Source organism: Panacibacter microcysteis, from assembly GCF_015831355.1.
GTDB lineage: Bacteria > Bacteroidota > Bacteroidia > Chitinophagales > Chitinophagaceae > Panacibacter > Panacibacter microcysteis.
The window spans coordinates 1-115,343 of sequence record NZ_JADWYR010000001.1 but is presented as its reverse complement, the minus strand read 5'-3'; the positions used below and the strand labels follow the sequence as shown (position 1 = coordinate 115,343).

The following is a 115,343-nucleotide window of genomic DNA, read 5'->3' as shown; positions in this document are numbered from 1 at the left end:
GGCTGAAGCCAACACGTCTGCCGATGCCCCGGAAGCAGCTTTTTGTGGAGTAGAAGCCTGTTTTTCGGTAGAGACCGGTGGAATAGTATTACCAAAAAAATACAATAAAACCAGTAAAACGAGTCCACCGGCTGAAAGAAAGATTTGTTGTTTATTCACGAATTACAAATTGATTACGCAAATCTATTGCGGAATCTTCATTTGCTTTACTTCATTTACAAATTCTTTTGAGGGTTTGAATGCGGGGATGTGATGCTCGGGAATATGAACCGCGACATTTTTCTTGATGTTGCGACCAATTTTTGCAGCACGCTTTTTTGTAATAAAACTTCCAAATCCACGGATGTAGATGTTTTCTCCCCTGGAAATGTTTTCTTTTATCTCCTTGATAAGGGATTCTACTGTAACAAGCACGTCAACTTTGGGAATGCCTGTTTTTTCAGAAATGTTGTTGATGAGGTCTGATTTTCTCATACAGGTTGTGTGTTAATTTTAAGCAATCGTAAAACTAAAGTATAACAAAACTTTATGAACTGAAAATAAATTTCTTTTTCCTTCAATTGTTTGCCACTGATAAACAATAGCTTGCAGGGAGCTTTCGCAAAAAAGCGGTTTTTGAAGGTTACTGCCTTTTCTGTATTACAAAAATTTTATTCCCTATTAAAAGAATGCTGCAATCTACCAAAAAGGGGGTAAAATATCATTTTTGTGTTGAATGCCGGTTTCTTAATTGTAAGATGGTCGCGCATTGCTGCCAAATGCTTTACAGTACAAGAGTGCGACGCAACAGGCGATGACCAAAGAACCTAAGCCGGGCCAATAATATCTAAAATACTGTTTTATTTTGACACATAACATGGTGATTAGCAAATATTGATATATGAACGGGAAAAAATTTACGCAGTTTTTGCTGGAATGGAACAAAGCATTAAATAACAGGCCGATGCCATGGAAAGGGGAAAAGGACCCTTATAAGGTATGGCTGAGTGAAGTGATATTGCAACAAACCCGTGTGGAACAGGGATGGGCATACTATGAAAAGTTTGTAAAACAATACAAAGACATTAAAGCACTTGCAAAAGCCAGCGATGAAGCTGTTTTCAAATTATGGGAAGGACTTGGCTACTACTCACGCTGTAAAAACCTGTTGTTTACTGCACGGACTGTAGCAGAAAAATATAATGGTGTATTCCCGGCCAGCTATGAGGAGATTGTACAACTAAAAGGTATTGGACCGTACACGGCATCTGCCATTGCATCATTCTGCTTTAATCTTCCTTATGCCGTAATTGATGGGAACGTTTTTAGAATATTGGCGAGGGTTTTTGGGATTGATACGCCAATTGACAGTACAGCCGGCAAAAAACAGTTTAAGGAACTTGCCGAACAGCTGCTTGACCGGGAACAGCCCGGAATTTACAACCAGGCAATTATGGACTTTGGTGCAACTGTTTGCAAGCCGGCCCTGCCATTGTGTAGTTCGTGCCACCTCAATTCTATTTGTGCTGCTTTTAAAAATGCCACCGTAAGTAATTTGCCTGTAAAAGAAAAGACGCTACAAAAAAAACTGCGATGGTTTTCATATTTTATTTTTCATGCAAATGATACTACGTTTATACACAAAAGAACGGCTAAAGACATCTGGCAAAATCTTTTTGAATTTTATCTTGTGGAGTCGGATGCAGCACCTTCATGGACAGATGACAAGGTTGAAACATTGCTGGCAACGCGGTTGGGCATAAAACAATTTAGTAACGTTACCGTAATTACGGCATTACCACAACAACTTACCCATCAAACAATCAAAGGTTATTTTATTAGCATAAATCTTGCAGAAGTACCACAGGTTTTAAGCGGGGCAAATGACAGGTGGGTAACAACAGAGCAAATGAAAAACCTGCCTTTCCCGGGGTTTATAAACCAGCATTTGCAAAATAAAAATATACAGGCATCTCTTTTTTAGCACTTTAACTTATTTGGTTAGCAGGTTTTTTTATAATTTTAAAGTGATAAAGGGTTATATTTTTTACCGGCGATTAAAAAATAAGTCGTATGAGAGGAGTAAATAGAGTCATGTTGATCGGCAACCTTGGTAAAGACCCCGATGTTCAGTACCTGGAGGGAAACATTGCTGTTGCCAAATTTCCATTAGCTACAACAGAAACTTACAAAGACAGAGCAGGCAAGCTTATTTCACAAACAGAATGGCATACAGTAGTTTTATGGAGAGGGCTGGCAGAACTTGCACAGAAATATTTGCATAAAGGCAGCCTCATCTATGTAGAAGGCAGGCTTCGCACCCGCAGCTGGGATGACAGAGAAGGCAACAAAAAATTTGCAACGGAAATTGTTGGTGATAACCTGATAATGCTTGATAAACGCAACGAGGGCGGCAGCGGATATCACCCCTCGGCACCGGCAGACGGAGGCGAGCAGTTTCCCGGTGGAGATATGCCGCCATTGGGTGATGAACCTGCAGAAGGTTTGCCTTTTTAGAGAATACGTTTTAATAATATTGCTTAATATTGGCACGCTGATAATGGCGTGCCATTATAATTTAGTTTTGTAACCAAAATCGAATCATTTGGAAACTGCCGCAGAATACCTCTTCATCAATGTTTTTTTGCAGCCTGTATACCTTGCTTCAATCGATCCGCAAAGCACCACTGTATTAATCATTCTGTTGTTGGCATTGCTGTTTTTCTCTTTTGTCGTTTCAGGTGCAGAAATTGCATTTTTTTCGCTGGGCAATAAAGACATTAACCTGCTTAAGACCAAGCAGCAGCCAGCTTACAGCAGGGTAATCGATTTGCTTGAACACCCTAAAGAATTATATGCGTCATTGGTTTTGGCCAATAGTCTTTCCAATATTGGCATCATACTTATTCTGAATATTTTGCTGGATGATCTTACAAAAGTTGAATACCAGTGGGTAGAATTTGCCATAAAGGTTCTGGTGGTGGCATTGATACTTGTTTTGTTTTGCGAGATCATGCCTAAAATACTTGCCCGTCAAAACAACATCCGTTATGCAAAGGATTTTGGCATCATCATCGAAGGTGTATTTTACCTTTTTAAAAGACCCGGTGCGTGGTATATCCGGCATTTTGAAAGTGTAGAAAAAAAGTTTTCCCGAAACGCCGGAAGAGCAAAGCGTATGGAGGAAATTTACGATGCTATTGATACCACCACTCCGGGTAACGATGAAAATACCACCAAAGAAAAAGACATCCTGAAAGGTATTGCCAAGTTTAGTAACATTTTTGTTAAACAGATCATGCGTACAAGGCTCGATGTAAACGGTATTGATCACCATACTTCCTTTAAGGATCTTGTAAAGAAGATAGAAGAGTTGCATTACAGCAGGCTCCCTGTTTACAAATCAAACATGGATGAAGTTGTAGGCATTGTAAATACAAAAGATGTTTTACCATATCTCGACCACGATGATGATTTCGACTGGCATTTCCTGATGCGGCAGCCCTTTTTTGTACACGAGAACAAATTGATAGATGATCTGCTGCAGGAGTTCCAGGAAAAACGTGTCCATTTTGCTGTAGTGGTAGATGAGTTTGGTGGCACCAGCGGAATTGTAACTTTAGAAGATATTCTGGAAGAAGTAATCGGTGAAATAAAAGACGAATTTGATGAAGAAGAAACAGGCTTTAAAAAGCTCGATGATTACAATTATTTGTTCGAAGGCCGCACACCTATCAGTGACGTGTGCCGGTTTATGCAATTGCCTATCGATACATTCAACGGCGTAAAAGGAGAAAGTGATTCCCTCGCTGGTCTCGTATTGGAGATAGCCGGCGAAATTCCTGAAATCAACCAAACCATCAGTTCCGGCGATTTTGATTTTACCGTACTTGAAATCGCAAGAAACCGTTTACAGAAAATAAGGATAACGATCAACATCAAAGCTGAGAACCCATAAATAATCGTCTGTGAAATTCTTTTCATCGGTAAAATTTTTTTTAAGCATCTTGTTGTCTGCGTGTGCATTGTTCGCGTGCAACAGCCCCTATGTTCCCAAACCGCGTGGTTTTTTCAAAATCGATTTTCCGGAGAAGGCTTACCAGGTTTTTAATGAGCCGGGTTTTCCCTACACGTTCGAATATCCTGTGTACGCAAAAATTGAAAGAGACAGCAGCTTCTTTGGAGACACGCCTGAAAACCCGTGGTGGATTAATATCGATTTTCCGCAGTTCAACGGCCGCGTATATGTAAGTTATAAACAAATAGGTGCAAACAGGCTCGACAAACTATTAAACGATTCCTACAACCTTACCAACAAGCAGTCAGTAAAAGCCAGCGCCATCAACGATTCACTTATTGCAACAGATAATAATATTCACGGTACATATTTCAGGGTAAGTGGCGATGTTGCCACAGCCAACCAGTTTTTTCTCACAGACTCCACCAGGCATTTCCTGCGTGGCGCATTGTATTTCGATACAACACCCAACCAGGATTCTTTAAAACCCGTAAATGCCTTCCTCGTGCAGGATCTTATGCATATCATCAACACTTTTAAGTGGACAAGATAAAACACTGTGTAACCGGCAACGGTCCTTTGTGGCATCGCCTGTTGTGTCACTCACTTGTACGTTCTTTTTTCATGGCATCTGCAGCGTTCCGGCTGTATAGCGCTCAATAAATTCATCGGGCGAAAACCCTTGCTTACTGTTTCCAAACTTAATCCACCAAAGTGTATCTTCGTAGTTATAAAATGCCCTTTTTGGGTTAGTGTACAATGATAGCAATAGACAATAAACTTATCAGCGACGAGGTAATAGAAGAGCAGTTTGTTTGCGATCTCTCCAGGTGCAAAGGCGGTTGCTGCGAAGACGGAGACGCAGGCGCGCCACTGGAGCATGATGAACTGGATGAGCTGATAAACAATTATCATATTATAGAGCCCTATCTTACCAGCGAAGGAAAAGCTGTAATCAACAAATATGGCAAATACACATACGATACTTCATTTGGCTGGGTTACGCCAACCATAAAAGGAGAAATGTGTGCATACGGCTACCGCGATGCAAAAGGAATTTTAAAATGTGCCATAGAGCAGGCTTATAACGATGGCAAACTAGGTTGGAAGAAACCAATCAGTTGTCACCTCTTCCCCATTCGCATTAAGAAAAGTAAGCAAGACTCCGATCTCGAATATGTAAATTATGAGCCACGGGAAGATCTGTGCGCTGCAGCATGTAAATTGGGTAAGCAGCTAAAAGTGCCGGTATATCTTTTCCTTAAAGAATCCATCATACGCAAATATGGGCAAGAGTTCTATGACACACTTGCCGCAACTGCCGCCCATCTGAACAATGGCGGGCAATAGGCTTTAAGCAGAAAAAGACCAGCCGAAAGGTTGAAATTTTAAACAATCAGCATACCGCAAATGATAGAAACAGCATCATCCTTTATAGCAAAAAGCACGATCAAAGCGGCCGACATGGATCACCGCCGCAAGATCAATTTCAATATTGGTAAATACAATGCAGTGGTGCCGGTAGGTAAACAACAGTTTGCTGATGTTGCTGTAGCCAGGGAACGTGCAAAAAATGCCAAATGGCGCGCTATCGAAAATCTCGATACTTACCTGGAAGAATTTGAAAATAAAATAACAGCAAGGGGTGCAAAAGTAATTTGGGCCGAAGATGCAGCAGAAGCTCTCCGGGAGATTGAAGCCATTTGCCGCCGCAAAAAATGTAAAACCCTTGTAAAAAGTAAGAGTATGGTTACAGAAGAAATTCATCTTAACCATCACCTCGAATCTTTGGGCATCGAAAGTGTGGAAACAGATCTTGGCGAATATATTCAACAGTTAGACGGTGAGCCTCCTTATCATATTGTTACACCGGCCATGCATAAAAGCAAGGAAGATGTAGCAAAATTATTTGCTGAAAAATTAGGCGTTCAACCAAACCTTACGCCTGAGCAGCTCACGATCGTCGCAAGACAAAAACTGCGCGAAAAGTACGTACAGGCAGAGGTTGGTGTAACCGGTGCAAATTTTATTCTTGCAGATGTAGGCGGCATAGCTGTTACAGAAAATGAAGGCAACGCAAGGTTAAGCTGCGCATTTCCAAAAACACATATTGTTGTTGTAGGTATAGAAAAGGTAATCCCTTCCATTAACGATCTCGCTTTGTTCTGGCCACTGCTTGCAACTTATGGCACCGGCCAGCGTGTTACTGTTTACAATACAATTGTTACCGGCCCTAAACAGCCGGGTGAAACGGACGGGCCGGAAGAAATGTATGTTATTTTACTCGATAACGGTCGCACCAACCTGCTCATGAACGCCAAAACAAGAGAAGCATTGTATTGCATACGTTGCGGCGCCTGTTTAAATGCCTGCCCTGTTTATAAAAATATTGGCGGTCATGCTTACGAAACCACGTACAGTGGCCCTATTGGCAGTGTAATTACGCCCCACCTCAAAGGCATTGAGCAATACAAACACCTTAGTTACGCCTCTTCGCTGTGTGGTAACTGTACAGAAGTTTGTGCCGTAAAGATCAACCTGCACGAGCTGCTGTTGGAAAACAGGCACGAAGCAGTTGCCGAGGGCGATAGCTCTTTGTCCGAACGCATTGCTTGGCGCGTCTGGAAACAGGCAAGCCTTAACCGCAAAATGATGAATATGGGTAATGGCAATGTAAAAAACTGGGTGGTAAACAAGGTATTCAAGGGCTGGACTACGCATAGAAGCAACCTTAATTTCAGCGCAAAAACTTTCAACGAAATGTGGAAAGAGCAGGAGAGCCAATAAATCTTTTTGTAAGGCGGCAGTATTGCTACTATCCGGCACCTGTTGTGTCACTCACTTGTACTGCATATCTTTATTGAACACGTGTTCTACATGCGCATACTTTTTTACTGTCAGCAAACAAGTGCAAGGCTTTCTTACATCCTTGATTTTTTGGGCAAACAGATCAATGCAGATTTTGTTATTACAAGCGATGAAGCTTTTTTTACGGGTACCAACACAGTCAGGATCAACTATTCTTCTGCTGCCCTTCATGCAAATGAACTACATGTGCAGCCACACTCATTGCTATTCGAACGAAGCATTACACCACAAAAGACAGACTGCTTTGTCTGGAATAATCTTACAGCTTTTTTTAAAACAGGTGGCGATATACCTTTCGATGTTTTTGCCGCATCATTTTACCTGCTTTCCCGCTACGAAGAATATATGCCGCATGAAAAAGACATGTATGGCCGGTATGCACACACAAACAGCCTTGCATATAAAGAGAATTTCCTGCAGCAACCTTTAATCAATCTCTGGATTCAGCAACTGCAACAACTATTGGAAGAAAAATTTACATCATTCCATCATTATAAAAACCAATTTACTTTTTTACCCACTTACGATATTGATATTGCTTACCAGTACCATCATCATCCATGGTGGAAAAGCCTGCTTGGTTTTGTAAACGACACGCGCAAAAAACCCTCTCAATGGCTTGCACGTGCAACTGTTCTGGCAAGGGTTAAAAAGGATCCGTTCAATACTTTTGACTGGCTGCACGCATTGCACAGGCAATGCCAGCCAAAGCCTGTCTATTTTTTTCTTGTAGCAGAAAAACGGGGTTTATACGATAAGAACTTATCGCCACACAATACTGCCATGCAGTTGCTGATAAAGGAACATTATGAAAAATATACAACCGGCATTCATCCATCCTGGCAAAGTGGCGATGATGAAAATATTTTAAAGGAGGAGATAAGCATATTGGAAAATATATGCGGTAAAAATGTTACTGTAAGCCGGCAGCATTATATAAGAATGAATTTGCCGGAAACCTATCGCCGACTTTTATCAAATGGCATAACAAAAGATTACTCTATGGGTTATGGCAGCATTAATGGTTTCAGGGCTTCTGTAGCATCTTCTTTTTTTTGGTACGATCTTTCAAAGGAGCAGCCAACGACCCTGGAAATATTTCCCTTCTGTTACATGGAAGCAAACTCTTTTTTTGAACAGCATCTTACGGCAACGCAGGCTGCGGAAGAGTTACAGCAATACGCCGCTATTGTTAAAAAAGTAAACGGGTTGCTTATTACCATTTTTCATAACCACTTTATTACAACGCAGCAGGAATGGTTGCCATGGAGAAACATGTACGCTGATTTTGTAAAAAGTATTTGCGGCGATCAATAATGCTAACCTCCCGGATATGCACCATCGATGCTCCATAATGTTATACAGTACAAGAGTGCGACGCAACAACAGCTTAATCTGTGTTACCAATGCCGGGTATATAAAAATTTGCTATACTTTTTTTACACTGTAATTAACAAGGTACACGCCCACTAAAGTTACCACCGCTCCTAAAAGAAGGTTTAATGTAAAAGGTTCATCTAGTATAAGGGTGCCGCAGATCATCGCTACGATAGGATTGATGTAAGCGTATAAAGAAGCAATAGCAACAGGTAAATGTTTGATGGAGTAAATAAATGCGGCGAAGGCAAATACGGAACCCGCAATAATAAGGTAGGCAATAGCGCCCCAGGTTTTTAAAGGCACTTCACTAACGGGTATATCATTGCCGGTAACTTTTGCAAGAGCAAATATCATAAATGAGCTGAGAAACATTTGCCAGCCCATGGCATAGTATGGGTTTACGTTGTATTTATTGCGTGTTAAAAAGATGGTGCCAATACTCCATGCAAGCATGGCAATAAGGCCGTAAATAACACCGAGAAAATATCCTTCCGGTTGCTGGTGAAAAGCGTTTTCATAAAACACCAATCCTACACCCGCAAAGCCGATAAAAAGACCAACATAAGTGAGGCCTGAATTTTTGAATTGCCTGAAAAATACCAGGTCGATCAGCACCACAAAAATGGGCGCAAGCGCACTGATGAGTGATGCCAGCCCGCTGGGTATATATTTTACGCTCCAGGTACTAAAACCATTTGCCAATACAAACATGAAGATGGATAGCACAAAGAGCCACCTGAACTGTGGCCATGTTGGTAGTTTTTCTCCTTTAATAAAGTAGAAAGTAAGTAGTATACAACCGGCAAGAAACTGGCGCAGGTATGATACCTGTAAACCCGGAACATCTTCTACACCAATTCTGCTGGCAACCCACGTGGTGCCCCATATTATACTGGTTGCGGTAAGGGAGAGATAGGCTTTATTTTTTATGCTTGTTTGCAATTAGTTTTACCTGCTTAATGTTTAAAATGCCGCATGCCGGTCATAACCATGGCAAGGTTATGCTGTACACAATATTCAATGCTGTCTTTGTCGCGCACAGAACCACCAGGCTGTATAAAAGCTTCTATGCCTTCTGCATGTGCAATTTGCACACAATCGTTAAACGGAAAGAATGCATCGCTGGCCAGTACAGCGCCCTGCAGATCAAAATTGAATTGTTTGGCTTTTGTAATGCTCTGGCGTAAAGAATCTACGCGGCTTGTTTGCCCGCAGCCCTTGCCTACAAGCTGTTTGTTCCTGATCAACGCAATGGCATTGCTTTTGAGATGTTTGCAAACAATGTTTGCAAAAGTAAGGTCGTCTTTTTCTGCTGCCGTTGTTTGCCTGCCGCCAACTTCTTTCCATTCTGTATAATTTCCTTCATCTGTGCTCTGCACCAGCGTACCGTTTAGTACAGATTTGAACTGCATGGTAAGTTTTGCACTATCATTTTTTAATACCAGCAAAATCCTGTTCTTCTTGCTTTTTAAAATGGCAAGTGCATCCTCATCGAAAGAAGGCGCAATCAATACTTCAAAGAATATTTCATTGATTGCTTCAGCAGTTGCTTTATCAATAGCACCGTTGCAAACAAGTACACCGCCAAATGCACTTTCAGGATCGCCGGCAAGTGCAGCATCCCAGCTTTCTTTTACGGTAGCTCTTGCAGCTACGCCGCACACACTGGTATGTTTGATGATTGCGAAAGTGGTATCTGTAAATTCCTGTATGAGTTGCACAGCAGCATCAACATCAACAAGGTTGTTGTAAGAAAGTTCTTTCCCGTTTAGTTGGGTAAACACCTCAGTAAGATCGCCATAGAAAGATGCTTGCTGGTGTGGGTTTTCACCATAACGCATAGACTGTTTATGCCCCAGAGGTTTTAAGATGGTGCCATTGAAATAATTGTTGATGGCAATATCATAATTCATTACCACCTCAAATGCTTTTGCAGCAAAAGCTTTACGCTGTTCCAGGCTGGTTTCACCCTGCTGACTTTCCAGTAGTTCTACAAGACCGGCATAATCGTCTTTTGCTGCAACCACTACAAGATCCCTGAAATTTTTAGCCGCTGCGCGAATCATTGACGGCCCGCCGATATCAATTTTTTCAATGATCAGTTTTTCTTCACTGGTGGTACGCAGTGTTTCTTCAAAAGGGTAGAGGTCAACTATTACCAGGTCAATTTCCGGTATGTTGTACGCTTTCATTTCGTTTAAATCCTGCTCTACATTGCGTCTGCCAAGAATGCCACCAAACACTGCAGGATGCAATGTTTTTACGCGGCCTCCGAGTATAGAAGGGTACGTGGTAAGGCTTTCGACAGGAACACAGCTTATACCAAGGTCTTCAATAAATTTTTGTGTACCGCCGGTAGAGTAAATGGTTACACCTGATTTACTTAATGTTTTAACCAGTGGTTCAAGACCGTCTTTGTAAAAAACAGAGATCAATGCAGACTGAATTTTCTTTTGCATATCGCGTAGATTGAAGGATAATTTGTTTGCCGGCAATAGTACAGGTGGCATCACCTGTTGTGTCACTCACTGCATCGTTCAGCTCATTATTGAACAAGGTGTAGAAGAGTGCGACGCAACGAAGCCTCATCTGTGTTCCAAAAGCCGGGCCCATAAAAAAAATTAACTAAAGATCCATTACAAAGGCACCGCTACCGGGTATTGAATGGAAGCGCAAATGTAGGCTGTCGCAATCTTTTTTCCATTGTTGTATTTTCCACAGCGGGTTGCTGCTGTCGAAAATGATCAGCTTTGCATCAAATGCCTGTTGTAGCTGGTTCATATCAATTTTTCGGTTGGCAGAAATGACCAGGATATCAACAGGTATTTTTGCCGCAGTACTGTGTGCCGTAATGTTTGAAGATAGCCAAAGCACTTTTTTGTGATGGATTGTATAGATACTGTTGGCGGTGATCAACGGTTTACCGGGTATATTGGCCCGGTACAAGACCCTTGCTGGTTTAAGATGAAAGTTGCGTAAAAAACCGTCCTGCCTCAGATCATCACTCCCGGAAAAATGAAAGCTGTCGCCCTGCAGTAAATCGATAGCTGTATGTTTATTTACATTGTAAACAACCAGCTTTTGTTGCCCGTTTGTTTTGATATAATCAGCAGAAAGTATAATGGAATAGGCGCATGCAAATGATAACGCTGCTATCAGCATTTTGTTTCTTTTCAACATCAGCCATGCTGCAACGCAGACGAATACGCCATATAACAGCCAGGTTTCTGTAACAGACAATTGCAGGTTGTTCCATACTGCCACGGGTAAAGCATTAATATTCTCAATATAACCGTTCATGGCTGTAAGCATATAGCCCAGGAGGTAGCCAATGAATTTTGCCAGCGGTATAATTGGTGCTATAATCAGCAACAAAATTTCGCCGTAAAGTATTATTCCGGAGAGTGGTACTGCAACAAAGTTTGTTACCAGGAAAAAATTAGGAAACTGGTGAAAATAGAATACCACAATTGGAATGGTTAATACCTGTGCCGACAGGGTAACTGATGTAAGGCCCCATAAACCGTTGAGTAATTTATTTTGATAGAACAGCCAGTTGTATATGGGTTTGCGAAATGTAATGATGCTTATTACCGCTGCATAAGAAAGCAGGAAACCTACATCCCAAAGCATAAAAGGATCTGAGATGAGCATGCAGAAAGCGGATGCTGCCAGTGTGTTATACATGTTTGTTCTACGGCCAATGGTCTCGCCAAGTACAATAAATGAAAACATCACCGCCGATCGCATGATTGACGGCGCCGCGCCGGCTACCAGCGTAAATGCCCAAAGCACCAATAATATAACTACAGGGCGCAGCCACTTCACAAAGCGAAACCTGCTGAATCTTTTGAAAAGCCATACCAGCAGTGCATAGATCATTCCAAGGTGTAAACCACTGATGGCAATGATATGTACAACCCCCGTATTGCTATACGCCTGTACCAGGTCTTTATCAAGATCTTCCCGGTAACCGATAAGCAGCGCCTCTGCCACACCCTGCGCGGCAACGCCAGGTATGTATTCCTGCAATGTAGCAATGGCTGCGTCTCTTAGCTTAAAGCGATATCTATCCAGCCAGTATTCCTCCGTGTTGGCAACCAGCGTATAATCATTTTCATTTAAATAAACCTGCGCTGTAATACCATGAAAAAGGCAGTAACGGCTGTAGTGAAATGCGCCCGGGTTGCCGTTGTTTTTTATTTGCTGTAAAGGTTTGGTTATGATAAGCCTGGAGCCGTAGGTAAGTTTTGTAGCGGCGCTGTCTTTTTTAAAATAGAGCAGGATATTTCCTGTGGTACTTTTCCAGGTTTGGTCGTGCTTTACCAGTTTTACGCTGGCCAGCGCCTTGTAGGAACGTTCTTTTGTAACAATGGGTTCTTCAAGTTTTACAAGCATAGGAATACCTTCGTTGCTGTAGTTGCCAAAGAATACGGCATCATTCCGTACGTCTTTTATGTATACAGCAACCGCACCGGTGATAAAAAACAGCAAGAGTATCAAGACGCCCTGAAGAGTGGACAGCTTATATTTCAGGAAGCGCGGTAAAATGGAATATACCAGCAGTAAAATTGCCCCACAGCAACCAATACAAAACAGCAGGAACACATTTGTCTTCATATACCACTGGCAAAGAATACCAGCAATAACAGCCAGTAATAACCTTAATAACGGCAGTCTTTTTATAAAAATATTGGCCGGGTGCATGGTTTAAATATATAATATTTTTTAAATATGATATACCCGGCGACAACCAATGTAATTTTTTGATTTAACATTTCCGAAACTTTTCGTATTTGAAAAATGTTTCTATATTTGATCTACTAAAAACTTCGTAGAAAATAAACTTATAAACATGAAAGCCTTCATCAAACCGGTTTTACTTGGATTATCCCTGGTTTTTACAACCGGGCTATTTGCACAAACTGAGAAAGAGGAATTAAAGGAAAAGAAAGAAAAGAGGGAAAAAAAGGAGAGTGATGTCATTATTCGCAAAAAGGGCAACTCAAAGGAAAAAATGACGATTGTAATAGAAGGAGACCAGGTTACTGTAAATGGTAAGCCAGTAGAAGATTTTAAGAGCGATGATTTACTGATACTAAAAAATGGGGAAGACTTTGATATGGTTATGCCGCCTTTGCCACCTGTAGCAATGGCTCCCGGTTCTTTTGGCGGTAGTTTCGATACAGAAGATTTCAGTGGCGATTTTGACGGTAACATAATCAGGGAAATACGCAGCAACAAAGCCTTCCTGGGTGTAATGACCAAAAAGGTGGCTGACGGCGCGTCTATTACAGAAGTAACCAAAGAAAGCGCAGCAGAAAAAGCGGGTTTTAAAACCGGCGATATAATTACCAAAGTAAACGACACAAAAATTACTGATGCTGATGATCTCTATAAAGCAATAGGATCTTACAAGCCCGAAGAAAAAGTAACCATAACCTACAAACGCGATGGCAAAGAAAATAAAGCAACCGTTGTATTGGGCGAAAACAAACAGGTGAGGGTTTATTCGTGGAATAACAATAACGACGATGCAGGAAATATGTACTTCAACAGAAGAGCACCCCGTGTAGAAGGTTTTGGTAATGGATATCCTTTCGACTGGAGCAATAAGCCCCGCCTCGGTGTACAAATCCAGGAAACAGAAGATGGCAAAGGTGTAAAAGTGTTGGATGTAGACGCAGATGAGGCCGCTGGTAAGGCAGGCATCCAGGAAAATGATATCATCACTTCCGTTAACGGTAAAGCGATCACGTCTTTGCAGGAACTGAAAGACGTAATGAGAAATGCTAAACAGGGCGATACCGTAAAACTGGATATCCTCAGAGATGGAAAACCACAGGTAATCAATATCAGGTTTCCAAAAGAATTGAAAACAACCGATCTGTAGGTTCAATCAATATATATTCTCATGTGTAAAGAAGCCGCTGTTAATTTTAATAGCGGTTTTTTATTGCCACAGTCATTAAAACCGGTTAAATAGCACCGAATGACAGGGTTCGTTTTTTCAAAATATCTTTAAATGACTTAAATCTTTACTTTTGCCAACCAAGAAATACTTTTTGTACGGATTATGAAGAAGATAGAACTGGAAATCGTGGCGCTGTCACATAGCATTACTCAAACGCATTCCTACGCGGTCGTGTTAGGAGAAGTGAATGGTTTGCGCCGTTTGCCCATTGTTATCGGTGGTTTTGAAGCACAGGCCATAGCAGTTGCGCTCGAAAGAATGCAGCCAAGCAGACCGCTTACGCACGACCTTATGAAAAACTTTATGAATGCTTTTAATGTAGAGCTCATGGAAATTGTTATCAACGATCTGCAGGAAGGCATTTTTTACTCCAAGCTTATTTGCATCAGCGAGCACGATACGGTAGAGATCGACAGCCGCACCAGCGATGCACTTGCTTTAGCCGTTCGTTTTGGATGCCCCATTTATACTTATGACAACATCCTCGAAAGCGCAGGCATTCTTATGGAAGACAACAATAAGAAAAAATCGTCTGATATACCGGTGGAAGAAGTGTCCGAAACTTCCAGGGAAGAGCTTTCTAAAATGAGCCTGGAAGAACTGAACACGCTCCTCAATGATGTGCTGGAGCAGGAAGACTACATAAAAGCTATCGCAATAAGAGACGAAATAAATAAGCGAAAATAATTTTAGGTAGCCGGCAGCAGTGCTTCTGGCATCGCCGGTTGTGTCACTCACTTGTGCTTTCAGATCATTATTCAACACTCCGGGTGTAACATCTCAACTTTTTAAACGTGGTTGTTTTCCCAAATTGTAAAATAAACCTTGGTCTCAATATTATACGCAAAAGACCAGACGGCTACCACGATCTTGAAACCGTTTTTTACCCGCTTCCGCTTACAGACGCCCTTGAAGTAATACAACCAGCCGCAGCACCTGCAGGTATCAATTTCTCCATGTCCGGTTTACCTGTGCAAGGCACAGCAGAAAACAATCTTTGCATAAAGGCTTACCATCTTTTAAAAAACGAATTTCCGCAAATACCACCTGTACAAATGCACCTGCACAAAGCCATTCCCATGGGGGCCGGCCTTGGCGGCGGAAGCGCCGACGGAGCTTTTACGTTGAAACTCCTTAACGATAAGTTTAACCTTGGCATAAACGCAGAGCGGCTGGTGCAGTATGCACTGCAACTGGGCAGCGATTGTCCTTTTTTTATTTATAATAAACCTTGTTTTGCCACCGGCCGCGGAGAGGTGATGAACACCTTGCCGCTCGATTTGAGTGCTTATAAAATCATTATCGTAAACCCCGGTATTCATATAAATACGGGCTGGGCATTTAGCCGGGTAATTCCCGCACTGCCTCCGCATTCAATAAAAGACATTGTGCAGCAGCCTGTAGAAAAATGGCAGCAGCAACTCATCAACGATTTTGAAGCACCGGTGCTCTCCGCACATCCCTCTTTGAAAGAGTTAAAAGAAAAATTGCAAAACCTCGGCGCTTTATATGTTTCCATGAGCGGCAGCGGCAGTACATTCTTTGGCATTTTTGAAAAAAATGCGCCCCTTCAGTCAGCACATTTTCCAGGTACTTATTTTGTTCGGGTGTTCGAATGATGCTGCACAAAGTTCAGCATGTACAAGTGAGTGACACAACAGGCGATGCCCAATGATTTGCTGTTGAAATCCAAAAAAATCCGAAATTTGAAAGGACGGCTTCCCGGCGATGATATAGGTTTTGCAAAAAACCGGCTATTTATCCACCATTTCGTAATAGTTTTTAAGATTGTTTGAAAGTTGTCAATGAAAATTGCGATTTCTTTCGTAATTTTATAGCGATTGCCTGCCTTAATTTGTTAATAAATAAGAGAAGCGTGTATGACTGAACAACAGCGTATGGCAGGACTGTACGATCCTTCCTTTGAGCATGATGCGTGTGGTATTGGTTTTGTGGCAAATATTAAAGGAAATAAGAGCCATAAAATTATTTCCGATGCGCTTACAGTATTGGAAAATATGGAACACCGCGGTGCCTGCGGTTGTGAAAACAATACCGGCGATGGTGCAGGTATTATGATACAAACCCCCCACGAATTTTTCTTTGATGAATGCAGTAAACTGGGTGTACACCTTCCGCCGTTTGGCAAATATGGTGTAGGGGTAATTTTTTTTCCAAGAGATATTCGTTTGCGTGAAGAATGCCGTGAAATATTCAGCCGTTGTGCGGAGAAACTCGGTCTTGAAATTCTTGCATACAGGAAAGTGCCGGTAAACCCAACCAACATTGGTCCTACGGCTTTATCTGTGGAGCCGGAAATGGAACAGGTTTTTATTATTTGCCCGGACCACATCAATAACCCGCTGGAATTTGAACGCAAATTATATGTCCTGCGTAATTACTCAACGCATACGATAAACAGTACAGTACGCAAAGATGAGATCGGATTTTATCTTGCATCGCTGTCTTACAAAACAGTTATATACAAGGGTCAGCTGATCAGTTCCCAGGTTAGAGATTATTTTCCTGACCTGTCTAATAAAAGAGTTGTATCAGCATTCGGGCTTGTACACTCAAGATTTGCTACCAATACATTTCCTTCCTGGAAACTTGCACAGCCTTTCAGGTTTATAGCACATAACGGTGAAATAAATACCGTACAGGGCAATATTAACTGGCTTAAAACAAGCGAGCATGGCTTTGTATCTCCATTCTTCACAAAAGAAGAAATGGATATGCTGTTGCCTATTGTTACCGGTGGGCAAAGTGATTCAGCCTGTCTCGATAATATGATTGAGCTGCTTACACTTACAGGTCGTTCGCTGCCACATGTAATGATGATGCTGATACCGGAGGCATGGGATGGTAACGACATGATGGATCCTGTAAAGAAAGCATTTTATGAATATCATGCTTCTATCATGGAGCCATGGGATGGCCCGGCATCCATTTCATTTACTGATGGAAAAATAATCGGGGCAACACTAGACAGGAACGGTTTACGGCCTTCCCGGTATTGTGTTACTACAGACGACCGTGTAATCATGGCGTCCGAAACAGGTGCGTTACCAGTTCATCCCTCACTGGTAAAAGAAAAAGGCAGGCTTCAGCCAGGTAAGATGTTCGTGGTGGATATGGAGCAGGGCCGTATTATAAGCGATGATGAACTGAAGCAGCAGATCTGTTCCCAGAAACCATATGGCGAATGGCTGAACAAATACAAAATTCGACTCGAAGAGTTGCCTGAACCAAGAGTGATGTTTACCCACCTCGAAAGTGACCAGATTTTTAAATACCAGAAAGCATTTGGTTATTCCACGGAAGACCTGGAAACCATTATCACGCCCATGGCTGTAGATGGCAAAGAACCGATTGGTTCTATGGGTACTGATGTGCCACTCGCTATTCTTAGCGACCAGCCGCAACATTTGTCATCTTATTTCAAACAACTCTTTGCACAGGTAACCAATCCTCCGATCGATCCGATAAGGGAAAGAATGGTTATGTCTCTCGCAACATTTGTAGGAAATAACGACAACCTGCTTACAGAAGATCCGCTTTCCTGCCATACAGTGGCATTAAAGCACCCCGTGTTGAACAATCATGAGCTTGAACAGATCAGGAGTATAGATACCGGCATATTCCAGGCTAAAACATTACAGACATATTTCAGGGCCGACGGAAAGACCGGTTCTCTTAAAAGAGGTCTTGATCGTCTTTGCCGGTATGCTGAAGATGCCGTGCATGACGGCTTTGAAGTAATTATTTTGTGCGACCGCGCTGTTGACAGCGATCACGCCGCCATGCCTTCTTTACTGGCAACTTCAGCGGTACACCATCATCTTATAAGAAAAGGTTTACGTGGTAAAGTAGGCCTGATTGTGGAAGCAGGGGACGTTTGGGAAGTACATCATTTTGCCTGCCTGCTGGCTTTTGGCGCAACCGCCATTAATCCATACCTGGCTTTGTCAACCATACGCGATCTGAAGCTTACAGGCAAAATACAGACCGAGCTGGATGTGGAGTATCTCAAGAAAAATTATGTAAAAGCTGTATGCGATGGTCTTTTAAAGGTATTTTCTAAAATGGGCATTTCCACCCTGCAATCTTACCAGGGTGCGCAGATATTTGAGATCATTGGTTTAAACAGAGAGGTAGTTGATAAATATTTTACCGGCGCCACTTCAAGGATTGAGGGTATGGGGCTCGATGAAATCAGTAATGAAACACTTACCAAACATTACCTTGCTTTTAGCCGTAAAGAAATACCGGTAGAAAGGTTGAATACCGGTGGCCTGTACCAGTGGAAACGTAAAGGCGAATTTCATTTGTTTAATCCGCAAACCATTCACCTGTTGCAGTATGCTACAAGGATGGGCGATTATACGGCTTTTAAAAAATACAGTAAGCTTGTTAATGATCAGAGTGAAAAAGCCTGCACATTGCGTAGCCTGTTTAAATTTAATCACAACAGGCCTTCGGTGTCGATCGACGAAGTAGAGCCTGCAGAAAATATCTTCAGGCGTTTTGCTACCGGCGCTATGAGCTTTGGCTCTATCTCCTGGGAAGCTCATACCACGCTTGCTATTGCTATGAACCGCCTGGGTGGCAAAAGCAATACCGGCGAGGGTGGAGAAGATGAAGCACGTTATAAACCATTGCCAAATGGTGACAGTATGCGTTCTGCCATTAAGCAGGTTGCGTCTGCACGTTTTGGTGTAACAAGTTACTATCTCACGGAAGCAGACGAATTACAGATCAAAATGGCCCAGGGTGCCAAGCCTGGTGAAGGCGGTCAGCTCCCAGGCCATAAAGTAGACGACTGGATTGGTAAAACAAGGCATGCTACACCGGGCGTGGGTTTAATTTCACCGCCGCCTCACCACGATATCTATTCCATAGAAGATCTTGCCCAGTTAATCTTCGATCTTAAAAATGCTAATCGTGCAGCACGTATCAATGTAAAGCTTGTCTCAAAAGCAGGTGTTGGTACCATAGCTGCAGGTGTGGCAAAGGCTAAAGCAGATGTGATATTGATCTCGGGCTACGATGGCGGAACAGGTGCGTCACCAATCAGTTCTATCAAACATGCAGGATTACCTTGGGAACTTGGCCTTGCTGAAACACACCAGACACTTGTAAAAAATAAGTTGCGCAGTCGCGTAACCGTTCAGGCAGATGGCCAGTTGAAAACAGGCCGGGATATTGCGATTGCGGCATTGCTGGGTGCGGAAGAGTGGGGTGTAGCCACAGCAGCGCTGGTGGTGGAAGGTTGTATCATGATGCGTAAGTGTCATCTGAACACCTGTCCTGTTGGAGTAGCCACGCAAGACCCCGAACTGCGTAAACGTTTCACCGGCGATCCCGAGCATGTGATCAACCTGTTCAAATTTCTCGTGCAGGAACTACGCGAAATAATGGCTGAACTAGGCTTCAGGACAGTCAATGAAATGATCGGGCAGGCAGATGTACTGGGTATGCGTGAAAACGTTACGCACTGGAAATACAGCAAGCTTGATCTGTCAGCCATATTATACAAAGAACCGGCCAGTGAATATGTGGGTTTGTACAAACAGGAAGAACAGGATCACGGCCTGGAGGATGTGCTCGATTGGAAATTACTGGAAGCCGCCAAACCTGCGCTCGAAAACAGGCAAAAGGTTACGGGCACATTCGATATAAAAAATACTGACAGAACCACAGGTACCATACTCTCCAACGAAATAACGAAAATATACAAAGCAGAAGGTTTGCCTGCCGATACTATCAAATACAAATTCAATGGCACTGCAGGACAGAGTTTTGCTGCCTTTAATACAAAGGGTGTAACATTCGAGGTAGAAGGCGACGCCAATGATTATTTTGGAAAAGGCCTGAGTGGTGCCAAACTGATCATCTACCCTTCTAAACAATCATCTTTTATTCCTGAAGAAAATATTCTTATTGGTAATGTGGCTTTTTATGGCGCAACAGACGGAGAAGCCTATATACGTGGTAAGGCCGGCGAGCGTTTCTGTGTACGCAACTCCGGCGCACGGGTGGTGGTAGAAGGTGTAGGAGACCACGGCTGTGAATATATGACCGGCGGTGTTGCTGTAATACTTGGTGACACAGGCAGAAACTTTGCTGCTGGTATGAGTGGCGGTATTGCTTATGTGTACGATGTGCAGGGCAAATTTGCCGGCATGTGCAACAAAGAAATGGTTGAGCTAGACCCTGTTGATGAAAGCGATGCAGCTGAATTGCACGCTATGATTCAAAAACATTTCGATTTCACCGGCAGCACGGTCGCACAATTCGTTTTAAAGGATTTCGACAACCAGTTGCAGCATTTTGTAAAAGTGTTTCCTACAGATTATAAACGGGCATTGCTGCAAAAAAAGCAGTCTGTACAGGTAAGCAAATAACAGCCAGCCTGCAGGATAATCACCAATAATGCAGCAAGAAAGAAAGGTGGGGACCGGCTGCAGAACTTATGGCATCGCCTGTTGTGTCACTCACTTGTACTTTCGGAACAATGATGGGCAGAACAACACAGCGTAACGCCGCTAAATGGAGATCATAAACAACAAACTGTAAACTACAAACGATAAACTGAACATGGGTAAGCCAACAGGTTTTTTGGAATTTACAAGAGAAATGCCGTCTAAGCGTGCAGTGCAGGAACGGGTGCACGACTACAAAGAGTTCGTGGAGCGGTTCAGCGATGAAAAACTGAACCAGCAGGCTGCGCGTTGCATGAATTGTGGTGTGCCTTTTTGCCACAGTGGTTGTCCTTTGGGCAACGTGATACCCGAATTCAATGATGCAGTCTACGACAAGAACTGGAAAGAAGCATACGACATTCTTACTTCAACAAATAACTTTCCCGAATTTACAGGTCGCATTTGCCCGGCACCCTGCGAAAGTGCATGTGTATTAGGCATCAACCAGCCACCGGTTGCAATAGAGGAAATAGAAAAACACATCATCGAAATAGCTTTTGAACAAAAACTGGTAAAAGCGAGGAAGCCAAATCTACGCACCGGCAAAAAAGTTGCTGTTGTTGGTTCTGGCCCCGCTGGTCTTGCGGCAGCAGCACAACTGAATTATGCCGGTCATACCGTTACTGTATATGAAAGAGACGATGCTGCAGGAGGCCTGTTGCGTTATGGCATTCCGGATTTTAAACTGGAAAAGTGGGTAATAGACAGGCGTATTGCCTTGCTGGAAGAAGAAGGTGTTGTTTTTAAGTACAACGCCAACGTAGGCGTAAACGTAAGTGTAAATGATCTTTTAAGGGAATATAACGCAATTGTTTTGGCTGGCGGCTCTACCGATCCCAGGGACCTGAACATACCAGGCAGAAACCTGAAAGGCGTATATTATGCCATGCAGTTTTTAAAACAGCAAAACAAACGTGTGGCTGGTAAAGATCCGCTGGCAAATGCCAACATAGAAAGCAATATTTTTTCAGAAGAACTGAAAGCGACAGGGAAGAATGTTGTTGTAATTGGTGGTGGAGATACAGGCAGTGATTGTGTTGGTACCTCTAACAGGCATGGAGCGAAATCCGTAACACAGTTTGAATTATTGCCAAAACCACCAGAAGGCCGCACACCCTTTATGCCCTGGCCATCTTACCCTATGGTACTTAAAACTTCCTCATCGCATGAAGAAGGAGCAGAAAGACATTGGGCGATAGCTACAAAGGAATTTATCGCAGATAATGACGGTAATTTAAAGGCACTGAAAATAGTAGACCTTGAATGGAAAGTTGCCGGAGATGGCAGGCCTGCAAATTTTGTGGAAAGACCAGGCAGTGAACGTGAAATTCCATGTGAACTTGCACTACTGGCGATGGGTTTTGTACACCCGCAACACCAGGGCATGCTGGAGCAGGTTGAAGTTGAACTGGATGACCGCGGGAATGTAAAAGCAACAGAAAAGCAGTTTCAGACAAATATTTCTAAAATTTTTGCCTGTGGAGATATGCGGCGCGGTCAGAGCCTCGTAGTATGGGCCATCAGCGAGGGCAGGGAGTGTGCGAGGCGTGTTGATGAGTTTCTTACGGGCCATTCATTACTCGAAAGTAAAGATGAAGCAGTAACTTTATTAGAACAGTACCAACCTTTGGTATTTTAGTTACGTATTATTATTTTAGTTTGTTTGTTTCCCGATCTCAAAAAAAATAAATGCAGCTACCCGGCTGCATTTGTTTTATATCTTCACACCGAAAGCAACTCTTTTTTTCTGCTTAATCTGCCTTTGCTAAATAGTGCATCCTGCTTCAATTACAATTGCGCTTTTCTTGTTTACCTGCATAGTTCTATTTTTGCATTCTTATGCCCGGAAAAATTTTCTTGCAGGACATTGGTCAAAGACATTATAAAGAAGTGTGGGATTACCAGGAAAAACTTCTTCAGCAAAGCATACAAATAAAACAACAGCAGCAATTGCCGCAAAATTATTTGCTGTTTACCGAGCATTACCCGGTGTATACATTAGGCAAAAACGGAAAACCAGTGCATATACTGATTGATGAGGCTGAAAGAATAGCAAAATCAATCGAATATTTTCATATTAACAGGGGTGGCGATATTACTTTTCATGGAATAGGTCAGTTGGTCGGTTACCCTATTTTTGACCTTGACCAGTTTAAGACCGACCTGGGATGGTATTTGAGAAGCCTGGAAGAAGTGATCATTCTTACCATTGCAGAATATGGCCTGGAAGGTAAAAGAAGTGCCGGCGAAACAGGTGTGTGGCTTGAGCCTGGAATTAAAGGTGCGGAGCGAAAAATCTGCGCAATGGGCATACGATGCAGCAGGTGGATAACCATGCATGGTTTTGCGTTGAACATAAACACAGACTTATCTTACTTTAAATATATAGTACCATGTGGTATACAGGATAAGCAGGTAACCTCTATTGAAAAGGAGTTGGGTTATGCAGTATCAATGGATGAGGTGAAGGAAAAAATAAAAAGAAATTTTGAAAAAGTTTTTGACACATCTTTTGCCTGATGTTGTTGTTGTGTGGCAAGGCATGATTATTTGTGGAGGGTTGTATAAACCGCAACGCCACAGATGCCATAAAAAACGGAACGCTGAAGTGAGTGACACAACAGGCGATGCCATGAAAAACTATGGCTGGTAACAAAAAAAAGTCCTTATTGAGGATAATGAGTTTCGAAAACGATGTATAAAAAAGCCAACCTTTAAAAATCTCTCTGTAGCAAAACCTTGTTTTTCTCTTTTAGTTTATTGTCTTCATACAGTTCGAATTTGAACCAACCGGCATGCATAAAATTGGTTTTATCCAATACTATTTCAGTATCTGAAACGCGGTTAATGGTGAAGAGCTTTTTATTGTCCATGGTATAAAAAATGACCTTGTAATGTTTGTCCAGCGCATCCGGAATTTTCAATATTACAAAACCATCTTTATTGGTAGCAACATATGCGGAAGGTCTAAAATAATTTTCGGGATTGTATGGCTTGATCAACACCTGGTCCTGTGACAATATATACAGCGTATCCCTGGAATTTCTGCTGACAGAATCTTTAAACTTCCAGTAATCTGCATATTTTAACTGTGCAACAACGGAGTCTTTGGTCCTGATGGTTATGATGCGCATCGGGTCGATCTGTGCCTGCCCATCGATTATACCTGATTGAGCAGATCCCGGTGCAGCAGGTCTTTTGGAAGCCGAGAAATAATAAGCATTGCCCGTGAGAATATAAAATATCCTGAAATACAGTCTTTGTGTGGGGTAGGCCTTGGTAAATACAAAACCGTTTTGTGGCAGTTGAGGAGATTCTGTAGAAAAAATGGTCCTGAAACTTTTTGTACTATCAAAGGAAGCCTGCACCATGAGCTGTATACAATTTTCTCCGTATGGATTTACCCATCCGATACGCACTTTGCCATTGCCAACATCTTCTGCAATAAAATCAGGCAGCGGATTTTGCGCCAGTGTTTGTATGCTTGTTGAAAGAACAATGATCAGCAATATATAAATCCGGTTCATTACGTCATTAAATTGTGTGCAAATATAAGCTGGCCGCTAATTTCAAAAGAGAAGAGTATTTACAGGCAAAGACCTGTTTCCCTGCAGCCCGCCGCTGTGTATCATTAGAACGCTGCTGCCCGAAGGTATAGTATTGTTCAATATTAATTGCTTTATTCCGTACAAGGTTTTAGCAGTATAAACGATGTCTGTTGGTAATAGTTGCTGCAGCCATATTTCATTCATAAACTGTAATAAACCGGGCGGGTGTTTTGCATAGCCGCCGAAATGAAAATCGTGCATAACACTGAACGATTTTTGCTGCTCATGCGGCTCAAGCAAACTTTTTACCTGGCTTGTAAGTGTATGGTTATTTTTCATACTGCTTATACCTGTAATATGTTGATGTATACCGGCGCTTTTAATAAGGCCGGCCATCATGGTTCCTGTACCAACAGCGCACACAATATGTGTATACTTTTCTTTACCTGGCGCGAATGACAGTATTTCAGCAGCTCCTTTTGCTCCCGGCTTGCCATATCCTCCTTCATCAACCCAGTAAATATTGGAAAACTGTTTTTTTATAGCCTCCCTGTTATGGTAAGACGATCGGTCGGTAAAATGAAGTTCCATGCCTGCATTCTTTGCGTCCTTTAAAGAGTCGTTTAAAGAAGATGGTTCTTCGCCACGTATGATGCCGGTAGATTTGATACCGGCCTGTTTGCATGCATAAGAAAATGCCACAATATGATTGGAGTAAGCACCACCAAAAGTAGCTGCTGATGTAGCTCCTGACAACAACGCATCCTGCAGGTAGTATTTAAGTTTAAACCATTTGTTGCCACTGACTACTTCATGCAGTTGGTCAAGCCGCAATACATCCAGTAACACTTTACGTTGATGGAGCCATTCAGCATGCAAAGTTTGCGTGTAAATCTTATCTAAATCTATGCTATATGTTGGCATGAATAATTTACTTTATAAATATTCGTTTGTAAGCTGAAACCTTTAGTTTCGCAAAAGTTCAAAATAAACACTATGCAACCTACACTAGTAATTCTCGCAGCCGGTATGGCGAGCCGGTACGGCAGTATGAAACAGATCCAGGGCTTCGGACCGTCTTCAGAAACAATCATGGAATATTCAATTTACGATGCCATTGCCGCAGGTTTTACAAAAGTAGTATTTATCATACGCAAAGATTTTGCAGATGATTTCAAAGCATTGATAGAACCAAAACTAAAAGGTAAGATTGATATAGGATATGTTTACCAGCAACTGGATGCTTTTACAGGCAATCACCAGGTGCCGGCAGATCGTGTAAAACCGTGGGGTACAGCTCATGCTGTACTGTGTTGTAAAGATGCAGTAAAAGAACCCTTCGCTGTAATAAACGCAGATGACTTTTATGGTAAAGATGCATTCGTAAAAGCATACGAATTTCTTACCACCAAATGCACAGACCAACATTTCGCAGTAATTGGCTATGAGCTGGTAAACACACTCAGTGAACATGGCAGTGTAAGCCGTGGCGTTATTGCAGTGAATGATAGCAACGAAATGAAAGGTATAGACGAGCGTTTAAAGATCTATCGCAAAGACGGTAAAATTGTGTATGAAGAGAATGATCAGTTTACCGAATTGCAGCCCGATACAAAAGTGAGCATGAACTTCTTCTGCTTTACACCGGAATACATCAACATGTGCGAAGAAGAGTTCGATAAGTTTCTCTCCGGTAACCTGCAGGATCTCAAATCAGAATTTCTTATTCCACGCATGGCAGATCATTATATAAAATCAGGCCGTGGTGTTATTGAGATCGTTCCCACAACGTCAAAATGGTTTGGCGTTACTTATAAAGAAGATGCACCCATTGTTAAAGCAAGTGTAGATGCTTTGGTTGCAGCAGGCGAGTATCCCTCCAATCTTTGGGCATAAATCATAGCGCTGGTAAAAGATTTTGCCGGTTTCATGTAATGCAATCAGATGATGATGTAACAGGCTATTTTTTTCATGGCATCGCCTGCTGTGTCACTCACTTCAGCGTTCCGTTTTTATGGCAGCTCCGGCTTCAGGTAAAATTTTCCTGCTTATACCTGTGCTACTTCCCGGGCTAATGCCAGCAATACAATTACAATGTTATAAAATAAAAAAGCCCCGCTAACCAGGCGGGGCATTGTGTATGTTCACCTAAACCAACTGTGACTACTTTTGAGCGTAAGACTTAACAAGATATACGCAATCTGATACCTCTTTGATTTGTTCAACCCTTGTTTTCTTTCTTATAGACGAAGAAACAGGCATTTTTATTTTCTGTACAGCCGTATCAGATTCTCTTAAATCATTTACCAGTTTATATATTTCCTGGGATTTTATTGCGAATACCACACCTTCAGCAGAAGTTTCCCGGGTACTCAAGATACCAATTATTTCTCCATTTTTATTAAATACCGGGCCGCCGGAGTTTCCCGGGTTTGCACTCAGAGAGATCTGGCAGGTAGCAGTATCACCTTTAAAACCGGTCTCGGAGCTGAGGTAGCCCATGTTATATACAATCTGTTCTCTCGGGTAACCAAGTGTAAACAGTTCCTCACCTAAATCAATATTGGATTGTTTTATGCCATAGGGTAACGATGAAACGGGCTTATATTCTTCATCCTGTATCTTAAGAATAGCAATATCACTTGCATTATCAATGTTGATGATCCGGGCATTAAATTCTCTCCCTTTGCTGTCTGCCACTACAGCTCCGGAACCTTTTAAAACGTGGGCATTTGTAACCAGGTAGCCTTTTCCATCAATCAAAAATGCTGAACCACTTGAAGTAAGCTCAACATTCTTGGGAATTTTTGAATCAACTAAATCGAGCTTTGCACCGATAGCCTGCTGGTTTTTTACTACCTGGCTTACGGCACGGCTCAGTTGCTGTATCTCATGGTTATTGGAAGCAGGAGTAAAATAGGAAACCAGTCCGCTGATTACAATTGCGGTTACACCAGCAATGGAAGCCGCAATGGCGGTAACGCGCTTGTACCTGTCCCACAACTGAATAACTTTTCCTTTTGCTGAAACGGGTCCGCCTTCATTAACAGCACCTTTTTCAACGAGGTTGTTGTGTGCAGTATGTAAAGCATTTTTCAGGTTCTGGTTCGCTGAGAAATGTTCCATCTGTTGCAGGAACAATTTGTGCTCCACCACCATCTGGTCTATTTCCGGCGTATTCTTGCGAAGTTGCTCAAAGTAATTTTTTTCTTCGGGCAACATGTTACCGGAAAGGTAGCGTTCAATAGTTTCAAGTAGTAATATATCTTCCATCACTCTCCTATATTGTATTGTGCGAAGAATAGTTTCTTCAGCCGCATGAGACATTTATATTTCTGGTTCTTTGCGTTATCTGCGTTGGTGTAACCGAATTGCAGTGCAATTTCCGTCATACCTTTTTTCTCTATGTAATAAGCATTCAGCAATCCTTTACAGGGTTCACCCAAACTGCCCATTGCTCTTTCCATTATAGCAAACTCTGCATTTCTTTTTTCGTGTAGTTCCAGGTCTTCTTCAACCGGCACGGTTTCTTCCAGGTTTTCACCTGCTGCCACATACCTGCCCATTTGCTGTAAGCGCTTAAGCCAAAGGCGGCGACAGACAGAATAAACATAGGTTTTTATCTGGCAGGTCAATACAAATGATTCACTTTTTGCTTTTTCATAAAGCGTAATCATCGCTTCCTGAAAGATATCCCTCGCATCGTCATAGGAACCATTATTGTTAAGGATAAAAGCTTGCACCATATTAAAGTTGTCTTTATATATGGCTTCGATTGCCTTTGAATCGTTTTCTACCAAACCCCGCAATAAAATTTGTTCGTTTATCTCAGCTTTCACCTTAGTCCGAATTTAATACCTTTTAGAGCGTAAAAGTAACCCAAAGGGTTCTTTAAAAAATTTTTTAAAAATTTTTCGGATGCGGGGTTACCTTTCTTCAAACAGGGTATTAATATAAAATTCACTCACAAAAAAGATAACAATGAAAAAAGTATTATTCGTATTAGCGCTTGGCGCTTTCGCAGCTTGCGGTTCAGGTGAATCAACTGAAAATGCAACTGATTCTTCTGCAGTTGATACAACAGCAGTAGCTCCAATGGTTGACACAGCAACAGCTCCAATCGTTGATACTACAGTTAAAACTGACTCTACAGCTGTAGATACTACTAAACACTAAAAATTATAAGGTTACTCTGGTAAAGATTCGTGTAAAGTCAAAGCTTGCTGACAGGGTAGGTAACCGTAAAAATTTTCATATGGCAAGCAATCGTTAGAGGCCGTCCTGTTTCTACAGGAGGGCTTTTTTATTTGTAGCTTTTTAAAAATTTTCTACTGAATTTCTTCCTTTATTGATTTATTTCCTGAATATTAATCTGTTTCTAAAAATATTTTAAACGAACACTCGTTTATTATATTGAAAAAAAATTTGCATACCAGTACATTCTTTTTACATTTGATGCAAATGATAACAGCAGGTAAATACAGCTTTTTTTATTTCTATTATTTCTACTTTACAAAAGCAGGCGGGGTTGTATTTGCAAGATCATGAATATTAAATCATCAGCATACAATCCCGGCGAAAAGCCGGGATTTTTTTTAACCTTAATACACCGTACAAAATGAAAACACAACATGACGAACAATTGAACGGAATAAACGTGATAAAAAAAACAACAAAAATCTCAATCCAGGGCTTTGAAGGTAGTTTTCACCAGGTGGCGGCCCGTAATTTTTTTGGAGACGAAGTAGACGTCATCTGTTGCCCTACTTTTAGTGATGTACTAAAAATAGCTTCCGATAAAAAAGCCAGTAACGGCGGCATTATGGCAATAGAAAACTCCATTGCAGGCAGCATATTGGGAAACTACAATCTCCTGCGCAAAAGCGGGTTATGTATCGTGGGTGAAGTGTATCTGCAGATACGGCAAAACCTGCTTGTTAATCACGGGGTAGCACTGGATGATATCAAAGAGGTACACTCTCATCCCATGGCTATCCAGCAATGTCTCAGGTTTCTGGATAAACACAACTGGAAACTAGTCGAAACAGAAGACACAGCATTAAGCGCTAAACTTGTTCACCAGCACAAAAGCAAACATATTGCCGCCATTGCAAGTACGCTCGCAGCAGATTTATATAATCTCAATGTTATTGCACCGGATATTCATACGGTAAAACACAACTACACAAGATTTCTGGTGTTACAACCAGATGTTCCAAAAGTGCCTGTCGAAGGTGCCAACAAAGCAACGGTTACCTTCTTTACAGACAATTCGCGTGGCAGCCTGGCTAAAGTACTTACCAGGATTGCCAATGGTGGTGTAGATCTTTCCAAACTACAAAGTTTCCCGATTCCCGAAACCGACTGGCATTATATGTTTGGTGTAGATATGGAGTTTGATTCACTCGAACAATTTAATAAGGTTATCGAAGACATAAGACCATTAACCGGCGATGTAACCGTGTATGGTATTTATAAAAAAGGAGCAACCATTACATTCTAACGAACGGCTTTATGAATATTACTACAGCAAAAAGACTCGAAGGCATAGGAGAGTATTATTTTTCCCAAAAGCTTCGTGAGATAGATGAGCTCAACAGGCAGGGCAAAAACATCATCAATCTTGGCATTGGAAGCCCCGATCTTCCGCCACACCCTGATGTAATAAAAGTGCTGAATGAAGAAAGTGTGAAACCAAACGTTCATGCGTACCAGAATTACAAAGGCTCTCCTTTATTGCGTAAAGCTTTTGCAGACTGGTACCGGCAATGGTATAGCGTTACGCTCAATCCTGAGTCGGAGATATTGCCTTTAATCGGCAGTAAAGAAGGCATTATGCATATTTGTATGACTTACCTCAACGAAGGTGATGAAGTGCTGGTGCCCAATCCCGGCTATCCTACCTATAGAAGTGCAGTTAAATTAGCAGGCGGTATTTGTGTGGATTATGACCTGAAAGAGGAGAACCGGTATTTCCCTGATTTCAACGAGTTGGAACAAAAAGATCTTTCAAAAGTAAAATTGATGTGGGTTAACTATCCGCATATGCCAACCGGCCAGGTTGCATCTGTAGATATGTATACACCCCTTATAAGCTTCGCAAAAAAGCATAACATACTCGTTTGTCATGATAACCCGTACAGTTTTATACTCAACGATCAGCCTATGAGCCTGCTTAGCCTCGAAGGCGCCAAAGATGTGGTTGTGGAATTAAACTCCCTCAGTAAATCTCAAAATATGGCAGGCTGGCGCATAGGTGTTTTATGTGGAGCAAAAGAGAGGATAGACGAGGTTATCCGTTTTAAGAGCAACATGGACAGTGGCATGTTCCTGCCCCTGCAACTGGCTGCTGCAAAGGCTTTGAGCCTTGGTAAAGAATGGTACGACAGTGTAAACGATATATATCGTGCGCGGCGAGCAAAAGTGTATGAACTGCTGGATATGCTGCAATGTCATTACTCGGGAGAGCAGGTTGGTATGTTTATGTGGGCACGCATTCCATCGGCTTACAAAAATGGTTATGAACTTAGTGATGAAGTGTTGTACAACAGCAATGTATTTATTACGCCAGGCGGCATATTTGGCAGTGCCGGGGAAAAATATATTCGCATTAGCTTATGCGGAAGTATTGAAAAGTTTGAAGAAGCAATAAAGCGCATAAAAAATGTAAAGGCTCCAGAAAATGTTTAATAATGTTACGATAGTTGGCGTGGGGTTGATTGGTGGCTCATTTGCACTGGCACTAAAAGAAAAAGGTTTTGCTAAAAGTATTACCGGCGTTTTTAACCGCAGGGAAACTCAGGAAAAGGCATTTCAGTTAGGTATAGTAGATGAAGCATTACCACTTGAAGAAGCCATCAGTAAAGCAGATCTGATATATGTGGCCATTCCGGTAGATATAACCATACCCACCATGCAAAAGATCATGGGTATGATAACAGAAAAGCAGATTGTTGTAGATGCAGGTTCTACAAAACTTGCATTATGTAAAGCCGTAGCAAACTACCCCATGAGAAAGCGTTTTGTAGCAACGCATCCTATGTGGGGTACAGAGTATAGCGGCCCCGAGGCCGCAACCAAAGATTCTTTTACCGGGCGCGCCTGCGTTATATGCGAGAAGGAAAAAAGTGATCCCTCCGCAGTAAAAATCATTGAAGACATTTACAAAGCGCTTGGCATGCATATCGTATATATGGAGGCAGAAGCGCACGACATACATGCAGCATACGTAAGTCATATTTCACACATTACATCTTTTGCGCTGGCCAATACAGTGCTGGAAAAGGAAAGAGAAGAAGACGCCATTTTCGAACTTGCGGGCGGTGGTTTTGAGAGTACGGTAAGGCTGGCAAAGAGCAGCCCCGCCATGTGGGCGCCCATCTTTATGCAAAACAGGGAGAATGTATTGGATGTTTTGAACGAACATATCTCGCAGTTAAGAAAATTCAAAGCATGCCTCGAAAAAGAAAATATAGATTATTTGTATGAGTTAATGGAAAATGCCAATAAGATCAAACGAATAATAAAATAGTAAAAGAAGTTCTTTGAGCCAGGCTTATGGTACTGCTATTAAGCATCGTTGCGTCGCACTCTTGTACATCCTGTTCATTATTCAGCACATACAGCGTACAAATGCACGCCAGGCTTTGGTACACCGTTTTTACTGGTACATGTTGCTATTGCCTGTCCATGCAGTGCAATAATGGTAAGTGATCGGCTGCTGGCTTGCAGAAACAGCACGCTGCAGCCGCCATAAAAACGGAACGCACCAGTGAGTGACACAACAGGCGATGCCATAATAACAAACAGCTGATATTAAAAAATAAAACAATAAAAGCCGCTAACAGGTGATAAATAAACAGGATATTAAGTAAAAACCTTGAAATCATGGTCTACCTTTGCGGCAAATTTTAAAACGTAATGATAACATTTGAAGAATTGGGGTTAGAGGAGCGATTGGTAAAGGCTACCAGTGAATTAGGCTTCGTTAATCCTACATCCATCCAGGAAAAAGCGATACCTGTTCTACTGAGCGGCACAAAAGATTTTATAGGGCTGGCACAAACAGGTACAGGTAAAACAGCAGCATTCGGTTTACCATTGTTGCAGGTAATAAATGAAAACGATAAATATCCGCAGGCATTGGTGGTTTGCCCCACGCGTGAACTGTGTATACAAATTGTAAATGAAGTAGAGCTCTTTAAAAAACACATACACGCAATCAATGCAATTGCTGTGTATGGTGGTACATCTATCGGGCAGCAGATAAGAGAACTTAAACGCGGCATTCAGATAGTTGTAGCTACACCAGGCAGGTTGATAGACCTGATAGAACGTAAAGCCATCAATCTCGAGCAAATAAAATATGTGGTGCTCGATGAAGCTGATGAAATGCTGAACATGGGTTTCCAGGACGATATTGAACTCATTCTGAAAAATACCCCACAGCGCGAAAGTACCTGGTTGTTTAGTGCAACCATGCCGCCGGAAATACGCAGGGTTAGTAAAAAATACATGAAAGATCCTGTGGAAGTAACGGTAGGCAAAGCCAATACAGCCAATAAAAATATCGATCACCAGTACTATGTAGTGGCGGCACATCACCGCTACGAGGCGTTGAAGCGTTTAATAGATTTCAACCCCGGTATATATGGTATCATTTTTACAAGAACAAAGGCCGACGCGCAAAACATTGCAGAGAAACTTACGCGTGAAGGATATGATATAGACGCACTGCACGGAGATCTTACACAACAGCAGAGAGATGTAGTGATGGGCCAGTTTCGTGATAAGACCCTGCAGCTATTGATAGCAACAGACGTAGCAGCCCGTGGCATAGATGTACAGGGTATAACGCACGTAATCAATTACGAACTGCCCGATGATATAGAAGTGTACACCCACCGCAGCGGCAGAACAGGCCGTGCCGGCAATATGGGCATCTGTATGAGCATTGTACACAGCCGCGAAGTAGGCAGGCTAAAGCAGATTGAGCGCATGGTACAATCGCAGTTTCATAAGCTGGAAGTGCCAACAGGTAAAGATGTTTGCCGCAAGCAGTTCTTTGGGTTTATGGAGAAACTGTTACAGACAGATATCAGCCATGGCGATTATGAAACCTACCTGCCTATGATGGCAGAAAAATTTGCCGATGTAAGTAAAGAAGAAGTGCTGCAAAGGGTTGCCGCCACAGAGTTTGACAGGTTTTTGAAATATTACGAAAATGCGGAAGACCTCAACATAAGGGAACAACGCAGAGACCCAAGAGACCGTGCACAAAGAGATGGCTTTAACCGGGATGACAGGGGCAACAGGCGTGGAGATGATCGTTTTAACAGGGCAGAGCGCGGTGCAGGCCGTGGAGAAAGAAGAGAGTTTAACAGCAACGGGGGTACTACAAGATTGTTTGTAAACCTTGGTACCAAAGATGGCTTTTATAAAGCGAGTTTTCTGCAGTTTATCCTGGATATGAGTGAACTTACCAAAGATGTACTCGGCAGAATAGATATGAAAGAGATGAACAGCTGGATAGAAATAGAAAGTGGTGCGGCCAAACAAATGATTCGTGCAATTGATGGCAAGAATTACAAAGGCAGAAGAATAAGAATGAACGATGCGAACAGCAGGTAAGTTGTTCCATGCCCTAAAGGGATGTCAGAAATTTTTTTGAGCCAGGGCTGTTGAACAAGCATGAAGCTTTCGTTGCGTCGCACTCTTGTGCTGAAGGATGTAAATGAAACAGCACACAATAAACAATGTGTTTTACTTAATGCCTGTTGCATCATTGCTTTGATGCCTTTTCTTCCGAACGCACAAGTGAGTGACACAACAGGCGATGCCACAACGATCAAAAGCTGGTAACAAAATATAACAACAACAACAGACAACAACAACATACAACAACATAAAGTCCCTTGAATATGCAAGCAACGAATGCCACCACCATGAAAGAACTGGTGCAGGAGAAATGGAAAAAACGTCCATTGATTATTTCCGGTCCGTGTAGTGCAGAGACCGAAGAGCAGGTAATGGAAACTGCTGTAAGATTAAACAATACCGGCAAAGTAGATATAATGCGTGCAGGTATATGGAAGCCACGTACACGCCCCGGAAGTTTTGAAGGCATTGGTACAAAAGGTTTACCATGGTTACAGGCAGCAAAGAAAGTTACAGGCATGCCTGTAGCGGTAGAAGTAGCTACAGCAAAACAGGTGCAGGATGCATTACACTTTGATGTGGATGTATTATGGATCGGTGCACGAACAACCGTTAATCCTTTTAGTGTGCAGGAAGTGGCAGATGCATTGCGCGGGGTAGATGTTCCCGTGCTCATCAAAAACCCGATCAATCCTGATCTTGAATTATGGATCGGCGCAGTAGAGCGTGTGGCAAAAGCGGGCATCAAACAAATTGGTTTGATACACCGTGGCTTTTCATCATACGGCAATACTGAGTATCGCAATGCGCCGATGTGGCACCTGGCTATCGAAATGAAACGCCGCAACCCCGAAATGATGATGATCAATGATCCTTCTCATATTTGTGGCCGTCGCGATATATTATTGGATGTTGCGCAAAAAGCCATTGACCTCGATTTCGATGGTTTGATCATTGAATCGCACATTGATCCAGACAAAGCATGGAGCGATGCCAAGCAACAGGTAACACCTGAGCGTCTTGCTGAAATGCTTGACAGCATTAAATGGCGTAAAGAAGATGTTGCCAACGAAGAGTATCATGCAGCATTGGAAAAACTGCGCCAGCAGATCAATCACCTCGATGATGAACTGATGCAGATTCTTGGCCAGCGTATGAAAGTGGCAGAAAAAATTGGCCAGTACAAGAAAGACAACAACGTTGCCATCCTACAAACAAACCGCTGGAACGAAATATTGCAGCGTGCATTTGATCGTGGAGATAAACTTGGGTTAAGCCAGGAATTTATCACCAAATATTTTGATGCTGTGCACATGGAAAGCATCAATCACCAGAACAAGATATTGAACTCCTAGAATAAACAATCAATGATGGGTAATAAGTGTATGAGCCCGGCTTTCAGCTTATTACTCATCGTTCCTTGCGTCGCACTCTTGTACTGTTGAACCTTTTGCAGCAAAAGCGAAGATTATACGCACTGCACAGCCATATCACGCATTCTTTTACACAGCAAACTCTTCACCACCTGCGCTCATGCGCCCTGCGTAAAAATGACAAAGAAAGTAATACAATATTCCTCCGCATCTACTGTCTGTTATTTTGATGCATCTTTTGATCACCTGGAAAAGTTAACGCCCAAAGAAAATACCTTCATCATTACAGATGAAAATGTTTACAATGCCGGTAAGCGAAGATTCAAAGGCTGGAAAACCATTGTAGTAAAACCCGGCGAGGCACATAAAACACAGGCTACGGTTGATCATATCATCGGCCAGCTTGTAGAAGCAGGTGCAAACAGGAAATCCTGGATAGTTGGTGTTGGCGGAGGCGTTATTACAGATATGGCCGGTTATGTTGCAGGTATCTACATGCGTGGTGTGCAGTTTGGTTTTGTACCTGCTTCCATTCTTGCAATGGTAGATGCTGCAATAGGCGGTAAAAATGGTGTAGATGTAGGCGTATACAAAAACATGGTAGGCTTAATTCGTCAACCCTCGTTTTTATTATATGACTACACCTTGCTGAAATCATTGCCCCGGGAAGAATGGATAAATGGTTTCGCGGAGATCATCAAACATGCGTGTATAAAAGACGCCGGCATGTTTAAAATGCTGGAGCAGTATAAACTGGCAGATTTTCAAAAAGACAAAAAGTTGCTCAATAAGCTTATACAGCGCAATGCATTGCTAAAAAGTAAAGTAGTGCAGCACGATGAGTTTGAGCAGGGTGATAGAAAATTGCTCAACTTTGGTCATACGCTTGGCCATGCAATAGAGAATACATACCAGTTGCCACACGGTCATGCTGTAACAATCGGCATGGTGGTGGCATCCTATATCAGCAGAGATATGCTGGGTTTAAAAGATGCCGACCGTATCGCTTTCCTCATCGTAAAATACGGGCTTACTGCTTTCTTTAAATTCGATGCAAATAAGGCCCTGGATATCATGAAGGCTGATAAAAAAGCAACAGGAAATGATATACAGTACGTATTGCTCGAAAAGATTGGCAAAGGCGTTGTAAAACCCCTCACGATAAACCAGGTTGCGCCGGTAGTGCAGCAACTGGCTACAACAAATTAATTCGATCATGCAAGTAACAATACAGCCGTCACAACTTTCAGGAACCATTACCGCACCTGCTTCAAAAAGTTCGATGCAGCGCGCATGCGCTGCAGCCCTTGTACGTAAAGGCGAAAGTATCATCCGTAATCCCGGTATTTCCAACGATGATAAAGCCGCGCTGAAAGTAATCCAGGCGCTTGGTGCAACGGTGGCGCAACAGGAAGATGGAAGTATTAAGATTACCAGTAATGGAGTAAATGCAATTAGCACCGAGGTAAGCAACGGAGAAAGTGGTTTGGGAATCAGGATGTTTGCACCATTGGTAGCAATCAATGCAAAGGAAATGACGATCAACGGCGAAGGAAGCCTGCTAACCCGCCCAATGGATTTTTTCGATGAGATTTTCCCGCAGCTTGGTATAACGATTACCTCGAATGGTGGAAAGTTGCCTTTAAAAGTAAAAGGGCCTTTGCAGCCAAAAAATATTACGATAGATGGTTCGCTCAGCTCGCAGTTTCTTACAGGCCTGTTGCTGGCGTACGCAGCATTAGACGCAAAAGATGTAACCATTACGGTAGATAATTTAAAAAGCAAACCTTACGTTGATCTTACATTGTCTGTAATGGAGCAATTTCAGCTTAAGGTGCCGCGAAATACAGACCATAAGGCGTTTTATTTTGACGCAGAGCCGGCCAATTATCAGTCAACATTTATAGATTATACGGTAGAAAGCGACTGGAGTGGTGGCGCCTTTTTATTGGTAGCCGGCGCTATCTGCGGCAATATTACTGTTAAAGGGTTAGACATCGCATCAACACAGGCAGACAAAGCTGTAATGCAGGCTTTAATCGATTGTGGCGCAGCCATGACCATTAAAGACAATGAAATAGTATTTGCGGAGGCTGCCCGGTTAAAGCCATTTCACTTCGATGCTACAGACTGTCCCGATCTTTTTCCACCACTCGCAGCACTGGCAGCATATTGCGACGGCACAACTACCATCAAAGGCGTGTTAAGACTGGCGCATAAAGAAAGTGATCGTGGCCTGACGATTCAGCAGGAGATGGGCAAAATGGGTTTGCCGGCAGAGCTTGATGGCGATGAAATGCAAATACATGGCGGAAAAGGTTTACATGGCGCTGGTGTACATTCCCGGCACGATCACCGCATTGCTATGATGTGTGCAATCGCAGGCCTAAAAGCTGATGGTGAAACGGTAATAGATGAAGCGCAGGCTGTATCCAAGTCGTATCCAAACTTTTACGGGCATATCCAGTCACTGGGCGCTAAGGTTTCATCCAATCAAGTAATCAATTAATAAACTTTTTACCTTGAATAGTTTCGGTCGCATTTTTCGTGTACATATTTTCGGAGAATCTCATGGCGAATCAGTAGGAATCGTTATTGACGGCGTGCCTGCCGGTTTACCCATTGCCACAGATGATTTAATGCCCGACCTGGAACGCAGGAAAGGCGGTAAACAAAAAGGTACCACACCGCGCCAGGAAGCCGATTACCCGTTTTTCAAAAGTGGTGTATTCAATGATAAAGCCACCGGAGCACCCATTACGATTTTTTTTGAGAACAATAATACACGCAGTGGCGATTATGAAAAGCAGAGAAGCTTTCCTCGTCCCGGTCATGCAGATTTTGTAGCACACCAAAAATTTGGCGGCAACGAAGATTTTCGCGGTGGCGGCCACTTTAGTGCGAGGCTCACCACAGGTCTTGTAGCTGCAGGCGCCATTGCGAAGAAGATGTTATTGCACTTTACTTCTAACCCCTCTCCAAACGAGAGGGATACAGCACCCCGCCCCGGTTACAGTCTGAATGAGGTAAGCAATGCGGGTATCACCATTGCTGCGGCTGTTACAGCAATCGGTGGCGAAGCTGATCTTGAAAAAGGATTACAAAAAGCCATTGATGCCAAAGATTCTGTTGGTGGCCTGGTAGAGTGTATCGTTAACGGCTTGCCTGCCGGGCTTGGTGAACCGTTTTTCGACTCAGTTGAATCGCACCTTGCGCACATGATGTTTGCTATACCTGCAGTTAAAGGCGTAGAATTTGGAACCGGCTTCGCAGCGGCGAAAATGTTTGGTTCGCAACATAATGATGCCATTGAAGATATGTCAGGTAAAACCGCTACAAACCATGCGGGTGGTATTGTTGGTGGCATTACAAATGGCAACCAGCTGGTGTTTCGGCTGGCCATTAAACCAACTGCGTCTACACCCAAACAACAGCATAGCCTCAACTGGGAAACCGGCCAGATGGAAGATTTTGCTATCAAAGGCCGTCACGATCTTTGTGTGGCATTGCGGGCACCGGTTATTGTAGAAGCCGCGGCAGCAATAGCACTGGCCGATCTTATGATGCTCGAACAACGTTTTCCCCGCGTGTGGCAGTAAGTTTATGAGCCCGGCATTTGTATTTCAATGAGGCATCGTTGCGTCGCACTCTTGTACTGTAAATCTTTATGCAGCACTCCGGCGCAAATCTCCGCATACTTTATTCAACAGCCGCTATGGCCATATTGAAACCATTGTAAATATGCGCTTATGAATAATATCATTTACCATATAACCACGAATGAGCAATGGCAGCTGGCATTGCAGCAAAATTTCTACGAGGCTGAGTCTGTAGCAACAGAAGGTTTTATGCACTGCAGTACCGGGCAGCAGGTAAGCGGTGTACTGCACAGGTATTTTAAAGACAAGGCAGGGCTGGTTAAGCTTACCATCGATACAACCAAACTCTTATCAGGATTGCAATATGATTATTCACCATCGGTTAATGAATTGTTTCCGCATATTTACGGCAGGCTAAACCTGGATGCTGTGTTGCATGTTGAAGCTTTGCAGTGATGATCACTTGAGATTGTTCATTTCCTTTACAAGCATAGAGGCTATTACTGCATAGCCTTTGTCCGATGGATGCAAACCATCATAAGTCATATCAGCAGCCTCTGCCGGGTATGGGTAATCATCGTGTTGGGGATCAAACGATATTCCGATGTAACCAGGAAATGTAAAGTTTTTATACACGCCGGTTTGCGGGTCTTTTAGCCGTTTAAATTTTACCACGTTATCCAGCGTAATGCCGCTTTTGTTGTAAAGATCTACCACAACGGTTTTTTCTTCTTTTGCTATGGTAATTACGGCTGCCGCAAACTGTGCCAGCGACTGACCGTTTTTCTCTTTGTATGAGCCGTATGCGTTGTTGGTATAACCGTTAATATATATAAAGTCTCCACGTTGCATTGGTGTAATAAGGATAATTTTTGCATTGTCGTTGAGGCTGTGTAGTTTATCAATAATGATCCTGAAGGAACCATATACTGTTTTATTGCCGGTATTTTGCCTGTAATCGTTGATGGTGCCAAGTGGTCTTCCCTGCCACCAGTCATTGGTACCCAGAAAGACAGAATACACGTCAGCTTTAGTTAGGCCAAGTGTATTGATGGCATCTGCAATGTTGCCTGATGTCCAGCCATTGTAACCTTTATTTATGTAATGTATACCGGGCAGGCTTTCACTTACCATGGTCATGTATCCTTTGGTAATGCGGTTACCGGCTTCGGCGGGATGGTCATTCAGGTACGTAATAGAATCGCCGATGGCAACCCATGTAATATCTTTTTGTTTGAATGAAAACACAACCAGTAGCACCGTTATAATTATGCACGTTTTTTTCATCTGCTGATTTTATGGCTAAGTTGCTGTTTTTTATAAAGCATCCATACGTAAATAAAGCGTTCACGTAAGCAGATGCCCCATATGTTGCATGGTAAAGATACCTGCGAAGATTGTACCGGAGTTGTTGCATAAAGTGATACAGCTGAAGAGTGCGACGCAAGGAACGATGAGTGATGAAATTTTTGCCGGTAACATTATCTTTATACCTGCGCACACCAACGGGTGATGTAACAAAAGGTTCTAAAACTATGAATATTGCAGAAAGATTGCTGGAAGACAAAGTGTATAGCAAGGCGGGCATTCTTGCAGTAGCGAAGTATGCATGTACATCAGCAGAGCGTTTCGAAGCATTGATGCAATGCTTTCTTTCCGGTGATTACAGGCTTGCACAACGTGCTGCCTGGTGCCTGAGCTGGGCAGCCAAAATGAAAAGAGGTATGATTGTGCCGCATGTGCCTACGCTTGTAGCGCAGCTTGAAAGAAAAGATGTACACTTTGCGGTGCTGCGCAATAGTATGCGTATTCTGGAAATGATCAACATACCCGAAGCGTTGCACGGAGATGTGATGAATGCATGTTTTGGATTTATTGAAGATTATGAAACGCCTGCTGCCATTAAAGCCTTTTCTCTTACTACGTTGTTTAACCTTGCAAAATACTACCCGGAAATAAAACCTGAGTTGAAGTTGCTGATAGAAGACCGGTTTGATAATGAGTCAGCCGCATTTAAAAGCAGGGCGAAAAAGATTTTGCAGGCACTTAACCAGGCTTAACGATTATGATAAAGTGATTGGTTGAAAGGTGTTGACATTTCAACCAATCAAGGTTTTTCCTATTCAACTGGTTCGCCCTGTGTTGCGGTTAACTGTTTAAATGATGCGTATAAAGTTTCTCTTACGTGTGAGCCGGTTTTATGCTCGATAGTTCTCCCGTCAATTTCGTAAACCGGTGTAAGTTCTCCCATGGTGCCTGTGATAAATACTTCATCGGCATTGTAAAATTCACCGATAGTAATATTTCGCTCCGTGCATGGGATATTTAATTCGCCGGCAAGACGGATTGTAGTTTCGCGTGTTATACCCGGTAAACATGCATCTGCATGTGGCGTAAGCAATTTACCATTTTTAACCATAAAGATGTTGCAGTCGTTTGTTTCTGAAACAAAGCCCAGGTTATCGAGCATGATGGCTGCATCGGCGCCGCAATAGTTGGCTTCTATTTTAGCCAGGATATTGTTTAGCAGGTTATTGTGGTGAATTTTAGAATCGAGATGCATGGGCGAGTTGCGGCGCACATGAGAAGTTACAAGCTTAATGCCTTTGTCATTGTTGAAAACGGGTGGTTTAAATTCTGCCAGCACAATGAGGCACGATCCTTTTTGGTTGAGCCTTGGGTCCATACCCGATGTAACTTTCTCACCTCTTGTAAGCGTAAGCCTGATATGTGTATCTGTAAACATGCCATTGGCTTTAAGCGTTTGTTTGATGGCATCCTTTATAAATGCTTTGGTGGGTATATCGGCAAAGGCAAGTGTTTTGGCAGATGCATGCAGGCGGTCAAGATGTTTGTCGAGGTGAAATATTTTTCCGTCATACACACGAAGGCCTTCCCACACGGCGTCTCCGCCCTGCACAGAACTGTCGAATACAGAAACCTTAGCTTCGTTGCGGTGGTACAAACCGTCTTTTACAAATATTTTGATGTGCTCATTTTTTGGATTGTATGGCTGTAACATGCTTATGCTTTTATTGAATGTTGAAATAGCTGGTCGTAATAAGTTTTGCTTTCCTGGTACAATGGTTCAAGATAGGCGGGTAGGGGCCTGCTGCTGGTAGCCTGTTTTTCAAAACCTGTAGACCGGTGAACATTGGCATACCAGTACTTTGCCCACACACCATCTGCTGGTTTTGGGCCTGTGGGCCAGTGCAGCATGGCTTTATCAAAAGGAATATCAATGGCTGTACATAGTGTGCTCAATACCTGTTCGGGTGCTTTGAGAATTTCATTTGAATCAAGTACAGTGCAGTGCTGGTTGTTGCCTGTAAGCTGTTGGTATAATTCCCACTGTTTGGCAATTCCGATATCCTGCATGGTAACATCTGGCCGTACCTGTGCATAAGAGCTGATGATTTGTTTGGGATCTCTTATGAAAAGAATATTTTTCATCTGCTGTAAAAAGTCTTCGTTCAATGCCACCAGGTGATGCGTCATTTGTTTGAAAAAGGCAACCGGCTTATCAAACGCGCCAAGCATCAGTTCCTGCACTACTTTGTTGCCATCGTTTTCCTGAGATGCAAGTATTTCATTTTGGCCGGGGTGTTCTACACCTGTTACACGCAGGGTAATGTGCGTACAATGGCTCGTCAAAAACAATAGTATCTGCGCGCCGGCCAAATGAGTACATCATAGCAGTTGATATATTTCTCGGGCTGCTCCACAAACAAATGCGTGTTGTATTCATGCTATGCTAAAAATTGTGACAGGTAATTTCTTGCCGTTAGGATGGCTGTCTGAATGTTTTCTGCAGAGCCTTCGTAGGCTTTGTCTTCTACTTCTATGCAAATGGGTCCGCTGTAGCGGATGTCTGTAAGCGCAGTAAAAAAATGGTTCCAGTTCACATCTCCCAAACCGGGTAGTTTAGGGGAGTGGTATTCCAGCGGGTGCGCAAGTATGCCTACTTTATCCAGTTTGTTTTTATACAGCTTTGCATCTTTAAGGTGTATATGATGTATGCGGTCTTTGAAATCGTACATGGGTTGTATGGCATCCATCTGCTGCCATATCATGTGCGAAGGATCATAATTAAGACCAAAATTTTTTGAAGGAATTGCTTCAAACATCCTGGACCATATAGTGGGATTGATGGCAAGGTTTTTACCGCCGGGCCACTCATCTTTGGTGAAGAACATGGGGCAGTTTTCGATGCCGATGTTTATGCCAAGGTCTTCTGCATATTTGATAACAGCCGGCCAGCGTTTCAGAAATACTTTGAAGTTGTCATCGATGCTTTTTGTATGGTCCCTGCCGATAAAAGTGTTTACCACAGGTATGCCCAGCATTGCCGCAGCTTTGATGATCTTTTTAATATGATCAAGGTACACTTTGGCCTGTGCCACATCTGCTACCAGTGGGTTTGGATAGTAACCAAGTCCTGATATGTACACTTTTTTTTCCTGCAGGTATTCGTTGATGCGGATTGCTTCGTCTTTGGTGAGGCTGCCTGCATCGATATGTGTAACGCCTGCATAGCGGCGCTCTGCCTTGCCTTTGGGCCAGCACATCATTTCCACGCATTTAAACCTGTTTGCTGCAGCAAAATCTATTACTTCTGCAAAACTGTTGCCGGCAAGAATGGCGCTTACAAAACCAAGATCGAGCATTGGATAATTTTTTGTGGCGTAAATGTATTGGAAAAGTAAAAAGGAAATAGTAAAATATTAGCAGAGATAAGTATTGGTTTATTCAAATTTCAAATACATCATTGTACGATAAACAACATCAGCCCGGCCATGCCGGGCTGATGTTGTTTTGCTGATACCGTACGGGGTTGTGCCGGAACTGCTGCATAATGATCTGCTGTACAAGTGTGCGACGCAACAGCAGCCTCATGCCTGTACAAATGCCCGGTACAAAATTTTAATAACCTGTATTGTTATGTGCGCTGGCTGCAATAGTTGCTGTACTGCTTACGCCAAGGCGTTTCTTCGCATCTTCCAGCATCGTTGCAGTTGCTGTGGCGCCAATACGTGTAACGCCCAGCGCTTTTACTTTTAAGAGGTCATCTAAGGTGCGCACACCACCTGCCGCTTTAACCTGCACATGCGGGGCACTGTGTTTGCGCATTAAAATAAGATCATGCTCAGTGGCACCTTCGTAGCTGTATCTGCCATCGGTACCTTTTACAAAACCATAACCGGTAGAGGTCTTTACAAAAGCCACATTCAGCTTACTGCATATTTCGCAAAGTTTTATTTTATATTCATCGCCCGGCAGAAAATCATTTTCAAAAATAACTTTTAGTGCAGCGTTGTATTTATTTGTTACAGCAACAACTGCTGCAATTTCCTGCTCTATGTATTGCCAGTCGTTGCCCAGCACTTTACCAATGTTTACTACCATGTCTACTTCCTGTGCGCCGTCTTTACACACCTGTTCTGTTTCGTATACTTTCACATCGGTGGTGCTGTTGCCCTGCGGAAAACCAATTACCGCACATACCATTACATCACTGCCCTGCAGCCACGCCACCGCTTGTTGTATGGCGTATGGCTTTATGCATACCGATGCAACATTGTATGCTTTTGCAAGCGCACATCCCTGTTTCAGGTCTTCGTCTGTCATGGTAGGGTGCAACAAAGAATGATCGATCATTTTGGCAAGTTCGTGAACCGTATACATTATGTATGATTTGAAATAAATATAACTATTTTGTTCTAAGCGCGGTAATAGAACCGCTCCACATAAAACCAAGATATAATATGGCATATACAATGCCTGCAAACAAGGCAAACTGGTGATGCAGGAAAATGAAAATACACGCAATAAAGCACAGCAATATCAGTGCATGGGCTGTTATTTGCCTGCCAGGTCCTTTAAACCATTTTACCGGGAAGTCAACAAAGCTCAGCGGTATAGAAAGTGAACCAACCAACAGGCCCATAAAGAGATATTTTTTATCAAGGAACATACCACACGCTACCAGTACAATGCCTGCCAAAAGTGATAAGCCCACTGCTTTTGCACTGCTTTTTTCTTCGTCGGTAAGTGCAAGCCTGCCGTGTTTGGATGTAAGCAGGAAAAGATTGGCCAGCGAATTGCCCAGCCACGAAAGCAGTACAAATGCCACGTAAATAAAGACGATGCCACCGGTTACATATTTCCACCAGTCGGGCGCATCTTTACCGGTCCATGTAATAGCTCTTACCACGCCCCATACACCAAAGATCATAACAAGTCTTACGGTTCTGTTCTGGTAGTTCATCCACAGGCTGTAACGCAGTATCCACCTGTAAAAAGGAAGCTTTGATTTAAGTGCCGCTTTGTAACCTTCTTTTGCGTAATTGTTATTGGGGTTTATGCGCAGCGCTTCTGTAAAATGTTCCAGTGCCTGTTTGTATTTACCTTTTTCAAGGTAGTGCCAGCCATAGTTTGTGTGCGTGTAATCATCTTCCGGGTTTACCTGCAGTGCTTCATTAATGGTTTCATACGCTTCATCCTTTTTATTCAGCCGGAACAGCGCAGCGCTGCGTGCATTAAGGCACCCAATATCTTCCGCATTAATACTTAAACCCCGGTTGGCCGCATGCAGTGCATCTGCATACCTTCTTTCAGATGCATGAATGTTGGAGAGTAAAGAAAAATAACCGGCATTGTATGGAACGATTGCAATGGCCTGTTCCAGGAACTTTTGTGCGGGTTCAATTTCATGCTTGCGGTAATAGCAAAATGCCAGCAGGTACAAAACATAATCATCATCCGGCTGCAGCGAAAGACATTGTTTAAATAGCTTCAGTGCTTCATCAAACTGTTTGGTGTCGAGCCTGCAGTGGCCAATGATCTGCAATGCTTCCGCATCCTGCGGGTCTTGCTTAAGCACAATACCAGCCTGTATTTCCGCATCTTTATACCTGTGCTGGCTCAGCAACAATCTTGCTCTTTCTATATGTTGATTACGATGTAACTCGCTCATATTACCGGTTGAGATATTTTTTGTAGCCAGGCAGTATTGCTACTATTAAGCTGCTGTTGCGTCGCACTCTTGTACGTTCTGTTGTGAACGCAGCACTGCTCGGCCAGCGTGTATTGTACATTTACTTCTTTATATTCAGGTATTGAAGAATGTCATCGTATAAACCTGTTTCATTTGCATACAGGGCGTAGTTGCGCGCCGTGCTAAACCATTCTGCGGTAGTAGGTTTATGAACCTTGATGGCTTTCACGATGTCTTTTTGTGTTACCGGCTGCAACGATCCTTTTGCAAGTGATTCTTCCAGTTTGCTTTCAACCGCAATGTCAACTAACGCTTTCAGGTCTGCGCCGGAATAACTTTGTGTAAGTTTCGCAATCTCTCTGGTGTCTATCTTTTCGGTCGGTTTTTCTTTGATGAGTGTATCGAGGATTTCTTTCCTGCTTTCTTCATCCGGCGGTGCTACAAAAATAACCCTGTCAAACCTGCCCGGTCTTCTGAATGCGCTGTCTACACTCCATGGTGCATTTGTAGCGGCCAGTATCAGTACACCTTCATTGTTGTCTTTAACACCATCGAGTTCTGCAAGAAACTGGTTAATGATCTGCCGCATGGCGCTGGTGCGCATATCAGTTCTGCTGGCACCAAGTGCATCTACTTCATCAATAAACAGCACGCAGGGTTTATTTTTCCTGGCAGCCTGGAAAACTTCGTGCAGGTTTTTTTCACTGTTGCCCATCCACATGTCAAGAATATCGTGCAGGCCGAGCGAAATAAATCTTGCATCAATTTCACCGGCTGTTGCTTTGGCAAGGAAGGTTTTGCCGCAACCTGGAGGGCCATACATCAGAATACCACCACCTATTTTTTTGCCAAACGCTTTATACAGGTCCGGGTTTTTTAATGGCTGTATTATTTTAAGTGATATCTCGTTTTTTATTTTAGACATGCCGCCTACATCCGCAAATTTTACAGCCGGTTTCTCCATAAAAAATTTTCCGGTAGTGGCCAGTTCCTCCAGCAGGTCGTCTGCATCCATACCTGTTTCAATGCCGGTCATTCTCAAAGCTGCATCTATTTCAGCATCACGAAAATTTGGTTGCTCCGCAAGAGCCGCGGCATAAATTTCTTTTGCCTGCACTACAGAATTTTCCTTTAGCAGGCAACGTACCATTTTTATTTTACTATCAAAGTGTAATGCATGCTGTTGCTGCAGTTGCTCAAACAAAATGATTGCTGCAGAAAATTTATGTTGTTTGAAATAGATGTCTGCCAGGCCTGTCAGTGCTTTTACATTGCTGTGCTCCCGCTTTAAAATTTCTGAAAACTGCTCTGCTGCATCAGCTAACAGGTTGTTCTGTAACATCATCTCTGCCAGGTGTAAACGAAGGGGAATATTATCCGGCGAAATGTTTACTGCCTGTTTAAGCTGCTCTATAATTTCATTCATATCGTTATGCCAACTTGTTGTACAGCAAAGTAAGGAATATTGCAGATAATAATTATGTGAAGCGTTTCTGTTTTTAACGATTGGTTAGGCATTTGGATGTCAAACCTGCACCGGCAAATTCTTTTGTTGCTTCATTACCTGTGACTCTTGTCAAAAAAGCGAATGACAGGCGTCATCATTAAACACAAACTACTCAATTAACTTCAGCGAGGTATCGCTTTTCCATCAACTAAAATTTTACGTGATGAGTGTTTTTGTAAAGCGTTTTAACAACATAGCCATTACTGATGTGCCGGTAGTTGGTGGTAAGAATGCTTCGTTGGGCGAAATGTATGCAAATCTTGCTTCGAAGGGTATTAAAGTGCCAGACGGGTTTGCCACCACAGCGGAAGCATTTCAGTACTTTTTGAGCTACAATAACCTGCATAAACCTATTGGTGAGCAACTGGCACATCTGGATAAAAAACATTTCAGCAATCTTGCTGTTACGGGTTCACGAATTCGCGAACTGGTTGCCGGCGCTGCTTTGCCCGGTAACCTGATGGATGCTATTGCCGGCGCATATGCAGTGTTAGGCAACAACACTGACATTGCTGTTGCCGTAAGGAGCAGCGCAACGGCTGAAGATTTGCCACAGGCAAGCTTTGCCGGCCAGCATGAATCTTATTTGAACGTAAGCGGTAAAGGCGCACTTTTAAAAGCCGTTAAGAAATGTTTTGCCTCTCTCTATACAGACCGGGCAATCAAATACCGTGAAGACAATGGTTTTGCACATGAGAAAGTATCTCTTTCTGTCGGTGTGCAAAAAATGGTTCGGTCAGACCTTGCATCTTCAGGCGTGGTTTTTACGCTGGAACCTGAATCAGGCTTCAGGAATATTATTCATATAAGCGGTGTGTGGGGCCTTGGTGAAAACATAGTACAGGGTGCCGTAACGCCGGATGAATTTTTTGTGTTTAAGCCAACACTGCTGCAAAGGAAAAATGCCATCATAAAAAGAAAAATGGGCGCCAAGGCAAAAACAATGATCTATGGATCAAAAGTGGATGCAACGGTCGTCAATATTGACACGCCTGTCGAAAAGCGCAGACAGTTTGTACTCAATGATGATGAAGTTACAACCATTGCGGGATGGGCAAATGATATTGAAGCACACTATGGAAAACCCATGGATATAGAATGGGCAAAAGATGGCGAAACAAACGAGTTATTCATCATACAGGCAAGGCCGGAAACCGTACACTCGCAGCAGAATGCATTGGTAATAAAAGAATACAGGATTTTAACAAAAGGCAAACTGCTGGCGCAGGGCGAGGCAATTGGTTCAAAACTGGCTACAGGTGTAGCGAGAATTTTAAAAGACCCTGCTGAGGCTTATAAATTGAACGAAGGTGAAATTGTTATAACCGACACAACCAGCCCTGACTGGGATCCTGTTTTGAAAAAAGCGGCTGCTATTGTTACAGATAAGGGCGGCAGAACGAGCCATGCTTCTATTGTTGCGAGGGAACTCGGTGTGCCCGCTGTGGTGGGTTGTGCAGGTGCCACAGCCTGTATTAAAGATGGGGCTTTGATCACCGTATCCTGTTGTGAAGGTGAAACAGGATTTATATATGAGGGCGCGGCCACCTTTGAAGAGTCATTACTCGATTTTACCAATGTGCGTAAACCGGTTCATACAAAGGTGATGCTGATACTGGCAGATCCGGATAAGGCTTTTAAATTATCTTTTTACCCCAATGATGGCGTGGGGCTGCTGCGTATTGAATTTATAATCACGCATGCCATACAGGTACACCCTATGGCGCTTGCGAGGTATAATGACCTGCAAGACGATGCATTGAAGAAGGCGATCGATGCCATTACTGATGGTTATGCAGACAAGCAGCAGTTCTTCATTGATAAACTTGCCGAAGGCGTTGCCACTATTGCCGCTGCTTTTTACCCTAAAGAGGTTATTGTACGTATGAGTGATTTCAAGACGAACGAATATGCCAATCTTATAGGAGGTAAATATTTCGAACCGGCAGAAGAAAATCCAATGCTTGGTTTTCGTGGCGCATCAAGGTATTATAACGACCTCTACAAAGATGGTTTTGCCATGGAATGTGCAGCCATCAAAAAAGTGCGGGATGAAATGGGATTTACCAATGTGAAAGTAATGATACCATTTTGCCGAACCATTGATGAAGGCCGCAAGGTGTTGGGTGTAATGAAGCAGCATGGACTTGCGCAACACGTAAATAGCCTGCAGGTATATGTAATGGCAGAAATACCGGCCAATATTATTCTTGCTACCGGGTTTGCAGCAATATTTGATGGGTTCTCTATAGGCTCAAATGATCTGACACAGCTTACGCTGGGCATAGACAGAGATTCAGCCATTATCAGCGATTTATTCAGTGAGGAAAATGAAGCAGTAAAGGAAATGATTGCGATGATGATATCTAAAGCAAAAACTGCGGGATCGAAGGTGGGGTTGTGCGGCCAGGCACCCAGCGATTTTCCTGCATTTGCAGGCTTTCTCGTGGAGCATGGTATAGACAGCATATCCTTCAATCCTGATGCGCTATTAAAGGGAACAGAGAATATTTTAAAAGCGGAAGGATTACTGATGGTTACCCATTAGTATGAATACCTGTGGAATGTACCGGTGCATTGGTATATCTGTCATACTGAACAACCTTGCATATGCAATATCGCTGTTGCCAGTAGTAATGCAGTACAAGTGAGTGACACAACCAAAGATGCCATAACATACCATAGTTGGTAAACAAATTTTTTATGGTTTACTTGTGCATAAATACCAGCGAACATGGCAGAACAAACACTGGCAACAAATCAGCTACAGGGCCTAAACACAGCAGATATTGCCAACCTGCAGAAAAAGCATGGTAAAAATGTGTTTAAGAAAGATGGTTCCTATAATTTCCTGCGCATTGTTGTTGAAACGGTAAAGGAACCGATGTTTATACTGCTTGCCGTAGCATGCTTCCTGTATTTTTTACTGGGCGAAATCAGCGAAGGCATTATGATGCTGGTGGCTATTAGCATTGTGTCTGCTATTTCATTGTACCAGGAAGTGAAAAGCAGCAAAGCACTTGAAGCACTTAAGTCATTTGCTGAACCGCTTGTTGAAGTTATCCGTTCCGGCAAACAGGAAACCATAGCTGCCGAAGAGCTGGTGCCAGGCGATGTGATGCTGCTTGCAGAGGGCATGAATGTGCCGGCCGACGCAAGAGTGGTGGAGCAGAATGACCTTAGTGTAAACGAATCTGTGCTTACCGGCGAATCGGTACCGGTAACCAAAACGCCTGGCAGCGATGAGGATAGCCTGTTTCAGGGCACTACAATCAATAGCGGTAAGTGTGTTGCTGTTGTTACCGCTACTGGCAACAATACCGCACTTGGCAAACTGGGTAAAATGATAGCTGAATATGCGCCGCCCAAAACATTGCTGCAACAACAGATCAATACATTTGTAAAAAGACTTGCTTTTTTCGGGCTTATTGCATTCGCCATTATTTTTCTTGTTAATTACCTGCATTACCGGGAGTGGACTGCAAGCCTGTTGTTTGCGTTAACACTTGCCATGTCTGCATTGCCCGAAGAAATTCCTGTAGCATTTTCTTCTTTTATGGCGCTGGGTGCTTTTAAAATGAGTAAGCTGGGCATTATTTCCCGCCAGCCTGCAGTAGTGGAAAACCTGGGTGCCGTAACCGTGTTGTGCTTTGATAAAACAGGTACACTTACAGAAAACAGGATGCAGGTAAAAGTATTGTACGATTATAAAACCGCAACAGATATAGCGTTTGGCGAAGGCACTGCCAACGGTAAAAATATTTTATTGTATGGTGCACTGGCAAGTGAAAAGGACCCTTTCGATGCAATGGAGCAAGCTATCTGGCAGGCTTATGCAATGGCCGGCAGCGAACAGGATGCAGCGGCAATGAACATGGTAAATGAATTTCCGCTGGAAGGACAGCCACCAATGATGACACATGTATACGCAAACGGGCAGGCAAAAATGGTGGCGGGTAAAGGCGCTGCAGAACGAATTGTGAATGCCTGTAAACTTACCATAGCAGAGCAATCTGCTATACTGGGTAAAGTAAAGGCGTTGGCGTTACAAGGATACCGTGTAATTGGTGTGGCCAGCGCTGTGTATAACAACGATGCGCCAATGCCTTTGCGGCAGGATGATTTTGACTGGCAATTCGAGGGCCTTATTGCGTTATTTGATCCACCAAAGCAAAACGCCGCGGCTATTTTGCAGCAGTTTTACCAGGCTGGTATTCAGGTAAAACTGATTACCGGCGACTACCCCGAAACTGCCATGAATATTGCGCAGCAGGTTGGCATCAATGGCACACATACTTTTCTTACCGGTGCACTGGTGCAGGATATGGAAGAGTATGTATTGCGTGAAAAAATTAAAGATGTGCAGGTATTTGCACGCATGTTTCCTGAAGCCAAATTAAAAGTGGTGAATGCTTTAAAGGCAAACGGAGATATTGTGGCCATGACCGGCGACGGCGTAAACGATGGACCGGCGCTGCGTTCATCAAACATTGGCATTGCCATGGGCAAAAAAGGAACCGAGCTTGCAAAAGAGGCAGCCGATCTTATTCTTACAGATGATAACCTGGAAAAAATTACGTTCGCAATAAAAGAAGGCCGTAAGATCTTCAATAACCTCAGGAAGGCTGTGCGCTATATTATCTCCATTCATGTACCCATAATACTTACCGCATCTTTGCCCGTGGTGTTTGGCTGGCAGTATCCAAACATATTTACGCCCATCCATGTAATTTTTATGGAGCTCATTATGGGCCCAACCTGCTCTATCTTTTTTGAGCGTGAACCGGTAGAAGCAAACATTATGCAGCAGCCACCCCGTGCAAAAAGTAACAGGCTTTTTAACGGTGCAGAATTAATGGTAAGTGTATTGCAGGGCCTGGTAATTGCTGCCGGTGCATTGTGTGTGTACTATTTTGCCATGCACCGTGGCGAAACGCTGGAATATACGCGTACCATGGTTTTTACCACACTCGTTATCAGTAACCTGCTGCTTACTTTCGGGAACAGGTCTTTTACCCAAAGCATTATCGTTACCAGCCGCTATGCCAATAACCTTGCATTGCCTGTATTTGCTGTGTCGGCGGCCTTTTTACTGTGTATGCATTTTGTTCAGCCGGTGCAGCATTTGTTTAAACTTACCGCCATCTCAGGCACTGCTTTTTTTACCTGCCTGTTAGTTGCAGTAGTCGCGGTACTGTGGTTTGAAGTATACAAATACTTTACCGGTACAAAAAAATAAAATGCTCCCTGGAAAGGGAGCATTTACCATTGTGACATATTCAGAAACAAACTTTCCTATTGAACAGCTATCTGTTTAGCATTTACCAGCTTTGCCTGTTCCCTGCATGGTAAAGAAATCTTCAGCACACCGTCTTCATAACGAGCGGTAATCTTTTCCATATTCACTTCTTCCGGTAGTGTAAAACTCCTGCTAAACGAAGCATAATTGTATTCTCTGCGGTTAAACTTTTTGCCCTTTTCTTCTTTATTCTCTTCTTTTTCGCTGCTTATGGTAAGCATGTTGCCGCTTACATCAATTTTAAAATCTTCTTTCTTCAGGCCGGGTGCAGCAAGCGATACAATGTATTCATCCGGTGCTTCTGTAATGTTTACAGCCGGTAGATTGAAGGCACGGTTGGCCATGCCGTTATCAAACCATGCATTCCATGGTTTAAAGAATTCATCAAATATTGATGGCATTCTTTCATTGAGTTTAGCTAATGCCTGGGTTGCCATAATATCCTCCTTTGTTTATGTGTTTTAAATGTCATATCAAATATAATATTGGTCAAAAGCGTAAAACAATATCAGTGGTCATACCGGCGTGTGAGGTTGGTCATGTTGATCATTGTGAGCCCGGCTGCAGTACTGCATCCGGGCATCCGTTGCGTCGCACTCTTGTACTGTAAAGCTTTACGCAACAGTTCCGGGTGCCACAGCATCTGTTATTAGCAGGCTTGTTATTCCCGGTTATATTGCTTTAGCTGATATTCATCAGCATCTTGGCCGGAAGGTGTTGGTACCTTTAATGCTTAAACAAGTTGTGGTATCAACTATTCAGTATGGAAAACATTTTTAATGGTAAAGTAGCAGTCGTAACCGGCGCCGGTTCCGGCATAGGAGAGGCGGCGGCGGTATTGTATGCCAGGTATGGCGCTAAAGTGATTGTATCAGACATACAGGAAGCCGGTGGCACAGCAACTGTGGCCGCAATTGAAGCAGCAGGAGGGCAGGCTCATTTTATACAGGCAGATGTAAGTGATGCGGCAGCATGCGAAATGCTGATCAGGAAATCCGCAGAAAAGTACGGCGCGGTGGATATAGCGTTCAATAATGCAGGCATTGGCGGAGAAATAAACCCTGTTGCAGATATGAGCCTGGAAGCATGGCATAAGGTGATCAACGTAAATCTCAACAGTGTATTTTATTGTATGAAATACGAGCTGCAGCAAATGACGAGGCAGGGTTCCGGCGTTATCGTAAATATGTCTTCCATTCTCGGTAAAGTTGCCTTTGCCAATTCAGCGGCGTATGTGGCAGCAAAGCATGGTGTGGTGGGGTTGTCTCAGAATGCAGCAGTGGAATATGCCAAACAGGGCATTCGGGTAAATGTGGTGGGCCCGGCATTTATCAATACCCCATTATTGAGTGCATTGGATGAAAATGTAAAAAAGGCACTGGTACAGATGCACCCCGCAGGAAGACTGGGCGAAGCAGGAGAAGTTGCAGAACTGGTAATATGGCTCAGCAGTGACAAAGCATCTTTTGTAACAGGAAACTATTACGCAGTTGATGGCGGTTATCTTGCGGTATAGTAAGAGAGCGCAATAAATTACCTTATTGCTACGCTTCGGTCTTCGCGTTTGCTGCTCATGATTTTACAGTACAAGAGTGCGACGCAAGGGCACTAACAACTAATAAGGGACAAGAGTTAGAAATTGAATTAGAGTTAAAAAAAATAGATGCAAAAATTCGCTGCTTAGAAATAGCATCTAAGTATTCCCTAAATGAGATGTCTTTAATTCAATTGAACGAAAAATTATTTGCCTTATTCGACTTTCGTTAAGGCATAATCAAACCACCCATTAGTTTTTATATCTGTTCCATTCCAATAGATAATAGAAACTAAATTATTCTCAATTCCACTGATTGTAAATTTTGGGCTACCCGATTTAAATACTACAACATCTCCTATTTTAAACTCATTTTTCATATTCATTTGTTTTAGATGGTCGTTTTGAAACTACAATTTAAATAATAATAACCATGTTTAAAAACTTACATGAACTTATTGCGACAATGCCCGATGATGCTACATGTAGAAAGTATTTAGCGGATTGTAGATGGCAGGATGGTAAAGCTATATGCCCTTATTGCGGTTATGGTAAGTGTTATAACATTGAAGGTGGTAAAAGATATAAATGTGGCTCATCTGCATGTTATAAGAAGTTTAGTGTAACAGTAGGGACAATATTTGAAGCGAGTAATATACCCTTAAACAAATGGTTCATGGCTTGTTATTTAGTTACAGCACATAAGAAAGGCATTAGTAGCTACCAATTAGCAAAAGATATTGGTGTAAGCCAAAAAGCAAGCTGGTTTATGATACATAGATTACGTGAAATGATGAGAGATAAAGAACCAGTTGAATTAAATAATATCTGTGAAGTAGATGAGACATACATTGGCGGCAAAATGAAGAATAAACACAAATCAATACGTAATAAAGCACACGTTGAAAATAGAAGCCATACAGAAAATAAAACTGGTGTTATGGGCTTATTAGAACGTGAAAACAAAGTAGTTTTCAAAGTTATTGATAGTAGTAAGGAAACACTAAAAGGTATGGTTAGAAAACATATCAATAAGAAAGCAACAGTTATTACTGATAGTCTTATTTCTTATAAAGGATTAGATAAAGAATATACGGCGCATGAAGTTGTAAATCACTTACAAGAAGAATTTGTAAGAGGACAATTTCATACTAATAGCGTTGAAGGTGCATTTGGTTTGCTTAAACGTGGTATTATAGGAATATACCATCAGGTAAGTATTAAACACCTTGAAAGATATTGTGATGAATTTGCATTTAGATACAATAGCAGAAAGATTAAAGACGCTGATAGATTCAAAATGTCATTAGGTCTTATAGAAGGTAGATTAGATTATAAAACACTTACAGGCAAGAAATAATATTTATATGAATTACAGTCACTTAACACATTGTTGACAATTTGTCAAATTATTGTAATTAATACACGAGATGTTTTATTATCCACATAATATGTTTATATTTGCACCCGAACACGCCCCACTATATTCTCAGTAATATAGTTCTGCTGCCTCTGGCAGCTTTTTTTATTACCTTTATTACCCATATGAAAAAGGTGATTTTCTATTTCGATGGTTTCAACTTCTACAATGGCTTAAAAGACAAATGCAAAAAAGATGCGGTTTGGAAACGATATTATTGGATTGACTTTGTAAAATTTTGCTCACAATTTTTACCAGATACCCAAGAGTTAGTAAAAGTCAAATACTTTACCGCTCCACCTCAAAACCCGTACAAACGAAGCAGACAGGCTACACTCTTCGCTGCAAACTCGCTAATTAATCAAGAAAAGTTTGAAATTATTAAAGGGAAATATATTGATAAAACTGTAGGTTGTAAAATTTGTGGTTCGCCTTTTCAAGTGCCTGAAGAAAAAAGAACTGATGTAAATATTTCTTGTCACATGTTATTAGATTGCTTTAAAAATAATGCTGATAAATTGATATTAGTTACTGCTGATAGTGATTTAATTCCCACCATTGAATGTATAAAACAAAACTTTCCCGATAAACAGTTTAAAATATATTTTCCCCCTTTTAGAACATCTATGGATTTAATTAATTTGTGCAAACCTGTTGTTTTCTTAGAAAACAATCCGAAAAAATTTGATGCCGCAATAATGGAAGATACTATAAGTAAAGACGGAAAATCTTTTACGAAACCATCTCAATGGCTTTAATTATGAAATCTAAAAAAACGAAAAAAACTAATACTAAGCAATTACCCGAACAGCCTTTGCACATAGATATGTCATTTGAACAGCTAATTAAAAAGGCTGCTAATACACCTATAAAGAATAGTAAAATCAATAAAAAATGACTTGTGAAGAAAAGCAAGATTATGACATTCTAAAATTGTTGATTGATAATAATGGTTATTTGAGCTATTGGGATTTTAGAGCTAAAGCAAGCGAAGCAGGTGTAGGATTAGAGCATGAAATTACAAATGAGATGAACAACAGAGGGCTAATAGATGAAGGGATATTTGTTGTCAATGACAGGGAAGAACAAGGGAATAAAATTACAATAGCAGGAAGAAATAAATATAAGTTCTTATTAGACCAGATGGCAGCAGAAAAGAAAAATGAAACAATAGCAAGATGGACTTTTTGGATTGTTATCATAGGAACTATTGCAGCAATTTTATCAGTAATGCTCCCACTGTTACAGTAGTTTGAACAATCACTAATATTAATATACGGCGGTAAATCTTTGACATATTTGCTTCATGTTCAGTCATTCCGTATCAACTAACAAATAAGAATTAACCTTTATAACGTAAATAAGTTTTTTTTGCGGCTACGTTATATACTTGTCCCTTATTGGTAGTTGTTTCCGACGCAAGGGACGCTCAATAGCCATACAAATGCCGGGTACATACAATTTTTTCTCTTAATTGGTAAAGCGCTCAAAATAAGCCCTGTCAAGTGTTTCACGATCTTCGGGGTTTGCAATACTGATCAATGCTTTTGCACGCTGCCGGAGGTTTTTTCCCCATAGGTTTACCACGCCATATTCCGTAACCACAAAATGTACATGCGCTCTTGTGGTAACAACGCCGGCCCCGGGCTTTAACATGGGTACAATGCGTGCAATACCTTTATTTGTCCTGGAGGGAATGGCGATAATTGGCTTGCCTCCTTCACTCAGCGCGGCGCCACGCATAAAATCCATCTGGCCGCCAACGCCTGAAAATTGTGTGGTACCGATAGAATCACTGCATACCTGGCCGGTGATATCTATCTCTATGGCGCTGTTTATGGCTACCATTTTGTTGTTGCGGCGTATGATGTGCGGATCGTTTACATAATCTATATCCAGAAATGCGAATGATGGATTGTTGTTTACATAATCATACAATCGCTTTGAGCCAAGCGCAAAGGAAGAAACAGATTTGTTGGGATGGATCTTTTTGTATTTGTTGTTGATCACGTCTTTTTCACAAAGATCGATGATGCCATCAGAGCACATTTCGGTATGTACACCGAGGTCTTTGTGGTTGTGCAGGCATTGTAAAACCGCATCAGGTATCGCGCCGATGCCCATTTGTATCGTGCTTTTATCATCGATAAGTGCTGCAATCAACGCACCGATCTTTTCGGTTTCGGGGCCACATTTTTCTGTAAAGTTTGTTTCGTGCAAAGCGTCTTCGCAATAGACCATGGCGTGGAAGCGGCTCATGTGTATCATACCATCGCCATGTGTTCTTGGTGCGTTGGGATTAACCTGTGCAATAATATAGGTTGCTGTATTTACCGCGCTGCGTGCAATATCTACCGATGTACCAAGCGAACAATAGCCATGCTCATCGGGTACCGATACATGCACAATAGCAACATCGATGGGCAAAACACGTTGTTTGAAAAGCTCTGGTATTTCACTTAAAAAAATAGGAACATAATCAGCATTGCCTGTCTTTACCGCGTTCCTGACAGAAGCGGAAACAAACAAAGAATTGACATGAAAGTTGTTCCGGTAAACCGGCTTGTCTATTTCGAGCTCTCCATAAACGCTGATGCATACAACTTCTACATGCTCGAGCCTGTCTGCCTCCTTTGCAAGATGTTTCAGTAAATAAGTTGGTGTATGTGCACTGCCATGGATAAAAACTCTTTGATTGGATTGAATAACAGCGAGGGCTTCTTTTGGGGAAACATAATTATCTGGTAACCGCATTCCTTGATTTTTGCGCAAAGGTATAGCGGTGCGATTGTTGGCAACATGATTATCATCATTCTCCGGCAACGACTTTGGCCGGGAAACACTACATTTTTTGCTTTCCGATCGTTAGAAACCGGCTTTAATGTAACTCCAGCCCTGGTGTTGCTTTACGACGATTTCTGCTATAGCGGCGCGGACAGTACTAACACCGGCAGCCAGTTGAGCAGCCTGGATATTGTTTGTCTGCAACATATTTTCGCAGGCAACGACAGCCACTTTATTACACACCAGCTGATTGAGCAGCGGAAGGTAGAGGTTGTTTTCTTTTAACAAAAAAGGAAAGCTTCTGCCATGACACACCAGTTCAATCTCTACAGCGCCGGGCAAAGCTTTCATCAGGTTATTCAACTGCGATACCGCGCTTTTAAAAACGTCGGCATCGCCGGAAGTAAGCTGCATTATTGTTTTATAAGTCATGATATTTTTTTGAATGGACGATGCCGGCAGCAAACTGATTAACTCAGTTTTTTTTGAAGCGCGTTCCATGAGCCGCCGTTGTAGCATTCCACACCTGCAGATTGTAAAACACGCTTTGCAAGGCTGCTTCTGCCGCCACTTTGACAACAGGTAATAACGGCCCTGTTTCTTTTTTTTAAGTCTGTTGATTTAGATCTTATACTATCAAGCGGTATATTGATGGAACCTTTAACGTGACCGGCTTTGTATTCTGCCGGCGTACGTACATCTACAATAACCGCACCATCTGTATACAGTTGTTTGTAATCAACGGGCTGCATGCCGAATAATGTCTTTAAGAATGCTATCATAATGTATTAGTTTAATAAGCGTTTTAGATAGTCGATACTGCCGCCATTGTAAACATTACTATAGCCGAGCTGTTGTAAAAAGTCAACAGCCATGCCGCTGCGGTTACCACTTCTGCAGTAGAATATGATGGGTGCCTTACCGAGTTTCTCAAGTTCGGCTGTGCGGGCCGGCACCTGGTCGAGCGGTATATTGATTGCACCATTGATGTGCTCCGCATTAAATTCCCCGGCGCTGCGTACATCGATGATTTTCGATGCAGGATCTTGTAGTAGCTGCTGTAAGTTCATAATGATGTTTGTTTTAAAGAGGGAAGGCAAAGGCCTTCCCTGTAACCTCAAACCAACGTAAAGCATTAATAAAATCAACTTTATGAATGCAAATATCCGGAGCGGTGAATACCCTGAATATGACATAAGTCACAGAGCAGGTATTTTTCTTGGTCTTCGCTTTGGTCTTCGCTTTGCTGAGCCATGCTGTCACAGTACAAGTGTGCGACGCAACGATGCTGCATGGAAAGGTGAAAGCCCGGTGCCTACAAACAAAAAAGCCCCAAAGGGCTTTTTATCATCATGTGTTTTTAGTATTACGTTTAACCGCCTGCTGTAGCCAGTAATTTTTCTTCGATCACTTTTTTAAAGACATGCTTTGGAAGGGCGCCGGGCTGCATCATCGGTTCGCCTTCTGCCGGTATGAACAACAGGGAAGGTATACTCTGAATACCAAACACTGCTGACAGCTCTTCTTCGGTTTCTGTATCTACTTTATAAATCACCAACCGGCCTTCGTATTCATTGGAAAGTTCTTCTAATATTGGTGCTACCATTTTGCATGGGCCGCACCAGTCTGCATAAAAATCAATGATTGCAGGTAAGGTGCCTTTGTACGACCAGTCTGCAGATGTTTCGTAATTGAAGATATCATCTTTAAAGCCCTGTGTTGTAAGTTTAACTGTTGCCATAGCTAACGTTTTTACAAATTTACCTGCAGGTGTAGCGGTGTATCGTGACTTGTGTAACCACCCTTACAGTGTTCATTTGCCGGTGTTGAAATAAAATTCATTGTCAATAACCTGCTGTTGCAATTTCCGTTCCGCTTCTATGCCACGTAATTCTACCCGTCTTATTTTGCCGCTGATCGTTTTTGGCAGATGGGCAACAAATTCAATGATCCTGGGCATTTTATACGCAGCAATGTTTTTACGTGCAAAAGCAAAAATATCCTCTGCCAGTTGCGCGGAAGCAGTATACTGGTCACCCAGTACGATGAAGGCTTTTACCAGAAATCCTTTTGCGGCATGCGGGCTGCCAACCACCGCAGATTCAACGATGGCCTCGTGTTCCAGCAGAACACTTTCTACCTCAAAGGGACCGATGCGATAATCGGATGATTTGATCACATCGTCATCCCGGCCGATAAACCAGATATAGCCATCCTGGTCTGTGTATGCTTTATCACCGGTATAGTATAACTGGTGTTTGAAAACTTCCTGTTGTTTAGCAGTGTCACCAAAATAACCGGAAAATAAGCCGTTGGGTTTGCCGGTGCCTGTTTGCACAGCAATATTGCCTTCTTCATTAGCGGGGAGTATATTGCCATCATCATCTGCTATAACAATATCGTATAGAAAGGCAGGTTTACCCATAGAGCCATATTTTACCCTGCTGCCCGGCATGTTTGCCACGAGACATGTACTTTCTGTTTGTCCGTAGCCATCGCGTATGGTGATGCCCGTGCCTTTTTTCCAGAGTTCCACAATTTCCGGGTTGAGCGGTTCTCCGGCGGCCACGCATTCCCGCAACGAAAAATGATACGCAGTAAGCTTTTCGAGTATAAGCATACGCAGTGCTGTAGGCGGTGCACAAAACGTAGAGACTTTATATTTTTCCATGGCAGCGAGGTGAGCGGCTGCAACAAAACGGCCCGGAGGGTTAAATGCAAAGATGGTGGCGCCGATGCTCCAGGGAGCAAAAAAACTGCTCCAGGCAAACTTTGCCCAGCCTGGCTGCGAGATGTTGTAATGCACATCACCTTTTCGCAGGCCGATCCAGGATGCTGTGGTCAGATGGCCAAAAGGATAACTAAAATGCGTATGGGTAACCACTTTCGGCATGCCCGTTGTGCCGGAAGTGAAGAAAAGAAACAACTGATCGTCTGCAGCTGTGGCGGCTGCATGCGCGGTAACAGGTTGTAATTTTATTTGCTGGATGCTGACCCAGCCCGGTCGGTGCGCACCGATTATGATCTTTAACGTTATCGTGTTGCCGGAAAGGACTTCGGCCTCATCGATCTTTGGTGCATTTTCATGATCTGCAATCACTACTTTTGGCAGGAGTCGTCCAAACCGGTAAACAATATCCTGGACGCCTAAAATTGTTGCTGCCGGCACCAGCCTGAACCCGCCTTTGACTGAAGCCAAAACAGTGAGCCAGTTTTCAGGCAGCAGGGGCATTTGGGCAAAGATGACATCTTGCTGTTTTATATGATGGCTTCTCAGGAGATTTAGCAGTTGATTGCATTCGTCGTGCAGCATTTGAAAACTGAAGTGCTTTTCTGTGGTGCCGTCTGTCCATATAAGCGCGGTTGCGCCAGGTGTTTCATGTACATGGATGCGCTCAAATACTTCTTCGGCCCAATTGAACCGTTGTGGTTTTGAAATGGTCAATGCACGCAATGCATCGTATTGTGCAGATGCAATAAGTTCCACGACATGTTTGTACTGCGCTGTGATTGTCATATGCCAGGCAATTTTGCTATTAAATGTACCACAAAAAATGCGTGCTCATGCGTTGTTGCACCGCTTAACACCAACGAGCAAAGACAAGCAATGTATTATGCGATAATAAGCAGTGCAAAGTTTGTTTGACGCTGTGTTAAGTTGTGCGCTGCAGCCGCCATAAAAACGGAACGCACAAGTGAGTGACACAACAGGTGATGCCATGAAAAACTATTGCCGGGTACATAATCAGTTTACTTTTAGCGCGGGCAATGAGCAGGTTTTTTGTGAGCTGTGTTGGGATCTGTGTATTTAATGGAAAAAAATTTTGGCGGGTAAAATCGTTATCGTAATATTGCGATTGATATGGGTGCTACAAAATCGCATGAATTTAGTGTAAAGGAAAACAGGCTTGCAAAGTATGCAAAGGCGCTGGCGCATCCTGCAAGGATAGCGATCCTGAAATTTTTAGCTAATAAAGCCGCCTGCCAGTGCGGGGACATAGTGGAGGAGTTACCACTTTCTCAAAGTACGGTATCTCAACACCTGAAAGAACTAAAAGAAGCAGGGTTGATAAAAGGTGAGATTGAAGGTGCAAAAGTTTGCTATTGCATTGACGAAAAGGAGTGGAAGGTTGCACAGGTTTGGCTAAACCAGTTATTTGACAGCTATAGGAGCAGTAAGGAATGCTGCTGATTTTTTTTGGCTGTAATCATCGTAATATTCCGATAAATAAAAACTACATACAATGGACACACAAAATCAATTAAAAGAACTGGTACAACAGAAATATGCTGAGATCGCTTTACAGGATAAGGCCACGAATGAAAGCTCCTGCTGTGGCTCTGGTTGCTGCTCAACAGAAGTGTACAACATTATGGCAGACGATTATACACAACTGGAAGGTTATAACCCCGATGCAGATCTTGGGCTTGGTTGCGGCTTGCCCACACAGTTTGCCAAAATAAAAAAGGGTGATGTTGTTATTGACCTTGGCAGTGGCGCAGGCAATGATGCTTTTATTGCAAGGCACGAAACGGGCGAAACAGGTAAAGTGATCGGTATAGATTTTACACCGGCTATGATTGAGCGGGCAAGGCAAAATGCTGAAGTACGCGGTTTGAATAACGTAGAGTTCAGGCAGGGCGATATTGAACATATGCCGGTAACCGCAAATACCGCAGATGTGATTGTAAGTAATTGTGTATTGAATCTTGTGCCCAATAAAGATGGTGTGATAAAAGAAATTTACCGCGTACTTAAACCAGGCGGCCACTTCTCCATTTCGGATATTGTGCTGGAAGGCCAGTTGCCCCAGGGCATACAACAGGCCGCTGAAATGTACGCAGGCTGTGTATCTGGTGCCATTCAAAAACAGGTGTACCTCGAACTGATAGCATCAAACGGGTTTACGAATATTACGGTGCAAAAAGATAAGGCGATCATTATTCCTGCTGATATTTTGAGTCAGTACCTTTCAACCGAAGAAATACAGGCTTTCAGGCAGTCTGGTACAGGTATACGTAGTATAACAGTTTACGCAGAAAAACCTGTTACAGAAAAAGCCTGTTGTGCCACTGGTTGTTGCGACTAGTTTTCATTTTAAAATAAAAAGATTATGTCAGCAAACAATTGTGCACCCACACATGAAAGAAAGCGGTTGAGTTTTCTTGACAGGTATTTGACGCTTTGGATTTTTACTGCAATGGTTGCAGGCGTGTTGGCCGGATATTTATTTCCTGCATTTCCAGGGTATATAGATTCTTTCTCTTCCGGTACAACCAATATTCCTTTGGCCCTTGGTTTAATTCTCATGATGTACCCTCCTTTTGCAAAGGTCAGGTACAACAAACTGAAAGAGGTATTCACCAACACAAAGGTTTTAGGAATGTCACTACTTCTGAACTGGGTGGTGGGGCCTGTTCTTATGTTTCTTCTCGCCATTATTTTCCTGCATGGCTATCCCGCATATATGACAGGGTTGATTCTTATTGGGCTGGCACGTTGCATTGCAATGGTAATAGTGTGGAATGAACTGGCGGAGGGAAGCAGGGAATATGCGGCAGGACTGGTAGCGTTAAACAGCATTTTCCAGGTATTGTTATACAGCGTTTATGCCTATGTATTTATAACCGTTCTGCCTCCGTTATTTGGTATTGAAGGATCGGCAATAAACATAACAATTGCAGATATTGCGGAAAGTGTCGCTGTTTATTTAGGCATTCCTTTCGCCGCCGGGCTTGTGTCGAGTATAACATTGCGCAAACTTATGGGGGATGAATGGTACACGGATAAGTTCATTCCTTTTATATCTCCCATCACGCTGATTGCGCTGCTTTTTACCATTGTTTTTATGTTTAGCATAAAAGGAGCGTTGATTGTACAAATACCATTTGATGTGATAAGGATTGCAATACCGCTGGTGCTATACTTCACAATGATGTTTCTCATTAGTTTTATTGCCGGCAGAAAAATGGGTGCCGATTATTCTACCAATGCATCTATCGCTTTTACTGCAGCGGGTAACAATTTCGAACTTGCAATTGCCGTAGCTATTGGTGTATTTGGCATAAACAGTGGTCAGGCCTTTGCGGGAGTTATTGGCCCGCTGGTAGAAGTTCCGGCATTGATAGCATTGGTCAATGTGGCTTTTTGGCTCAGGAAAAAATATTATAAAGAAAATAAATTATAGTACCAAAGTCTACTGTTATGAGAATCGCTCTTTTTAGTGACGTACACGCAAATTTACCTGCATTGCAGGCATGTTTTAAAAGCATGGATGAGCAGCATCCCGATGCTGTTTATTGCCTTGGAGACCTGGTTGGTTACAACATCTGGCCCAATGAAGTGATTGATGAAATAAGAAAAAGAGGTATACCGGCTATCGCGGGTAATTACGATGAAGGTATTGGATTAATGAGTAACGAATGTGGGTGTGCTTACAAGTCTGCGCCTGAAAAAGATATGGGCAATATTTCCATCTCCTACACAAATTCGATCGTAAAGCCGGAGCAAAGGAAGTATTTAAGAACACTACCTGCACATATACGTATTGAGTTTAAACTAAACGGTACATTGCTTAACGTGCTGTTGGTACACGGAAGTCCGCGAAAAATAAATGAGTATCTTTTTGAAGACAGGGACGAGCAAAGTATGATGCGGATTATGGAGCAGGCAAATGCAGATATATTGTGTTTTGGTCATACCCACAAGCCTTACCATAGAATTTTGCCGGCTGAGGCTTCGGACAACATGCCCTGCCGCCACGCAATAAATATCGGCTCTGTAGGAAAACCAAAAGATAATAACCCTGCCGGCTGTTATGTTATACTTACTCTTGATGAGCATACCGATATAACAAAAAAAGATAGCCTGAAGGTGGAGTTTATCCGTTTTGACTACGATGTTGAAAAAGCAGCCAAAGCGGTGGAAGACAGCCCGCTTCCCAATGATTATGCTGACATGCTGCGAAAGGGATATTAGTATAACTTTAGCTGGCCCGCTAAAACGACAAATAAAATGGATAGCATTTTTGCAGTTACTGTTAATGGAGCTTCGGTTGCAAACCGGCCCGCAATAATCAACCTGCTGCAGGCAGCAGGGTTACCAACCGCTGACTTACCTTCAACAATGGAGCATTTTTTTGTGGCAGTGGTTGATGGTATCGTTGTTGGCGCCATTGGCCTGGAGTTGTATGGCCATGATGGTTTGCTGCGATCAATGGTGGTCAACGAATTGCAGAGGGGCAATGCCATTGCAGCACAACTGTTACAACAACTCGAAAGCCATGCACAAAAAAAGGCATTACATAGTTTGTACCTGCTTACAGAAACAGCGGCGCATTATTTTGAACGCAAAGGGTACCGGCCGGTAACAAGAGATGCAGTGCCTGCCGCACTGCAGGCCTCGTCAGAGTTTAGTCATGTTTGTCCTGCAAGCGCCATTGTTATGAAAAAAGACATACAATCGTTATGAAAAAAATTTTAGTACTCTGCACAGGAAACAGTTGCAGGAGCCAGATTGCAGAAGGATATCTGAAACATTTTGCAGGTGATAAAGCGGCCGTGTACAGCGCAGGTGTAGAAACACATGGCGTAAATCCACGTGCCATACAAACCATGCAGGAAGATGGCATCGATATCTCGATGCATACTTCAAACCATATTGACGAATACAGGAACATTGATTTCGATTTTGTAATTACCGTGTGCGACAATGCAAAGGAACGTTGCCCATATTTTCCTTCGGGTGCAAAAAAGTTCCACCACAACTTTCCCGATCCTGCTAAGAAAACAGGCACAGCGGAAGAGATTTTACAGGCTTTCAGGGATGTACGGCAGATGATCAAAGAATATTGCCGGCAGTTTGTAGCAGCACAAATCCTGCAATAACCAGGCTGCCAAACAAAAGCCGCAGTTTGTTATGCGTTGCAGTAAAATGACTGTAATCTAGTTGGAGGCTTTGCTTACAGCGTAACTGATAAAAGCAACCTTCCTGCTGTCGGGGCTCCATGATGGAACATTGATGGTTCCCTGGCCGCCAAAAAATACCGGCGTAATGTCTTTGCTTTGCATGGTGTGCAGATCCAGCAATCTCAGTTTTACATTTTTACCAAACAAATGCTGCTGCTTTTCGTCAGATGCATAAGCAATGTAGACTACAAACTTATTGTCGGGCGAAGGATGCGCAAACCAGTTAGAGTTGGTGTCAAACGTTAGCTGTTCAGGTTTAGATCCGTTTGCAAACATGCGCCAGATCTGCATATGCCCCGTTCTGTAAGAATTGAAATAAATGTACCTGCCATCAGCAGCGTAGTCTGGCCCGTCATCAAGTCCTTCATTGTCTGTCAGTCTTCTTTCAGTGCCACCTTTTACGTCAATGGTATAAATATCATAGTTGCCGTTACGCTCCGCGCAGTAAGCCAGTGTGTTGCCATCGGCACTCCAGCCATGCCAGTAAGAAGGCACCTGCGTGGTTACTTTCCGAGGCTCGCCACCGTTTACAGGCACAATATAGATGGCAGATTTATAAGGTTTGGAAGACGTGTCCGTTTTATCGTTGTGACTAACCGCAAGCCACTTTTTATCCGGCGATAAGCCGTGATCGTTGTTGCACTGGTTTACAAACGAAGTGTTGATCATCGTCGTTTTTCGTGAAGCCAGGTCCAGCCTGTACAGCTTTCCGTAACTGTTTACAATAAGGTAATTGGCGGGGTGCCAGTTTGGTGCCTCAAAATGTTGCTGCGCAACCAGCACCGTATCAGTTTTGCCGGTGTAAACATCCAGTGTTTGAATATAGCTGGTGGTATCCTGTGCCTGTAATACCAATGTAAATGATTGTGTAAGCAGTAAGACAAATGCAAACGTTAATCGTTGATGTAAGGTGGGCTTCACTTGTATGGTTTTAGTATGAAAAATGAATATAACAAATTTAGCCCGTTATTTAAATGCAGTTGGTACAGTTTCATCCGGGTTTGCAATACAGAAGTTCTACAAATGCTATTGTAAATTATTTGTTTACCGGCTGCAGATCATGTATTGTACACCTGTTGTGTCACTCACTTGTACGCCTTCGCCGTGATCGGCAACGATACTGCATATCCGAAAGCGTTATAATAACATGCATGTTAGGAACAGCTATGTTTGCCCGGGTACTAAAAATCAAAAATTTCTTTTAGCGCTATAATATGTTTTCCCTGTAATATTTTTTTGGGCGCTTTGGCCAGCTTTGCTGCAAGCACCGTTGTTGGTAAAGGTTTAAATTTTTGGAACAGTCCAATGCCATTAAAAAACTTCAGCACAGCGGCAGATACCCGTTCTCCAGTTCTGTCGGTATTTTCCCGAAGCAGCAGGCCCGGCCGGAAAATGATCAGTGCTTCAAAAGAAAGACCGGCAATCGCATCTTCCAGCCGGCCTTTCATTTTTGAATAAAAAATATTACTCGTTGCTGCCGCGCCCCAGGCTGATAAAAGCACTCCTTTTTTTACCCCGTTTTGTTTGGCAATGGTGGCAAAATTCAATGGTATGTCATGATCGATCTGCCATTGCTTCTCTTTGGTGCCCGCAACTTTAAGCGTGGTGCCTAAAACAGAAAACCATACATCTCCATTAACAGCACTGCTGATGTTTAGCAGGTTGCTGAAGTCTGTAATAACCTCCGACAATTTGTGGTGTACGATGCCTGTGCTGCGCCGTACAAAAATGACCACCGCTGTATATGCAGGATCGTTGAGTAAAATATTTACCAGGTCTCTTCCTGTGGCGCCTGTGGCGCCGATGACCAATGCTTTCATATAAACCTGTTTATTGATTGATCTTTTAAAGTTAACAACAGTATACCCCAAAAAAATACTTTGGTTGCTTAAAAGTATGTATGATGTATCACGCGTTGACATACCCGGCGCTGCTGAAAAAATCTTTACTGCCAAAGGGCTGCGGGATAGGAGCGTAAAGCCCGCAGCCATGAGGTACGAATGGCGAGAACTTGCAGCGGATAGCCCGGACTGTTGCTGCATTTATAAACTGCCGCTGCCAGCCCACAATGGTTCAGGCTGCCTTTGTGAATGATTATGGTTAATTACTGGCTGGCTGTGTTAAAGGAATAGCAAAATAGAAGCTGCTGCCGGCTCCCTTTTCGCTCGTTACCCATATTTTTCCGTGGTGTTTACGCACGATCTCTGCAGATAAAAACAGGCCGATGCCCATGCCGGTATGCGTTTTACTGATGTCGTGTACCCGGAAGTAGCGGTCGAACACCAGCGGTAAATCTTCTGGTGCAATGCCAATACCGTGGTCTTTTATTTCCACAATAAGTTCGCCGGCTATTTTGGTTACGTTAACGTCTACGGGTTTGCCTGTGGCGGAATATTTGATGGCATTATTCAGCAGGTTGGAGCATACATGGTTAAGACGCTCACTATCGCCATGTATCATAAGGCTGCCCTGTATACCATTAACGGTGATCTTTCTTGATGGATACGTGGTGCGTATAAAATCAACGCTTTCTTCAAGCATACTGTTGAAGTCGAACATTTCATGGTTTAATTGCAGCTGGCCGTGTTGCATACGCGTAACGTCCAGGAAGTCTTCGATGATATTGTTCAGCCTTTTAAGCGCACGGTTGGTTTTTTCGATCATGGAATAAACGGTGTCGTCCTGCATGTCTTTCAGCCTGTTTGCTGCCAGTTGCAAAAAGCCTTGTGCAATGGTAAGCGGTGTCTTTAGCTCATGGCTGGCGATGCTGATGAATTCATCTTTTTTCTCATCGAGCTTTTTCCTGTCTGTAAGGTCGGTATTGGCCTGTTGCAGTTCTGTTGTTCTCATCAGCACTTCTGCTTCGAGCTTTTCCGAGAATGTTTTTTGCTGGTGTATATCTGTTGCGGTGCCAAACCAGGATAAAATTTCGCTTTGCCTGTTTTTTTGCGGTATAGCGCGGCTGAGGTGCCAGCGGTATTCGCCATCTTGCATCATCAGCCGGTGTTCCATTTCGTATACAGCGCCGGACGCTACAGCATCTTTCCATGCTTTTTCCGTTTGGGCTATCTCATCAGGATGTACCAGCCCCGCCCATTGCCATCTGCCATCAGGCAGTTTTGTTGCACCTGAGTACATAGCAATGCGATCGTTGTAGTAAAATACCAGGCCATCTGCACGGGCCATCCATACAACCTGTGGCATTGTATTGGCCAGGTGTTGAAATTGTTGCTGGCTCTCTTCGATCCTGTTTCTGGCATTAACGGTATCTGTTACTTCTACACCTACCACCATAACGCCTGCAATGGTATTGTCGAGGTTGTACCATGGTGTATAATGAAGATCGTAAAGACCGGTGTACGGTTGGTTATTACGTGTAAATGAAAGTGGTATTTCCCTGGAGATGTGTGGTTTACCTGTTTCATAAACCATGCGGTATATCTGAATGCGTTCAGGTATACCGGTAAAAATAGTTTCCAGCGGCAGGTCGATCATTTCATGTAACTGCCTGCCGGTAATTTCCAGTGCATATTTATTTGCAACGCGTACCAGCAGGTTTTTACCTTCCAGTAAAACAATTGCAAGAGGCGCCTGGCTAATGAGCTGGGATAGTTCTTTTTCTTTTAGCTCCAGTTGCTGTCTTGCATAAACAAGCTGTGTAATGTCTTCGCCGATAACCATTATGCCTTCAATCTTTCCGTCCGCATTTCTGAAAGGTTCATATACAAACCTGGAGTAGTATTGTACCGGTTTGTTGTTTTTCACAATGATCACTGACTGTTCATCTGCCTGGAAGCGTTCACCGGTTTCGTATACCTGTTTAAGCAGGCCGATAAATCCCTGTGCTTCCAGTTCGGGGAATACATCAATAAGCCTGCGGCCCACCATTTCATCCCTGGTCTTTTGTATAAGCGTCAGCGAAGCATCATTGATCAGTTCTATCACCATTTCGGGCCCTTTCAGTATCTGTATTGCAACGGGCGCCTGGCTGAAGAGCCGGGTAACATTATCTTTGCTCTCCTTCACCTGTTTGTTTACCAATGCCCGTTCTGTAACTTCTGTGGCTATGGCCGTAATACCTTCCACCTTGCCTTCATCATCAAAACGGGGCTGCCATACAAAATCAAAATAACCTGTCTGTGGTGTTCCGTTGCGGTTTACCACATAAGGTATTTCGTTGCCAACAAAAGGTTTGCCCGTATCATAAATCTCTTCCAGGATGTGCGCAGCCTGTGCCATAAGATCTGGCAGCGATACGTATAATGACTGACCTATAACAGATTTGTCTGTACCCCACAATTCAAGGCATGCTTCATTGGCTGTGGCTACTACCATATCTCTTCCATCAATAATGGCGATAGCCACACGGGCACTATGAATAACGTTGTGGTAAAGTTTTGCGAGTTCTGCTGCTTCAAACGTTTCCTGATCACTATCCTGTTTTATACCAGACAGAATTTTATTTAGCATTGAAGGTGATGTATTGTTTGGCGACTGGCAATAGCGCCCTTCGCAGGTAAATGTTTGCCGGTTCTCCGGGGGACTTAAAAAGTGTGAAATTAATTCTTTTACAACTTTCTGTTACTAAAATAACGTACAGAACGGATGAACGAACGTAAAGTTTAAGGTTTGTATAAAAATATTAAACATGACAAATCCCTTTAATAAAAAAGCTTCTCATGGAGGTGAGAAGCTTTCCTGTATTGATTGTATGCTGTTAGATCAGCTTACATGATATTGTTCATTGGTAACGTGTTCAAGCCAATCCACCACTTTGCCATCCAGGCTTTCCTGTATTGCAATGTGCGTCATGCCATTTGTAGCCGTGGCACCGTGCCAGTGTTTTTCATTGGCCTCAAACCAAACCACGTCACCGGGGTAAACAGGCGTTACCGGGCCGTTTTCTTTCTGCACCCATCCACAGCCCGACACAATGATCAGTGTTTGTCCCAATGGATGTGTATGCCATGCGGTTCTGGCGCCGGGCTCAAACGTAACCGATGCAGCGGCTCCGCGTCTTGCGGTGTTGGGTTCAAAAAGCGGATCGATTCTTACCGCGCCTGTAAACCATGCTGCGGGGCCTGTACCCGATGGCCTTGACCCCACCCTTGTTATTTCCATGTCAAAAAATTTACCAATGATTGGTGTTAGTTTTTTAAAGAGGCCATATCAATCACAAAGCGGTACTTAACATCTCCTTTCAATAAGCGCTCATATGCCTCATTGATGTGCTGTATGTTGATCATCTCTATGTCTGCCACTATATTGTGTTTACCGCAAAAATCAAGCATCTCCTGTGTTTCTGCAATGCCGCCGATCATAGATCCTGCAAAGCTCCTGCGGAATGGTATAATGCTGAATGCAGCAACAGGCAGTGGCTGCTCGGGAGCACCAACAAGCGCCAGTGAACCGTCCACCCTCAGTAGGTTCAGGTACGCATTAATGTCGTGCTGTGCAGATACCGCATCTAATACAAAATGAAGCTTACCTGCATACTTTTTCATTTGTTCCGCGTCTTTGGAAAGTATTACATCATCTGCGCCAAGCCTTTTGGCATCGTCAAACTTGGAGGCAGATGTTGTAAATACAATCACTTCTGCGCCCATTGCTTTTGCAATTTTAACGCCCATATGCCCCAGTCCGCCAATACCTACAATACCTACTTTTTTGCCGGGCCCCACATTCCAGTGCTTCAAAGGAGAATATGTGGTAATACCTGCGCAAAGTAATGGCGCAGTAGAAGCAAGATCGAGGTTTTCAGGCACTTTCAGTACAAACGCTTCGTCTACTACTATGTTTTCAGCATAACCACCGTACGTATGAGTATTCAGGTGGGCATCAGGTGCATTATATGTGCCGGTCATTCCGTTGGCACAGTATTGCTCCAGCCCCTCCTTACAGTAATCGCATTCGCGGCAACTATCTACCATGCAACCTACCGCGGCAGTGTCGCCGGCCTTGAATTTCTTTACATGTTCACCAACACGCACAATCTTCCCTACAATCTCATGGCCTGGCACACACGGATAGATCGTATTGTGCCATTCATTTTTTGCAGTATGCAGGTCGGAGTGACACACCCCGCAAAACAAGATCTCTATTTCCACATCATGCGGCGTGGGCTTTCTCCTGTTAATGTTTAATTGTTCCAGCAATGCATCGGCTGCATTTGTGCCATAGGCTTTTGTTTTGGTTGTTCCTGTTTCTCCTGGTGTAGCTTTTGTTGTTTCCATTGGTTTTAATATTTAAATGACAGAATGATTGGTATGCGTCAATAACCGTACTATGTTTTTTGTATTTGTGTTAGCCGGCAGCCTTTTCAAACCGGATGGTTACGTTCCCGGTGCCCAGCGATGCTTTCAACCCGGTTATATCTTCGATCTTTCCCAGTACTGTATAACTGTAAGAACTGGAAAATGTTTCATAAAACAAAACAAGTGTGGAAGCGCCATACAACATAATATCCCCGGCATTGATAGTGCCCGGCTTTTTTGCGCCGGTAACCAACGTATGTGGCAATTCGCCAAACTTTTCATTCGCGTTTAGATCCTTTAATTGCATCGTGAGTGGCAGCATCTTTAAAAATGCTGCTGCTGTGGGGTTGTCGCAAAGTGTAGCGGTAAATGCAGTATTGCCAATTGTTATTTTCATTTTCGAGGTGATTAAACGATTACCGGAAGTTTCTCTCATTGTTTCTTTGCTGTTGCCCACCGGAGCAGAAAAACCAACAGCAATAATCATCAACAGCGCAGTGAGCAAATATTTCATTGTATGATTTTTTTGTTACCAAATGAACGCTTACTGATTTGGGGGCATGCCCCGCCGCGTAATAACAAATACTCCAGGTATTGCGTATTCGCAACGTTTTTACTTCCGGCATGCAAAAATATGTATAGAGATTTCCTAAACATTACAATAATCAAACCGATCATTAATACATTCAAACTGCTTCCGACCGGATAGTTGTTGGGCTTACTCCTGTAACACGCTTAAAAAAATTGGTGAAGTAGGTAGGGTAGCCGAAGCCAAGCGCATAAGCAATGTCTGCCACGTTCCAGTCGGTGTGCTGCAACAAAGCTTTTGCCTCATTGGCTGTTCGCTCCGCAATATGAATGCTGGTGGGTTTGCCTGTTATTTCCTTTACAGCGCGGTTTAAATGATTTACATGTACATGCAGGCTGTTTGCATAATCCTGCGCTGTTTTTAATGCCAGCGGACGGTCCATACTTTCAATCGGGAATTGCCTTTCCAGCAATTCCATGAAAACGGCCGTTATGCGTGCAGCCGCATTTTTGTGAACAGAATAATTTTCCAGCGGCTGCATTTTCAATGCTTCATGAATAAGCAGGGTGATGTAATTTCTTATCAGGTCGTCTTTGTAAACGTAGTCACTGTCCTGCTCTTCAATCATTTTCTTAAAAATCGAATTGATAAAATTACGCTGCGCTGCAGAAATATGCATAATAGGCGTGCCGCCTATTTTAAAAAAAGGAGATTGTTGTAAAACTGCCGAACGCTCAGACAATTTCAAAAAGTCTTCTGAAAAAAGACAGGTATAACCAGCATATGTTGACGAAAGAGTTTCCCAGGAATAAGGTATGCGGGGATTGCCGAAAAACAACACACTGCCTTCATGTTCAAAACTCCTGTCAGCATAATGAATTTTACTCTTCCCGGTGGTAATGCAGATTTTATAAAAATCTTTCCTGCTATACACGCGTGTTGTGCTGGAGTCGGCTACAATCTGAAAAGCGTTAAAACCTTTCAGCCGCAGTTCATTGTTAAATGCAGAAAGTGAACGATGCTGTTTGGTGTTCATTGTATGAAGTTAAGAAAATCAAACAATTTACCATATGCCTTTCATAGCCCGATTTAATTGCCCTTACTTAATATGCCAGGTTAGCATGTCATGTTTTTTATTGATGTTACCAACTGCAGTGCAGGTATGTAGCTGCGGTTGTGTCACTCACTTCAACTGCACGATCTCTATGCAGCAAACGCGAAGACCGAAGCGGAAAACTGTTTATTTTATTACCTGGTTCACCGCATTTTTATACCAGATGCTGCAAAATATTTGAAATACTTAGCTTTTGGTTTGATTATTATAACCAGTTATTCCCGCTAAACCCTACCTTGGTATTGAATATTATAGTAACTTAATATCTCATCACAACCTTCAGTGTGTTGCTAATCATATCAAACAATGAAACTAAACATTAACAGCAAGTCTTACACAGTAGATGTAGAGCCGTCAATGCCTTTGCTTTGGGTACTACGAGATGTACTTCAACTTACCGGTACAAAATATGGTTGCGGCATGGCACAATGTGGTGCATGCACGGTACACCTCAATGGGGAAGCAGTGCGCTCATGTGTAACGCCTGTAAGCCGTGCCGAAAACCAAACCATCGTTACCATAGAAGGTTTGTCAGAAGATGTTACACATCCTTTGCAACTTGCCTGGATGGAAGAAGATGTGCCGCAGTGTGGTTATTGCCAGAGCGGCCAGATAATGGCCGCGGCTGTCTTACTCCGTGAAAATAAAAAACCAACCGACCAGGATATTGATGATGCGATGAGTGGTAATATATGCCGTTGCGGCACTTACCCCCGTATAAGAAAAGCCATCCACCGCGCTGCGGAAATGCAACAGCAGGGAGGTGTAAAATGAGTACCACCGCATATGACAGGCGTGCTTTTTTGAAAACAGGTGGTATAACAGGTGGAGGGTTACTGGTTGCTTTTTTTGTGCCTGCACAGGCCAAACGTTTCCTGGCAGGTAAAGAACCTGCAGATGCAGTGTTTACGCCAAACGCATACCTCAACATTTCATCAGATAATACCATTAAAGTGGTGCTCTCGCATGTAGAAATGGGGCAGGGTATATGGACCACCCTGCCTATGCTTATTGCAGAGGAACTTGACTGCAACTGGAGCAACATTGTGGTAGAGCACTCACCACCGGGTAAGCCATATCTGCATACTGTTTACGGTGTACAACTTACCGGCGGCTCCACCAGCACATGGTCAGAGTTTGACCGTTACCGCAATGCAGGTGCCACTGCACGTGCCATGTTAATAGAAGCGGCAGCAAAAAAACTGGGCGTTTCACCGCAGGCATGTAAAACGGAAAACGGATATGTTCTTGCCGCAGGTAAAAAACTGAGTTACGGAGAACTGGCTGCAGATGCGGCCACACTTGCTCCGCCAATGGGTGTAAAACTCAAAGACAGGAAAGACTGGACAATTATCGGCAAAGCAAAAAAGCGTTTAGATACAAAAGCAAAGATCAGCGGTCAGGCTATATTCGGTATGGATGTACATTTCCCCGGTATGCTTACAGCGGTAGTTGCGCATGCACCGGTATTCGGGGCCACGGTAAAATCTTTCGATGCCACAGCCGCAAAAGCAGTAAAAGGCGTAACAGACGTGGTCCAGGTTCCTTCCGGTGTGGCGGTAATAGCCGAACATTTTTGGGCTGCAAAAAAGGGGCGGGATGCACTTACCATAGAATGGAACATGGGTAAAGGCGAAGCGCTAAACAGCGAAGTCCAGTTTGAATCGTATAGCAAACTCGCCGCAACAAAAGGCAGCATTGCTGCTGAAGCCGGTAACACCACAACCGCACTGCAAAGTGCAGGCACCAGTGTACAAGCAACCTATAAGCTGCCATACCTTGCCCATGCACCAATGGAGCCGCTCAACTGCGCAGTGAAGCTCGAAGGCGATGGCTGCGAGATATGGGCAGGCACACAGGCACCCATGTGGGACCAGCAGCGTGCTGCAGGCATACTTGGCTTAAAACCTGAACAGGTAAAAGTATATACAACATTCCTTGGTGGCGGCTTTGGCCGCAGGGCAAACGGTACATCAGACTTTGTAATAGAAGCAGTGCATGTTGCCAAACAAAGCGGCAAGCCTGTTAAGCTGGTATGGACACGCGAAGATGATATACGTGGCGGTTACTATCGCCCGGCTTTCTTACACCAGGTACATGCAGGGCTCGACAGCAATGGCATGCCGGCAGCATGGCAGCATACCATCGTAGGTCAGTCTATCATGGCTGCCACTCCCTTTGCAATGGGTATTCAAAAAGGTATTGACCCCACTTCGGTAGAAGGTGTAAATGATTCTCCCTACATGGAATCCATACCCAACCACAGCATAACATTACATACACCCGAACTTCCTGTAACGGTTTTGTGGTGGCGCTCTGTTGGCCACACGCACACCGCCTTTGTAATGGAAACAATGATTGATGAACTTGCCCATACTGCCGGTAAAGACCCGGTAGCATACAGAAAAAGCCTGCTAAAGAGTAAAAGACATCTTGCTGTACTCGAGCTGGTGGCTGAAAAATCCGGCTGGCAAAAACCTTTGCCTCAGGGCAGGTATCGCGGGGTGGCCGTGCATGAATCTTTTGGAAGTTATGTGGCACAGGCAGTGGAAATATCAGTCAACAACGGGCAACTGAAAGTGCATAAGGTTACCTGTGCAATTGACTGCGGCATCGCTGTAAACCCCGAAGGTGTAAAAGCACAAATGGAAAGTGGCATCGTCTTTGGGCTTACTGCTGCATTGTACGGGGAAATTTCACTGGAAAAAGGCCGTGTAAAACAAAGAAATTTCCACGATTATAAAATGGTGCGTATGCATGAATCTCCGGTAATTGAAGTACATATTGCCGACAGTAATGAAAAGATGGGTGGAGCAGGTGAGCCAGGCGTGCCACCGCTTGCGCCAGCCCTGGCCAATGCTGTGTTTGCCGCCACCGGCAAGCGCGTCAGGAGATTGCCGGTGCAGCCATCAGACCTGGTAAAAGCATAAATGAAGCTCTGCATATTCTTACTAAGTAAACAAAAAATCAGACATGAACTTTCCAGCATATCGTATCAAGATCCGCCGCATTACAATTTGCTCAACACTGTTGGTAGCCGGTATAGCACTTGCCACAACAGCATTCAAAAAAGAAGAGCAGCATACTGGTGTAAACAATGCAGCTTCCATGAGTGAAGCCGATATTAAAGCTTCGCAGGAGGCATTTATGAAAGTGTATAAAGTATTTATGTCTCCGCGTTGTATGAACTGTCATCCTGCAGGTGATGTTCCTTTAAACGGAGACGACAACCACCTGCACCCGCAGGGCATAAAACGTGGTAAAGATGGTAAAGGGCTGTACGCACTTAAGTGTACAAATTGCCACCAGGTAGAAAATACACCAGGTTTAAACATGCCGCCAGGCGCAGAAGAATGGCACCTGCCACCTGCTGATATGAAAATGGTTTTTGAAGGCAAAACACCTTATGAACTGGCGAAGCAAATGAAAGATCCAAAACAAAATGGTGGTAAATCTTTACAGGACCTGATAGAGCACATGAAAACAGATCTTGTAAAGTGGGGCTGGGAGCCGGGAGACGGACGAACAACACCACCGATGAGCTATACTGAGTTCTACGACACTTTTAAAGAATGGATTGATACCGGTGCAGCCTTGCCCGATAAAAATGCACGGTAGTATTCCAGGCCTGTTTATTTTTTAAGTATCATGATCAACATATTCTTTATATACATGCGGCAAGCCGGAACGGCTTGCCGCATTTTTTTCACCATACTGATGGTTGCGTAAAATTGTGTGTAACCGGTAAACCACGAATCCGGTATTTTTACAAAACAATTCATTGTTTGAATAAACAGTTATGAAAACCACGCCTGAACACGATACGCGAATAGCCAATATGACCTTTGCTTCTGTTTACCCGCACTATGTTGCCAAAGTGGAAATGAAAGGAAGAACAGTAAGTGAATTACATGAAGTGATACAATGGCTTACCGGCTTCAACGAAAAAATGTTGCAGCAACTGATCAGCGAAAAAGCAAGCTTTGAAACATTCTTTCAAAAAGCAACGCTCAACCCCAATGCCACGTTGATTACAGGCGTAATATGCAGCTACAGGATTGAAGCAATAGAAAACGCTTTAACAAGACAGGTAAGGTATCTTGATAAACTGGTAGATGAACTTGCCAAAGGAAAAAAAATGGAAAAAATTTTACGCTCTTAACAGCTATAATGACCGCATACGCTCATTCAAATATAACCTCCATTACCCCCCCCGGTTACAAAATATTGCCTTGCTGCGCAAACTGTAACCGCAGACTACAGCCGCCATATAATATGCAGATAAAGTGCTTGCGACGCAACAGGCGATGCCACGAAGCACTACTGCCGGTATCAAATAATTTTATACTGTTTTATTAAACCTGCATTAGTACAGGAAGAAGAAATATGTAGCAGGCTGCAGTAAAAGCATGAGGCTTTTGTTGTGTCACTCACTTGTACACCTGTGCACTTTTCAGCAATGATACTGCATGGCTGTATTGCATCGCGGTATTAACCCGTAATACGCTTGTCTTTTGCCGCATACTTTGCATACACCAGCAAAGCAGCCATTACCATAATGTTCCTGAAAATATTGAGCATGTCGTTTTCTGATGTTGCAGCACGTGGCATATGTACCATAAAAATCATGAGTAAAACATATAGTGCCATAAGCATGGCGGCCAGTTGATCATATTTGCCAACCAGGCAACTTACCATAAATGCAAGTATCAATACACTTCAATCATTTCGGTGTAGTATTTGGCGCCGTTCATTTTTTAATTTGGCTTTTGCAGGTGTTCAAAGCCTTCTTGCAATCATCCATACAAGTATATTGAAAAATACATCAGGTACATTTCCCGGTGTTGAAATCCTTCAACAAACCACAACAGTATTCGTTCAGTATACGGGAAGGGTTGCCCAAAAAAGGCAACCCGTTAAGGCAGATAATATTAACCCGCCTTATGAGACAAGATGTATACGATACTTATTCTGTTCTTAAACTCTTTACAGGATTGGCAACAGCCGCTTTAACAGCCTGGAAGCTGATGGTTGCCAATGCTATGAATACAGCAGCCAGGCCACCAGCGGCAAATAACCACCAGCTAATGCTGATGCGATAAGTATAATCTTCCAGCCACTGGTGCATATAATACCAGGCAACAGGTGTGGCAATTACAAATGCTACAGCTATCAGTATGATGAATTCTTTTGAAAACAAATAAACGATACTGCCCGTGCCTGCACCGAGTACTTTGCGTATACCTACTTCTTTTATTCTTTGTACCGCCATGAAAGATGCAAGCCCGTACAGGCCAAGACAGCTAAGGAAGATGGCAATGCCCGCAAATATTTTATACAGCACGGCAAGCTGTGTTTCCTGTTTATAGAAGCTCGCAATTTTTTCATCCAGGAATGAGTATTCATATACGTTGTCTGGCAATGTTTGCTCCCATAACTTTTTAATGTATTGCATGCCGGCAGCCATACCTGCTGTAGAAAGTTTTACAGATGCCTGGCGGTACATGGTACTGTTGGTGGCCATAATCAATGGTGCAAGATCCCGCCGCAGAGACCTGTTGTGAAAGTCTTTTACCACGCCAACAACAGGGCATTTGATCAGGCCATTCATCATGCTTATTTCTTTGCCAATAATGTCTTCCGGTTTTGTAAGGCCGAGTGCTTTTACGAAAGATTCATTTACGAGAAACTCTTTTGTCCAGCCGGAGGGTTGCAGGTTTTTGCCGGCCACCAGCTGCAGGTGAAAGGTGGCTACATAATCATCATCGACAAATTTTGATATGGCTTCAAAGCCTGCATCTTTTGTTGCGTTGTTGTAACGAAAACCAGTAAACATATTGTTTTCTTCCATGGGCGAATTGGAGTTGAAACTTACAGACTGTATACCGTTTGATAACAATTGCTGTTTCAGGTAACTGGTTAGTTTGCCACCGGTACTGTCTGGCCTGAACGCTATATTTACGATCGTGTTTTTATCAAAACCCAATGGCTGATCCATAAAGTAATTCATCTGTTGTACAATCACCAGTGTGCCAACGATCAAGGCCTGTGCAATTACAAATTGAAACACTACAAGGGCCCGCCTGAGCGAAATACCTTTTATAGTATTCGCTGCAAGTTTGCTCCGGAGTGCATTCACCGGGTTGAAACGGGATAAAACCACCGACGGGTAAAAGCCTGCGAGCACTGTAACTACTGCAGCCACTGTTACAATAAACAGTAACACCGCTTTGCTGAAGAGCATGCTAAAGGGCAGGGAAAGCTCCAGTATATCATTAATGTAAGGCAACGCAATCAGCGTAATAACAAAAGCCAGTAGTACAGCAACTGATACGATCAGCAATGTTTCAACAATAAACTGTACCTGCAACTGTAGCTTGTTACTGCCCAATACTTTTCTTACACCCACTTCTTTTGCACGGTTAACAGCCTGTGCGGTAGAAAGGTTAATAAAATTTACACAGGCTATCAATAGTATAAATGCAGCTATCAGCCATAGTACATTGACGAGTTCCCTGCTAATGATTTTGTTGCTGTAGTTACCGGCAACTGCATCGTAATGTATGTCGCTTACCGGTTGCAGTATATAATTGTCTTTACTATCTGCAGGCCTGGCCTGCTGTGCATGGTTGCGTAGTTGCTGATTAAAGCTTTCTGCAGCAGTGTTTTCCGGCAGTAATACATAGCAACCAAAATCAGGTGCAGTACCATTCCAGCCCGGCTGCTGAAAGCCAAACTGTGCATCTCCGGTAAAGTCTGTGCCGTATGCAATCACCAGTTTTAGCTGAAAGTCTGTATTGGCCGGTATTGTAGCAAGTATGCCCGATACTTTCAAAGATGTTGCCGGGAACTGGAACAAAGCTGCACCCATACTATAATAACCTTTTATCTTAATGGTCTTACCCATTGCCTCCTGCCAGTTACCAAAATATGTTGTAGCAATTTCTTTGGTTAATAAAACATTGTTGGGGTCGTTCAAAGATGCATAGCTGCCCGCAAGCAAGGGAAAGCTGAACAGTTTAAAGAAAGATGGCGATGTATAAAATACGCCTCTTTGTTCTTTAAAATTTTTTGGAGAAGCAGCACCTGCTTCTGCTACCTGTATTTCATCATTGCTGCTGGCATATACCGGCACTACTTCCTGCAGTTGTGGCAAGGCTGCCCGCAGGTAGCCCGGTAATGGAAAAGGAACATTCTTTGCGTAAGTTGTATTGCCTGCATCTGCAGCATAAGATTCCGTAAGCAACCTGTAAACACGGTCTTTATTGGTATGAAAATCTTCAAAGCTGGTTTGAAATTGTATTACAAGAAAGATCATCATGCAAACAGCAATGCCAACTGCAAGACCGGCAATATTAATAACCGTATAGATTTTCTTACGCAGCAGGCTTCTTACCGCAACTTTAAAATAGTTTTTAAACATCATCTTTTTATTACAGGTTATAAATCATGTTTGCCCGGCTTTTGTACGCTGTGGCATCGCCTGTTGTGTCACTCACTTGTACGGCAACACTTCGTGGCAGCAGCGCCGGTTCGGTCTTGTGCTATTGATACCTCACCGGCAGCATACCCATTTTTAGTAATGTAAGTAATATCAGCAGTACTATCGTTCCGGCTGCAGCAAGAATATTGATGCATTGTTGTGCACGCATACTGTTGTTAAATAGTTTCTCAATCGCTTTAAAAATATACAGGCCAATAGCTGCACCGGTTGTATTTGTAACAATGTCTGTAACGTCAAATGCGCCGGTTTTACATACGAATTGAATACATTCAAAAGCCAGGCTGGTTAAGAACAACAGCAAAACTTTTTTCCCGTAAGTCCACTGTGTATACAGTAAACCTATGTAAATACCAGGCGGTAGAAAGATCAAGACATTCAGTAACATTTCGGCCATACCGCCTTCGCCGTTATTGTTTACGATATCGTAAAAAGGAACCAGGTTTACGCTTCTTTCATTCATGTATGAAAAATGTACCCCCAGTTTAAAGAGCAGTATCCAGCATAATATACCTGCATAAACAACCAGCAGTACTTTTGTAAAATTGTTTGCGCTGTTCTTGTAAGTTTCCAATCAATTGTTATTTGCGCCTTGTTTTGCCAGGCTGGTTAAAGCAACTGCATTGATTACATAACAAATCAATCAAATTATTTTAATGCACACAAAAGCAATAGACGGGCAGCAATAATGTCTATTCAAAACCGGGGTTTTAAACCATGGACAGCCTGTAGCTATCCTGCGCAAGTTCTCAAAGAGTAGTACCCGCCTTTCGTCGGTTAGAAAAGTGTTTCCGGGGGTTCCATTTGCGGCTGTACCGGCTGTTTCCTAATATTGTATTGCTGCAGCTTTCGTTGAAAGTTGCAAAAAGCCGGTAGCTGTTAAGATCAATGCAGGTAAAAAATCAATACAAAAAATTTGTCGGCATATTGTTGCACATATTAATGTGGGTGGTGTTTGCACTTACTTTTTTTTCACGGCAGCCGCTGCTTTCCGGCTCTACCGTTATTCTTGTAATGCTTATTGCAGCTTTTTACCTCAACGCTTACGTGCTGGTGCCACAATTGCTGTTAAAAAACCGTGTCTCTTTATATGTTATAGTGGCCTGCGTGGTTGTTTTAAGCATTACTTATTTCAGCGGGCTTGCAGAACACATCATTGATAGCTGGCATCTTTCCCGGGTTTCTTTCTATGAACTTATAAATATACCTGATGCCGGCCCGGAAGCACTGCTCGGTTTCAGGAATGTATTTACCATTATTATGAGTGGTTTGATCGTTGGCATCAGTACCGCCATTACTACCATACAAAAATGGCAGAAAGACCGGCAGGAGCGGGAAGCAATGGAAAAGGAAAAGGTTACCACAGAGCTATCTTTTCTAAAGGCACAGATCAACCCCCATTTCTTTTTCAATACCCTCAACAATATTTATGCACTCACGGCAACAGATGCAGCGGTGGCAGGCCGCGCCGTTCACCAGCTTTCAAGAATGATGCGCTATATTCTTTACGATACTGCACAGGGCCACACCATGCTTAGCCAGGAAATTGCTTTTGTAAACGACTATATCAGCCTTATGCAGTTACGCGTTACCGATGCAGTTACCATATCGGTAGATGTACCCGCCAGCTTCAATGATGTAGCCATAGCACCTATGATCTTTTTGCCGTTTATTGAGAATGCTTTCAAGCATGGTGTTAGCGCAACAGAACCAAGCAATATCAGCTTCGCGTTGCAACAACAGGCAAACAGGCTTGATGTTACAGTAAAAAACTCCGTTATCAAACATAATAGTGCTAGCTTAGATACAAACAGTGCTATTGGCCTTACCAATACCCGCCGCCGGCTGGATTTGCTTTACCCGGGAAAATATACCCTGCATATAAACCAGCCTGGCGGTGGAAACGATTATGTTGTTCACCTGGTACTTAATTTATGATGAAACTCAATTGTATTGCCGTAGATGATGAGCCGCTTGCGCTCGGCCTTGTGTGCAGTTTTATAGAACGCACGCCGTTTCTGCAACTGGCTGGCAGGTATGCCAATGCCATCGACGCATTAAAGGCAATACATGCCGGCAAGACCGATCTCGTTTACCTCGATATCCAGATGCCTGATCTTAACGGAATGGAACTGGCGAGAGTAATAGCCAATGGCCCTGAAACACCCCGTATTATTTTTACTACCGCTTATAAACAGTTTAGCCTGGAGGGGTATAAGGTAGACGCGCTCGATTACCTCCTGAAGCCGTTCAACTATGAAGAGTTTTTACGATCTGCCACCAAAGCGCAGGCTTACTTTGAGCTCGTTAATAAACCGGCAGCTGCTGATGTTGAAGAAACAGCTTACTTCGACAGTCGTTATTTATTTTTAAAAGTGGAATACCAGTTTGTACGTATTGCACTCGATGAGATTTTATACATAGAAGGCCTGAAAGACTATATAAAAGTGCACCTGAAAAATGATGCAAAACCCATAATGTCACTTACCAGCCTGAAAGCACTGGAGGAAAAATTATCGCCACGCAGGTTTATGCGTATACACCGCTCTTACATTGTGGCGCTGGATAAAATTACTGCTATGACAAAAAGCGCTGTTCAAATCGGCGCCACCAGTATTGCTGTAGGCAACCAGTACAAAGATGAATTCAACCGCTTTTTGGGTAAGTGGTTATAGCGCATGCAGTCAGGTTTATAAACACTTTATATTTCCCGGTTGTATATTGCTGCCATGAAGAAGTTGTTACTTTCCTGTTCGTTGCTTTGTGTGGCTGTTTTTAGTTACGCACAAGATAAACCTGCTACATTATTATGGAAAGTAACAAAAACCAACAACCCTCATGTATCTTATCTTTTTGGAACTTTTCATGAAGTAAGCCCGTCTTTTTTTACCACGCTTACAAAAGCGGTTGAAAAGCTTAATGCGTCAGACAAAATATTCGTGGAGCAGCGCAGCACAAATGAAGCTTTTGTACAAACGGGTGTATGGTCGGCAGCCAAATGGAATATTACACTTACAACCGCGCAACAGCAGGTATTTACATCATTTGTAAGAAAAGCGGAAGACAGTACTTATTACAGCATGAGCCCATTGGTACTGGCGTTGAGTACAGCCAGGCTATACTTTGTTAATTTCTGTAATAATAATGACAGCATTCCAGGGCTGATGGATACGTACATTGAAAAACTGGCTTTACATGAAAACAAAGAGGTGTATTCACTGGATAGTAACCAGCATACATTCATTAATCAACTGGCAGCACAGGAAGACAGTGCAAAAAATGCAGCGCTTATTACGGGCAGCATTAATTACATGCAAAGTATGCTCAATAATGATACTGCTGGTTGCAGTTATATAAAGACCTATAAGAATTTCAATATCGATTACAGGCTCAATACAACACTCACCGGAAAATCTGCCGACTTTGCTTTGCTTGTAAACAGGAACAGGCAATGGATACAAATACTCGATAACGCTTTCGCATATGCCAATTGTTTTGTAGCAGCAGGTTTTAAACACCTCATGTACCAACAGGGGTTGATACAACAATTAAGGTTACTTGGTTATACTGTTGTGCCTGTTGCCTTGTAACACTGGTAACAACTATGCTACCACTAAGTGATCATCTGCGCAGGTAATAACCGCAGCCTGCAGCCGCCCAATGATATACAGGTAAAGTGCTTGCGACGCAAGGGACGATGCCATGAAATACCGCTGCCGGTATTGTTTATTATTTTTTGATTAAAAACTTATATTTATTGTTTATCAATAAATATTTATTATTTTTGGGCATCAAAACAAATGTTTATGTCACGTAAAAATAGTTTCATTTTCAGGGTTCTGCAGGTTGTTGCATGGATCATTTTTGTTGGATTGTCCATTGAGGCCGGCGGCCTTATTGTCAATTTTATATTTAGTATTTATAACCCCGGAATGGTGCAGCATCTATACCAGAAACTCGATTTGAGTGCCATGTACACCCAAAGCCGGTGGGCTTTTTTTGGTATATACAGTTTTATACTGGTCATTGCCTTTTACAAGGCTTACATGTTTTACATTGTTACGGTATTGGTAAGCAGGTTTGACCTCGCCAAACCCTTTAGTGAATTTGTTGCAGACCACATCAGGAAGATCAGTTACTATACTTTTTTTATCGGACTTATAAGTTACATAGCACGACAGGTTGCCAAAACTTTAACGCATCATGGTTATAATGTTGAAGACCTCGACCAGTTTTGGGCAGACAGCCAGGCCTTTATACTAATGGCTGCGGTAATTTATATTATTGCCACTATTTTTTCAAAAGGAGTGGAGTTGCAAACTGAAAACGAATTAACTGTGTAAGCCATGCCTATTATTGTAAACTTAGATGTAATGATGGCGAAACGCAAGATTTCGCTGAATGAACTTTCTGAAAGGGTAGATCTTACTTTGTCAAACCTATCGATTTTAAAAACCGGTAAAGCAAAAGCAATACGCTTTAGTACACTCGACGCAATCTGTAAAGCGTTAGACTGCCAGCCCGGTGATATACTGGAGTATGTTGGTGAAACGCAACCATAATTTTCATATCTGCTACCTGTTGGGTTAAAGTTTTTTGTAAACCGGCGATAGTACATGTAGCATCGCCGGTTGTGTCACTCACTTGTACGTTCGGTTCTTTGTGGCAGCTTTGGGCTGTGGGTACGGTCTGGTAAAGTTTTAACTGGGCTGGTCCTGCTGTTTTGTGTCGCACTTAAAAGAGCATATACATTACCGGCAGTTATGTACTAAGAACAAATCATTTACACGTTTAAAATTTTTAAATATCCGTTTGCTGCAGATTTTTTGCTGCAGGAAATAGGCGTGATAGTTTTTTTAGCATTATTTTGCTAATTAATTTAGCTAAAATTGACCAGCCGATCAGATATATTATCCCAGCTTGAAAAGCAAATTCTTCCCTTGCAGGGTTTAAGAAAATTACCCGGCGATAATAATGTAAGGATTGATTGCAGCGCAATGGAATCGGCATTTCCAAATGGTGTTTTCCCCGTGGGCTGCATGCATGAGTTTATTACGCACACACCACAGGATGGGGCATCTACCAATGGTTTTGTAGCGGCTATATTGGGCAAGCTATTAAAGCAGGGGGGCATTTGTTTATGGATAAGTACTTCACGAACGCTTTTTGCGGCAGCGCTTGTATCATTCAATGTAAACCCGGAGCAAATCATTTTTATAGACGTTAAAAATGAAAGAGATGTATTGTACGCAACCGAAGAAGCCTTGAAATGTAATAAGCTGATAGCGGTTTTGGCTGAAATAAAAAATTTGTCATTCAAGGAATCACGCCGTTTTCAGCTTGCGGCAGAGCAAAGCCGCGTAACAGGGTTTATTATCCGGCACGGGTTGCGCACTACCAATACGATTGCCTGCGTTTCAAGGTGGCATATAACCTCTTTGCCAAGTATGTCGGCTGGTATGCCGGGCGTTGGTTTTCCAAGGTGGAAAGTTGAATTGCAAAAAATAAGAAGCGGTACACCCGGTAGTTGGATCATGGAATGGTCAGCAGGTAATTTCAATGTTATACAGCAAGATGAAAAAGTAATCGTGTTATACGAAGGACTAAAACAAATAGGGTAGTATGCAAAGTCGCTTTGTGGTAATCTGGTTCAGGCATTTAAAAACAGACTGGTTTCAAAGAAAGCAGGCTGCGCTAAGAACTGCAGTATTTGTGCTGGCAGCACCAGATCATGGAAGAATGATGATAACAGAAGCTTCTTTTGCAGCAGCCGCTAAAGGTATTGTTGCAGGCATGGTAGTTTCAGATGCAAAGATTTTATATCCTTCTTTGCAGGTAATAGATGATGTTCCGGGGCTGCATGAAAAACTGTTGAACAGCATTGCACTATGGTGTACACGTTATACACCTGTAGCTGCAGTTGACATACCGGGTGGTATTGTGCTGGATGCAACCGGCTGTACACACCTGTGGGGCGGCGAAGAAAACTACCTGGGGGATATTATACGCAAGCTGAAAGGCTTTGGTTACCGTGTACGGGCAGCTATGGCAGATACAATAGGTGCAGCATGGGCCATTGCGCGATATGGTAAAATAAAAGCCATCATAAAAACCGGTGAGCAGGCAGAGGCAATCATGCAATTACCACCGGCTGCATTGAGAATACAAAAAGAAACGAACGGGAAATTACAAAAGCTGGGGTTGTCAGATATCAAATCGTTTATGTTTATGCAGCCTTCTGTATTGCGCAGGCGCTTTGGTGCAGGTTTGTTGCTCAGGCTAAGCCAGGCACTGGGTACAAAAGAAGAATTTATGCAGCCTGTTAATGCAATTGTTGAATACAGCGAAAGGCTGCCCTGCCTGGAGCTTATTCAAACCAGGACAGGTATTGAAATTGCCCTGGAGCAATTACTTGAAAAACTATGTAAACGATTGGTGCAGGAAGGGAAAGGGTTAAGGGAAATAAAATTCACTGCTTGCCGTGTAGATAACAAAACAATATCCATCAGCGTTAAAACCAACCATGCTTCTGCTAACCCCACACATATCTTCAAATTACTCGAAAACAGGATAGCTGCTATAGAACCGGCATTAGGTATAGAACTGTTCCTGGCAGAAGCTATACAGGTAGAAAAAGTGCGTTCCGTTCAACAGACATTCTGGACAGCCAACGGCAATGCAGAAAGCAGGGAAGTGGCTGAGTTATTGGATAACCTGCAAAACAAATTTGGAAACAATATTGTTTGCCGTTACCTGCCGGCAGCACATCACTGGCCCGAGCGTTCTGTTACTGTAGCAACATCTGTTTATGAAAAGCCTGCAATCAGCTGGCCGTTGCAAAAATTACGGCCCATTCAGCTTTTGCAGCAGCCAATACCTATACAGGTTACTGCACCAATACCTGATTATCCACCCATGAATTTCAGGTACAATAACAAACTATATATAGTAGCCAGGGCAGATGCATGTGAACGCATAGAACCTGAATGGTGGATAGAAGGAGGGCTTCACAGGGATTATTACATAGTAGAAGACATGGAAGGAAAACGTTATTGGATATACAGGCTTGGTCATTACAGTGATGAGGAAAAGCCTTTGTGGTTTATACACGGGTATTTCGCCTGAAAATATTTGCTGGTATGGATTATACAGAGTTACAGGTAACAACAAATTTCAGTTTTCTGCGCGGCGGGTCTCATCCTGCTGAATTGGTGATGCAGGCTGCAACTTATGGCTATAAGGCCATTGGCATTACAGACCATAACTCACTGGCAGGCATTGTAAGGGCATATGCTGCCGCAAAAAAATTTGGTGTAAGGTTAATTACAGGTTGCCGCTTAGACCTTCAAAATGGTATAAGCCTGCTGGCTTACCCAACCGATAAAGAAGCCTATGCAAATTTGTGTTCATTACTTACCAAAGGCAATATGAGAACAACAAAAGGAAAATGTATCCTGTATAAAAATGATGTTTACCAGCATGCCAAAGGTTTGAAGTTTATAGCCATTCCGCCTGCTTCGCTGGATGCAGATTTTACTATTGACCCTGCTTATGAAACTGGTGTGAAGGAATATTATGATGCTTTTGGGAATGATTTTTATGTTGGCATGCATCGTTCTTATCAAAGCAATGATTTTAAAAAAATGTACAGGCTGCAGCAACTGGCTGCATATATAAACAGGCCGCTTATTGCAACCAATGATGTTCATTATCATCACACACAAAGAAGACATTTGCAGGATATCCTTACATGCATCCGTGAGAAATGCACCATTTATAATGCAGGCTACAGGTTACATGAAAATGCAGAGCGCCACCTGAAAACGATCAGTGAAATGAACCGGTTGTTTATGCAATATCCGGGTGCGATCCGTGCAACACAGGAATTATCAGAATCCTGTATGTTTAGTCTTGATAGTTTGAAATACAATTACCCGCAGGAGGTTATTGAGCCGGGAAAAACGCCGCTGGAAACCCTTACAAAATATACATGGCTAGGCGCAGAGGAAATCTTCAACCATAAAATACCCGCAAAGATTATAACCACCATTAAACATGAACTTGCATTTATTGAGGCAAAAGAGATTGCTCCGTATTTTTTAACCGTGGATGATTTTGTACGTTTTGCACGCCGCGCAAACATACTGTGCCAGGGGCGTGGCTCCGCGGCCAATTCTACTGTGTGCTATAGTCTGGGTATTACACCTGTAGATCCTACAAAACATGACCTGCTGTTCGAAAGATTTCTTTCTGATGCAAGAGATGAACCACCTGATATTGATGTAGACTTTGAGCATGAAAGACGCGAAGAAGTCATGCAGTATATTTACCATAAATATGGCAGAGACAGGGCTGCAATTATCGCAACCGTAACACAACAGCACCAGAAAGGCGCCATCAGGGATGTGGGTAAAGCAATGGGGTTATCTGTTGATGTTGTAGACCGGCTGGCTAAATCCGTGTGGGAGTTTACAGACGAATGGTTTGATGAGAAAAAGATTAGCGAACAGGGTATAAACATCAAAGAGGCTCACCTGCAAAAAGTATTGCAGCTTACACAGCAGTATGTTGGTTTTCCGCGCCAGCTTGGTCAGCATACAGGCGGCTTTGTCATCACGCAGGATAAACTTCATTTTTTGTGCCCGCTTTTAAACGCCAGGATGAAAGACCGCACCAATATTGAATGGAACAAAGACGATATCGACGTACTCGGTTTTATGAAGGTAGATGTGCTGGCATTGGGTATGCTCACCTGTATACGTAAATGTTTCGATGAAGCAGCCAGGCATTACCACCTGCAGCTTACACTGGCCAATATACCACAGGATGATCCTGCTGTGTATGAAATGATCAGCAATGCAGATACCATCGGTGTTTTCCAGATTGAAAGCCGTGCCCAGCAATCCATGCTGCCCAGGTTAAAGCCAAATTGTTTTTACGACCTCGTTATCGAGGTGGCAATAGTAAGGCCTGGTCCTATACAGGGAGATATGGTGCATCCGTATTTAAGAAGGCGCAATAAAGAAGAACCGGTAGAATATCCTTCTAAAGAATTGGAAGCGATTTTGCATAAAACGCTGGGTGTACCACTCTTCCAGGAGCAGGCAATGAAAATCGCTATCGTTGCCGGTGGTTTTACTCCCACAGAGGCCGATGAGCTCAGGAAAAGCATGGCCACATTCAAGGTGAAAGGAATGGTAAGACAATTCCAGGAAAAGCTGATGAATGGCATGATGAAGAATGGTTATACAAAAGAATATGCAGAACGTATTTTCAAACAACTGGAAGGTTTTGGCAGCTATGGTTTTCCCGAAAGTCATGCGGCTGCATTTGCTAACCTGGTGTATGTTTCTGCGTGGCTAAAATGTCATTATCCCGATGTTTTTGCATTAGGCTTATTAAACAGCCAGCCAATGGGTTTTTATGCACCTGCACAAATTGTAAGAGATGCCATGAACCATGGTGTAGAGTTCAGGCATGTAGATATCAATCACTCTTACTGGGATAATACGATAGAAGAAAAAGTCAACCAATACCATGCGGTACGTCTCGGCTTCAGGCAGATAAAAGGTGTCAAAGCAACAGATATGCAACAGCTTGTTCATGCAAGGGTAAAAACTTTTACTACCATCAACCAGTTGTACGATGCAGGTGTTTCTTTTATGGCGTTGGAGCACCTTGCAGATGCCGATGCTTTCAGGTCAATCGGTTTAGACAGGCGGCAAGCCTTGTGGGAGATCACCGCTTTGTATGACAACCCCCTTGGGTTATTCAAAGGCCAAACCTCAGAAACAAAAACAGAAGCACCGGTGTTATTGCCTGAAATCTCATTGGCGGAACATGTGGTGTACGATTACAGTGTTTTACGGCTGTCGCTAAAAGCCCACCCCGTAAGCTTTTTGAGAAACGCTTTAAAAAAAGAACAGGTGATCTCTTCAAAAGACCTTGCCCAATGCCAGGATGGAGATCTGATAGCCATCGCCGGGCTCGTACTTGTAAGACAAAGACCCGGCACCGCAGGCGGTGTTTGTTTTATCACTATAGAAGATGAAGAAGGTACCGCAAACCTTGTGGTGTTTCGCCAGCTATTCGAACAGCTGTACAGGAAAGAAATTCTGCAGTCAAAGTTGCTGATGGTGCGTGGCAGGGTACAAAAACAAGGTAAGGTCGTACACATCATTGTAAGGCACTGCGAAAACTGGTCAAAACTCTTACGCAGGCTCACCAAAAAAGATATCGATAAAATTTCTGCTCATACACTGTCTCCGAGAGATGAAAAAGACGGTTTCCCGTTCCCTGCAGCAAACAAAAAAACACAGGTGCGGCAGGCATTCCAGGAAGAGCTTTTTCCTGGTGCAAGAAATTTTAAATAACCAAAATCTCATCAAATGCTGACATCATTGTTATGATACCAGCTATGGCTTTTCATGGCATCGCCTGTTGTGTCACTCACTTGTACGTTCGGTTCTTTGTGGCAGCTTTGGGCTGCGGGTACGGTCTGGTTTTATTTACTTTATTTTCCTGCATAAAGGCGGGTATGCGCCGCCGCAATAATGTAAACACCATTTATTTGCCCGCAGCAGGTTGCAAAAGCTTATTTACCTGCAGCCAGTATATAAACGCATCAAACCAGCGGTTGCTTGTTCTGTCAGGGTTTCCAAGCCCAAAGCCATGGCCGCCATTCTGGTACAGGTGAAATTCAACAGGAATACCGGCTTTGTACCATGAGCTTATCACCCCAAACTGTCCGCCAAAAAGAAAGTCATCACTCGCAATGGCACTAAACATTGGGGGTGCATTTTTAGGAACCACTACTTCATTCATGCCGCCATAAATAGGGCCTATAAAAGCAAGTTTCATTTTTTGAGAATGCAGGGTAGCATGCATTGTAAGACCGGCACCCGCAGAAAAGCCGATCATACCTATCCGGGCAGTATCTACGCCCCACTCTTTGGCACGGCTAACGATCATTGCATAAGCAGCTTCGGCATCTGCCAGTTGGTTAGAAAGATCCAACTGCGGCCGTGGTGCAGGTGTTGCCGTTTTTGTGCTGTCCGGCGCAGCCGTTGATGTGCGGGGGCGGTTCATCCACGCAGTAAATTCATCAAGCGATGCAGGTGTTGGGTGCAGCCTGTATTTAAGCACAAAAGCAGCAATGCCTTTATCGGCCAGTGCCTGTGCCACTTCCCAGCCCTCGTTGCCCATAGAGAGCCAGCGAAAACCACCGCCGGGGGCAACAATAACCGCTGTGCCATTTGCCGTACCAGCCTTTGGAAGGAAAGGCGTAAGCGTTGCTTTGCTTATGTTCCTTGCCATCGGGTCTCCCCACTGGCGAAACCAGGATTCAGGAGCGGGCTGATCAGCCACACTACCCGTTCCTAACGGTATCGCGTTTGTTTCGGCTGGTGTTTCCAGCGGGTAAATGGTGCCATCCTGTGCCAGGCCAATCATTGTACGGAGCAATAACAAGGAAGTAAGCAGAAAGGCTTTACGGGTATTAGACAGGCGGTTCATACTTGCAGATTGATTTGTGGTTTGATAAAATAAAAATTAAGCTGGTTCGCAGCCCTAAGTTATACAATCTAACGTTGTACAAATAACTTTTTAAAAGTGGTAGAATAGCTGTGCTGATGTGTAAAAAAGACACACAGGTAACACGATTCAAAAATAAGGGTTTAAATGAGGTGGCCGGCAACAGAACAGGTGGCATCGCCGGTTGTGTCACTCACTTGTACGTTCGGTTGTTTGGGGAGCTGTGGGCTGCGGGTTATTCATCTTCCGGCACATCAACCAAATGTCCATGCAATTGTTTATGCATTAGCTTATTATTGCCGGATAAAATTAAAGACAAGTAACGTGTAAGGCACAGGTCAGAGACCTGCGCCAGTGTTGGGTAGAGCCAAAACTCAAATCCGGAGAAGTCAAAGAAGAAGAGCTAGAACAATACAAATTCACAATTCAACCTCAGGCGATTGTTTACACAGGAACCTGGCATTTTAATAAAGAGAAAGTTTCGTTTAGCAACGACAAAGAAAAGTTAGATGAAAGAATCTGTAATAGGTTGCTTTATTTGGACTTAAAAAAAGCGGTAATTTCTATCCCTGAATAAGCAGCTTTGCAATATGGCGGTTGTTGAATAAGTATTGAACGATTGTAACACTATTAAACTTTAGTAATGAGTTTAAACTGACAGAACACGGAATGCTACCACATCGCAAAGCCTTTAAATGTTATAAGTAATTTTAATGGACGATACAGCAACTAAAATAAGGCAAGTAAGTTTGGACGAAGATCCGGTAAGCAAAATGGTTGACTTGGTTCATCTTTTATCAGCCACTAAAAACCCATTTACAGCCGCCTAAACCCGGCGCAATAAAATTAATATGCAAGACTTCATATTTTACGCAGAAAGGCATGGCATTGAATTATTAAAGGCGGGTTCGTGTCAGTTTTGCGGCGCCCATGTTGAAGGCGGTGTTTTTGAATGCCATGGAAATGCTCATCGTTTGTCAGAGGTGCTGAATTTTAACAATCCGGAACATTATGAAACCCGATTCTTAAGTGTTGATGCTATGGCTTTACAGCACTGCGAATTACACGGCCCCTGGAATAATCATATTCATTTGACCAGATTGTTTCTCATTTTTAATTGCAACATTAGCTGGGACTATTCCAAAACTCCGCAATTGAGCAATATCATTAATAAGTATAAAAAAGACAGATCAGAGTGGTTGACTCCGCCGCCACAACAACAACGAGGAAAAATCACAACTTCGGATATAGTTAAAGTTGTCTCGGTTGATGAAACTATTGTAAAAGTGAGAGAATGGGCAGCGGAAGTCTTTTACGCTTTTAAACCACATCATGCGTTGGTTTCGTCTATCGCGCAAATGTATATGGACAGGTATTATGTATAAAAAATATTCATCAACCTGCGTAAAGCTGTATGCTACTGTTATGTGGTTGGTGTTGCATAACTCACTGAAACCCGGACAGTGCCGGTAATTAGACGCAGCGTGTGATAAGGGTAGGCTGATCAGGCCCTGAACCATGAAAATAGCAGCAAGCACCACCATTCTTCACAATGCTTTTGATCAAAGCTGCATATGATTTATGTGCAGTTTGTTTACCGCAACGCTACAGTCGCCATAAAAAACGGAACGTACAAGTGAGTGACACAACAACCGATGCCATAAAAAATTGTTGCCGGTAATAAATATTCTTTCTCATTTTTTCAATCAGTAACGGCACATGCATACGGTATAAAAACGATTGTTTTTTTGTTGAACACTTATTTTCTCTTCATTACTATATGGATGCATTTCTATAATCTTAAATACTGAAAATCTTCAGAGATGAATGCGTAAGAAACCTGGCAGATGGAACCTGTTGCAGTTATGCCTGTAGCGAAATTTATCATGCTGTACAAGTAAATAAATGCATAGCATACTAATGAAAATATATACACAAAAGCGATGCAGTATAGCGCAGTACTGTTTTGATGGAATGCTGTTTATATTTACACATCGCTTTGGCTTTATAAATTAAACATATGTTCAAATTGTTAGCTGCTGCCATTTTTTGTGTAATGTTTGCCGCGTGTACACCAGGAGATAATAATGATTCATGGGAGATGTATGGCGGCAATTCGAATAACAACCACTATTCTTCGCTATCGCAAATTGATACAAACAATGTAACACAGTTAAAGGTTGCATGGATATATCACACAGGCGATGTAGATACGGCAAATCATTCACAGATACAATGTAATCCTATAACAATCGACGGTGTATTGTATGGCACTTCGCCATTAATGAAACTCTTTGCCATTGATGCTGCAACGGGAAAACAAAAATGGCAATTCAATCCATTTGATTCATTGGCTGGTGATAAAAGAATGTTCTTCATTTTAAATAATTGCCGTGGTATTACGTATTGGAATGATGGTAACGATAAAAGAATATTTTATACAGCAGGTGCTTATTTGTATTGTATTGATGCAGCAAATGGCAAACCTGTTGCATCGTTTGGTGACAAAGGAAAAATTGATTTGCATGATGGCCTGGACCGCGATGTAAAAGATTTATTTATAACAGCTACTGCACCCGGGGTTATATATAAAGGGTTATTGATAATGGGAAGTCGTGTAAATGAGGGCGCTGCAGCCGCACCGGGACATATACGTGCCTTTGATGCGAAAACGGGCAAACAAAAATGGATATTTCATACCATACCACATCCCGGCGAATTAGGCTATGATAGCTGGGAAGACACAGCAGCCTATAAACACATTGGCGGGGCTAATGCATGGAGCGGTTTAACGCTGGATAAGGAACGTGGAATTGTATTTGCTCCAACAGGCTCAGCCTCGTTTGATTTTTATGGCGGTAAACGCCGGGGTGATAATTTATTCGCTAATACATTGCTGGCTTTAGATGCGGCTACAGGCAAACGCATCTGGCATTTTCAAACTATACATCATGACTTATGGGATCATGATTTATCGTCGCCGCCGGCATTGGTTACAATTAATAAAGATGGGAAGAAAACAGATGCAGTTGCCCTTACCACAAAAACAGGTTTTATATATGTATTCGAAAGGGAAACCGGCACGCCTGTTTACCCGGTAGAAGAAAAACCGGTGCCGCATGAAAGTGAGCTGGCAGGGGAATACCTGTCACCCACGCAACCTTATTCAACAGGAATAAAACCTTTCGTTAGACAACTTATTACAGAAAATGACTTAAATATATTGTTGCCTGACAGTTCTTATGCTGAGGTGAAAAAACGCTGGCAGGGTTATAGGAAAGGCAATATGTTTGAACCGCTCTCAGAACAAGGAACAATTGTGGTACCTGGTTTGGATGGTGGTGCAGAATGGGGAGGGCCTTCTTACGATCCAACTACGGGAATTTTATATATAAATGCAAACGAAATGGTGAATGTGTTGCAGATGGTTAAATTAAAAGACAGCGTAACAAACGATGAAACTTTCCTTACCGCAGGAAATCGTTTGTATAAAACAAATTGCATGAGCTGCCATGGGCCTGAAAGGCAAGGTGGCGGTAATTATCCATCGTTGATTGATATAAGGAAAAAATACAGTGAGCAGCAATTCATACAACTTATTTCAACAGGCAGAAGGATGATGCCGGCTTTTACACAGTTGAATGAAGCAGAAAAGCAGGCTATCGCATCTTATGTTTTAGAAAATCAAACGGCGCAGCAAAAGAAATTTGTTGATACTGGAAAGCCTGTTGACCCTTACTTAAAAATGCCTTATGCTGTTACCGGTTATAATTTGTTTCTATCGAAGGATGGGTTACCTGCAATCTCGCCGCCTTACGGAACATTGTCAGCAATTGATTTAAACACCGGTGAGTATGTTTGGCGCGATACGCTGGGCGATTATCCATACTTCGCTGCTAAAGGTTTGCATACGGGCTCTGAAAATTATGGCGGTTCTGTCATTACAAAAGGCGGCCTGTTACTTATTGCGGCAACAAGAGATGGGCACCTGCGTGCATTCAACAAACGAACAGGTCAATTATTGTGGGAATACCTATTGCCTGCAGCAGCCTTTGCCACGCCTGCAACATATGAAGTGGATGGTAAACAATATATTGTTATTGCATGTGGCGGAGGAAAGATGAAAACGACATCAAACGATACATATATCGCATTTGCATTGCCTGACTAGTTGAAGTGCAGACAATGATGAATGATAGTGAAACCGCAACGAAAAGATGCCATAAAAAACTACAGTACAAGTGAGTGACACAACGAAGCTAAAAAATTGTACTGTAGCTGGCAACATAAGTGTACTAATCTTTTTTGATTAGCTTATATGTTCTCATAATAACATCCTGCAAAGGCGGCAGATCATCTGTTGGTTTGTCTAAATAAAAATAAGCGCATGATGAAACGTCATCGCTGCGATAAAAAATTATATAACCTTCTGGCAGAGTTGTGTCGTTTAAATTTACTGTATAACCCGGTTTGTATAATGGTTTCGGAGCGCCATGCTGGTCATCAATCGTTGCGGGAATTAAAGGAACTCCTTTTGCCTGTAACGCAGCAACCAGTTCTTTTTTATTGCTGCCCATTTCGGGCAATACAACTTTTATATCCCGCCTGAAAAATATTGGATCGGGTATATGATAGCGGTAAAAACACCAGCCATTATCATTGTTTCTGCTGGCATATAAAGATCCTGCATAATCATTGTAAAATTCGCCCTGGCCCCAACCTGTGCCAATATAATCTTCTGTGCCTGTGCCTGATAGCGTTGGATAATTGGTATCACCATCCAAATATATTTTCACTTCACCTTCGCCCCACCAATGATTTTCATAAACCGGGTTTGCAAGAACGCCAACATTCACACCGAGAAACCTTCCCTTACCTTTTACCTTTGGTAACAATTTAAAGTCTTCAGCCAACTTTGTGGCAGTGTCGCGATGCCAGTATGCATGAAAATATAAATTATCATTTCGCCAGGGCGTTTGTTGAAAATTTATATCATAAAAAATATGCGTAAGTCTTTTATCACTTTCATTTTTTATTTGAATGCGTGCTGCAGTTTTAAACGGCATTGGAATATAGCAGATAAAAGAACGTCCTTCAGGATTTACAAACAGTGCGTTATGAAATGCTGTTGTTTTGCCTAAACCGATACCGAAAAAATCGCCGAAAGGCACACTTACAGCGGGTTTGGAAGCGTCATCCCAAAACATTTCCAGCTTTAGTGACCGCAGCATTTCGGGTGAACGGTCATCGATGGTTATCCAGATTCTGTTAATTATACCTGCACTTTTTGTGTTTAATAAAACTTTTGTTTCACCCGCATTTATTTCATCTGAAGGGTGACCTTTTGCACCATAATTTTCAGTTGCTGCTTTACCTTTTGCTGCTGTCGGATTTTCGAAACTTGCCCATCGTGGTGTTGATGTGCTGTCAAATTGAAACAGGCTTTTTGCAGAAGGGATTTGAGCTTTTGCTACATAACACACAAATATTAATGACAGGAATGCAACAGTTCTTTTCATCAGCTTTCGTTAATGCATGCAATATAATTTTTAAACTATCAACTCTTTGCAGTACAGTGCATCACACTTTCGTTGTATTTATGTGTACCTATGTTTTTTTAGATGATATGCCGATGAGTTTACGTGCCATTCCTTGTTTATTGATGAGCTGTTTTTTGTGTGATGTAAGTCTGCATGCGCAGGATGTTTTATGGTACACAAAACCTGCCATCAATTTTAATGAAGCACTACCTGTTGGTAATGGAAGAATGGGCGGTATGATGTATGGCCGTGTACAACAGGATTATATTTCTTTGAACAATGCGACTTTATGGAGTGGCGATCCTGATATACAATGGAACAACCCCGGCGCAAAACACTACCTGTCTTTGGTTCGGGAAGCAGCATTGAAAGGTGAATATAAAAAAGCGGATAGCTTATGCCGTTTTATGCAGGGCCCATACACAGAAAGTTATATGCCGATGGCAGACCTGTTTATTGACTATAGAAATATCTCAGATTCACTTGACTACAAACGATCATTAAACCTTGACAGTGCTATTGCGACAACAAGTTTTACCAGCAACAACATTCACTACAAACGAACTGCGTTTACAAGTTTTCCCGATAGTGTTATGGTCCTGAGAATCGAAGCGGATAAGAAAGGTTTTATCAGTTTTGATATTCATCTTTCAAGCAAGCTGCATCATGTTGTTTCAACTGTCAGCAGCAATATCATTCTTTTAAAAGGAAGAGCGCCGGCACATGTTGAACCAAATTATTTATGGCGCATTCAGGGTGATTCAGCTATTCAATATGCAAAGGATTCAGGCAGGGGAATGACATTTGGAGTTTGTTTGAAGGTTTTGAATGAAGGCGGCACAATCACTGCTGATGACAGATCAGTGCATGTCTCAAATGCAGATGCGGTAACGGTTTTAATAACATCAGCAACAAGCTTCAACGGCTTTAATACATCTCCCGTTTTTAATGGAAAAAATGCTTTATTGCTTACTGAGAATGATATGAAAAGAGCTTCATCCATATCATATGCAACGTTATTGACAAATCATATTGCAGATTATAAACCTTTATACCAAAGGGTGCATTATGATTTCGGTTCAGCATCGAAAACTAAGCTTCCAACAGATGAACGCCTTAAAAAAATGCCGGAACAATTTGATGCAAATCTGTTGGCGCTAATTTGTCAGTACGGACGATATATTTTGATTGCAAGCTCCAGACCCGGTGGACAACCATCAAATTTAAAGGGTTTGTGGAATGAAAAACTGCGGCCTGAATACAGCAGCAACTGGTGTATTGATCATGATGCGCAAATGAGTTATTATCCTGTTGAAACAAACAATCTTTCAGAATTGCATCAACCGTTTTTGCGACTTATTGAAGAACTTTCAGAAAACGGGTATCAAACAGCAAGGCTCAATTATGGGATGCATGGTTGGGTGGCGCATCACAACACAGATATTTGGCGAAAGTCTTCGCCGGTTGGTAAATTTGGTGAAGGAAACCCACATTGGGCTAACTGGAACATGAGCGGCGCATGGTTATGCGAACATTATTTTGAGCATTATCGTTTTACGCTCGATACAAATTTCTTGCGTGCACAAGCATATCCAATAATGGAAGGGGCAGCGCAGTTTTATCTGGACTGGCTTATACCAGACAGTACGGGAAAACAGCTTATCAGTGTTCCGTCTTTTTCACCAGAAAATACTTTTATAACTAAGCAAGGTGATACCGCGCAAACAAGTGTAAACAGCACTTGCGATATTGAACTGATGAAAGATTTATTTCACAACATCATTCAGGCAGCGAAGGTTTTAAATATACAAGATGCTTTTGTTGACAGTGTTCAATATGCGTACGGGAAGCTCGCCCCTTATCCGGTTGGTGAGCATGGAAATTTATTAGAATGGTCGCATGACTGGCAGCCGGCTGACCCGGCACACAGGCATCTGTCGCATATGTATGCAGTGTTTCCGGGTTCGGAAATATCACCATTGACAACACCACAACTTGCGGTTGCGGCAAAAAAAGCGTTAAATCTTCGTGCTACAACAAATGGCAGTTGGGGATTTGCTTGGAAGGCTGCCTGCCGGGCTCGTTTGTATGAAGGCGACAGCGCTATGCAAAGCTTGCAATATCAATTACGTTATGTAAACCCACAGGCTACAACGCCTGTAAATAACCTCGGCTTGTATCCAAATTTGTTCAACAGCGAGGTGCCCGGCGTTATTTTAAATGGCAACACATGCATCACGGCTGCGGTTACGGAAATGTTGTTGCAATCGCAAACAGGCATCATCGATTTGTTGCCGGCTTTGCCAAAAAATTTACCGGAAGGTTCAGTAAAAGGGCTGATGGCGCGGGGAGGCTTTATCGTCAATATTACATGGCACGATCATCGGCTTATCACAGCCAGTTTAACGGCTAAACAAAATACTTCCTGCAACATCAGGCTAAAGGATCATTATTCCATATTTTTAAACAACCAATCAATCGCGCTGAAACGCAAAGGTGACGATGTCTATTCCTTTCAGGCTAAGGCTGGTAATACCTACGTCCTCCGTAAATAAGCTAAGCTGTTTTTACCAATACTGGCACACAGTTGTAGCAAGTAATAATTTTGTTCGCTGATTTCATTAAGGCGGGCGTCTTTATTTTTTACCGGTGCATGGCCTGCGGCCGCTGCCTGAACAATACTTATTAGCATAAATCAGTAAGTGTATAAAAGTTAGCCGCTTTTCGGTCGGTAGATACCGATACAATTGATAATTTGCCTTAGCATATTATTTTATTTTTAAGAATAAAAATAAAATCAGGTCGTTCATTCAAATTTGAAGTGCAGGCAATGAGGAACGGTAATGAAAATGCAACGCTACAGTCGCCATAAAAAACCGAACGTACAAGTGAGTGACACAACAGCCGATGCCATAAAAAACTACATTTGATACAATAAATACATACAGTTTTCAGGCAGGTAAATGCTACCCCTGAAACAACCATAGCACAACACCTGCCCGTCATAAGGGCACTACTAAAAACACCTTTTAAAAGCATGAGAATAATTTTGACTTTCATCTTTTTTTTGCTGGTACCGGGTTTAAACGCTCAGACAAATACCTATTTGGCAGACTTAACCGCATTGAGGGCGATCATTGAAAAAACAGCATCATTCAGGGCCCAGGTGAAAGGCGATAAGCTGACCGCGTACAATGACCTGTATCATCGCCTGCTATCAGACAGCTCAATGAAACCCGACAGCTACGAATACTTTTACAACCTGGCACAACTGGTCTTTCCGCTTCGGGACAATCACCTCGGTTTTTACCAGCTTCCGGATTACCAGCATTTGAGCACAACTGAAAGTATAGACAGTTTTGTTGCCACAAAAGAATTGCCTGCTTATCCTGCGTGTAAAATCAACCTTGATTCTTTAAAAGCAAACCTTGCCACCAGGCCTGCAGACGCTATAGAAGGAATTTATTACTACGACAAATTTTACACGGTTGGTCTTTTTAAAAGTGAAGCGCACAAATACGTTGGCGTTGTGTTGGATTCTGATATTAGCCTGTGGAAAAAAGGCCAGGTTGCCATTCATCTTTATGAGTTTGGCCCCAATCTTTACAAAGCAATTTATGGCCATCCTAAGTTTAAATTTTTTATGCTTCAGCCGGTAGAAAAATACCAAAACCAGTCTTTGATAAACGCCAGCTTTTATGGCTCCTATTCCCAAAGTGTCTATACAAAACAACTTACACAAACAGACTATGTAAGGCTGCCAAAAACGGCGTCCAAATTTGCACTTAAAAATCTGCAGGATGATGTGCAATATTTATTGATCCAAACCTTCCAGGCCAATCATGCCACTGCAGCGGTATCTCAAGAGTTTTACGATTCAGTAAAAACCTTGCTCAAAGCGCCGCACCTGGTTGTAGACCTGCGAAATAATGAAGGTGGTGCGGAAAAGGAAATGAAAAAATATCTGCGCCTTTTGCAGCAGTATGTCAACAACGGGCACCTGTATGTGCTTGTAAACAACGGCACTTTAAGCCAGGCAGAGATTTTTACGCTGGAATTGAAAAAGCTGGCAAACGTAACCACCGTTGGTCAGCAAACAAAGGGCATGCTGGCCTATGGCAGCAACTACGGCAAAAGAGAAAAACTGCCGAGCGGAAAGTTTGAGCTATATCTCACTGATATGAATAATGGCGCCACACTTTTGCAGTATGAAGATTATGGCATACAGCCAGACATCTTGTTACAAAACGACAAAGATTGGCTTGACCAGGTATTGGAGATCATACGCGGAAAGTAAACAGGAAAGTTGGAACCAGGTAGCCGGCAGCAGAACAGGTGGCATCGTCCCTTGTGTCACTCACTTGTACGTTCGGTCGTTTGTGGAGCTGTGGGATTCGGGTTATTCATCTTCCGGCGCATCAACCAAATGCCCATTCGATTATTTATGCATTAGCTTATTATTGACGGATAAAAATTAAAGGTAGTAACGCTTAAGGCACAGGTCAGAGACCTGCGCCAGTGTGGTAGCTTATCATTGTGTGTGATCACAATATTATCTCACTGTTCTACCTAAGCAAGATTGTAACTCCTTCAACCGCAAAAAAGCCTGTAATACCAAACAATTAATTATTACTTTTTATAAATTTAATACTGGTTTGTTTGCCATCAATAGTAACAACTGCAGCGTACAATCCGGCAGCTAAAGTGCTTACGTTTAATCTTTTTTGATGAACACCCGCTGCAAATCCGGCAATACTGCTTTGCACGAGTTTTCCGTTTGCTGAAAATACCTGGAAGCTTACTGTACCAGTTTTGACGGTTGTAAAAGAAACAGTGGCGAACTGCTGTACAGGGTTAGGATATAATTTTACAGTTGGTTGTTGTAATAAGGTGGCAGCATTGGTTGTTGTGTTTGCTGCTATAGCGGAACCACCAATACACTCAATATGCTGGTTGGCAAAATTCGTAGCAGTAAAAGTTATATCTGTAATGTTTATACTGTCTTCCGCCAGCTCTGTGTAAGCAGCATCAGTTACATATATTTTTAACTGGGTTTTTGTTGTGTCAACATATGGTAAGCTATACAATGGGCAAATGCGGCCGAGACTATCATACTGCTGCGCCAGGATTTTAATTGTTTGAGTAGAGCTGGGATGAACGTTTAGAAAACCACCTTTTTTGTTAAGGTAGAAATGTTGATCATCATGACTAAGTCTTTTGCCAAACAACTTTTTGCTTTGTGCATAAGACTGAAGGGAGTAGATATTATCCGGGAGTATATCTGCCATGGCACTATCTGTGCCATTGTTTAACACAAATGAATAGTAATTGGAACCATTAAAATCATAGTTGCCAATAAACCTGAATTTATTGTTCTGCTCAAGAAGTTCACTTGGCCACATAGATTCATAATTTGCCGTTCCAAACCGGGACGTTTTTATTTGTTTGAAAGAGTTGATTTTGCCATTCTTATTCAGGATCATTAAAGTAGGCCATGTTTGAAAAACAGGTGGGGCAATCTTACTATATTTACCGGCTATGGCATAATTACCTGACGATGTGTAAACAATTAACCGGGTATCAAAATAATCTGCGGCAGCGTTTGCCACAGATACTGTTTTTTGCCACGTTACGTTAAGTGTGCTGTCTAAATGGAGTACCGAAATAATGGTAGGGGTACCTGAGGTTTGCTGTGCATCATATGCTATGGCAAAACCACCGGCACTATCCTGCGTTATACCTGCTGTATATCTAATTGTATAATTACTGCTTTCTATTTTTTTTGCCTGCAAAATATTGCCTCTTTTATCTAGTTGTATTAAAAGAACAGAACTGCCAAATGTATTGTCTGCATTCATGTTCTGTGCCAGCACCATAATCTCTTTATTCTTTGTAATAAAACATTTTATGTTCCCCAGAAGGAGTGATGTCTCATACTGCTTTGACCATTGCAGGGTACCATTTTTATCTATAAGATTTAAAATTAAATTACTTAATCCACCGCTAGCCGGGGCCACTCTGCCGGCTATAAGAATAGTCTCGTTACCATCTACACTTATGGAGTGTACATCTTCCCTGTTATTAGTCGTACTAAAGCGTTCATCGAAAGTTGATTGGGAAAATATTGCATAATTATACAGCAGGAAGAAGAGCACTAATATTTTTTTCATGACGACGGATTTGTTGTTGAAAATTTTGTAATGCAAAAGAAATGTTATTTTAAATGATTGCAAGCTACATATTGATGTAGATGTACTTGTTTAGCAGTGTATAAACCTTCCGTCTCCGCAGCGTATCCCGAAAGAGACGCTGCGGTATACAGACAGATGACGCATAACCTGTATCCTTAAAACTAACCGTGCATTTTACAAAACACTCTCATCCTTTTATTCAATGAAGAAATTCGATGAAACCGCAACGAAAAGATGCCATAAAAAACTGCCGTACAAGTGAGTGACACAAGGGACGATGCCATGAAAGCAATTGCTCGTTACAAAGTCTTTAACCAGTTTTGTTGCACTATTTTTTTTTCAAAATACTGTCTTTGTAATGCAATTATTAAGTATCAGACGCATTACCTGCTGTAGGTGTTGGTAAAAGCTTTTTATGATGCATAAGCTATAGATAATTCGTCAGCTTTTTGCTTCCAGCAAAGCCAATAATTTCTTCGCTGCTTCTTCGCTGCTGGCAGGGTTTTGCCCTGTAATGAGCATACCATCTTCTACTACGTACACACTCCAGTCATTACCGCTGGAATAGTTGCCCCCTTTTGCTTTTAATTCATCTTCCAACAGGTAAGGAACCACATTTGTAAGCTGCACCCCTTCTTCTTCGCTGTTGGTAAAGCCGGTTACTTTTTTTCCTTTCACCAGCGGTTCACCCTTTTCATTTTTAACATTCAGTAAGGCAGCCGGCGCATGGCACACTGCTGCTAATGGTTTTCCTGCAGCCCAAAAGTTTTGTATCAGTGTTATTGAATGTTTGTCATCGTATAAATCCCACATAGGACCATGCCCTCCGGGGTAAAAAACAGCGTCAAAATCTGCGGCACTCACATCGGCCAGTTTTTTGGTATGTGCCAGTTTTTCCTGTAATGCCGCATCTGCATAAAAGCGTTTGGTAGCTGCTGTTTGCGCATCTGGTGCTTCACTTTTAGGATCAACAGGTGGCTGGCCTCCCATGGGTGAGGCAATGGTAACGTTTACGCCTTTGTCTGAGATTACGTAGTAAGGAGCGGCGAACTCTTCTACCCAAAAGCCGGTCTTCTTGCCGGTATTGCCCAATGCACTGTGTGAGGTAAGTACAAATAAAACGTTCATGATTTTGTTTTTATGGTTAACAACAAAGAAGGTTAGCGCGTACTGTATGGGTTTTTATCAGGCTTCTACCAGCATTTTGCCGGTATTGTTTCCCTTAAATAAGCCGAGTAATGCCTTTGGCAGGTTTTCAAAACCGTGCTCAATCGTTTCGTGGGCTTTTAATTTTCCTTCTTTTACCCACTTTGCCAGGTGTTCAATGCCCTCCTGAAATTGTGCCTGGAATTGCCCGATGATAAATCCCTGCATCAACACACTCCTGGTAAGCAACATTGGCTGCAATCTTGGCCCAACGGGTATTTCCGTAGTATTGTACAAAGCGATTTGCCCGCATAACGGTATCCTCGCATAAAAGTTAATGTTATTGATCACTGCATCTGAAATCTCACCTCCTACATTGTCGAAGTAAACATCAACACCGTTTGGGCAAGCATCTGCAATGGCTTTGGTAATATCGTGTGTGGTGTTGTAGTTAATCGCCTTATCAAAGCCAAACTCAGTAATCAGCAGTTGTACTTTTTCTTCCGATCCTGCTATGCCTACTACATGGCATCCCTGGATTTTAGCAATCTGGCCTACAACAGCGCCCACCGCACCTGCTGCGCCGGAGACAACGACTGTTTCCCCGGCTTTGGGTTTACCGATATGCATTAATCCGAAGTAGGCCGTCAGGCCGGTCATGCCCAGTATACCCAGGTAATAGCTGGCAGGAGCCAGGCTTGCATCAATCTTCCTGGCTTCTTTTTCATTGACAATAAAATCTCTGCGCCAGGGAAAATTACCCACTACCACATCTCCCGGTTGATGCAGTTCAGATTTACTCTCCACAACTTTACCAATAACACCGCCATATATGGGTTGGTCTATTTCGAAAGGCGGAGCGTAAGATTTGGCGTCATTCATCCTGCCACGCATATAAGGATCAACGGAATAGTACAGGCCTTTTAACAGTATCTCACCATCATTTATTTGCGGAAGATCTACTTGCTCCATTCTAAAATTATCGGTTACAGGTAAACCTTTTGGCCTGGATGCCAGTACGATTTGTGCTGTTGTCATTGGTTAGATGTTGTGTGGCAAACAATACATGTGCAGAGCCGGATATAATGACCGGTTACATAGGTGTTTTGTTCGTCGGTTTTATACTTTTAATGATAGCACAAACAACCTAATGCAAAAATTGTTGCATGGCAAAATGTGCTGCATGAGATATATTTTTTGCATTGTATGTAGCCGGCATTATATCGCTGTGCAGCTTTGGTTGTGTCACTCACTTGTACGTTCGGTTGTTGGGGGAGCTGTGGCGTTGCGGGTTATCCGGCTTACTAGTAATCAATTATGTATGTGTTCAATTGTTTATCATGGTATAACCTCCGGATAAAAATTACAGGTAAGCAACGCTTATGCACAGGTCAGAAACCTGCGCCTGCATGGATTCGCCCGAAGATTTAATGCCATATAAACAATTGTGCAAAGCATATTTGAATGCATAAAGTTTCAAAAAAAACAATATTTTTATGGTATTCAACCCTTGCTGCAAACCCTGTGAGTGAGTTGGCGGCGCATTATCATCTATGAGTATTTCCCATTCTTTGATCAGCTACGAAGGAAAAAAGCGCATTCTGGTAAGCTTTCCACCTAACCGGCATTTAAACGGGCTCATGAAAATGGTACCAGGAGCCCGGTGGAGCAATACACTAAAAGGCTGGCATATACCCGATACTACAGACAACAGGAAAAAGTGCAAACTGGCCGCTACAGATATAACCACTACAGAAACATCGGTTTCAACACAGCAAACTGTTTTACCGGTTCAAAACAGTAGTAATAACCAGGAGGAAATGCAAAAATTTTTGCAGTGCCTTACTCTAAAAGCCTATAGTAAATCTACCATAAAAACTTATCGCAATGAATTTGCACAACTACTGCATCTGTTAAAAGATAAGCCGGTACAGGATTTAGCACCACATCACCTGCAAAAGTATTTCCTCTACTGCCTGAAACAGGGCATGAAAGAAAATACATTACATAGCCGGATGAATGCTTTGAAGTTCTACTATGAGCAGGTGTTGCACAGGCACACCATGTTTTTTGACATACCAAGACCAAAGAAACCATTGCAACTGCCCAAAGTATTAAATGAAGATGAACTGGCAGGTATGTTCAGGGCATTACCAAATCTTAAACACAAAGCATTGTTGTTTACTGTTTACAGCGCCGGGTTAAGGGTTAGTGAGGTAGTCAATCTCAAACTCCGTCATATAGATAGTGGCAGGATGCAGGTACTCATTGAAAATGCCAAAGGTAAAAAAGACAGGTATGTGCCCCTGAGCCCCGTGTTACTGGATATACTCAGAAGCTATATAAAGCAGTATAAAACAAAGCCAAAAATATATCTTTTCGAATCAGAACAAACGGGTGAGCCATACCCGACGCGAACAGTACAAAAGATATTCCAGATGGCAAAGCATAAAGCGGGTATCAGCAAACACGCAGGCATACATGTGTGTTGAGGCATAGTTTTGCAACCCATTTGCTTGAAAAAGGGATTGATATTAAATACATCAAGGATTTGTTAGGTCATTTTAATATTAAAACCACTGAGCGATATTTACATGTACGTAAAGACAAGCTGATAAATATTATAAGCCCTTTAGATGACCTCTGGCAGAAAGGTAAGATAGCATGGTAAATTGTATTTGCGCCACTACAATGTAAAAAGGCGAACACTAACATATTGATTGCCAATAGCTCTTTTTTTGAGTTATTTGTTGGAGTGGCGTATATTTAAGTGTTAGCGGTAATTTTTTCGGCCACCGTATGTAATCCGCCAATCCATTTCATCATGACATAAAACAGAAATGACAAAGTGTTTTACAGTTCTCCTATTTACTCTTATCTTGACATTTTTCACCCTTGATACATTTGCTAGTCCACAATCACCGGATTACATTATTTACAAAGGAGACACTCTTGCGACATATACTTTAATTCTTGAACAGTATTTCCATTTACAGGCCAAGGAAGATCAGGGAAAATTGTTTGGACTAAGTTTCCGTGATGGGGCAACTTTTAATTGCTGGCGTGGATATCAAGCTATCTACAAAATTGAAAATGATAGCCTTTTTCTGGTTGCCGTAATATCTTGCGGTGAACGACGAAATGGAAAAATTGATAAAGTCGCATCTGCTGACAAAATGAAATCAATCTTCAAAGATAAATTTCTTAATGACAGAGTTTACATTGACTGGTTTTCGGGCGACATGAAATTTCCATTGACTAATAAAGTGTTACGATGGGATGGAGTTTTTTATAGAATTTACGAAAAAGAAACAGTGATTGACATTGCCTATGGCAAGGTTTTAAAAATGGAGAATGTGGACAATTATATTCACATTCCGAAAGCGATTGACAGAAAAAGTAAGGACAAGATATCAGACATCTTGTTCAAGAAAATAAAAAAAGCTAAATGGATAAATGTTGACAGCATTGATTGTTCTGAAAAGTATTTGGTAACAATTGGTAATGACGGAAAAGTATCAAAGGTAACTATGCTTGCATACGAATCACAGGACTCAATTGATAAATACTGGGAAAGAAACGAATACGACTATTGCATTAATTCAGTATTTAGCTCATTAAAGAAATTACAATTTGATATATTAAAGGATAAAGGGAAACCGATTTCTGAAGACATTTATATTGAAATTTGGTTCGACGAGAAAAAAGGAAAGATTGAAAATTGGACACACTAATAAAACTACCGCTAACAAAAGGTTTTGTGCAATTGGGGCAGGACATTGAAGCAATCATCGGCAGTTCATATCCAAGCTTCATATTCGGCGGACGTAATTCTGCCGGGCAGTAGTTCTAAACTTCGGCTTTTAGTTATAAATTTAGCTTCAGTTCCGGGCGGACAGTTGGTTAATTCCCCAACTGCACAAAGCCTCGAACGTTGCCTGCAAGCGTATCGAACACCCGACGAACATTAAACAGAGAATCTGCAAATGGACATTAGACAATAGTTTTGCGAACAGGCGACACAAAAAGACTTGCCGACTTTTATAGTTTGTTTGGGCTGATTTTTGAATTTCATAAACACGGAAACTCCCCATTTCATTATTCAGCTAAAATTGGCCAAACGGTTTTGGAAATTTATCCGTTGACAAAAAGCCAAAAAGAGGCAGACAAAAATTTACGATTAGGGTTTGGTATTGACAATTTTGACCAGACAGTTTTGAGTTTAAAAGAATTAAAAGTTTCATTTTCATTGGAACCGACACAAACTGACTTCGGGTTTATGGCTATTATTTCTGATCCAGACGAACGAAAAATAGAACTTTACAAAAAGTAGTTTATGCAGAGCCGAATAATGTATATAGAATATAAAGGCGACGGATTAACAGGCGAAGCAAGAATTGGTAGAGTTACATTTTCAAAGACAGGAAAGTCTGTTCATTATAACGGCAAGACATTTCAGACGTTAAGTGGAACTGGATTTAAAGCGAATTATTTTGACGTGGATACTGGAGAACACTATTGGATTTCTGGATGTAAGAACAATGGAGGCGACAGACTTTATGGGGAGAGAACTCCTATTTACATTGACGAAGATGTTAGAGTTGAATACTGGACAGAAATTCGTAACCTACCAAGTTTAGTAAACACAAAAATTATTAATGGCAGGAAATAGAAAGGCTTCAAGACAAACGCCAGCAGGCAACATGGGGTTTTCTGCTATGCTGGCTGAAGAATATATACTGATCGTCCCGTTCGCTTATCAGCGGCAGCCCAGGCTGAACGAATAAAGCCGAGCAACAGAATATAACATCAACTGCACTAACTTTACTCAGCAGCGGTTCGGGGCTGACGAATCACGGAATATCAGCACAGCAGAAAGCCCTGGACGTTGGCTGCAACCAGACAGACACACTCTAATGAAAATAACTTTTCACATAATAATTCTGTTTTTCTCTTTGACAAGTTGCGGCATTTTAACCTCCGACAAAAAAACTGTTTGCAATTGTTGCGACCAAAGCTTTACAAATTTAGACAGCGCAATAAATTGTCTTATTAAAACACCTGACATGAAAACATCTGCGGAGCAAAGACATTTTCTCTTTGCTTTTGTAAGTAAAGATGTAAAAAAGTACCAAGAATTAGGCTGGAAGATCATCGATGACAAAGACATTGTTAGTATTGCCAAAGAAAGGTATCTTTTAATAATCCAAGACATTAATCAAATTGCATTTCCAAAACAATTGGACGCTTCAGTGTTACTTGAAAAAATTAAAGGCCGAAAAAATGAACCGTATTTTATAATTGCAAATCAAGCACTATATCCTTTTTCTGACTGGACAATTGCTGAAAATAAAGACATTATTATCGAAAGACTTGAAGTTGGAATTGGGCCGTAAAAACAGCCCACATAAAACCTGGCAGCAGCCAACAAAAGGTTTTGTGCAATTGGGGCGGGACATTGCAGCAATCATCGGCAGTGTATATCCAGGCTTTGGTTTCGGCGGACGTAATTCTACCAAGCAGTAGTTCTAAACTTCGGCTTTTAGTTATAAATTTAGCTTCAGTTCCGGGCGGACAGTTGGTCAATTCCCCAACTGCACAGAGCCTCGAACGTTATATGCCATTATGAAACTCACTACAACCTTGACACTTCTTTTTTTATTGTTCAACTTTAACTTAGCTGTAGCGCAAGACTCAACATTCTCAAAGCATGACTTTAATTTTTACGTTGATGACGTAAAAAAATCAATAAATAATGTTGAGATATCAATTATCATAGCTGGCGACACAATCAAAGCTAATAAAGTAGGAAACTTCTTTTATTTCCCACTCATTGACACGACAAAGAATTTTGACTTAGAAGTTAAAGCAAACAATATTACTTTTCTGGGACAGGGCTATAAAGCTTGGATATTAAATCGGGGGACGAGAATTGTTCTTGGCAAGCTAACAATATTGAAAAAATTATTGTCAGTAGCTGCTTACAATGGTATGACTAAAAATGATGAAGGTTGGGAATGGTATTCAAAAAGATTTTTTGTACTTGACCATGCTTACACACTTGACATAGATAATCGAGACAAGATAAAAGAGTTGCAGTTTTTAATCATTAATCCAAACAATAGCAATAGTCTTGTAACGACACAGAAAATAATAAAATGACGAAAACGGCATATAACAGGCGGTTTGGCAATATGGCGGGGCGACGAATATATTTTCAGCTTTTTGTTCGCTAATCGGCTTCAGTTCCAGCCGACGAATAACACCCGGCAATAAAATAAACAATGAACTTTTAGTTATAAATTTAGCTACGGTAACGGGCTGACGATTTTCAAATGCCGCCACATCGCCAAGCCGTGGCCGTTGGTAGCAATTGTAAACAGAAATCGTGACACCGAAACAAATTGAAAGAGCAAAGAAAAAAATCGCTGACATTAAGCGGACACTTTCTTCAGAGAAAAGAAAGTTTGGCTGTTATGACGACAGCCGTGGACTTCGTTACTTGCCGACAAAATATTTCATTCAGTTGGGGGACTATACCGATGGTTTGACATACCTCAAGTGGTTCGACAAAAATTTTCCAGACGATGCCGGGTTTCCAGAGTTTTTATTTGAACAAACAATTATTTTTTTCAAGTGTGGTAAGTTAAATATAGCAGAACAAAAAGCCTTTCAAACTTTTTGCTCTAACCCCTACTGGTTTGACAAATTCTTCGGCAGACACATATCACCGCATGACATGTGGCATAGTTCCAGCCTGACAAGGCCGGAATATACAGACGCTCTCGATTATTCAAGTTCTCAGCCAGATCTATCCGATTTTGCTGTGTGGCTTGACTCATTCAGCTCGACCGACGATTTTATTAATCGCAGTAACAAGTACGTTGACATTTACAAGCGTCTGAAAACAGAGACTGATAAAGAAATGCGGCACTACTTGGTGCGACAATCTTTTCAGTTAGAGCAAGGGGAGTAACGATGCACAACTGCTACCAACAAGGGGTTTGGCAAAATGCGGGCTAACGGAACTTTTTCTTCAACTGCATTTTTTCAATTAAGCTTTTGCACCGGCTGACCGAACGCTATTAAACAAAAATCTATAACTTGAAGAATTAAACATTAATCAAATTCAGTAAGCCAGGCAGACGGAACGCAGATGTCCCGCACTTCGCCAAGCCCTGACCGTTGGCGGTAATTTTAATGAACACCCTAAACATTGAGGCAGATTAAACCATTTAGTGATACACGGCTCGACAATATGTGTTCCTATTGCGGAGAAAGCCCTGATACCCGAGACCATGTTCCTTCTCGGATTTTACTTGAAGAGCCGTATCCAGAGAACTTGCCAGTTGTACCATGTTGCGACAAATGCAATCAAGGCTTTTCATTAGACGAAGAGTATATAGCTTGCCTGCTGGAATGTGTATTATGTGGAACCACAGACATTGAAAAACTTCAAAGGAAAAAAATCAAGCGAATATTACAAAACAAAGAACCCCTTAGACAAAAGATATTGCAATCGAAAGTAGAAATCGAAGGGCAAGTAGCTTTTAATATTGAGGCTGATAGAATGCAAAATGTGTTAATAAAACTAGCAAAGGGACATGCCAAATATGAAAATAGCGAACCAGTTTTTGAAGAACCTATGAGTATCGGATTCAAACCCCTGCTAACAATGACACAGAATGAAATTGACACCTTTTTAGCCGGTACTGAAATAACCAAAACACCTGAAGTTGGAAGCAGAGCTATGCAAAACTTTTTAATTGACAGCAACAATAATACTTACTCGCATTGGACAATCGTACAACCTGAGATTTATAGTTATTCTGTTTCGATTACTCCTAGTAGACTTTCGGTAAAAATTATTCTATGGAATTATCTTGCAGCGGAAGTTATATGGTAATCAATAATTGAAATTCAAATGAAAACAATAGAAATCGTAACATTAATTGGCATCGGACTCACTTTCATCGTGGGCATTTTCAATCTAATCATAACCTTTAGAAACGTTCGTAAAACGGCTTTCATCAATTCCGTTACAGCTTCAAGAATAAAATACATTCAAGAATTGAGAGAAAGCATTTCAAAATTCTGTGGGCTTGCATACAGCTATAATAATCGGCTTTATAAATTAGAATATAAAGAGGTTTGGGAATTACATAAAGAGGCTGACAGTTTAAAATTCATAATAAGACTTTATTTAAATCCAGAAGATGAATATTGGGACAATAAAATTATAAGCCTCATTGACCAAATTGTACTCAAGTCTGACAAGGACCCAACAGAGCCAATTAACGAGTTAATTACAATAACTCAATATTTACTCAAATTGGAATGGGAAGGTGCAAAAAGAGAAAGTGAAGTAGGGATAATATCTGATATAGAAAAGAAAGAGCTATACAATAAATACGTTGAAAAGCACAAACAAGCAATTTTAAAAAAATGAAAAAGGAAAGTCTATTTATTTGGGCAGTAATATTTTTAATTTCTGGGCTTTCGCTTATTGGTTGGGGCGTAGGAAAGTTATTTATCAGACCTTGCGAAGGAATAATGATTGGCTTTGGTTGTGGCTTAACAACTTCCGCAATTGTTTTATTAAGACTATTCAGGCGAAGGGATGCTTTTGAAAAGAAATAGTCTCGGAAGAAAAACTACCGCCAACAAAAGTATTTGCAAAAGCAGGGCTGGACATTGTAATTTCAGCTATGTGCAAGCATCAGCAGCGGTTCCGGCTCGACGTTCTATGTTCAGCTTTAGTTCTTAACTTCAACAACATATTTTCAAAAGGGCATTTGTACCGGGCTGGACAATCAATGAATTCCCTGCCTTCGCAAATACTCGAACGTTGGTGGCAAGTTAAAAAGACCCTACACTATGGACAGTTTCAAAGAATCGATACTTAATTTTCAGAATAAATTTAGCAGACTTTTCAATTTTGGGTTTAGACGGAAAAAATTTGAATACAAAATTTCAAGTGACAGTTTTTGGGCTGTAAATACATCAAAAAGTAGCTTCTTTACAATTCTATTTACATTATTTGGTTCAGCACATTTAATTTCTGGTTTTATTGAATATTATACTGCAGAAGGAAATGTTGGGTCAGACTTTTATATTGCATTTGGTATTTTATTCATAGTTGGACT

General features: G+C 42.3%; 105 protein-coding genes (1 of these 105 running past the window's edge). 65 read left to right on the top strand and 40 right to left on the bottom strand.

Annotated features, from left to right (window positions below; all coding sequences use genetic code 11):
- Together I5907_RS21880 and I5907_RS00505 are read right to left on the bottom strand one after the other, a co-directional pair.
- Positions 1 to 159 carry the 5' portion of a tetratricopeptide repeat protein gene (locus I5907_RS21880; RefSeq protein WP_196988796.1) on the bottom strand. 681 nt of this gene lie to the left of the window's left edge, so only the first 159 of its 840 coding nucleotides appear in the window; the start codon lies at positions 157 to 159; its stop codon lies off the left edge, out of view.
- Positions 160 to 183: 24 nt separating this feature from the next.
- Positions 184 to 474 carry an HU family DNA-binding protein gene (locus I5907_RS00505; protein ID WP_196988795.1) on the bottom strand — a complete coding sequence of 97 codons (291 nt, stop codon included), beginning with the start codon at positions 472 to 474 and terminating at the stop codon, positions 184 to 186.
- Positions 475 to 880: 406 nt separating this feature from the next.
- Between I5907_RS00505 and mutY the strand changes: the two genes are divergently transcribed.
- The 7 genes from mutY (at position 881) to I5907_RS00470 (ending at position 8,182) form a co-directional block, all read left to right on the top strand.
- Positions 881 to 1,963, top strand: coding sequence for an A/G-specific adenine glycosylase (gene mutY / locus I5907_RS00500; RefSeq protein ID WP_196988794.1), 1,083 nt, complete (start codon positions 881 to 883; stop codon positions 1,961 to 1,963).
- 89 nt (positions 1,964 to 2,052) lie between these two features.
- Complete coding sequence (locus I5907_RS00495; protein ID WP_196988793.1) at positions 2,053 to 2,496, top strand: single-stranded DNA-binding protein; 444 nt, start codon at positions 2,053 to 2,055, stop codon at positions 2,494 to 2,496.
- A gap of 88 nt (positions 2,497 to 2,584) precedes the next feature.
- Positions 2,585 to 3,937: a gliding motility-associated protein GldE gene (gene gldE / locus I5907_RS00490; protein ID WP_196988792.1), complete on the top strand. Its 1,353-nt coding sequence runs from the start codon at positions 2,585 to 2,587 to the stop codon at positions 3,935 to 3,937.
- Positions 3,938 to 3,947: 10 nt separating this feature from the next.
- Positions 3,948 to 4,550, top strand: coding sequence for a gliding motility lipoprotein GldD (gldD, locus tag I5907_RS00485; RefSeq protein ID WP_346266760.1), 603 nt, complete (start codon positions 3,948 to 3,950; stop codon positions 4,548 to 4,550).
- Between the two features lie 206 nt (positions 4,551 to 4,756).
- Positions 4,757 to 5,347, top strand: a complete 591-nt coding sequence (locus I5907_RS00480; RefSeq protein ID WP_196988791.1) for a DUF3109 family protein — start codon at positions 4,757 to 4,759, stop codon at positions 5,345 to 5,347.
- A gap of 60 nt (positions 5,348 to 5,407) precedes the next feature.
- Positions 5,408 to 6,784: a LutB/LldF family L-lactate oxidation iron-sulfur protein gene (locus tag I5907_RS00475; RefSeq protein WP_196988790.1), complete on the top strand. Its 1,377-nt coding sequence runs from the start codon at positions 5,408 to 5,410 to the stop codon at positions 6,782 to 6,784.
- A 90-nt stretch (positions 6,785 to 6,874) separates the two neighbouring features.
- Positions 6,875 to 8,182: a polysaccharide deacetylase family protein gene (locus I5907_RS00470; protein ID WP_196988789.1), complete on the top strand. Its 1,308-nt coding sequence runs from the start codon at positions 6,875 to 6,877 to the stop codon at positions 8,180 to 8,182.
- Positions 8,183 to 8,293: 111 nt separating this feature from the next.
- Here I5907_RS00470 and I5907_RS00465 read toward each other — a convergent pair whose 3' ends face one another.
- The 3 genes from I5907_RS00465 to I5907_RS00455 all read right to left on the bottom strand — a co-directional run bounded on the left by I5907_RS00465 (position 8,294) and on the right by I5907_RS00455 (position 12,865).
- Positions 8,294 to 9,187, bottom strand: coding sequence for a DMT family transporter (locus tag I5907_RS00465; protein WP_196988788.1), 894 nt, complete (start codon positions 9,185 to 9,187; stop codon positions 8,294 to 8,296).
- A 14-nt stretch (positions 9,188 to 9,201) separates the two neighbouring features.
- Positions 9,202 to 10,704 (bottom strand): bifunctional phosphoribosylaminoimidazolecarboxamide formyltransferase/IMP cyclohydrolase, encoded by a 1,503-nt coding sequence (gene purH / locus I5907_RS00460; protein ID WP_196988787.1) that lies wholly within the window; start codon positions 10,702 to 10,704, stop codon positions 9,202 to 9,204.
- A gap of 166 nt (positions 10,705 to 10,870) precedes the next feature.
- The gene (locus I5907_RS00455; RefSeq protein ID WP_196988786.1) at positions 10,871 to 12,865 is read right to left on the bottom strand and encodes a ComEC/Rec2 family competence protein; all 1,995 of its coding nucleotides are present in this window, start codon (positions 12,863 to 12,865) and stop codon (positions 10,871 to 10,873) included.
- Positions 12,866 to 13,100: 235 nt separating this feature from the next.
- Between I5907_RS00455 and I5907_RS00450 the strand changes: the two genes are divergently transcribed.
- The 6 genes from I5907_RS00450 (at position 13,101) to lipB (ending at position 23,224) form a co-directional block, all read left to right on the top strand.
- Positions 13,101 to 14,138 carry a PDZ domain-containing protein gene (locus I5907_RS00450; protein WP_196988785.1) on the top strand — a complete coding sequence of 346 codons (1,038 nt, stop codon included), beginning with the start codon at positions 13,101 to 13,103 and terminating at the stop codon, positions 14,136 to 14,138.
- A 183-nt stretch (positions 14,139 to 14,321) separates the two neighbouring features.
- Positions 14,322 to 14,906 carry a bifunctional nuclease family protein gene (locus I5907_RS00445; RefSeq protein ID WP_196988784.1) on the top strand — a complete coding sequence of 195 codons (585 nt, stop codon included), beginning with the start codon at positions 14,322 to 14,324 and terminating at the stop codon, positions 14,904 to 14,906.
- A gap of 107 nt (positions 14,907 to 15,013) precedes the next feature.
- Positions 15,014 to 15,838 (top strand): 4-(cytidine 5'-diphospho)-2-C-methyl-D-erythritol kinase, encoded by an 825-nt coding sequence (ispE, locus tag I5907_RS00440; protein ID WP_196988783.1) that lies wholly within the window; start codon positions 15,014 to 15,016, stop codon positions 15,836 to 15,838.
- Between the two features lie 261 nt (positions 15,839 to 16,099).
- The gene (gltB, locus tag I5907_RS00435; RefSeq protein ID WP_196988782.1) at positions 16,100 to 20,626 is read left to right on the top strand and encodes a glutamate synthase large subunit; all 4,527 of its coding nucleotides are present in this window, start codon (positions 16,100 to 16,102) and stop codon (positions 20,624 to 20,626) included.
- Positions 20,627 to 20,819: 193 nt separating this feature from the next.
- Positions 20,820 to 22,343, top strand: a complete 1,524-nt coding sequence (locus tag I5907_RS00430) for a glutamate synthase subunit beta (protein ID WP_196988781.1) — start codon at positions 20,820 to 20,822, stop codon at positions 22,341 to 22,343.
- 200 nt (positions 22,344 to 22,543) lie between these two features.
- Entirely contained in the window at positions 22,544 to 23,224 is a 681-nt protein-coding gene (lipB, locus tag I5907_RS00425) for a lipoyl(octanoyl) transferase LipB (RefSeq protein ID WP_196988780.1), read from the top strand.
- Between the two features lie 194 nt (positions 23,225 to 23,418).
- Here lipB and I5907_RS00420 read toward each other — a convergent pair whose 3' ends face one another.
- On the bottom strand, positions 23,419 to 24,231 hold the full coding sequence (locus I5907_RS00420) for a hypothetical protein (protein ID WP_196988779.1): 813 nt from the start codon (positions 24,229 to 24,231) through the stop codon (positions 23,419 to 23,421).
- Between the two features lie 42 nt (positions 24,232 to 24,273).
- Positions 24,274 to 25,176 carry a 1-aminocyclopropane-1-carboxylate deaminase/D-cysteine desulfhydrase gene (locus I5907_RS00415; RefSeq protein ID WP_196988778.1) on the bottom strand — a complete coding sequence of 301 codons (903 nt, stop codon included), beginning with the start codon at positions 25,174 to 25,176 and terminating at the stop codon, positions 24,274 to 24,276.
- A 72-nt stretch (positions 25,177 to 25,248) separates the two neighbouring features.
- Between I5907_RS00415 and I5907_RS00410 the strand changes: the two genes are divergently transcribed.
- The gene (locus I5907_RS00410; protein WP_196988777.1) at positions 25,249 to 26,148 is read left to right on the top strand and encodes a nucleotidyltransferase family protein; all 900 of its coding nucleotides are present in this window, start codon (positions 25,249 to 25,251) and stop codon (positions 26,146 to 26,148) included.
- 267 nt (positions 26,149 to 26,415) lie between these two features.
- Here I5907_RS00410 and I5907_RS00405 read toward each other — a convergent pair whose 3' ends face one another.
- On the bottom strand, positions 26,416 to 27,525 hold the full coding sequence (locus tag I5907_RS00405) for a S1C family serine protease (RefSeq protein ID WP_231401920.1): 1,110 nt from the start codon (positions 27,523 to 27,525) through the stop codon (positions 26,416 to 26,418).
- Positions 27,525 to 28,091: a sigma-70 family RNA polymerase sigma factor gene (locus I5907_RS00400; RefSeq protein ID WP_196988775.1), complete on the bottom strand. Its 567-nt coding sequence runs from the start codon at positions 28,089 to 28,091 to the stop codon at positions 27,525 to 27,527. Before I5907_RS00400 ends, I5907_RS00405 begins: the two co-directional genes overlap by 1 nt.
- A 142-nt stretch (positions 28,092 to 28,233) precedes the next feature.
- Here I5907_RS00400 and I5907_RS00395 point away from each other — a divergent pair, with 142 nt between their 5' ends.
- The 10 genes from I5907_RS00395 to I5907_RS00350 all read left to right on the top strand — a co-directional run bounded on the left by I5907_RS00395 (position 28,234) and on the right by I5907_RS00350 (position 39,337).
- Entirely contained in the window at positions 28,234 to 28,428 is a 195-nt protein-coding gene (locus I5907_RS00395; protein WP_196988774.1) for a hypothetical protein, read from the top strand.
- 442 nt (positions 28,429 to 28,870) lie between these two features.
- A complete protein-coding gene (locus tag I5907_RS00390) occupies positions 28,871 to 29,755 on the top strand; it encodes a prephenate dehydratase (protein ID WP_196988773.1) in 885 nt (294 codons plus the stop codon).
- An 11-nt stretch (positions 29,756 to 29,766) separates the two neighbouring features.
- Positions 29,767 to 30,942: a pyridoxal phosphate-dependent aminotransferase gene (locus tag I5907_RS00385; RefSeq protein ID WP_231401919.1), complete on the top strand. Its 1,176-nt coding sequence runs from the start codon at positions 29,767 to 29,769 to the stop codon at positions 30,940 to 30,942.
- Positions 30,935 to 31,783 carry a prephenate dehydrogenase gene (locus I5907_RS00380; RefSeq protein ID WP_196988772.1) on the top strand — a complete coding sequence of 283 codons (849 nt, stop codon included), beginning with the start codon at positions 30,935 to 30,937 and terminating at the stop codon, positions 31,781 to 31,783. The genes I5907_RS00385 and I5907_RS00380 overlap by 8 nt, the downstream gene beginning before the upstream one ends.
- Positions 31,784 to 32,172: 389 nt before the next feature.
- Positions 32,173 to 33,882 carry a DEAD/DEAH box helicase gene (locus I5907_RS00375; RefSeq protein ID WP_196988771.1) on the top strand — a complete coding sequence of 570 codons (1,710 nt, stop codon included), beginning with the start codon at positions 32,173 to 32,175 and terminating at the stop codon, positions 33,880 to 33,882.
- A 290-nt stretch (positions 33,883 to 34,172) separates the two neighbouring features.
- On the top strand, positions 34,173 to 35,264 hold the full coding sequence (locus tag I5907_RS00370) for a chorismate mutase (RefSeq protein ID WP_231401918.1): 1,092 nt from the start codon (positions 34,173 to 34,175) through the stop codon (positions 35,262 to 35,264).
- 195 nt (positions 35,265 to 35,459) lie between these two features.
- Positions 35,460 to 36,491, top strand: a complete 1,032-nt coding sequence (aroB, locus tag I5907_RS00365; protein ID WP_196988770.1) for a 3-dehydroquinate synthase — start codon at positions 35,460 to 35,462, stop codon at positions 36,489 to 36,491.
- Positions 36,492 to 36,498: 7 nt separating this feature from the next.
- Positions 36,499 to 37,791, top strand: a complete 1,293-nt coding sequence (aroA, locus tag I5907_RS00360; RefSeq protein WP_196988769.1) for a 3-phosphoshikimate 1-carboxyvinyltransferase — start codon at positions 36,499 to 36,501, stop codon at positions 37,789 to 37,791.
- A 13-nt stretch (positions 37,792 to 37,804) separates the two neighbouring features.
- Entirely contained in the window at positions 37,805 to 38,881 is a 1,077-nt protein-coding gene (gene aroC / locus I5907_RS00355; protein ID WP_196988768.1) for a chorismate synthase, read from the top strand.
- Between the two features lie 150 nt (positions 38,882 to 39,031).
- The gene (locus I5907_RS00350; protein ID WP_196988767.1) at positions 39,032 to 39,337 is read left to right on the top strand and encodes a DUF952 domain-containing protein; all 306 of its coding nucleotides are present in this window, start codon (positions 39,032 to 39,034) and stop codon (positions 39,335 to 39,337) included.
- A 3-nt stretch (positions 39,338 to 39,340) separates the two neighbouring features.
- Here I5907_RS00350 and I5907_RS00345 read toward each other — a convergent pair whose 3' ends face one another.
- The gene (locus I5907_RS00345; RefSeq protein WP_196988766.1) at positions 39,341 to 40,168 is read right to left on the bottom strand and encodes an SGNH/GDSL hydrolase family protein; all 828 of its coding nucleotides are present in this window, start codon (positions 40,166 to 40,168) and stop codon (positions 39,341 to 39,343) included.
- A 182-nt stretch (positions 40,169 to 40,350) separates the two neighbouring features.
- Here I5907_RS00345 and I5907_RS00340 point away from each other — a divergent pair, with 182 nt between their 5' ends.
- Positions 40,351 to 40,941: a hypothetical protein gene (locus I5907_RS00340; protein ID WP_196988765.1), complete on the top strand. Its 591-nt coding sequence runs from the start codon at positions 40,351 to 40,353 to the stop codon at positions 40,939 to 40,941.
- Between the two features lie 59 nt (positions 40,942 to 41,000).
- On the opposite strand, the gene I5907_RS00335 is transcribed toward I5907_RS00340, so the two are convergent.
- From I5907_RS00335 to I5907_RS00310, 7 genes are all read right to left on the bottom strand, one after another.
- Positions 41,001 to 41,903 (bottom strand): aminotransferase class IV, encoded by a 903-nt coding sequence (locus I5907_RS00335; protein WP_196988764.1) that lies wholly within the window; start codon positions 41,901 to 41,903, stop codon positions 41,001 to 41,003.
- Between the two features lie 2 nt (positions 41,904 to 41,905).
- A complete protein-coding gene (locus I5907_RS00330) occupies positions 41,906 to 42,535 on the bottom strand; it encodes a sulfotransferase-like domain-containing protein (protein ID WP_196988763.1) in 630 nt (209 codons plus the stop codon).
- Positions 42,471 to 42,629, bottom strand: a complete 159-nt coding sequence (locus tag I5907_RS21975; protein WP_428842554.1) for a sulfotransferase-like domain-containing protein — start codon at positions 42,627 to 42,629, stop codon at positions 42,471 to 42,473. The genes I5907_RS00330 and I5907_RS21975 overlap by 65 nt, the downstream gene beginning before the upstream one ends.
- A 1-nt stretch (position 42,630) precedes the next feature.
- The gene (locus tag I5907_RS00325; protein ID WP_196988762.1) at positions 42,631 to 43,548 is read right to left on the bottom strand and encodes a sugar phosphate isomerase/epimerase family protein; all 918 of its coding nucleotides are present in this window, start codon (positions 43,546 to 43,548) and stop codon (positions 42,631 to 42,633) included.
- Positions 43,549 to 43,804: 256 nt separating this feature from the next.
- Positions 43,805 to 44,566 carry a deoxyribose-phosphate aldolase gene (gene deoC, locus I5907_RS00320; RefSeq protein WP_196988761.1) on the bottom strand — a complete coding sequence of 254 codons (762 nt, stop codon included), beginning with the start codon at positions 44,564 to 44,566 and terminating at the stop codon, positions 43,805 to 43,807.
- A 25-nt stretch (positions 44,567 to 44,591) separates the two neighbouring features.
- Complete coding sequence (locus tag I5907_RS00315; protein WP_196988760.1) at positions 44,592 to 45,857, bottom strand: tetratricopeptide repeat protein; 1,266 nt, start codon at positions 45,855 to 45,857, stop codon at positions 44,592 to 44,594.
- Positions 45,858 to 45,978: 121 nt separating this feature from the next.
- A complete protein-coding gene (locus I5907_RS00310; RefSeq protein ID WP_196988759.1) occupies positions 45,979 to 47,304 on the bottom strand; it encodes an AAA family ATPase in 1,326 nt (441 codons plus the stop codon).
- Positions 47,305 to 47,548: 244 nt separating this feature from the next.
- Between I5907_RS00310 and ppsA the strand changes: the two genes are divergently transcribed.
- Entirely contained in the window at positions 47,549 to 49,933 is a 2,385-nt protein-coding gene (gene ppsA, locus I5907_RS00305; RefSeq protein ID WP_196988758.1) for a phosphoenolpyruvate synthase, read from the top strand.
- A gap of 186 nt (positions 49,934 to 50,119) precedes the next feature.
- Positions 50,120 to 52,624 carry a cation-translocating P-type ATPase gene (locus tag I5907_RS00300; protein WP_196988757.1) on the top strand — a complete coding sequence of 835 codons (2,505 nt, stop codon included), beginning with the start codon at positions 50,120 to 50,122 and terminating at the stop codon, positions 52,622 to 52,624.
- A 56-nt stretch (positions 52,625 to 52,680) separates the two neighbouring features.
- Here I5907_RS00300 and I5907_RS00295 read toward each other — a convergent pair whose 3' ends face one another.
- On the bottom strand, positions 52,681 to 53,121 hold the full coding sequence (locus I5907_RS00295) for an Hsp20/alpha crystallin family protein (protein WP_196988756.1): 441 nt from the start codon (positions 53,119 to 53,121) through the stop codon (positions 52,681 to 52,683).
- A 326-nt stretch (positions 53,122 to 53,447) separates the two neighbouring features.
- On the opposite strand from I5907_RS00295, the gene I5907_RS00290 reads away from it, so the two are divergent.
- Positions 53,448 to 54,200, top strand: coding sequence for an SDR family NAD(P)-dependent oxidoreductase (locus I5907_RS00290; protein WP_196988755.1), 753 nt, complete (start codon positions 53,448 to 53,450; stop codon positions 54,198 to 54,200).
- A 233-nt stretch (positions 54,201 to 54,433) separates the two neighbouring features.
- On the opposite strand, the gene I5907_RS00285 is transcribed toward I5907_RS00290, so the two are convergent.
- Positions 54,434 to 54,598 carry a DUF2158 domain-containing protein gene (locus I5907_RS00285; protein ID WP_196988754.1) on the bottom strand — a complete coding sequence of 55 codons (165 nt, stop codon included), beginning with the start codon at positions 54,596 to 54,598 and terminating at the stop codon, positions 54,434 to 54,436.
- A 53-nt stretch (positions 54,599 to 54,651) separates the two neighbouring features.
- Here I5907_RS00285 and I5907_RS00280 point away from each other — a divergent pair, with 53 nt between their 5' ends.
- From I5907_RS00280 to I5907_RS00270, 3 genes are all read left to right on the top strand, one after another.
- Entirely contained in the window at positions 54,652 to 55,578 is a 927-nt protein-coding gene (locus tag I5907_RS00280; RefSeq protein WP_196988753.1) for an IS1595 family transposase, read from the top strand.
- Between the two features lie 185 nt (positions 55,579 to 55,763).
- The gene (locus I5907_RS00275; RefSeq protein WP_196988752.1) at positions 55,764 to 56,396 is read left to right on the top strand and encodes an NYN domain-containing protein; all 633 of its coding nucleotides are present in this window, start codon (positions 55,764 to 55,766) and stop codon (positions 56,394 to 56,396) included.
- Between the two features lie 136 nt (positions 56,397 to 56,532).
- Positions 56,533 to 56,889 carry a hypothetical protein gene (locus I5907_RS00270; protein WP_196988751.1) on the top strand — a complete coding sequence of 119 codons (357 nt, stop codon included), beginning with the start codon at positions 56,533 to 56,535 and terminating at the stop codon, positions 56,887 to 56,889.
- Between the two features lie 219 nt (positions 56,890 to 57,108).
- On the opposite strand, the gene I5907_RS00265 is transcribed toward I5907_RS00270, so the two are convergent.
- The 6 genes from I5907_RS00265 to I5907_RS00240 form a co-directional block, all read right to left on the bottom strand.
- Positions 57,109 to 58,392 carry an acetyl-CoA hydrolase/transferase family protein gene (locus I5907_RS00265; protein ID WP_196988750.1) on the bottom strand — a complete coding sequence of 428 codons (1,284 nt, stop codon included), beginning with the start codon at positions 58,390 to 58,392 and terminating at the stop codon, positions 57,109 to 57,111.
- Positions 58,393 to 58,503: 111 nt separating this feature from the next.
- Positions 58,504 to 58,854, bottom strand: coding sequence for a DsrE family protein (locus I5907_RS00260; protein ID WP_196988749.1), 351 nt, complete (start codon positions 58,852 to 58,854; stop codon positions 58,504 to 58,506).
- 38 nt (positions 58,855 to 58,892) lie between these two features.
- Positions 58,893 to 59,204 (bottom strand): rhodanese-like domain-containing protein, encoded by a 312-nt coding sequence (locus tag I5907_RS00255; RefSeq protein WP_196988748.1) that lies wholly within the window; start codon positions 59,202 to 59,204, stop codon positions 58,893 to 58,895.
- A gap of 6 nt (positions 59,205 to 59,210) precedes the next feature.
- Positions 59,211 to 59,492, bottom strand: a complete 282-nt coding sequence (locus I5907_RS00250; protein WP_196988747.1) for a rhodanese-like domain-containing protein — start codon at positions 59,490 to 59,492, stop codon at positions 59,211 to 59,213.
- A gap of 302 nt (positions 59,493 to 59,794) precedes the next feature.
- Entirely contained in the window at positions 59,795 to 60,163 is a 369-nt protein-coding gene (gene trxA / locus I5907_RS00245) for a thioredoxin (RefSeq protein ID WP_196988746.1), read from the bottom strand.
- Positions 60,164 to 60,235: 72 nt separating this feature from the next.
- A complete protein-coding gene (locus I5907_RS00240; protein ID WP_196988745.1) occupies positions 60,236 to 61,939 on the bottom strand; it encodes an acetate--CoA ligase in 1,704 nt (567 codons plus the stop codon).
- Positions 61,940 to 62,284: 345 nt separating this feature from the next.
- On the opposite strand from I5907_RS00240, the gene I5907_RS00235 reads away from it, so the two are divergent.
- The 6 genes from I5907_RS00235 to I5907_RS00210 are packed head-to-tail and all read left to right on the top strand — an operon-like array spanning position 62,285 to position 66,309.
- Entirely contained in the window at positions 62,285 to 62,614 is a 330-nt protein-coding gene (locus I5907_RS00235) for an ArsR/SmtB family transcription factor (RefSeq protein ID WP_196988744.1), read from the top strand.
- Positions 62,615 to 62,666: 52 nt separating this feature from the next.
- Positions 62,667 to 63,512 carry an arsenite methyltransferase gene (locus I5907_RS00230; protein ID WP_196988743.1) on the top strand — a complete coding sequence of 282 codons (846 nt, stop codon included), beginning with the start codon at positions 62,667 to 62,669 and terminating at the stop codon, positions 63,510 to 63,512.
- Positions 63,513 to 63,536: 24 nt separating this feature from the next.
- Entirely contained in the window at positions 63,537 to 64,610 is a 1,074-nt protein-coding gene (gene arsB, locus I5907_RS00225) for an ACR3 family arsenite efflux transporter (RefSeq protein WP_196988742.1), read from the top strand.
- Positions 64,611 to 64,627: 17 nt separating this feature from the next.
- Entirely contained in the window at positions 64,628 to 65,401 is a 774-nt protein-coding gene (locus I5907_RS00220; protein WP_196988741.1) for a metallophosphoesterase family protein, read from the top strand.
- Between the two features lie 36 nt (positions 65,402 to 65,437).
- The gene (arsN2, locus tag I5907_RS00215; protein WP_196988740.1) at positions 65,438 to 65,893 is read left to right on the top strand and encodes an arsenic resistance N-acetyltransferase ArsN2; all 456 of its coding nucleotides are present in this window, start codon (positions 65,438 to 65,440) and stop codon (positions 65,891 to 65,893) included.
- Positions 65,890 to 66,309, top strand: a complete 420-nt coding sequence (locus I5907_RS00210) for an arsenate reductase ArsC (protein WP_196988739.1) — start codon at positions 65,890 to 65,892, stop codon at positions 66,307 to 66,309. The genes arsN2 and I5907_RS00210 overlap by 4 nt, the downstream gene beginning before the upstream one ends.
- A gap of 57 nt (positions 66,310 to 66,366) precedes the next feature.
- Here the strand turns inward: I5907_RS00210 and I5907_RS00205 are convergent, their stop codons facing one another.
- The 7 genes from I5907_RS00205 to I5907_RS00175 all read right to left on the bottom strand — a co-directional run bounded on the left by I5907_RS00205 (position 66,367) and on the right by I5907_RS00175 (position 74,209).
- The gene (locus I5907_RS00205; RefSeq protein ID WP_196988738.1) at positions 66,367 to 67,311 is read right to left on the bottom strand and encodes a TolB family protein; all 945 of its coding nucleotides are present in this window, start codon (positions 67,309 to 67,311) and stop codon (positions 66,367 to 66,369) included.
- 260 nt (positions 67,312 to 67,571) lie between these two features.
- A complete protein-coding gene (locus I5907_RS00200) occupies positions 67,572 to 68,210 on the bottom strand; it encodes an NAD(P)H-binding protein (protein WP_196988737.1) in 639 nt (212 codons plus the stop codon).
- A gap of 280 nt (positions 68,211 to 68,490) precedes the next feature.
- A complete protein-coding gene (locus I5907_RS00195; RefSeq protein ID WP_196988736.1) occupies positions 68,491 to 70,860 on the bottom strand; it encodes a PAS domain-containing sensor histidine kinase in 2,370 nt (789 codons plus the stop codon).
- Between the two features lie 252 nt (positions 70,861 to 71,112).
- Entirely contained in the window at positions 71,113 to 71,511 is a 399-nt protein-coding gene (locus I5907_RS00190) for a (R)-mandelonitrile lyase (RefSeq protein ID WP_196988735.1), read from the bottom strand.
- A gap of 26 nt (positions 71,512 to 71,537) precedes the next feature.
- Positions 71,538 to 72,623, bottom strand: coding sequence for an NAD(P)-dependent alcohol dehydrogenase (locus I5907_RS00185; RefSeq protein WP_196988734.1), 1,086 nt, complete (start codon positions 72,621 to 72,623; stop codon positions 71,538 to 71,540).
- Between the two features lie 70 nt (positions 72,624 to 72,693).
- Positions 72,694 to 73,158, bottom strand: coding sequence for a cyclophilin-like fold protein (locus tag I5907_RS00180; RefSeq protein ID WP_196988733.1), 465 nt, complete (start codon positions 73,156 to 73,158; stop codon positions 72,694 to 72,696).
- Between the two features lie 172 nt (positions 73,159 to 73,330).
- A complete protein-coding gene (locus tag I5907_RS00175) occupies positions 73,331 to 74,209 on the bottom strand; it encodes a helix-turn-helix domain-containing protein (RefSeq protein WP_196988732.1) in 879 nt (292 codons plus the stop codon).
- A 384-nt stretch (positions 74,210 to 74,593) separates the two neighbouring features.
- Here I5907_RS00175 and I5907_RS00170 point away from each other — a divergent pair, with 384 nt between their 5' ends.
- From I5907_RS00170 to I5907_RS00155, 4 genes are all read left to right on the top strand, one after another.
- A complete protein-coding gene (locus tag I5907_RS00170) occupies positions 74,594 to 75,061 on the top strand; it encodes a (2Fe-2S)-binding protein (RefSeq protein ID WP_196988731.1) in 468 nt (155 codons plus the stop codon).
- Positions 75,058 to 77,217 (top strand): xanthine dehydrogenase family protein molybdopterin-binding subunit, encoded by a 2,160-nt coding sequence (locus I5907_RS00165; protein WP_196988730.1) that lies wholly within the window; start codon positions 75,058 to 75,060, stop codon positions 77,215 to 77,217. The genes I5907_RS00170 and I5907_RS00165 overlap by 4 nt, the downstream gene beginning before the upstream one ends.
- A gap of 43 nt (positions 77,218 to 77,260) precedes the next feature.
- Positions 77,261 to 77,905 (top strand): hypothetical protein, encoded by a 645-nt coding sequence (locus I5907_RS00160; protein ID WP_196988729.1) that lies wholly within the window; start codon positions 77,261 to 77,263, stop codon positions 77,903 to 77,905.
- A gap of 181 nt (positions 77,906 to 78,086) precedes the next feature.
- Complete coding sequence (locus tag I5907_RS00155; protein WP_196988728.1) at positions 78,087 to 78,449, top strand: DUF2200 domain-containing protein; 363 nt, start codon at positions 78,087 to 78,089, stop codon at positions 78,447 to 78,449.
- Positions 78,450 to 78,778: 329 nt separating this feature from the next.
- Here I5907_RS00155 and I5907_RS00150 read toward each other — a convergent pair whose 3' ends face one another.
- The 3 genes from I5907_RS00150 to I5907_RS00140 all read right to left on the bottom strand — a co-directional run bounded on the left by I5907_RS00150 (position 78,779) and on the right by I5907_RS00140 (position 82,362).
- Positions 78,779 to 79,000 (bottom strand): hypothetical protein, encoded by a 222-nt coding sequence (locus tag I5907_RS00150; protein WP_196988727.1) that lies wholly within the window; start codon positions 78,998 to 79,000, stop codon positions 78,779 to 78,781.
- A 253-nt stretch (positions 79,001 to 79,253) separates the two neighbouring features.
- Positions 79,254 to 81,713 (bottom strand): ABC transporter permease, encoded by a 2,460-nt coding sequence (locus I5907_RS00145; protein WP_231401917.1) that lies wholly within the window; start codon positions 81,711 to 81,713, stop codon positions 79,254 to 79,256.
- A 118-nt stretch (positions 81,714 to 81,831) separates the two neighbouring features.
- Positions 81,832 to 82,362: a VanZ family protein gene (locus tag I5907_RS00140; RefSeq protein WP_196988726.1), complete on the bottom strand. Its 531-nt coding sequence runs from the start codon at positions 82,360 to 82,362 to the stop codon at positions 81,832 to 81,834.
- A 353-nt stretch (positions 82,363 to 82,715) separates the two neighbouring features.
- Between I5907_RS00140 and I5907_RS00135 the strand changes: the two genes are divergently transcribed.
- The 8 genes from I5907_RS00135 to I5907_RS00100 all read left to right on the top strand — a co-directional run bounded on the left by I5907_RS00135 (position 82,716) and on the right by I5907_RS00100 (position 92,161).
- A complete protein-coding gene (locus I5907_RS00135; RefSeq protein WP_196988725.1) occupies positions 82,716 to 83,726 on the top strand; it encodes a sensor histidine kinase in 1,011 nt (336 codons plus the stop codon).
- The gene (locus I5907_RS00130; protein WP_196988724.1) at positions 83,723 to 84,463 is read left to right on the top strand and encodes a LytR/AlgR family response regulator transcription factor; all 741 of its coding nucleotides are present in this window, start codon (positions 83,723 to 83,725) and stop codon (positions 84,461 to 84,463) included. Before I5907_RS00135 ends, I5907_RS00130 begins: the two co-directional genes overlap by 4 nt.
- A gap of 54 nt (positions 84,464 to 84,517) precedes the next feature.
- Positions 84,518 to 85,378, top strand: a complete 861-nt coding sequence (locus tag I5907_RS00125; protein ID WP_196988723.1) for a TraB/GumN family protein — start codon at positions 84,518 to 84,520, stop codon at positions 85,376 to 85,378.
- 216 nt (positions 85,379 to 85,594) lie between these two features.
- Positions 85,595 to 86,131 carry a DUF2975 domain-containing protein gene (locus I5907_RS00120; RefSeq protein WP_196988722.1) on the top strand — a complete coding sequence of 179 codons (537 nt, stop codon included), beginning with the start codon at positions 85,595 to 85,597 and terminating at the stop codon, positions 86,129 to 86,131.
- Positions 86,132 to 86,134: 3 nt separating this feature from the next.
- On the top strand, positions 86,135 to 86,350 hold the full coding sequence (locus I5907_RS00115) for a helix-turn-helix domain-containing protein (RefSeq protein ID WP_196988721.1): 216 nt from the start codon (positions 86,135 to 86,137) through the stop codon (positions 86,348 to 86,350).
- A gap of 327 nt (positions 86,351 to 86,677) precedes the next feature.
- Entirely contained in the window at positions 86,678 to 87,409 is a 732-nt protein-coding gene (locus tag I5907_RS00110) for an ImuA family protein (RefSeq protein ID WP_196988720.1), read from the top strand.
- Position 87,410: 1 nt separating this feature from the next.
- Entirely contained in the window at positions 87,411 to 88,913 is a 1,503-nt protein-coding gene (locus I5907_RS00105; RefSeq protein WP_196988719.1) for a Y-family DNA polymerase, read from the top strand.
- 14 nt (positions 88,914 to 88,927) lie between these two features.
- A complete protein-coding gene (locus I5907_RS00100; RefSeq protein WP_196988718.1) occupies positions 88,928 to 92,161 on the top strand; it encodes an error-prone DNA polymerase in 3,234 nt (1,077 codons plus the stop codon).
- 193 nt (positions 92,162 to 92,354) lie between these two features.
- Here I5907_RS00100 and I5907_RS00095 read toward each other — a convergent pair whose 3' ends face one another.
- Positions 92,355 to 93,302: an alpha/beta hydrolase gene (locus tag I5907_RS00095; protein WP_196988717.1), complete on the bottom strand. Its 948-nt coding sequence runs from the start codon at positions 93,300 to 93,302 to the stop codon at positions 92,355 to 92,357.
- An 869-nt stretch (positions 93,303 to 94,171) separates the two neighbouring features.
- On the opposite strand from I5907_RS00095, the gene I5907_RS00090 reads away from it, so the two are divergent.
- Both I5907_RS00090 and I5907_RS00085 read left to right on the top strand, forming a co-directional pair.
- Positions 94,172 to 94,705, top strand: coding sequence for a DUF5946 family protein (locus tag I5907_RS00090; protein ID WP_196988716.1), 534 nt, complete (start codon positions 94,172 to 94,174; stop codon positions 94,703 to 94,705).
- Between the two features lie 635 nt (positions 94,706 to 95,340).
- Complete coding sequence (locus tag I5907_RS00085; RefSeq protein WP_196988715.1) at positions 95,341 to 97,491, top strand: outer membrane protein assembly factor BamB family protein; 2,151 nt, start codon at positions 95,341 to 95,343, stop codon at positions 97,489 to 97,491.
- Positions 97,492 to 97,615: 124 nt separating this feature from the next.
- On the opposite strand, the gene I5907_RS00080 is transcribed toward I5907_RS00085, so the two are convergent.
- Complete coding sequence (locus I5907_RS00080) at positions 97,616 to 98,839, bottom strand: glycoside hydrolase family 172 protein (RefSeq protein ID WP_196988714.1); 1,224 nt, start codon at positions 98,837 to 98,839, stop codon at positions 97,616 to 97,618.
- On the opposite strand from I5907_RS00080, the gene I5907_RS21970 reads away from it, so the two are divergent.
- Both I5907_RS21970 and I5907_RS00070 read left to right on the top strand, forming a co-directional pair.
- On the top strand, positions 98,740 to 101,415 hold the full coding sequence (locus tag I5907_RS21970) for a glycosyl hydrolase family 95 catalytic domain-containing protein (RefSeq protein WP_428842553.1): 2,676 nt from the start codon (positions 98,740 to 98,742) through the stop codon (positions 101,413 to 101,415). The genes I5907_RS00080 and I5907_RS21970 overlap by 100 nt on opposite strands.
- 482 nt (positions 101,416 to 101,897) lie before the next feature.
- Positions 101,898 to 103,157 carry a S41 family peptidase gene (locus tag I5907_RS00070; RefSeq protein WP_196988712.1) on the top strand — a complete coding sequence of 420 codons (1,260 nt, stop codon included), beginning with the start codon at positions 101,898 to 101,900 and terminating at the stop codon, positions 103,155 to 103,157.
- A gap of 325 nt (positions 103,158 to 103,482) precedes the next feature.
- Here the strand turns inward: I5907_RS00070 and I5907_RS00065 are convergent, their stop codons facing one another.
- From I5907_RS00065 to I5907_RS00055, 3 genes are all read right to left on the bottom strand, one after another.
- On the bottom strand, positions 103,483 to 105,030 hold the full coding sequence (locus I5907_RS00065; RefSeq protein WP_196988711.1) for a T9SS type A sorting domain-containing protein: 1,548 nt from the start codon (positions 105,028 to 105,030) through the stop codon (positions 103,483 to 103,485).
- Positions 105,031 to 105,492: 462 nt separating this feature from the next.
- Positions 105,493 to 106,179, bottom strand: a complete 687-nt coding sequence (locus I5907_RS00060; protein ID WP_196988710.1) for a type 1 glutamine amidotransferase domain-containing protein — start codon at positions 106,177 to 106,179, stop codon at positions 105,493 to 105,495.
- Positions 106,180 to 106,236: 57 nt separating this feature from the next.
- The gene (locus I5907_RS00055; RefSeq protein ID WP_196988709.1) at positions 106,237 to 107,235 is read right to left on the bottom strand and encodes an NADP-dependent oxidoreductase; all 999 of its coding nucleotides are present in this window, start codon (positions 107,233 to 107,235) and stop codon (positions 106,237 to 106,239) included.
- 515 nt (positions 107,236 to 107,750) lie between these two features.
- On the opposite strand from I5907_RS00055, the gene I5907_RS00050 reads away from it, so the two are divergent.
- The 12 genes from I5907_RS00050 to I5907_RS21575 form a co-directional block, all read left to right on the top strand.
- Complete coding sequence (locus tag I5907_RS00050) at positions 107,751 to 108,689, top strand: tyrosine-type recombinase/integrase (protein ID WP_231401914.1); 939 nt, start codon at positions 107,751 to 107,753, stop codon at positions 108,687 to 108,689.
- Complete coding sequence (locus tag I5907_RS21965; RefSeq protein WP_428842552.1) at positions 108,683 to 108,868, top strand: tyrosine-type recombinase/integrase; 186 nt, start codon at positions 108,683 to 108,685, stop codon at positions 108,866 to 108,868. The genes I5907_RS00050 and I5907_RS21965 overlap by 7 nt, the downstream gene beginning before the upstream one ends.
- 208 nt (positions 108,869 to 109,076) lie before the next feature.
- On the top strand, positions 109,077 to 109,931 hold the full coding sequence (locus I5907_RS00045) for a hypothetical protein (RefSeq protein WP_196988708.1): 855 nt from the start codon (positions 109,077 to 109,079) through the stop codon (positions 109,929 to 109,931).
- Positions 109,932 to 110,203: 272 nt separating this feature from the next.
- Complete coding sequence (locus tag I5907_RS00040; protein WP_231401913.1) at positions 110,204 to 110,530, top strand: VOC family protein; 327 nt, start codon at positions 110,204 to 110,206, stop codon at positions 110,528 to 110,530.
- 3 nt (positions 110,531 to 110,533) lie between these two features.
- A complete protein-coding gene (locus tag I5907_RS00035; RefSeq protein WP_196988707.1) occupies positions 110,534 to 110,869 on the top strand; it encodes a hypothetical protein in 336 nt (111 codons plus the stop codon).
- Positions 110,870 to 111,263: 394 nt separating this feature from the next.
- Positions 111,264 to 111,593 carry a hypothetical protein gene (locus I5907_RS00030; protein WP_196988706.1) on the top strand — a complete coding sequence of 110 codons (330 nt, stop codon included), beginning with the start codon at positions 111,264 to 111,266 and terminating at the stop codon, positions 111,591 to 111,593.
- Between the two features lie 229 nt (positions 111,594 to 111,822).
- A complete protein-coding gene (locus tag I5907_RS00025) occupies positions 111,823 to 112,359 on the top strand; it encodes a hypothetical protein (protein WP_196988705.1) in 537 nt (178 codons plus the stop codon).
- 226 nt (positions 112,360 to 112,585) lie between these two features.
- Positions 112,586 to 113,173 (top strand): hypothetical protein, encoded by a 588-nt coding sequence (locus tag I5907_RS00020; RefSeq protein WP_196988704.1) that lies wholly within the window; start codon positions 112,586 to 112,588, stop codon positions 113,171 to 113,173.
- A gap of 240 nt (positions 113,174 to 113,413) precedes the next feature.
- Complete coding sequence (locus I5907_RS00015; RefSeq protein WP_196988703.1) at positions 113,414 to 114,103, top strand: hypothetical protein; 690 nt, start codon at positions 113,414 to 113,416, stop codon at positions 114,101 to 114,103.
- 18 nt (positions 114,104 to 114,121) lie between these two features.
- Positions 114,122 to 114,646: a 6TM ABC transporter family protein gene (locus tag I5907_RS00010; protein ID WP_196988702.1), complete on the top strand. Its 525-nt coding sequence runs from the start codon at positions 114,122 to 114,124 to the stop codon at positions 114,644 to 114,646.
- Positions 114,643 to 114,837, top strand: a complete 195-nt coding sequence (locus I5907_RS00005) for a hypothetical protein (protein ID WP_196988701.1) — start codon at positions 114,643 to 114,645, stop codon at positions 114,835 to 114,837. The genes I5907_RS00010 and I5907_RS00005 overlap by 4 nt, the downstream gene beginning before the upstream one ends.
- Positions 114,838 to 115,074: 237 nt before the next feature.
- Positions 115,075 to 115,343 (top strand): hypothetical protein (locus I5907_RS21575; protein ID WP_231401912.1); only part of this gene is annotated, 269 nt, incomplete at its 3' end.

Bases quoted from the DNA above. Each gene is read 5' to 3' on its own strand.
- I5907_RS00505 (WP_196988795.1), bottom strand. From the start codon at position 474: ATGAGAAAATCAGACCTCATCAACAACATTTCTGAAAAAACAGGCATT.
- mutY (WP_196988794.1), top strand. From the start codon at position 881: ATGAACGGGAAAAAATTTACGCAGTTTTTGCTGGAATGGAACAAAGCA.
- I5907_RS00495 (WP_196988793.1), top strand. From the start codon at position 2,053: ATGAGAGGAGTAAATAGAGTCATGTTGATCGGCAACCTTGGTAAAGAC.
- I5907_RS00480 (WP_196988791.1), top strand. From the start codon at position 4,757: ATGATAGCAATAGACAATAAACTTATCAGCGACGAGGTAATAGAAGAG.
- I5907_RS00475 (WP_196988790.1), top strand. From the start codon at position 5,408: ATGATAGAAACAGCATCATCCTTTATAGCAAAAAGCACGATCAAAGCG.
- I5907_RS00470 (WP_196988789.1), top strand. From the start codon at position 6,875: ATGCGCATACTTTTTTACTGTCAGCAAACAAGTGCAAGGCTTTCTTAC.
- purH (WP_196988787.1), bottom strand. From the start codon at position 10,704: ATGCAAAAGAAAATTCAGTCTGCATTGATCTCTGTTTTTTACAAAGAC.
- I5907_RS00455 (WP_196988786.1), bottom strand. From the start codon at position 12,865: ATGAAGACAAATGTGTTCCTGCTGTTTTGTATTGGTTGCTGTGGGGCA.
- I5907_RS00450 (WP_196988785.1), top strand. From the start codon at position 13,101: ATGAAAGCCTTCATCAAACCGGTTTTACTTGGATTATCCCTGGTTTTT.
- I5907_RS00445 (WP_196988784.1), top strand. From the start codon at position 14,322: ATGAAGAAGATAGAACTGGAAATCGTGGCGCTGTCACATAGCATTACT.
- gltB (WP_196988782.1), top strand. From the start codon at position 16,100: ATGACTGAACAACAGCGTATGGCAGGACTGTACGATCCTTCCTTTGAG.
- I5907_RS00430 (WP_196988781.1), top strand. From the start codon at position 20,820: ATGGGTAAGCCAACAGGTTTTTTGGAATTTACAAGAGAAATGCCGTCT.
- lipB (WP_196988780.1), top strand. From the start codon at position 22,544: ATGCCCGGAAAAATTTTCTTGCAGGACATTGGTCAAAGACATTATAAA.
- I5907_RS00420 (WP_196988779.1), bottom strand. From the start codon at position 24,231: ATGAACCGGATTTATATATTGCTGATCATTGTTCTTTCAACAAGCATA.
- I5907_RS00415 (WP_196988778.1), bottom strand. From the start codon at position 25,176: ATGCCAACATATAGCATAGATTTAGATAAGATTTACACGCAAACTTTG.
- I5907_RS00410 (WP_196988777.1), top strand. From the start codon at position 25,249: ATGCAACCTACACTAGTAATTCTCGCAGCCGGTATGGCGAGCCGGTAC.
- I5907_RS00405 (WP_231401920.1), bottom strand. From the start codon at position 27,525: ATGGAAGATATATTACTACTTGAAACTATTGAACGCTACCTTTCCGGT.
- I5907_RS00395 (WP_196988774.1), top strand. From the start codon at position 28,234: ATGAAAAAAGTATTATTCGTATTAGCGCTTGGCGCTTTCGCAGCTTGC.
- I5907_RS00390 (WP_196988773.1), top strand. From the start codon at position 28,871: ATGAAAACACAACATGACGAACAATTGAACGGAATAAACGTGATAAAA.
- I5907_RS00385 (WP_231401919.1), top strand. From the start codon at position 29,767: ATGAATATTACTACAGCAAAAAGACTCGAAGGCATAGGAGAGTATTAT.
- I5907_RS00380 (WP_196988772.1), top strand. From the start codon at position 30,935: ATGTTTAATAATGTTACGATAGTTGGCGTGGGGTTGATTGGTGGCTCA.
- I5907_RS00375 (WP_196988771.1), top strand. From the start codon at position 32,173: ATGATAACATTTGAAGAATTGGGGTTAGAGGAGCGATTGGTAAAGGCT.
- I5907_RS00370 (WP_231401918.1), top strand. From the start codon at position 34,173: ATGCAAGCAACGAATGCCACCACCATGAAAGAACTGGTGCAGGAGAAA.
- aroB (WP_196988770.1), top strand. From the start codon at position 35,460: ATGACAAAGAAAGTAATACAATATTCCTCCGCATCTACTGTCTGTTAT.
- aroA (WP_196988769.1), top strand. From the start codon at position 36,499: ATGCAAGTAACAATACAGCCGTCACAACTTTCAGGAACCATTACCGCA.
- I5907_RS00350 (WP_196988767.1), top strand. From the start codon at position 39,032: ATGAATAATATCATTTACCATATAACCACGAATGAGCAATGGCAGCTG.
- I5907_RS00345 (WP_196988766.1), bottom strand. From the start codon at position 40,168: ATGAAAAAAACGTGCATAATTATAACGGTGCTACTGGTTGTGTTTTCA.
- I5907_RS00335 (WP_196988764.1), bottom strand. From the start codon at position 41,903: ATGTTACAGCCATACAATCCAAAAAATGAGCACATCAAAATATTTGTA.
- I5907_RS21975 (WP_428842554.1), bottom strand. From the start codon at position 42,629: ATGAATACAACACGCATTTGTTTGTGGAGCAGCCCGAGAAATATATCA.
- I5907_RS00325 (WP_196988762.1), bottom strand. From the start codon at position 43,548: ATGCTCGATCTTGGTTTTGTAAGCGCCATTCTTGCCGGCAACAGTTTT.
- deoC (WP_196988761.1), bottom strand. From the start codon at position 44,566: ATGTATACGGTTCACGAACTTGCCAAAATGATCGATCATTCTTTGTTG.
- I5907_RS00315 (WP_196988760.1), bottom strand. From the start codon at position 45,857: ATGAGCGAGTTACATCGTAATCAACATATAGAAAGAGCAAGATTGTTG.
- I5907_RS00310 (WP_196988759.1), bottom strand. From the start codon at position 47,304: ATGAATGAAATTATAGAGCAGCTTAAACAGGCAGTAAACATTTCGCCG.
- ppsA (WP_196988758.1), top strand. From the start codon at position 47,549: ATGAGTGTTTTTGTAAAGCGTTTTAACAACATAGCCATTACTGATGTG.
- I5907_RS00300 (WP_196988757.1), top strand. From the start codon at position 50,120: ATGGCAGAACAAACACTGGCAACAAATCAGCTACAGGGCCTAAACACA.
- I5907_RS00295 (WP_196988756.1), bottom strand. From the start codon at position 53,121: ATGGCAACCCAGGCATTAGCTAAACTCAATGAAAGAATGCCATCAATA.
- I5907_RS00290 (WP_196988755.1), top strand. From the start codon at position 53,448: ATGGAAAACATTTTTAATGGTAAAGTAGCAGTCGTAACCGGCGCCGGT.
- I5907_RS00285 (WP_196988754.1), bottom strand. From the start codon at position 54,598: ATGAAAAATGAGTTTAAAATAGGAGATGTTGTAGTATTTAAATCGGGT.
- I5907_RS00280 (WP_196988753.1), top strand. From the start codon at position 54,652: ATGTTTAAAAACTTACATGAACTTATTGCGACAATGCCCGATGATGCT.
- I5907_RS00275 (WP_196988752.1), top strand. From the start codon at position 55,764: ATGAAAAAGGTGATTTTCTATTTCGATGGTTTCAACTTCTACAATGGC.
- I5907_RS00270 (WP_196988751.1), top strand. From the start codon at position 56,533: ATGACTTGTGAAGAAAAGCAAGATTATGACATTCTAAAATTGTTGATT.
- I5907_RS00265 (WP_196988750.1), bottom strand. From the start codon at position 58,392: ATGCGGTTACCAGATAATTATGTTTCCCCAAAAGAAGCCCTCGCTGTT.
- I5907_RS00260 (WP_196988749.1), bottom strand. From the start codon at position 58,854: ATGACTTATAAAACAATAATGCAGCTTACTTCCGGCGATGCCGACGTT.
- I5907_RS00255 (WP_196988748.1), bottom strand. From the start codon at position 59,204: ATGATAGCATTCTTAAAGACATTATTCGGCATGCAGCCCGTTGATTAC.
- I5907_RS00250 (WP_196988747.1), bottom strand. From the start codon at position 59,492: ATGAACTTACAGCAGCTACTACAAGATCCTGCATCGAAAATCATCGAT.
- trxA (WP_196988746.1), bottom strand. From the start codon at position 60,163: ATGGCAACAGTTAAACTTACAACACAGGGCTTTAAAGATGATATCTTC.
- I5907_RS00240 (WP_196988745.1), bottom strand. From the start codon at position 61,939: ATGACAATCACAGCGCAGTACAAACATGTCGTGGAACTTATTGCATCT.
- I5907_RS00235 (WP_196988744.1), top strand. From the start codon at position 62,285: ATGGGTGCTACAAAATCGCATGAATTTAGTGTAAAGGAAAACAGGCTT.
- I5907_RS00230 (WP_196988743.1), top strand. From the start codon at position 62,667: ATGGACACACAAAATCAATTAAAAGAACTGGTACAACAGAAATATGCT.
- arsB (WP_196988742.1), top strand. From the start codon at position 63,537: ATGTCAGCAAACAATTGTGCACCCACACATGAAAGAAAGCGGTTGAGT.
- I5907_RS00220 (WP_196988741.1), top strand. From the start codon at position 64,628: ATGAGAATCGCTCTTTTTAGTGACGTACACGCAAATTTACCTGCATTG.
- arsN2 (WP_196988740.1), top strand. From the start codon at position 65,438: ATGGATAGCATTTTTGCAGTTACTGTTAATGGAGCTTCGGTTGCAAAC.
- I5907_RS00210 (WP_196988739.1), top strand. From the start codon at position 65,890: ATGAAAAAAATTTTAGTACTCTGCACAGGAAACAGTTGCAGGAGCCAG.
- I5907_RS00200 (WP_196988737.1), bottom strand. From the start codon at position 68,210: ATGAAAGCATTGGTCATCGGCGCCACAGGCGCCACAGGAAGAGACCTG.
- I5907_RS00195 (WP_196988736.1), bottom strand. From the start codon at position 70,860: ATGCTAAATAAAATTCTGTCTGGTATAAAACAGGATAGTGATCAGGAA.
- I5907_RS00190 (WP_196988735.1), bottom strand. From the start codon at position 71,511: ATGGAAATAACAAGGGTGGGGTCAAGGCCATCGGGTACAGGCCCCGCA.
- I5907_RS00185 (WP_196988734.1), bottom strand. From the start codon at position 72,623: ATGGAAACAACAAAAGCTACACCAGGAGAAACAGGAACAACCAAAACA.
- I5907_RS00180 (WP_196988733.1), bottom strand. From the start codon at position 73,158: ATGAAATATTTGCTCACTGCGCTGTTGATGATTATTGCTGTTGGTTTT.
- I5907_RS00175 (WP_196988732.1), bottom strand. From the start codon at position 74,209: ATGAACACCAAACAGCATCGTTCACTTTCTGCATTTAACAATGAACTG.
- I5907_RS00170 (WP_196988731.1), top strand. From the start codon at position 74,594: ATGAAACTAAACATTAACAGCAAGTCTTACACAGTAGATGTAGAGCCG.
- I5907_RS00165 (WP_196988730.1), top strand. From the start codon at position 75,058: ATGAGTACCACCGCATATGACAGGCGTGCTTTTTTGAAAACAGGTGGT.
- I5907_RS00160 (WP_196988729.1), top strand. From the start codon at position 77,261: ATGAACTTTCCAGCATATCGTATCAAGATCCGCCGCATTACAATTTGC.
- I5907_RS00155 (WP_196988728.1), top strand. From the start codon at position 78,087: ATGAAAACCACGCCTGAACACGATACGCGAATAGCCAATATGACCTTT.
- I5907_RS00145 (WP_231401917.1), bottom strand. From the start codon at position 81,713: ATGATGTTTAAAAACTATTTTAAAGTTGCGGTAAGAAGCCTGCTGCGT.
- I5907_RS00130 (WP_196988724.1), top strand. From the start codon at position 83,723: ATGATGAAACTCAATTGTATTGCCGTAGATGATGAGCCGCTTGCGCTC.
- I5907_RS00125 (WP_196988723.1), top strand. From the start codon at position 84,518: ATGAAGAAGTTGTTACTTTCCTGTTCGTTGCTTTGTGTGGCTGTTTTT.
- I5907_RS00120 (WP_196988722.1), top strand. From the start codon at position 85,595: ATGTCACGTAAAAATAGTTTCATTTTCAGGGTTCTGCAGGTTGTTGCA.
- I5907_RS00115 (WP_196988721.1), top strand. From the start codon at position 86,135: ATGCCTATTATTGTAAACTTAGATGTAATGATGGCGAAACGCAAGATT.
- I5907_RS00105 (WP_196988719.1), top strand. From the start codon at position 87,411: ATGCAAAGTCGCTTTGTGGTAATCTGGTTCAGGCATTTAAAAACAGAC.
- I5907_RS00100 (WP_196988718.1), top strand. From the start codon at position 88,928: ATGGATTATACAGAGTTACAGGTAACAACAAATTTCAGTTTTCTGCGC.
- I5907_RS00095 (WP_196988717.1), bottom strand. From the start codon at position 93,302: ATGAACCGCCTGTCTAATACCCGTAAAGCCTTTCTGCTTACTTCCTTG.
- I5907_RS00090 (WP_196988716.1), top strand. From the start codon at position 94,172: ATGCAAGACTTCATATTTTACGCAGAAAGGCATGGCATTGAATTATTA.
- I5907_RS00085 (WP_196988715.1), top strand. From the start codon at position 95,341: ATGTTCAAATTGTTAGCTGCTGCCATTTTTTGTGTAATGTTTGCCGCG.
- I5907_RS21970 (WP_428842553.1), top strand. From the start codon at position 98,740: ATGTGCTGTCAAATTGAAACAGGCTTTTTGCAGAAGGGATTTGAGCTT.
- I5907_RS00080 (WP_196988714.1), bottom strand. From the start codon at position 98,839: ATGAAAAGAACTGTTGCATTCCTGTCATTAATATTTGTGTGTTATGTA.
- I5907_RS00070 (WP_196988712.1), top strand. From the start codon at position 101,898: ATGAGAATAATTTTGACTTTCATCTTTTTTTTGCTGGTACCGGGTTTA.
- I5907_RS00065 (WP_196988711.1), bottom strand. From the start codon at position 105,030: ATGAAAAAAATATTAGTGCTCTTCTTCCTGCTGTATAATTATGCAATA.
- I5907_RS00060 (WP_196988710.1), bottom strand. From the start codon at position 106,179: ATGAACGTTTTATTTGTACTTACCTCACACAGTGCATTGGGCAATACC.
- I5907_RS00055 (WP_196988709.1), bottom strand. From the start codon at position 107,235: ATGACAACAGCACAAATCGTACTGGCATCCAGGCCAAAAGGTTTACCT.
- I5907_RS00050 (WP_231401914.1), top strand. From the start codon at position 107,751: ATGAGTATTTCCCATTCTTTGATCAGCTACGAAGGAAAAAAGCGCATT.
- I5907_RS00035 (WP_196988707.1), top strand. From the start codon at position 110,534: ATGCAGAGCCGAATAATGTATATAGAATATAAAGGCGACGGATTAACA.
- I5907_RS00030 (WP_196988706.1), top strand. From the start codon at position 111,264: ATGAAAACATCTGCGGAGCAAAGACATTTTCTCTTTGCTTTTGTAAGT.
- I5907_RS00025 (WP_196988705.1), top strand. From the start codon at position 111,823: ATGAAACTCACTACAACCTTGACACTTCTTTTTTTATTGTTCAACTTT.
- I5907_RS00010 (WP_196988702.1), top strand. From the start codon at position 114,122: ATGAAAACAATAGAAATCGTAACATTAATTGGCATCGGACTCACTTTC.
- I5907_RS00005 (WP_196988701.1), top strand. From the start codon at position 114,643: ATGAAAAAGGAAAGTCTATTTATTTGGGCAGTAATATTTTTAATTTCT.